The organism is Streptomyces himalayensis subsp. himalayensis (assembly GCF_013778455.1).
GTDB lineage: Bacteria > Actinomycetota > Actinomycetes > Streptomycetales > Streptomycetaceae > Streptomyces > Streptomyces himalayensis.
In genome coordinates, this window is record NZ_JACEHE010000011.1 from 1 (window position 1) to 111521 (window position 111521).

General features: G+C 70.5%; 111 protein-coding genes and 1 pseudogene (1 of these 112 running past the window's edge). 54 read left to right on the forward strand and 58 right to left on the reverse strand.

Annotated elements, in window-relative coordinates; genetic code table 11:
- The 4 genes from H1D24_RS18710 to H1D24_RS18725 all read right to left on the reverse strand — a co-directional run.
- Positions 1 to 361, reverse strand: a 361-nt coding sequence (locus H1D24_RS18710) for a protein kinase family protein (protein WP_508477989.1), incomplete at its 3' end; no start/stop codon positions are given.
- A 573-nt stretch (positions 362 to 934) separates the two neighbouring features.
- Complete coding sequence (locus H1D24_RS18715) at positions 935 to 1510, reverse strand: cytochrome b (protein WP_181658764.1); 576 nt, start codon at positions 1508 to 1510, stop codon at positions 935 to 937.
- Positions 1511 to 1598: 88 nt separating this feature from the next.
- Complete coding sequence (locus H1D24_RS18720; RefSeq protein ID WP_181658765.1) at positions 1599 to 2279, reverse strand: site-specific integrase; 681 nt, start codon at positions 2277 to 2279, stop codon at positions 1599 to 1601.
- A 236-nt stretch (positions 2280 to 2515) separates the two neighbouring features.
- Positions 2516 to 3016 carry a MarR family winged helix-turn-helix transcriptional regulator gene (locus tag H1D24_RS18725; RefSeq protein ID WP_181658766.1) on the reverse strand — a complete coding sequence of 167 codons (501 nt, stop codon included), beginning with the start codon at positions 3014 to 3016 and terminating at the stop codon, positions 2516 to 2518.
- A gap of 132 nt (positions 3017 to 3148) precedes the next feature.
- Here H1D24_RS18725 and H1D24_RS18730 point away from each other — a divergent pair, with 132 nt between their 5' ends.
- The 5 genes from H1D24_RS18730 (at position 3149) to H1D24_RS18750 (ending at position 6574) form a co-directional block, all read left to right on the forward strand.
- Positions 3149 to 3664 (forward strand): YceI family protein, encoded by a 516-nt coding sequence (locus H1D24_RS18730; RefSeq protein ID WP_181658767.1) that lies wholly within the window; start codon positions 3149 to 3151, stop codon positions 3662 to 3664.
- 282 nt (positions 3665 to 3946) lie between these two features.
- Entirely contained in the window at positions 3947 to 4243 is a 297-nt protein-coding gene (locus H1D24_RS44080) for a hypothetical protein (RefSeq protein ID WP_374064259.1), read from the forward strand.
- A gap of 16 nt (positions 4244 to 4259) precedes the next feature.
- Complete coding sequence (locus tag H1D24_RS18740; RefSeq protein WP_181658768.1) at positions 4260 to 5000, forward strand: class I SAM-dependent methyltransferase; 741 nt, start codon at positions 4260 to 4262, stop codon at positions 4998 to 5000.
- Positions 5001 to 5055: 55 nt separating this feature from the next.
- On the forward strand, positions 5056 to 5958 hold the full coding sequence (locus H1D24_RS18745; RefSeq protein WP_181658769.1) for an aminoglycoside phosphotransferase family protein: 903 nt from the start codon (positions 5056 to 5058) through the stop codon (positions 5956 to 5958).
- A gap of 391 nt (positions 5959 to 6349) precedes the next feature.
- Positions 6350 to 6574, forward strand: a complete 225-nt coding sequence (locus H1D24_RS18750) for a hypothetical protein (protein WP_181658770.1) — start codon at positions 6350 to 6352, stop codon at positions 6572 to 6574.
- 72 nt (positions 6575 to 6646) lie between these two features.
- Here the strand turns inward: H1D24_RS18750 and H1D24_RS18755 are convergent, their stop codons facing one another.
- Entirely contained in the window at positions 6647 to 8002 is a 1356-nt protein-coding gene (locus tag H1D24_RS18755) for an acyltransferase family protein (protein WP_181658771.1), read from the reverse strand.
- A gap of 443 nt (positions 8003 to 8445) precedes the next feature.
- Between H1D24_RS18755 and H1D24_RS18760 the strand changes: the two genes are divergently transcribed.
- On the forward strand, positions 8446 to 8796 hold the full coding sequence (locus H1D24_RS18760; protein ID WP_374064260.1) for a hypothetical protein: 351 nt from the start codon (positions 8446 to 8448) through the stop codon (positions 8794 to 8796).
- Between the two features lie 717 nt (positions 8797 to 9513).
- Here H1D24_RS18760 and H1D24_RS18765 read toward each other — a convergent pair.
- Positions 9514 to 10050 carry an NUDIX hydrolase family protein gene (locus tag H1D24_RS18765; RefSeq protein ID WP_181658772.1) on the reverse strand — a complete coding sequence of 179 codons (537 nt, stop codon included), beginning with the start codon at positions 10048 to 10050 and terminating at the stop codon, positions 9514 to 9516.
- 531 nt (positions 10051 to 10581) lie between these two features.
- Between H1D24_RS18765 and H1D24_RS18770 the strand changes: the two genes are divergently transcribed.
- The 3 genes from H1D24_RS18770 to H1D24_RS18780 all read left to right on the forward strand — a co-directional run bounded on the left by H1D24_RS18770 (position 10582) and on the right by H1D24_RS18780 (position 13506).
- Positions 10582 to 11961: an MGH1-like glycoside hydrolase domain-containing protein gene (locus H1D24_RS18770; RefSeq protein ID WP_181658773.1), complete on the forward strand. Its 1380-nt coding sequence runs from the start codon at positions 10582 to 10584 to the stop codon at positions 11959 to 11961.
- Entirely contained in the window at positions 11951 to 12196 is a 246-nt protein-coding gene (locus H1D24_RS18775) for a phosphotransferase (RefSeq protein ID WP_181658774.1), read from the forward strand. Before H1D24_RS18770 ends, H1D24_RS18775 begins: the two co-directional genes overlap by 11 nt.
- A 161-nt stretch (positions 12197 to 12357) precedes the next feature.
- Positions 12358 to 13506: a PP2C family protein-serine/threonine phosphatase gene (locus tag H1D24_RS18780; RefSeq protein WP_309484376.1), complete on the forward strand. Its 1149-nt coding sequence runs from the start codon at positions 12358 to 12360 to the stop codon at positions 13504 to 13506.
- 25 nt (positions 13507 to 13531) lie between these two features.
- Here the strand turns inward: H1D24_RS18780 and H1D24_RS18785 are convergent, their stop codons facing one another.
- Genes H1D24_RS18785 through H1D24_RS18795 form a run of 3 tightly spaced genes read right to left on the reverse strand, consistent with a single transcriptional unit; the run spans position 13532 to position 17233 of the window.
- The gene (locus tag H1D24_RS18785; protein ID WP_181658775.1) at positions 13532 to 14494 is read right to left on the reverse strand and encodes an aldo/keto reductase; all 963 of its coding nucleotides are present in this window, start codon (positions 14492 to 14494) and stop codon (positions 13532 to 13534) included.
- Positions 14495 to 14513: 19 nt separating this feature from the next.
- Entirely contained in the window at positions 14514 to 15926 is a 1413-nt protein-coding gene (locus H1D24_RS18790) for an acyl-CoA reductase (RefSeq protein ID WP_181658776.1), read from the reverse strand.
- 11 nt (positions 15927 to 15937) lie between these two features.
- Entirely contained in the window at positions 15938 to 17233 is a 1296-nt protein-coding gene (locus H1D24_RS18795; protein WP_181658777.1) for a hypothetical protein, read from the reverse strand.
- An 87-nt stretch (positions 17234 to 17320) separates the two neighbouring features.
- Between H1D24_RS18795 and H1D24_RS18800 the strand changes: the two genes are divergently transcribed.
- On the forward strand, positions 17321 to 17989 hold the full coding sequence (locus tag H1D24_RS18800) for a TetR/AcrR family transcriptional regulator (RefSeq protein ID WP_181658778.1): 669 nt from the start codon (positions 17321 to 17323) through the stop codon (positions 17987 to 17989).
- A 24-nt stretch (positions 17990 to 18013) separates the two neighbouring features.
- Here the strand turns inward: H1D24_RS18800 and H1D24_RS18805 are convergent, their stop codons facing one another.
- From H1D24_RS18805 to H1D24_RS18825, 5 genes are all read right to left on the reverse strand, one after another.
- Entirely contained in the window at positions 18014 to 18217 is a 204-nt protein-coding gene (locus H1D24_RS18805) for an AMP-binding enzyme (RefSeq protein ID WP_181658966.1), read from the reverse strand.
- A gap of 104 nt (positions 18218 to 18321) precedes the next feature.
- A complete protein-coding gene (locus tag H1D24_RS18810; protein WP_181658779.1) occupies positions 18322 to 19158 on the reverse strand; it encodes an SDR family oxidoreductase in 837 nt (278 codons plus the stop codon).
- Between the two features lie 40 nt (positions 19159 to 19198).
- A complete protein-coding gene (locus tag H1D24_RS18815; RefSeq protein WP_181658780.1) occupies positions 19199 to 19687 on the reverse strand; it encodes a VOC family protein in 489 nt (162 codons plus the stop codon).
- Between the two features lie 100 nt (positions 19688 to 19787).
- Positions 19788 to 20846: an NAD(P)H-dependent amine dehydrogenase family protein gene (locus H1D24_RS18820; protein WP_181658781.1), complete on the reverse strand. Its 1059-nt coding sequence runs from the start codon at positions 20844 to 20846 to the stop codon at positions 19788 to 19790.
- 62 nt (positions 20847 to 20908) lie between these two features.
- Positions 20909 to 21673 carry an SDR family NAD(P)-dependent oxidoreductase gene (locus H1D24_RS18825; RefSeq protein ID WP_181658782.1) on the reverse strand — a complete coding sequence of 255 codons (765 nt, stop codon included), beginning with the start codon at positions 21671 to 21673 and terminating at the stop codon, positions 20909 to 20911.
- 54 nt (positions 21674 to 21727) lie between these two features.
- Between H1D24_RS18825 and H1D24_RS18830 the strand changes: the two genes are divergently transcribed.
- Positions 21728 to 23185 carry a class I adenylate-forming enzyme family protein gene (locus H1D24_RS18830; protein ID WP_181658783.1) on the forward strand — a complete coding sequence of 486 codons (1458 nt, stop codon included), beginning with the start codon at positions 21728 to 21730 and terminating at the stop codon, positions 23183 to 23185.
- The gene (locus H1D24_RS18835; RefSeq protein WP_181658784.1) at positions 23178 to 24344 is read left to right on the forward strand and encodes a thiolase family protein; all 1167 of its coding nucleotides are present in this window, start codon (positions 23178 to 23180) and stop codon (positions 24342 to 24344) included. Before H1D24_RS18830 ends, H1D24_RS18835 begins: the two co-directional genes overlap by 8 nt.
- A 77-nt stretch (positions 24345 to 24421) precedes the next feature.
- Here H1D24_RS18835 and H1D24_RS18840 read toward each other — a convergent pair whose 3' ends face one another.
- Positions 24422 to 25312 (reverse strand): acyl-CoA thioesterase, encoded by an 891-nt coding sequence (locus H1D24_RS18840; protein ID WP_181658785.1) that lies wholly within the window; start codon positions 25310 to 25312, stop codon positions 24422 to 24424.
- A 106-nt stretch (positions 25313 to 25418) separates the two neighbouring features.
- Positions 25419 to 27049 (reverse strand): annotated as a pseudogene (locus H1D24_RS18845) (IS200/IS605 family accessory protein TnpB-related protein).
- A gap of 653 nt (positions 27050 to 27702) precedes the next feature.
- Here H1D24_RS18845 and H1D24_RS18850 point away from each other — a divergent pair.
- The gene (locus H1D24_RS18850) at positions 27703 to 28485 is read left to right on the forward strand and encodes an enoyl-CoA hydratase (RefSeq protein WP_181658786.1); all 783 of its coding nucleotides are present in this window, start codon (positions 27703 to 27705) and stop codon (positions 28483 to 28485) included.
- Between the two features lie 96 nt (positions 28486 to 28581).
- Here the strand turns inward: H1D24_RS18850 and H1D24_RS18855 are convergent, their stop codons facing one another.
- Genes H1D24_RS18855 through H1D24_RS18865 form a run of 3 tightly spaced genes read right to left on the reverse strand, consistent with a single transcriptional unit; the run spans position 28582 to position 30891 of the window.
- Positions 28582 to 29385, reverse strand: coding sequence for an acyl-CoA dehydrogenase family protein (locus H1D24_RS18855; RefSeq protein ID WP_309484377.1), 804 nt, complete (start codon positions 29383 to 29385; stop codon positions 28582 to 28584).
- Between the two features lie 7 nt (positions 29386 to 29392).
- Entirely contained in the window at positions 29393 to 30481 is a 1089-nt protein-coding gene (locus H1D24_RS18860; RefSeq protein ID WP_181658787.1) for an acyl-CoA dehydrogenase family protein, read from the reverse strand.
- Positions 30478 to 30891, reverse strand: coding sequence for a nuclear transport factor 2 family protein (locus H1D24_RS18865; RefSeq protein ID WP_309484378.1), 414 nt, complete (start codon positions 30889 to 30891; stop codon positions 30478 to 30480). The genes H1D24_RS18860 and H1D24_RS18865 overlap by 4 nt, the downstream gene beginning before the upstream one ends.
- 287 nt (positions 30892 to 31178) lie before the next feature.
- Between H1D24_RS18865 and H1D24_RS18870 the strand changes: the two genes are divergently transcribed.
- The 3 genes from H1D24_RS18870 to H1D24_RS18880 all read left to right on the forward strand — a co-directional run bounded on the left by H1D24_RS18870 (position 31179) and on the right by H1D24_RS18880 (position 33721).
- The gene (locus H1D24_RS18870) at positions 31179 to 31499 is read left to right on the forward strand and encodes a hypothetical protein (protein WP_181658788.1); all 321 of its coding nucleotides are present in this window, start codon (positions 31179 to 31181) and stop codon (positions 31497 to 31499) included.
- Between the two features lie 11 nt (positions 31500 to 31510).
- Positions 31511 to 32809 carry an amidohydrolase family protein gene (locus tag H1D24_RS18875; RefSeq protein WP_181658789.1) on the forward strand — a complete coding sequence of 433 codons (1299 nt, stop codon included), beginning with the start codon at positions 31511 to 31513 and terminating at the stop codon, positions 32807 to 32809.
- 144 nt (positions 32810 to 32953) lie between these two features.
- Positions 32954 to 33721, forward strand: a complete 768-nt coding sequence (locus H1D24_RS18880) for an SDR family NAD(P)-dependent oxidoreductase (RefSeq protein ID WP_181658790.1) — start codon at positions 32954 to 32956, stop codon at positions 33719 to 33721.
- A 72-nt stretch (positions 33722 to 33793) separates the two neighbouring features.
- Here the strand turns inward: H1D24_RS18880 and H1D24_RS18885 are convergent, their stop codons facing one another.
- The 9 genes from H1D24_RS18885 to H1D24_RS18925 form a co-directional block, all read right to left on the reverse strand.
- Positions 33794 to 35239: an aldehyde dehydrogenase family protein gene (locus H1D24_RS18885; protein WP_181658791.1), complete on the reverse strand. Its 1446-nt coding sequence runs from the start codon at positions 35237 to 35239 to the stop codon at positions 33794 to 33796.
- 95 nt (positions 35240 to 35334) lie between these two features.
- Entirely contained in the window at positions 35335 to 36156 is an 822-nt protein-coding gene (locus H1D24_RS18890; protein WP_309484379.1) for an NAD(P)-dependent oxidoreductase, read from the reverse strand.
- Between the two features lie 56 nt (positions 36157 to 36212).
- Complete coding sequence (locus H1D24_RS18895) at positions 36213 to 36731, reverse strand: DoxX family protein (RefSeq protein ID WP_181658793.1); 519 nt, start codon at positions 36729 to 36731, stop codon at positions 36213 to 36215.
- Complete coding sequence (locus H1D24_RS18900; RefSeq protein WP_309484380.1) at positions 36728 to 37672, reverse strand: alpha/beta hydrolase; 945 nt, start codon at positions 37670 to 37672, stop codon at positions 36728 to 36730. The genes H1D24_RS18895 and H1D24_RS18900 overlap by 4 nt, the downstream gene beginning before the upstream one ends.
- On the reverse strand, positions 37669 to 39339 hold the full coding sequence (locus tag H1D24_RS18905; protein ID WP_181658794.1) for a thiolase C-terminal domain-containing protein: 1671 nt from the start codon (positions 39337 to 39339) through the stop codon (positions 37669 to 37671). The genes H1D24_RS18900 and H1D24_RS18905 overlap by 4 nt, the downstream gene beginning before the upstream one ends.
- 123 nt (positions 39340 to 39462) lie before the next feature.
- The gene (locus H1D24_RS43610) at positions 39463 to 40833 is read right to left on the reverse strand and encodes a cytochrome P450 (protein ID WP_309484381.1); all 1371 of its coding nucleotides are present in this window, start codon (positions 40831 to 40833) and stop codon (positions 39463 to 39465) included.
- A gap of 93 nt (positions 40834 to 40926) precedes the next feature.
- Positions 40927 to 41127: a ferredoxin gene (locus tag H1D24_RS18915; protein ID WP_181658795.1), complete on the reverse strand. Its 201-nt coding sequence runs from the start codon at positions 41125 to 41127 to the stop codon at positions 40927 to 40929.
- Positions 41128 to 41183: 56 nt separating this feature from the next.
- Positions 41184 to 42044 (reverse strand): mycofactocin-coupled SDR family oxidoreductase, encoded by an 861-nt coding sequence (locus tag H1D24_RS18920; RefSeq protein WP_181658796.1) that lies wholly within the window; start codon positions 42042 to 42044, stop codon positions 41184 to 41186.
- Positions 42045 to 42168: 124 nt separating this feature from the next.
- Positions 42169 to 42993 (reverse strand): NAD(P)-dependent oxidoreductase, encoded by an 825-nt coding sequence (locus tag H1D24_RS18925; RefSeq protein WP_181658797.1) that lies wholly within the window; start codon positions 42991 to 42993, stop codon positions 42169 to 42171.
- 370 nt (positions 42994 to 43363) lie between these two features.
- Here H1D24_RS18925 and H1D24_RS18930 point away from each other — a divergent pair, with 370 nt between their 5' ends.
- From H1D24_RS18930 to H1D24_RS18955, 6 genes are all read left to right on the forward strand, one after another.
- Complete coding sequence (locus tag H1D24_RS18930) at positions 43364 to 44788, forward strand: aldehyde dehydrogenase family protein (RefSeq protein ID WP_181658798.1); 1425 nt, start codon at positions 43364 to 43366, stop codon at positions 44786 to 44788.
- A 37-nt stretch (positions 44789 to 44825) separates the two neighbouring features.
- Entirely contained in the window at positions 44826 to 45224 is a 399-nt protein-coding gene (locus H1D24_RS18935; RefSeq protein ID WP_181658799.1) for a carboxymuconolactone decarboxylase family protein, read from the forward strand.
- Entirely contained in the window at positions 45221 to 46081 is an 861-nt protein-coding gene (locus H1D24_RS18940; protein ID WP_181658800.1) for an NAD(P)-dependent oxidoreductase, read from the forward strand. Before H1D24_RS18935 ends, H1D24_RS18940 begins: the two co-directional genes overlap by 4 nt.
- A 20-nt stretch (positions 46082 to 46101) precedes the next feature.
- The gene (locus H1D24_RS18945) at positions 46102 to 46725 is read left to right on the forward strand and encodes a carboxymuconolactone decarboxylase family protein (RefSeq protein WP_181658801.1); all 624 of its coding nucleotides are present in this window, start codon (positions 46102 to 46104) and stop codon (positions 46723 to 46725) included.
- Between the two features lie 93 nt (positions 46726 to 46818).
- On the forward strand, positions 46819 to 47550 hold the full coding sequence (locus H1D24_RS18950) for a TetR/AcrR family transcriptional regulator (RefSeq protein WP_181658802.1): 732 nt from the start codon (positions 46819 to 46821) through the stop codon (positions 47548 to 47550).
- Positions 47551 to 47631: 81 nt separating this feature from the next.
- Complete coding sequence (locus tag H1D24_RS18955; RefSeq protein ID WP_181658803.1) at positions 47632 to 47937, forward strand: DUF1330 domain-containing protein; 306 nt, start codon at positions 47632 to 47634, stop codon at positions 47935 to 47937.
- Positions 47938 to 47996: 59 nt separating this feature from the next.
- Here the strand turns inward: H1D24_RS18955 and H1D24_RS18960 are convergent, their stop codons facing one another.
- The 6 genes from H1D24_RS18960 to H1D24_RS18985 all read right to left on the reverse strand — a co-directional run bounded on the left by H1D24_RS18960 (position 47997) and on the right by H1D24_RS18985 (position 54438).
- Positions 47997 to 48353: a hypothetical protein gene (locus H1D24_RS18960; RefSeq protein ID WP_181658804.1), complete on the reverse strand. Its 357-nt coding sequence runs from the start codon at positions 48351 to 48353 to the stop codon at positions 47997 to 47999.
- Positions 48350 to 49057, reverse strand: coding sequence for an ABC transporter ATP-binding protein (locus H1D24_RS18965; protein ID WP_181658805.1), 708 nt, complete (start codon positions 49055 to 49057; stop codon positions 48350 to 48352). Before H1D24_RS18965 ends, H1D24_RS18960 begins: the two co-directional genes overlap by 4 nt.
- Positions 49058 to 49106: 49 nt before the next feature.
- Positions 49107 to 49817 (reverse strand): ABC transporter ATP-binding protein, encoded by a 711-nt coding sequence (locus H1D24_RS18970; RefSeq protein ID WP_181658806.1) that lies wholly within the window; start codon positions 49815 to 49817, stop codon positions 49107 to 49109.
- Entirely contained in the window at positions 49798 to 51912 is a 2115-nt protein-coding gene (locus H1D24_RS18975) for a branched-chain amino acid ABC transporter permease (RefSeq protein ID WP_181658971.1), read from the reverse strand. Before H1D24_RS18975 ends, H1D24_RS18970 begins: the two co-directional genes overlap by 20 nt.
- The gene (locus H1D24_RS18980; RefSeq protein ID WP_181658972.1) at positions 51912 to 53294 is read right to left on the reverse strand and encodes an ABC transporter substrate-binding protein; all 1383 of its coding nucleotides are present in this window, start codon (positions 53292 to 53294) and stop codon (positions 51912 to 51914) included. The genes H1D24_RS18975 and H1D24_RS18980 overlap by 1 nt, the downstream gene beginning before the upstream one ends.
- 424 nt (positions 53295 to 53718) lie before the next feature.
- Complete coding sequence (locus tag H1D24_RS18985) at positions 53719 to 54438, reverse strand: enoyl-CoA hydratase/isomerase family protein (protein ID WP_181658807.1); 720 nt, start codon at positions 54436 to 54438, stop codon at positions 53719 to 53721.
- A 178-nt stretch (positions 54439 to 54616) separates the two neighbouring features.
- On the opposite strand from H1D24_RS18985, the gene H1D24_RS18990 reads away from it, so the two are divergent.
- Positions 54617 to 54877: a hypothetical protein gene (locus tag H1D24_RS18990; RefSeq protein ID WP_181658808.1), complete on the forward strand. Its 261-nt coding sequence runs from the start codon at positions 54617 to 54619 to the stop codon at positions 54875 to 54877.
- Positions 54878 to 55001: 124 nt separating this feature from the next.
- On the opposite strand, the gene H1D24_RS18995 is transcribed toward H1D24_RS18990, so the two are convergent.
- Positions 55002 to 56054: a ferredoxin--NADP reductase gene (locus H1D24_RS18995; RefSeq protein ID WP_181658809.1), complete on the reverse strand. Its 1053-nt coding sequence runs from the start codon at positions 56052 to 56054 to the stop codon at positions 55002 to 55004.
- 109 nt (positions 56055 to 56163) lie between these two features.
- Here H1D24_RS18995 and H1D24_RS19000 point away from each other — a divergent pair, with 109 nt between their 5' ends.
- Positions 56164 to 57096, forward strand: a complete 933-nt coding sequence (locus H1D24_RS19000; RefSeq protein ID WP_309484382.1) for an alpha/beta fold hydrolase — start codon at positions 56164 to 56166, stop codon at positions 57094 to 57096.
- A gap of 51 nt (positions 57097 to 57147) precedes the next feature.
- Here H1D24_RS19000 and H1D24_RS19005 read toward each other — a convergent pair whose 3' ends face one another.
- Positions 57148 to 57909 (reverse strand): SDR family NAD(P)-dependent oxidoreductase, encoded by a 762-nt coding sequence (locus H1D24_RS19005; protein ID WP_181658811.1) that lies wholly within the window; start codon positions 57907 to 57909, stop codon positions 57148 to 57150.
- A gap of 123 nt (positions 57910 to 58032) precedes the next feature.
- Between H1D24_RS19005 and H1D24_RS19010 the strand changes: the two genes are divergently transcribed.
- The 8 genes from H1D24_RS19010 to H1D24_RS19045 all read left to right on the forward strand — a co-directional run bounded on the left by H1D24_RS19010 (position 58033) and on the right by H1D24_RS19045 (position 66413).
- Complete coding sequence (locus tag H1D24_RS19010; RefSeq protein WP_181658812.1) at positions 58033 to 58356, forward strand: DUF4286 family protein; 324 nt, start codon at positions 58033 to 58035, stop codon at positions 58354 to 58356.
- 294 nt (positions 58357 to 58650) lie between these two features.
- On the forward strand, positions 58651 to 59952 hold the full coding sequence (locus H1D24_RS19015; protein WP_181658813.1) for an acyl-CoA dehydrogenase family protein: 1302 nt from the start codon (positions 58651 to 58653) through the stop codon (positions 59950 to 59952).
- Entirely contained in the window at positions 59949 to 60974 is a 1026-nt protein-coding gene (locus tag H1D24_RS19020; RefSeq protein WP_181658814.1) for a phosphotransferase family protein, read from the forward strand. Before H1D24_RS19015 ends, H1D24_RS19020 begins: the two co-directional genes overlap by 4 nt.
- Positions 60975 to 60994: 20 nt before the next feature.
- Entirely contained in the window at positions 60995 to 61798 is an 804-nt protein-coding gene (locus H1D24_RS19025; protein WP_220136916.1) for an enoyl-CoA hydratase-related protein, read from the forward strand.
- Positions 61799 to 61802: 4 nt separating this feature from the next.
- Positions 61803 to 62786, forward strand: coding sequence for an NADPH:quinone oxidoreductase family protein (locus tag H1D24_RS19030; RefSeq protein WP_181658815.1), 984 nt, complete (start codon positions 61803 to 61805; stop codon positions 62784 to 62786).
- Between the two features lie 112 nt (positions 62787 to 62898).
- Positions 62899 to 63666, forward strand: coding sequence for an SDR family NAD(P)-dependent oxidoreductase (locus tag H1D24_RS19035; RefSeq protein WP_181658816.1), 768 nt, complete (start codon positions 62899 to 62901; stop codon positions 63664 to 63666).
- Between the two features lie 78 nt (positions 63667 to 63744).
- Positions 63745 to 65208 (forward strand): aldehyde dehydrogenase family protein, encoded by a 1464-nt coding sequence (locus H1D24_RS19040; RefSeq protein WP_309484383.1) that lies wholly within the window; start codon positions 63745 to 63747, stop codon positions 65206 to 65208.
- Complete coding sequence (locus H1D24_RS19045) at positions 65205 to 66413, forward strand: CaiB/BaiF CoA transferase family protein (RefSeq protein ID WP_181658817.1); 1209 nt, start codon at positions 65205 to 65207, stop codon at positions 66411 to 66413. The genes H1D24_RS19040 and H1D24_RS19045 overlap by 4 nt, the downstream gene beginning before the upstream one ends.
- A gap of 39 nt (positions 66414 to 66452) precedes the next feature.
- On the opposite strand, the gene H1D24_RS43615 is transcribed toward H1D24_RS19045, so the two are convergent.
- On the reverse strand, positions 66453 to 66785 hold the full coding sequence (locus tag H1D24_RS43615; RefSeq protein WP_181658818.1) for an FAD-dependent monooxygenase: 333 nt from the start codon (positions 66783 to 66785) through the stop codon (positions 66453 to 66455).
- Positions 66769 to 67647, reverse strand: a complete 879-nt coding sequence (locus H1D24_RS19055; protein ID WP_181658819.1) for an FAD-dependent oxidoreductase — start codon at positions 67645 to 67647, stop codon at positions 66769 to 66771. The genes H1D24_RS43615 and H1D24_RS19055 overlap by 17 nt, the downstream gene beginning before the upstream one ends.
- Before the next feature lie 381 nt (positions 67648 to 68028).
- Here H1D24_RS19055 and H1D24_RS19060 point away from each other — a divergent pair, with 381 nt between their 5' ends.
- From H1D24_RS19060 to H1D24_RS19085, 6 genes are read left to right on the forward strand one after another with little or no spacing between them, the layout of a single operon-like run.
- A complete protein-coding gene (locus tag H1D24_RS19060) occupies positions 68029 to 69594 on the forward strand; it encodes an AMP-binding protein (protein WP_181658820.1) in 1566 nt (521 codons plus the stop codon).
- A gap of 35 nt (positions 69595 to 69629) precedes the next feature.
- Positions 69630 to 71063 (forward strand): FadD3 family acyl-CoA ligase, encoded by a 1434-nt coding sequence (locus tag H1D24_RS19065; protein WP_181658821.1) that lies wholly within the window; start codon positions 69630 to 69632, stop codon positions 71061 to 71063.
- Positions 71064 to 71096: 33 nt separating this feature from the next.
- Positions 71097 to 72698, forward strand: coding sequence for a methylmalonyl-CoA mutase family protein (locus H1D24_RS19070; RefSeq protein ID WP_181658822.1), 1602 nt, complete (start codon positions 71097 to 71099; stop codon positions 72696 to 72698).
- On the forward strand, positions 72698 to 73138 hold the full coding sequence (locus H1D24_RS19075; RefSeq protein WP_181658823.1) for a cobalamin B12-binding domain-containing protein: 441 nt from the start codon (positions 72698 to 72700) through the stop codon (positions 73136 to 73138). The genes H1D24_RS19070 and H1D24_RS19075 overlap by 1 nt, the downstream gene beginning before the upstream one ends.
- An 8-nt stretch (positions 73139 to 73146) precedes the next feature.
- The gene (locus tag H1D24_RS19080) at positions 73147 to 74106 is read left to right on the forward strand and encodes a TIGR03564 family F420-dependent LLM class oxidoreductase (protein WP_181658824.1); all 960 of its coding nucleotides are present in this window, start codon (positions 73147 to 73149) and stop codon (positions 74104 to 74106) included.
- Positions 74103 to 75311 (forward strand): CaiB/BaiF CoA transferase family protein, encoded by a 1209-nt coding sequence (locus H1D24_RS19085; RefSeq protein WP_309484384.1) that lies wholly within the window; start codon positions 74103 to 74105, stop codon positions 75309 to 75311. The genes H1D24_RS19080 and H1D24_RS19085 overlap by 4 nt, the downstream gene beginning before the upstream one ends.
- 105 nt (positions 75312 to 75416) lie before the next feature.
- Here the strand turns inward: H1D24_RS19085 and H1D24_RS19090 are convergent, their stop codons facing one another.
- The 11 genes from H1D24_RS19090 to H1D24_RS19140 all read right to left on the reverse strand — a co-directional run bounded on the left by H1D24_RS19090 (position 75417) and on the right by H1D24_RS19140 (position 87627).
- A complete protein-coding gene (locus H1D24_RS19090) occupies positions 75417 to 76202 on the reverse strand; it encodes an SDR family NAD(P)-dependent oxidoreductase (RefSeq protein ID WP_181658825.1) in 786 nt (261 codons plus the stop codon).
- An 11-nt stretch (positions 76203 to 76213) separates the two neighbouring features.
- Positions 76214 to 77362: an acyl-CoA dehydrogenase family protein gene (locus tag H1D24_RS19095; RefSeq protein WP_181658826.1), complete on the reverse strand. Its 1149-nt coding sequence runs from the start codon at positions 77360 to 77362 to the stop codon at positions 76214 to 76216.
- 27 nt (positions 77363 to 77389) lie between these two features.
- Positions 77390 to 78535 carry a thiolase family protein gene (locus tag H1D24_RS19100; protein WP_181658827.1) on the reverse strand — a complete coding sequence of 382 codons (1146 nt, stop codon included), beginning with the start codon at positions 78533 to 78535 and terminating at the stop codon, positions 77390 to 77392.
- Positions 78528 to 79358, reverse strand: coding sequence for an enoyl-CoA hydratase/isomerase family protein (locus H1D24_RS19105; protein ID WP_181658828.1), 831 nt, complete (start codon positions 79356 to 79358; stop codon positions 78528 to 78530). The genes H1D24_RS19100 and H1D24_RS19105 overlap by 8 nt, the downstream gene beginning before the upstream one ends.
- Positions 79355 to 80581 (reverse strand): CaiB/BaiF CoA transferase family protein, encoded by a 1227-nt coding sequence (locus H1D24_RS19110; protein WP_220136945.1) that lies wholly within the window; start codon positions 80579 to 80581, stop codon positions 79355 to 79357. Before H1D24_RS19110 ends, H1D24_RS19105 begins: the two co-directional genes overlap by 4 nt.
- Positions 80582 to 80701: 120 nt before the next feature.
- On the reverse strand, positions 80702 to 82282 hold the full coding sequence (locus H1D24_RS19115; protein ID WP_181658829.1) for a FadD3 family acyl-CoA ligase: 1581 nt from the start codon (positions 82280 to 82282) through the stop codon (positions 80702 to 80704).
- A gap of 58 nt (positions 82283 to 82340) precedes the next feature.
- Entirely contained in the window at positions 82341 to 83480 is a 1140-nt protein-coding gene (locus tag H1D24_RS19120) for an acyl-CoA dehydrogenase family protein (protein ID WP_181658830.1), read from the reverse strand.
- A gap of 76 nt (positions 83481 to 83556) precedes the next feature.
- Positions 83557 to 84543: an acyl-CoA dehydrogenase family protein gene (locus tag H1D24_RS19125; RefSeq protein ID WP_181658831.1), complete on the reverse strand. Its 987-nt coding sequence runs from the start codon at positions 84541 to 84543 to the stop codon at positions 83557 to 83559.
- 3 nt (positions 84544 to 84546) lie between these two features.
- Positions 84547 to 85347 carry an enoyl-CoA hydratase/isomerase family protein gene (locus H1D24_RS19130; protein WP_181658832.1) on the reverse strand — a complete coding sequence of 267 codons (801 nt, stop codon included), beginning with the start codon at positions 85345 to 85347 and terminating at the stop codon, positions 84547 to 84549.
- Between the two features lie 160 nt (positions 85348 to 85507).
- Positions 85508 to 86248: a FadR/GntR family transcriptional regulator gene (locus H1D24_RS19135; RefSeq protein WP_309484385.1), complete on the reverse strand. Its 741-nt coding sequence runs from the start codon at positions 86246 to 86248 to the stop codon at positions 85508 to 85510.
- Between the two features lie 203 nt (positions 86249 to 86451).
- Positions 86452 to 87627: an acyl-CoA dehydrogenase family protein gene (locus H1D24_RS19140; RefSeq protein ID WP_220136919.1), complete on the reverse strand. Its 1176-nt coding sequence runs from the start codon at positions 87625 to 87627 to the stop codon at positions 86452 to 86454.
- 219 nt (positions 87628 to 87846) lie between these two features.
- Between H1D24_RS19140 and mftR the strand changes: the two genes are divergently transcribed.
- Positions 87847 to 88464 (forward strand): mycofactocin system transcriptional regulator MftR, encoded by a 618-nt coding sequence (gene mftR, locus H1D24_RS19145; RefSeq protein ID WP_181658833.1) that lies wholly within the window; start codon positions 87847 to 87849, stop codon positions 88462 to 88464.
- Here the strand turns inward: mftR and mftF are convergent.
- The 6 genes from mftF to mftA form a co-directional block, all read right to left on the reverse strand.
- The gene (gene mftF / locus H1D24_RS19150) at positions 88439 to 89998 is read right to left on the reverse strand and encodes a mycofactocin biosynthesis glycosyltransferase MftF (protein WP_181658834.1); all 1560 of its coding nucleotides are present in this window, start codon (positions 89996 to 89998) and stop codon (positions 88439 to 88441) included. The two genes, mftR and mftF, sit on opposite strands and share 26 nt — an antisense overlap.
- Entirely contained in the window at positions 89995 to 90771 is a 777-nt protein-coding gene (gene mftE, locus H1D24_RS19155) for a mycofactocin biosynthesis peptidyl-dipeptidase MftE (RefSeq protein ID WP_309484386.1), read from the reverse strand. The genes mftF and mftE overlap by 4 nt, the downstream gene beginning before the upstream one ends.
- Positions 90772 to 90818: 47 nt before the next feature.
- The gene (gene mftD / locus H1D24_RS19160; protein WP_181658835.1) at positions 90819 to 92030 is read right to left on the reverse strand and encodes a pre-mycofactocin synthase MftD; all 1212 of its coding nucleotides are present in this window, start codon (positions 92028 to 92030) and stop codon (positions 90819 to 90821) included.
- A gap of 76 nt (positions 92031 to 92106) precedes the next feature.
- Positions 92107 to 93357 carry a mycofactocin radical SAM maturase gene (gene mftC / locus H1D24_RS19165; protein ID WP_181658836.1) on the reverse strand — a complete coding sequence of 417 codons (1251 nt, stop codon included), beginning with the start codon at positions 93355 to 93357 and terminating at the stop codon, positions 92107 to 92109.
- On the reverse strand, positions 93354 to 93635 hold the full coding sequence (gene mftB, locus H1D24_RS19170) for a mycofactocin biosynthesis chaperone MftB (protein WP_181658837.1): 282 nt from the start codon (positions 93633 to 93635) through the stop codon (positions 93354 to 93356). The genes mftC and mftB overlap by 4 nt, the downstream gene beginning before the upstream one ends.
- A gap of 9 nt (positions 93636 to 93644) precedes the next feature.
- Positions 93645 to 93773 carry a mycofactocin precursor MftA gene (gene mftA, locus H1D24_RS19175; protein ID WP_181658838.1) on the reverse strand — a complete coding sequence of 43 codons (129 nt, stop codon included), beginning with the start codon at positions 93771 to 93773 and terminating at the stop codon, positions 93645 to 93647.
- A gap of 484 nt (positions 93774 to 94257) precedes the next feature.
- On the opposite strand from mftA, the gene mftG reads away from it, so the two are divergent.
- Positions 94258 to 95817 (forward strand): mycofactocin dehydrogenase MftG, encoded by a 1560-nt coding sequence (gene mftG / locus H1D24_RS19180; RefSeq protein WP_309484387.1) that lies wholly within the window; start codon positions 94258 to 94260, stop codon positions 95815 to 95817.
- Positions 95818 to 95864: 47 nt separating this feature from the next.
- Here mftG and H1D24_RS19185 read toward each other — a convergent pair whose 3' ends face one another.
- On the reverse strand, positions 95865 to 96929 hold the full coding sequence (locus tag H1D24_RS19185) for an enoyl-CoA hydratase/isomerase family protein (RefSeq protein WP_181658839.1): 1065 nt from the start codon (positions 96927 to 96929) through the stop codon (positions 95865 to 95867).
- A 115-nt stretch (positions 96930 to 97044) separates the two neighbouring features.
- On the opposite strand from H1D24_RS19185, the gene H1D24_RS19190 reads away from it, so the two are divergent.
- The gene (locus tag H1D24_RS19190) at positions 97045 to 98292 is read left to right on the forward strand and encodes a CoA transferase (RefSeq protein WP_220136920.1); all 1248 of its coding nucleotides are present in this window, start codon (positions 97045 to 97047) and stop codon (positions 98290 to 98292) included.
- Entirely contained in the window at positions 98289 to 99740 is a 1452-nt protein-coding gene (locus H1D24_RS19195) for an amidohydrolase family protein (RefSeq protein ID WP_181658840.1), read from the forward strand. Before H1D24_RS19190 ends, H1D24_RS19195 begins: the two co-directional genes overlap by 4 nt.
- Positions 99741 to 99790: 50 nt before the next feature.
- Here H1D24_RS19195 and H1D24_RS19200 read toward each other — a convergent pair whose 3' ends face one another.
- Complete coding sequence (locus tag H1D24_RS19200) at positions 99791 to 100546, reverse strand: dienelactone hydrolase family protein (RefSeq protein WP_181658841.1); 756 nt, start codon at positions 100544 to 100546, stop codon at positions 99791 to 99793.
- 246 nt (positions 100547 to 100792) lie between these two features.
- On the opposite strand from H1D24_RS19200, the gene H1D24_RS19205 reads away from it, so the two are divergent.
- The 4 genes from H1D24_RS19205 to H1D24_RS19215 are packed head-to-tail and all read left to right on the forward strand — an operon-like array spanning position 100793 to position 103642.
- Positions 100793 to 101971, forward strand: a complete 1179-nt coding sequence (locus H1D24_RS19205; protein WP_181658842.1) for an amidohydrolase family protein — start codon at positions 100793 to 100795, stop codon at positions 101969 to 101971.
- Positions 101972 to 102001: 30 nt separating this feature from the next.
- Complete coding sequence (locus tag H1D24_RS42480) at positions 102002 to 102124, forward strand: hypothetical protein (RefSeq protein WP_258564172.1); 123 nt, start codon at positions 102002 to 102004, stop codon at positions 102122 to 102124.
- Between the two features lie 25 nt (positions 102125 to 102149).
- Complete coding sequence (locus H1D24_RS43620; protein WP_181658843.1) at positions 102150 to 103457, forward strand: cytochrome P450; 1308 nt, start codon at positions 102150 to 102152, stop codon at positions 103455 to 103457.
- Complete coding sequence (locus H1D24_RS19215) at positions 103454 to 103642, forward strand: ferredoxin (RefSeq protein ID WP_181658844.1); 189 nt, start codon at positions 103454 to 103456, stop codon at positions 103640 to 103642. Before H1D24_RS43620 ends, H1D24_RS19215 begins: the two co-directional genes overlap by 4 nt.
- Before the next feature lie 18 nt (positions 103643 to 103660).
- Here H1D24_RS19215 and H1D24_RS19220 read toward each other — a convergent pair whose 3' ends face one another.
- On the reverse strand, positions 103661 to 104341 hold the full coding sequence (locus H1D24_RS19220; RefSeq protein ID WP_220136921.1) for a TetR/AcrR family transcriptional regulator: 681 nt from the start codon (positions 104339 to 104341) through the stop codon (positions 103661 to 103663).
- A gap of 224 nt (positions 104342 to 104565) precedes the next feature.
- Between H1D24_RS19220 and H1D24_RS19225 the strand changes: the two genes are divergently transcribed.
- From H1D24_RS19225 to H1D24_RS19260, 8 genes are all read left to right on the forward strand, one after another.
- Entirely contained in the window at positions 104566 to 105564 is a 999-nt protein-coding gene (locus H1D24_RS19225; RefSeq protein WP_181658845.1) for an acyl-CoA dehydrogenase family protein, read from the forward strand.
- Complete coding sequence (locus H1D24_RS19230; protein ID WP_181658846.1) at positions 105548 to 106723, forward strand: acyl-CoA dehydrogenase family protein; 1176 nt, start codon at positions 105548 to 105550, stop codon at positions 106721 to 106723. Before H1D24_RS19225 ends, H1D24_RS19230 begins: the two co-directional genes overlap by 17 nt.
- A 9-nt stretch (positions 106724 to 106732) precedes the next feature.
- Positions 106733 to 107515, forward strand: coding sequence for an enoyl-CoA hydratase (locus H1D24_RS19235; protein ID WP_181658847.1), 783 nt, complete (start codon positions 106733 to 106735; stop codon positions 107513 to 107515).
- A 117-nt stretch (positions 107516 to 107632) separates the two neighbouring features.
- The gene (locus tag H1D24_RS19240; protein ID WP_181658848.1) at positions 107633 to 108241 is read left to right on the forward strand and encodes a TetR/AcrR family transcriptional regulator; all 609 of its coding nucleotides are present in this window, start codon (positions 107633 to 107635) and stop codon (positions 108239 to 108241) included.
- A gap of 11 nt (positions 108242 to 108252) precedes the next feature.
- Positions 108253 to 108747 (forward strand): hypothetical protein, encoded by a 495-nt coding sequence (locus H1D24_RS19245; RefSeq protein ID WP_220136922.1) that lies wholly within the window; start codon positions 108253 to 108255, stop codon positions 108745 to 108747.
- Positions 108748 to 109161: 414 nt separating this feature from the next.
- Positions 109162 to 110448 carry an aromatic ring-hydroxylating oxygenase subunit alpha gene (locus H1D24_RS19250; RefSeq protein WP_181658849.1) on the forward strand — a complete coding sequence of 429 codons (1287 nt, stop codon included), beginning with the start codon at positions 109162 to 109164 and terminating at the stop codon, positions 110446 to 110448.
- 18 nt (positions 110449 to 110466) lie between these two features.
- Positions 110467 to 110796, forward strand: a complete 330-nt coding sequence (locus H1D24_RS19255; protein ID WP_181658850.1) for a hypothetical protein — start codon at positions 110467 to 110469, stop codon at positions 110794 to 110796.
- Positions 110797 to 110847: 51 nt separating this feature from the next.
- Positions 110848 to 111521, forward strand: the 5' portion of a protein-coding gene (locus H1D24_RS19260; RefSeq protein ID WP_181658851.1) for a metal-dependent hydrolase family protein. 586 nt of this gene lie beyond the right edge of the window; only the first 674 of its 1260 coding nucleotides appear in the window; it begins with the start codon at positions 110848 to 110850; the stop codon falls past the right edge of the window.

Here is a 111521-nt window from a genome sequence, read left to right on the forward strand (position 1 = left end):
AGAAGACGGTGTTGTTTGGCCCAGGGTCGTGATGGCAGACCACGGGATGCCGACCGGCGAGGCGGCTGCCGCGGGTGGCGTCATGCAAGGCACGGAGCAAGGCCCCGGCGGCGACGACCTGGGGGTCGGTCCAGCGCTGGAAGCGTGCGGGTACCCAGCCAGGCAGATAGCTCAGGACATCACGGCCAGCCGCGTCGGAACCGAGGTGACGCGGGGCGCCCGTGAAGCCCTGCTGCTGAAGGTGACCGAGCAGCTCCGCGACGAACGGGGACGACGCGGTGACCGGCCGTCGGACGGTGTTACCGAGCCTGACCACGCCGGGTGTAATGCGTCCGCCGGCCAACGGCACTTCGTTCTCCATGACTTCATGCTGCACGGTCCTGCTCCCCGTCACGATGCACCCCGTCGCACGCCCACGCCGCCTCCGGACGGAGAACGGGCCATCGATCAACCAGTGGCACGCGGACTTCAGGCCCGACCCCGGCACCAAGCCCCGAAGCCGACTACGAGCGCAGCAAGTCGCAAGGGTCATGCGCTGGAGAGCATTTCCCGCCCGGCCGCTGACCCGGCGGCCCGTCCGGCTGGGGCCCCGACGGTCCGTCGGCTGACCTTCCTGGGGCCCCCTGGGGCCGGAAGGAGAGGGAAGCCAGATGAACGATCACGGAGCCCCGGAGGGGTGCACCCATGCTGACCTGCTAGAACGAGGAAAGTGGGGACGGTCAGGGAAGGCCAGGGGAACGCTCTGACGAGCTCGTAATGCGTAGGTCTCGGATTCGAATCCCGAAGGCGGCTCAGTGAAAGGGCCGGGGCCAATATGGGGCCCGCGTGCGGGAGAGGTGGGCCCGAATGCGCGAAGCCCTGCTCCCCAGCCGTTCGGTTACCGGGCGCAACGGCGATGTGATCCGCCGTCCAGTGCGGGTTGGCGGCTTGTCTCCTATGGTGTGGTGCGGCCCCAGAGCATGCGCAGCAGGAGGTGGTCGCGGTCCAGGAGCTGATGCTTGAGGACCAGCCCCACGTGGAGCGTCAGGGCGGCGAAGAACGCCGCATGCCCGGCTATGTGCCAGGGCAGCGCGTCGTCGTCGGCGGCGATCAGCCAGAGGCCGCTGAGGGGGACGGCGAAGGTGAGGAAGTGCAGGGCCCGCTCGGTCCAGGTGGCGAGGCGCCGCTCGACGGCCGTCAGGGTTGGCGCCCACGGCGGCAGTGGGGTGGTGAGACGCCAGAGCAGCCGGACGAGCCCGAGGGTGAGGATGGTCGCGCCGAGGGCGACGTGCAGGGTGAGCAGGCTGTCGTCGCCGAACACGTCGTACCCGCCGCCCCGGCCCTGCCCCCGTCCGTGTCCGGACTCGCCGCCCCGGCCCCGTCCTCTCCCGCGACCGTGCCCGCTCTCCTCGCCGTCCAGCAGATACCCGACGGCGAACTGCGCGGTGAAGGCGGCGACGAGCAACCAGTGCAGGGTCTTGGTGACGAGCCCGTAGCCGTATGGGCCGTTGCGCAGGTGCGGTCGCGACACGAGTCCCCACTTCCGTTGACAGCGTCGGCCCATTGTCGGCGGGCCGGTCCGTCGGCGGTATGGCGCCTCCTCGGGCCGCAGCCCTGGCTCAGGCCGCCTCTTCGCCCTTCTTCTTGGCCTTCTTCTTCGAGGCCTTCTTCTGCTGCGCCCGGTACGCAGCCATCAGGTAGAGGGAGGCCGAGGCGGTCGCGGCGTGCATCTCGGGCAGCACCGTCTGGTACGTGTCGGTCGTCATCCGCATGTACGAGTGCCCGAGCATCGCCTGCACAGCCTTGGGTGCCACGCTGGCGGCCAGCACCAGACTCGCCGCCTCGTGGCGGCCGTCGTGGAGCCGGATCGGCGGCAGCCCGGACAGCTCCACGAGCCGGTCCCAGCGGCCGGAGAAGAACTGCGGGCGGTACACCGAGCCGTCCTCCTTGGTGAAGACCCGGTTGCCGGACTTCTTGCGGGCGTTCCCTGCCGCCCACTCCTCGCGCTCGGCGGCCTGCTTCTCGCGCCACGCCTTGAGGAACACCACCGAGTCGCGGTTGAGCTTGATGTCGCGGACGCTGTCGGCCTTCGGTTCGTCCTCGTGAACTTCGTAGGAGATCGCCACCAGCTGCTCGCTGATGTGGATGACCTCTTCGTCCAGGTCCACCTCGTCCCAGGTGAGCGTGGCCGGCTCGCCGCGCCGCAGACCGTGGCAGAGCACCAGGTGCCAGGCGGGGAAGTGGCGGTCGTCGACGATGAAGTCCAGGAACTGAGCGGTCTGTTGCAGGCTCCACACCATGACGGGGGACGGCTTTTCGCCGGTGCGCTGCCAGCGGGCGACGCGCGGGGCGGTCCACGCGAGGGCGCGGGGATCGGCCGCAGGGCATGTGCCGCTGCAACGCTTGTTTACGCGTGTCCTCCGACACGGAACTTGGACCGGTTGCCATCGAGTTGGACCGGCCGTGATGGGCGGGTCAGGGTCCGGAGAGTCTTGATGAAGAGGGTCGGGGTCCAGGTTTGGGCCCCGTAGGGGACCTACGTGTTGTCCTCGGCGTCCGCGGACTTCAGCAGCAGGGTGTGCATCATCGCGCAGTCGTGCTGGGCCTCGAGGCCCTTGATGGCTCGGGTGACGGCTTCGGCCAGTGTGTCGGAGGCTTCTCGGAGAAGCTGCCGTGCCTTGTCGGTGAGCGTCACCTGGATGCCGCGCCGGTCGCCGCACGCGGTGCTGCGGGTGATCAGTCCGGCGTGCTGGAGGCAGGCGACCTGATAGGTGAGCCGGGTCTTGGGGCGGCCTAGGCGCTCGGCGATCTGCGTCATGCGCAGGCCGGTGGCGGGCCCGTCGGCCAGGAGGCACAGCACCAGGAACTCGTCGTGGGAGACGCCGACTGTCTCCTTCACGCGGGCGCGCAGCTGCTGCTCGATCGCGCCGGCTGCGGCCAACAGTCCCATCCAGGCGCGCAGTTCGGGGGGCAACAGGGCGGACTCGCCTGTCGCGTCACGTCCGGGCAGGTCGGCGGGGGCGGAGGAGTCGGCCATGGTGTCCCAGTCTACCTGTTGTCCAAATTTGGAGTATCAGCTAGCCTGCAGTCCTCCAAATTTGGACTACTAGAGTGCGGCGCACTCCCGCCTCCACACCACTCTCCCCACGCATCCCCTCAGGAGGGCTTCATGTCTGTGGCAGTCGAAACCGGCATCTGGCAACTCGACCCCGCCCGTTCCACCGTCGGCATCCGGCACAAGACGATGTGGGGCATGGTCACCGTGAAGGGCACCTTCACCGGTCTCACGGGCGGGGGTGAGGTCGGCCCCGACGGGTCCGCCAGCGGTTCGATCACCCTGAACGCCGCCTCCCTGGACACCAAGAACGCCAAGCGCGACACGCACCTGCGGTCCGCCGACTTCTTCGACGCCGACCGGCACCCCGAGATCACCTTCGCCGTACGCAGCGCGACCCCCGGGGACGACAAGACGGTCCAGGTCGCCGGCCAGCTGACCGTGCGGGGCATCAGCCGTCCGCAGTCCTTCACCGCGCACCTGAGCGAGGCGAGCGTCGGCGCGGTCACGCTTACGGTGGAGTCCGCCGTGGATCGGGAGCAGTTCGGCATGGGCTGGAACCAGATGGGCATGATGCGCGGCCACACCACCGTCACCGCATCCCTCCGCTTCGTCCGCGCGACGTCCTGACAGGGGGCCCGCCGGGCCGGGGCGCTGCTGTCGGCGTATCAAGTCGGCTGCCGGGTCGGCGTGCTACGTCGGCGTGCCGAGGATGCGTAAGGACGCGCCCGCCCGTCGGCCAGAGGTGCGATTCGCCCCGGTGACGGTGGCGCTCTCCGGCCTCGGGGGCCAATAGAACAGCCAGTAACGCTAAGCACTTGATCTTGCTGCGTTCGCCTACAGCTCGAAGGTCAGCTGCCCGCTGGTTTCGAGCGCGGTACGAGGGGCCTGGGCCTGGGCCCGGGTGCGGGCGTGGTGGTCACGGTCGTAGCGGAGATCTCTGGCCAGTCGGCGGGGTGCCGGTGGCGGTTCTCGGGTCGGATAGGCACGTGGTCACCGCTCCGTGACTTTGAGCTGATGAGGGACCGTGCCGGCGCGCAGTTCGCGGAGGTCGGGGATGTGGTTGTAGAGGGTGCCCGGGGAGACGCCGAGGAGCTTGGCGATTTCTTGAAGACCGCGTTACTCCGTGACGAGGATGACGGGGTGATCTCGCGCAGCGAAGGTTCAGTGGCTGTTGGGATGTGGGGGCCTGTCCGGCGGATCATGTGACTACTAGGCTGCGACGATGCAGTCTGCAGATCGGGACCAGGCGAACGACTACGACAGCTTCGCCGCAACGTACTCAGCGGAGAACGAGAACAGCCTCGTAAACGCGTACTACGAGCGGCCCGCAATGTTGGCCCTGGCCGGAGACATGACTGGCCGTCGGATCCTGGACGCCGGCTGCGGCTCAGGCCCCTTGTCCTCTGCACTACGCGACCGCGGTGCCGTCGTCACCGGCATCGATGCCAGCGCCGGGATGCTGGCGCTGGCGAGGCGGCGGCTCGGCGACGATGTAACCCTCCACGTGGTCGACCTACGCGACCCTCTGCCATTCGACGACGGGACGTTCGATGACGTGGCCGCGTCGCTGGTGCTGCACTACCTGGAAGACTGGGGGCCGACGCTGGCCGAGTTTCGGCGGGTGCTCCGGCCCGGCGGCCGACTGATCGCGTCGGTGAGCCACCCTTTCACGGCCTACGCGCACCGGGATCCCCGACCCGACTACCACGCCACCACCAGCTATACCTTCGACTGGACTCTCAACGGGCATTCCGTCCCGATGGAGTTGTGGCGCAGGCCGTTGCACGCGATGACCGATGCCTTCGCCGGCGCCGGCTTCCGTCTTTGCGTCATCAGCGAGCCGCAGCCCGAACCGGCCGCCCGCGAACTGTTCCCGGACGGCTTCCAGGACCTGTCGACCAACCCCAACTTCCTGTTCTTCGTAGTCGAGGTACCGCCGTCGGCCGCCGGCTCAGGCAGCTAGCCAATCTCGGATCACGAGCGAAGCCAGAATCCTGCCCCCAGTAGTGTGGCTTCGCATGACCGACACCGAGATCGAGATCACCGCAGACCTGGTCCGCGACCTGCTGCAGGAGCAACATCCAGACCTTGCAGGGCTGGCCATCCGCGAGGTGCCGGGCGGCTGGGGCAACCAAATGTGGCGCCTCGGGGACGAGTTGGCCGTGCGCATGCAGCGCATGGACCCCACCCCGGAGCTCCAGCTCAAGGAGCGGCGGTGGCTACCCGTGCTGGCCCCGCGCCTGCCGCTCCCGGTGCCGACCCCGGTGCGGTTCGGCGAACCGTCCGAGCGCTTCCCCAAGCACTGGACCGTGATGACGTGGGTTCCCGGCGAGCCGCTGGACCACGGCTCGATCAGCCGCGGCGAGCACGCGGCCGACACACTGGCGGGCTTCCTCAGGGAGCTCCACGTGGAGGCGCCCGCCGAGGCGCCGATCAGCTCGGACTTCGGCGCTCACCCCAAGAAGTGCACGGACGGCTTCGACCACTTCTTCCACGCCGTCGTCCCCGACGACCTCGCCGACGATGTCCGGGCCGTCTGGGACGACGCCGTCGCGGCGCCCGAGTGGGAGGGCCCGCCACTCTGGGTGCACGGCGACCTTCATCCCGCGAACGTCGTCGTCTCGGACGGAACGCTCTCGGGCATCGTCGACTTCGGTGCCATGTTCGCCGGCGATCCGGCGTGGGACCTCGCGGCCGCATGGGTGCTCCTTCCCGCGGGCTGCGCCTCGCGGTTCTTCAACGTGTACGCGCAGGCAGACGAGGGGACGATCCGGCGCGCCCGCGGGCTGGCCGCTATGAAGAGCCTGTTCCTCATGCTCATGGGCCAGAACGGCGACCGGGGCCTTCCTGGCGGCAAGCCGACATGGGGACCCGCAGGCCGGGCAGCGCTCGATCGTGTTCTGAGAGGCGGTTTGATGTAGGCACGGAGAGACCGAGCCTCATCCGATACCCGCCGCCGGAGCTGCCGCAACCTCTGTGTCCCGTCCCCGCCGGTCGGCGGCGGGCTTCCCGGAGTACAACGACCCGCCCCGGACGGCGGATGCGGCGCTCACTCCTCCTGGCCGTCGTCGTCATCGTCGAGGTCGTTACCAAAGGAAACACATGAGCCTGATCCCGTTGACGTGAGTCCGCGAGCCGTTCGCCCTGGCCGTCGGTGAGCATGGTCGCGAAGGACCGGACGTGCCGGGTGAGCGCGTCGAGTTCGGGGCAGTGGGTCTGGACCTCTTGGCAATTACTCATCTCGTGGCAACTCCCGGTCTCGTGTGAAAAGCCACCCGGGCTCTTGACACGACAGCCGTCTAGACTCCCCCGATGGACACCATGAAATGCGCACAGTGCGCCACACTGGGCCTCGAGCCGGGCTTCATCGAGGATGCCGGCGAACACTCCCGTGGGTACGCGCGCTGGATCGCCGGTCCGCTGGAGCGCGGCATATTCGGTGGCGCCAAGCGCATGGGCCGCCCGCGCTGGCAGATCGAGGCCTACCGCTGCCCGTCCTGTGGGCACTTGGAACTTTTCGCACGCCAGCCTGCTTGATCTCCACCGCGGCGAGACCCGGTGAGCGATCCGGAGCGCCGCACCACACTCACCACCTCCGCACCGGCCGCTTCAGCCGGCCCGGTGGCCGCTTGCCATGCGGGCCGCACGGAGTAGCGCCGCGCCGGCAAGGAAGATGGCCAGGGCTGCGGTCGGCAGCCCCAGTGGGCCGTGGTCGGCCGGACCGGCGACGGCCACGCCGAGTAGACCGAGCACGGAGGCGGCGTAGCCGACGGTGGTCGCGGTGGCGCGCAGCCTGGGTCGGCCGAGGGCCCTGGGGGTCCACCAATGGCGCGAGGTCACGGCGCCGCGCCGCATGCCGCGCTTCTCGAACCGACCGAAGACCGCCACCAACGCACCGAGCACGGTGAAGAGCACGACCAGCCACGGCAGCTTCCACAGCAGCCACGCTGCCGTGTCCCCGGGGGGTTGGGGCAGCGGGAACAGGCCGGAGGCGTACACGACCGCGGCGACGAGCACGAACGCGCTCATGTGCCACAGCAGCACGGTCAGGATCACCGAGTTCATGGCGATCACCGCCATCCACGGCCCGAGCCGTTGCAGCCGCCGCTCCGCTGTGTCGCGCAGCAGCAGCACCAGCCCGAGCTGAGCCGTAGCCAACGCGAGCAGCGCGAGCGTCGGCGGCGAGAGGTTGCGGAACGACGTGCCGGGAACGTCAACCATGCTGATCGGGTACGGGCCGGCCACCGTGAGCAGCACCGCCACCGCGGCACCGCCCACCAGCAGCGGCACGGCCACCCTGGGCCGGGCCGGTAGCGTCCCGTCCTGCCAGGCGAAGCCGATCTGGTGCACCGCCAACCAGGCGAACAGGTAGTTGCCCAGCTGCAGCGTCGGCGCGTCGAACGCCAGCCGCGCGACATCCCCCGCGGCGAGTAGCCCCACCAGTACGAGTGGCACGACCAGCCCCGCTCGCCGGTGCAGGCGGTGCATCAGCGGCGTCAGGAAGACCACCATGAGGTAGACGAGCAGGAACCACAGCGGGATCGAGGCCAGCCACACCGCCCGGCCCACTTGAGCGGGATCGACGCCCGCCAGCCGGGCGATCAGTGCGGCGGCGGCAAGCGTCACCAGCAGCACGGTCGTCGGCCGTACGAGCCGCGCGCTGCGGTCGAGCAGCCAGTCCCCGACGTCGCCGCCTCCACGGGTGTGCGAGATCAGCGAGGCGGCGTTGGCGAACCCGCCCACCATGAAGAACACCGGCATCACCTGGCCAAGCCAGGTGATCGGGCGGCCCCACGGCAGCACTTCCAGGGCGCTGAAGCCGTCCAGGCCGCGTGCCCCGCCGGTGACCACGATGACCATCCAGTGGCCCAGTACCACGATGAGGATGGCGAGGGCCCGCAGCAGGTCGATATAGCGTTCCCGCCGTGGCGGTGTGCGCTCCGCGAGCCCGCGCAGGCCGTGCATGTGTCCATCATACGAACGGCGGCCGGCGAAGATCGGCAACCACGCACCGGGCGGCGCGCGCGTGCGCGACGCTGGAGGATGGACGCGCCGGCCAGGCGCTGCGGCCCCGGCCCCAGGGGGCATCTTCGCGTCGCCGGAGGGCAGACATGCGGCCTCTACGCCCGGCCGAGCCTCTCCGGCCATTGGCATGGCATAAACCCTCGTCAACCTGAGGTGATGGCCATACGGGACAGCTTCTTCCAAGCCATCCGCACATGTACCTTCGCGCGTGAATATTTGGGTATGTGCCCGAATAGGCGCCATATTTGGGCTGTTACGGGTGGCGGTGTAACGCGGTCGCGTTTGCATGACGCAGAAGTAGGCGGAAGAGGGTCACCACCCAAGGCTGTCTCCGGCTCCATGGGCGACCCTGTCGACAGAACAACGCATCAGATCGGATTCTTGTGAGCACCGACCCGGTTTCCGGATACCAGACGTACGAGCAGCCCCCGGGGCCCGACCGCTCCGTGCGTAACCAGGCCGCTGTACGGAGGGCAGCCCTGGCGGTTTGCACGATCGCCGACATCGCGGCCGGTTGGCTGGGCTTGTGGATCCTGCTCTTCCTGCTCGACGCGAACCAAGGGAATGCATTCGTCGATTTCGTGCACGGAACGGCGGACTGGCTGGCCGGGTGGGCACAGGACATTTTCACTATGGACACAGAGAATCTACGTGTTGTCCTTAATTACGGTCTCCCCGCTGTCATGTATTTGCTGATCGGGCATGGGATCGCAGCCCGTCTCAACCGGGCCTGACGGCATTACGGGCACTCACCCACGCCTGGCATGAACAGGTGGCCAGCACCTTCGTACTGCTGCCCGGTACGAGCAACGGCTGACGCCCGCCGAGCACCTAGCCCAAGCCACGGCGAGGGCAAGAAACATGACAGCGGAAGGACCGGAACTGTGACACGCACCCCCACCGGAAACGAACACCTGCCGATCTATGAGGACTTGGTACGCGAACGCGGAGACGTTGTAGCGGAAGCCCAGAGGGCAGCCGCACACACACAGCACCAGGCAGCGGAACTGCTGAGCAGGCAGGATGCGGAACGGTCGGACCTGCCAACGGGACAGCAGCGTCAGACCCGCTTCGGGTAGTTGGTCAGGAGTGCGGCGGAGCTCGCTCCGCCGCGGTTGACGCGGAGGCGGCGACGGCCTGGAGCCGGCGGGCCGTCTCGGCGGCGTCGCGCGGCCGGTCGGCGGGGTTTTTCGCCAGCAGCGGGTGGACGCGAGCGGCGCGAACTCCACCCGACGGACACCGACTCGGCCGCGGCTTCCGCCACGACCGGGGCGCCGCTCGTGGCGGTGTCGGGTGCCCGCAGGCCGGTCAACCGCGCCACCGGACAGCCCAAGCCGGTCACGCTCCGAGCCGACTCCGTCGTCCAGCTTTCCAACGGCGGCTCCACCGCCCATACCCGAACCGCGACCGCGCCCTACGGCAGCTGGTCTGCCGCGGTGCCGCCGACACCTTCAGGACAGGCAGCCGACGTGTGCGAGGGCCTGCTTGAGGAGGACTCCGTGCCCGCCGGGCATCTCATTCTGGACCAGCGGCGACGAGGCTTCCTGCGGGCTGAACCAGACCAGGTCGAGAGCGTCCTGCCGGGGGCGGCAGTCGCCGGCCACCGGGACGATGTAGGCGAGCGACACCGCATGCTGGCGGGGGTCGTGGAAAGGCGTGATCCCTTGCATCGGGAAGTACTCGGCAACGGTGAAGGGCTGCAAGGAGGGCGGGACTTGAGGGAGCGCCACCGGGCCGAGGTCCTTCTCCAGATGGCGCAGCAGGGCGTCCCGGACCCGCTCATGGTGCAGCACACGCCCGGAGACCAGGGTGCGGCTGACCGTCCCGTCGGGCCCGATACGGAGCAGCAGTCCGATGCTGGTGACTTCGCCGCTGCCGTCGACTCGCACCGGCACGGCTTCGACGTAAAGGATCGGCATGCTTGCGCGCGCCTGTTCGAGTTCGTCGGGAGAAAGCCAGCCGGGCATGGTTTCGGTCGTGTCAGACATTGGTTGATCGTACTTTCAGCGTCTGCTGTTTCGCGTCAGCGGCTCCCGTTTCGCGCGCGCCGCTCCAGGTCGGTGATGATGAGCCCCTTCCGTGTCAGGAGGGTTCAACCCGCCAGCGGTTGAGGGCGGCGAGGCGGGTGGTCGGCGCGGTCGGGGGAGCAGAGGAAGTCGACGACCATCGCCGCGTCGCCGACGAGTCGCGCGCGTGTCCCCATCTGCGACTTTCGTCCACTGAAACCGCACCACACCGCATCACAACATCACTTTTGTTTGTTGACAAGACAAAAGTTGTGGATACTCTCGTCATAACCGGTGGTTCCCCAACTCTTCGGAGCGCTTCGTGGAACGCGTCGTGCAGTTCAGCGGTCCCCGCCGGGCGGAGGCGGCCGAGCAGGCAGATGCCGAACTGCCCGCCGACGACCTGCCGTTACGTATCCACTCCTCAATTCGGGGTCGTAGTCTCCGGCATCCCGAGCGGCAGAAGCCCGGGTCCTTCCACGCCACCGCTGCCTCCTCGCGGAGGTCTGGCGCGTGAGGGCAGTCGCGGGTCCACCCACGCCCACCCGGTCCGCCCACCTGGCACTGTGGCGCGGTGCGGCGCGGGTCCTGCTCGACAACTGGACGGGTACCTCCACTGTCCCGTCGCGCAGCCTCTACCCGCACCAGTGGAGCTGGGACTCCGCCTTCATCGCGATCGGGCTGCGGCACCTGTCCGCGCGCCGGGCCCAGTGCGAACTGGAGACGCTGCTCGCCGCCCAGTGGGGCGACGGCCGGATCCCGCACATCGTCTTCAACCCCGCCCTCCCTTTGAGCGCGTACTTTCCGAGCCCGGACTTCTGGCAGTCGTCGCGCGCCGGAAGGGCAGCCGGTGCCCCGGCCGTCGCCGAGACATCGGGCATCGTGCAGCCGCCCGTCCACGCCCTGGCCGCCTGGCTCGTGCACCGGGCGGACCCGATGGAGTCCGAACGCCGCGGTTTCCTCGCGCGCGTGTACCCCCGGCTCACCGCCTGGCACCGCTATCTGCTCCGCTGTCGCGACCTGGCGGGCGCCGGCCTCACGGCAATGGTGCATCCCTGGGAAGCGGGCATGGACAACAGCCCCTGCTGGGACAGCCCGCTCGCACGCGTCGAACCGGCTGCCCCGGGCACCTTCCGGCGCGCGGACCTCGACCACGGCTCGGCCGCCGACCGGCCCACAGACCTCGACTACGGCCGCTACGTGCGGCTTGCCCTCGACTACCGCGACCACGGTTACGACGACCACGCCGCCGTGCACCACTTCGCCGTCGAGGACCCCGCCGTCAACTCCCTCCTCATCGTCAGTGAACTGGCCCTCGCCCGCATCGCCGCCGCTGTGGGTGCCGACCCCGCCGTCCACGCGGCCCACGCCGAGCGGCTCACCGAGACACTCGTGGCACGCCTGTGGGACGCGGAGACCGGCATGTTCCTCGTGCGGGACCTGGCCGCCGGCGAACTGATCCCCGAGCGCAGCGTGGCCGGGCTGATCCCGCTCATCGTCCCCGGCCTGCCGGCCGACATCGTCGAGCAGCTTCTGCAGAGCCTGTCCGGACCCCACTTCCACGCCCGGGCCACCGACCTGGTGCCCAGCTACGACCTGGCCGGTCACGCCTTCGACCGTACGCGGTACTGGCGCGGGCCCGCCTGGTTCAACACCGCCTGGCTCATCGAGCGCGCACTGCGGGTGCACAAGCGTGCGGGACCGGCGGACTCACTGCGGTCGTCCTTCCTGAACGCCGCAGAGTCCTCCCGGTTCTCCGAGTACATCGACCCTTATAGCGGCGAGGGCCGCGGCACCCTCCACTTCTCCTGGACCGCCGCGCTCACCCTCGACCTGCTCAGCGCCGACGGGGAGGCGGAGCAGACAACGAAGCGCGGGCCGGTTGCATGGTGAACGCAGGCGCGGTGTTCCGCCGAGGCGCCCTGGTGGAGCGGCCGGTGCCGCCGAACGCGCGTGCCATCCACGCCCACCTCACCGCGCTGAAGGACCACGGCTTCGTGCCTCCGCCGACTGGCCGCGGGACCTGGCCGATCCGGAGGGAGGGACGTTGCTGTGCCACAACGACGTGTGCCCGGAGAACGTCGTCTTCCGCGACGGCCGTGCCACCGCCTTCATCGACGCCAACTGACCTCGCGACGTGCATCAGCACTAGGCCTCCTCTGCCCGAGCACTACACCTCCCGAGTGCGGCTTCGGCGTGATCAGTTCACCCACGGGGTGCGCACCGCTGGCCGGAGTGCGAGGTCCCGGCAAGTCTGAGGCGACAGCCCCAGACGACGGGAGCACGGAAGTGGGGAGTGCCGGTGAGCCCCGTATCGACATGGAACGCGGCATGGTGCGCCGCCTCCGGCTGCTCCCCTTCATCCTGCTGATCGGCGGCGGCGTGCTGGACGTAGTGACCCCGCCCAAGTTCAGCGCGACCGCCTTCTACGCAGCCGCGCCCATCATCGCGGCCCCGCTGATGTCGCTGTGGGGAACCGTGCTGACCGGCCTCGCCGCATGTGCGGTCGACGCGGCCGTGCTGGCCCATTTCGGCTTTCTGGACCATCAGGACGGGCTGACGGAACTGGCGTCGATCGTGGCCGTCGCGGTCATGGCCGTGGTGATCAATCGCCTGCTGTACCACCGTGATGTACGGCTGCGCTCGGCGCGCGGGATCGCCACGGTCGTGCAGAACGCGGTACTGCCGCGCCCCCGGAACCGTATCGGCCCGTTCAGGATCGCCGTACGCTACGAGGCCGCGCTGAAGGAGGCGCAGATCGGCGGCGATCTGTACGCCGTCCAGAAGACAGCACAGGGGCTGCGCTGCATCATCGGCGACGTACGGGGGAAGGGCCTGGGCGCGGTCGAGGCCGTCTCTCTCGTCCTCGGGGCGTTCCGTGAGGCCGCTCACGACGAGCCCACGCTGGACGGAGTCTGGCGGAGACTGGAGCGCACTCTGATGCGCGAGGTCGAGTCGCGGCCTAGTCTGGACCGGCAGGAAGGCTTCATCACCGCTCTCCTGGCCGAGATCGCGCCCTCCGGCGACATGGTCAGACTGGTCAATCGCGGCCACCCAGGGCCACTTCTGCTCCTGCCGGACGGCACGGTTCGGGCCGCCGAGCCGTCCAGGACGGCGCTTCCACTCGGCCTGGCGGTGCTGGACGCCGAGCCGGACCGGGCCGCGGTGGACGCCGTCCCCTTCCCCGAAGGCGCCACACTGCTGCTGTACACGGACGGCGTCACCGAGGCACGCGACCGTGCCGGAGTCTTCTACGACCCGGTCACCAGCCTCGCAGGCCGCCGCTTCGCCGGCCCTGACGCCGTGTTGAACGCCGTGGTCGACGACGTACACCAGCACACCGGGAGCGGGGGCGCGGACGACGACATGGCCCTGCTCGCCGTCACCGTCACGCGGGGCGAGGACGGCAACGACGGCAAGCCGAAGACCGCTTCCTGACGGGGCCAGGGAGCGAGGGAACAGGTCACGCAGGTGGCGCGAGGGCGGCGCTGTGCCTCTGCAGGAAGTCGTGCGGGTAGCCGTCACGGACGCGTGTGGCGGCATCGAGGCGTTCGAGCTGCGATGCGTCCAGCCGGAGGGTCACCGCGGTCAGGTTGTCGCGGATCTGCGTCACGGTGCGTGCGCCGATCACCGGCATGAGGCCATGCTGCAGGACCCATGCGAGGGCGACCTGCGCGGGCGTCGTACCGAGTTCCGCGGCGATCTCCTTGGCGATGTTCAACGCCCGAGCCAGGGATGGGGACAGCCGCTCGGCATCGCCCGCAGCGGGCTCCCGGGCCAGGAGACCGCGCGCGAGCGGGCTCCACGCGGAGATCGCGAGGCCGAGCGTGCGCGCCATGGGAAGGAGCTCACGATCGGGGGTGCGCGCGGCGAGCGAGTACTCGAGCTGCAGGGCGCAGAAGGAGTTCCAGCCGCGCAGCTCGGCGATGGCGTCGGAGCGGGCGATCACCCATGCGGGTGTGTTGCTCACGCCGACGGCCAGCACCTTGCCTGCGCGTACGAGATCGTCGAGTGCTCGGAGCGTCTCATCGACCGGCGTGCACTGGTCCCACGCGTGCACCCACAGCAGGTCCACGTAGTCGGTTCCCAGGCGGCGCAGGCTGGTCTCGACGCTGCGGCGCAGACTCTTGCGGTGGCTTCCGCCCGAGTTCGGGTCGTTCTTGTCGGTCGGCAGCGTGTACTTCGTGCCGAGCACGATGGCGTCGCGTTCCGCTGCGATCAGGCGGCCGGTGATCGTCTCGCTCGCGCCCTCGGTGTAGACGTCGGCGGTGTCGACGAAGTTGCCGCCCGCCTCGCGGAACGCGTCGTAGATCTCCCGGCACGTCTCCTCTTCCGCGCCGAACCCCCATTCGGTGCCGAACGTCATCGTGCCGAGGCACAGTTCGCTGACGCGCAGACCGGACCTGCCGAGCACACGCAGCCGCATACCGCCTCCCTGCGTCGCTTCACGCATCGTCGTCGACCACCCAGTTGACGAACCGGTGCAGCGGATACATGCCGTCGTGCGGCGAGCCCATGCTGCCGGTGAGGGCACTGCCGAGCTTCACCACGCGCTGCACGCCGGCGGTGGCGAGGCGGTCGCGGAGCTCAGCTTTACGGTGCGACGGATAGACCCCGACCGTCTGCGTCGCCACCGTGGCGAAGGCGGCGGCGTCGAGCATGGTGGCGACCGGCACGACATTGACCGTCTTGTTCGTGGGATGGAAGTCGACCGGCTCCGGCGAGCGCACCACCAGGCCCCGGCCGTCGTAGTCGCCCCAGATCCGGTACTCGGGGTCCAGGAAGCGCAGGCCGTCCACCGCCTCGCGGATGTCGCTCGAGGGCTTCGGCCCTACCGCCGACGCGAACTGCCGGTCGACCCCGAGCCGCTCGCAGAGCAGCGCGCAGAAGCGGTCGGCCTGCTCGATGTCGCCTTCGACGCAGATGTGGCGGGCGGCGACGCACGCGTCCTGGTTGAAGACGGTGGCATCCGCGGCCGCCAGCTCGGCCGCTTCCCGCAGGGTCTGCTCGGACGCGAAGGCCTCCCGGCCGATGACCGACATCGACACCTTCGGATCGAAGGAGATCAACTGGAAGCCCGGCCCGACGTACTTCGCGGCGTTCGCGATGGCGTCGCCCCCACCCCAGGCGACCAGCTTGTCGAAGTACTGGGAGCGGTACAGCACGCCCTCGACCTTCGCGTCGCCGCCGCGCCAGTAGACGGCGGACATCGACCGGAGCACGGGGTGGTCGGGCTCGATGTCGGCCATGGTGCGGAGCACCGCGACGGTGGTGAACGGGTCGGCCGACGGCATCTTGAACACGTTGACCGCCTTGACCAGTGCGGCGTCCGCGATCGACGTCATGGCCGCGCTCGGCGAGTTTCCGGCGAGCATGTGGACCAGCCGCGGCGGGAAGGCGCGGACCCGGCTGACGCGGCCGTTGGGGTCGGTGCGCTCCACCCAGCCGTCGAGGACATCGGTGCCGCCGAAGGTGCGCTCGAGGCGGTACTCCAGTGCCTCCCGCGTCAGGAACTGCCCCGGCCGGTGGAAGGTGTTCTCGATGATGCGCCGCGGCAGGGCACTCACCTGCAGGGTCATCTCGAGCGACTCCTGCAGGTACGCGTTCTTCTCGAGCGTGAGGTGCTTCGCGGTCTCGACCAGGAAGTCGATGATCTCCGCCACCGGCACGTCGAACGCCGGCCCCAACCGGGTGCGCGGCTCGAACAGTTCGGTGAGCTGGAGCCGTGGCGTGACGAATGGAACGCCGAAGTCGCGCGAGAGGTACTCGGTGTCCTCGCCCCAGACGAGGCGGCCCCGCACGAAGTGCGGCACCCGGATCTTCGTGCCGGCGGGCGCGTGCGTGGTTGCCGTGCTCATGAACCCTCCGCTCATTCCGCGACGAAGCCGCGGACGTAGGCGTCGATCGTGCCGGCGCAGGTGATCTTGTCGTCATCGCGCAGGTCGGCGTACCGGGTGATCTCGGGGAAGATGGTCTGCCCCGGCCGGCCGCAGGGGCAGGCGCGGAGATCGACGAGGATCTTGTCTCCGCTGATCGTCCCGCCCCACCGCCCGTCGATGGTGAGGTCGAAGAACGCGGCGCGGCCCTCGACCTGGCCGTCGGACTCCGGCGCCGGCGCCTCCCCGTCCTTGTCGAGCACGAACAGGACGAGCCCCTCGGGTACGTGGTAACGCCCCTCGAGGCACTTGGGGTTGCGCAGGTTCAGTTCCTGCATCGAGTAGTACTGCAGGTGCCGGGCAGGCGTGATGTTCAGCATGCGGTAGATCTGCGTCTGGTAGTCCGGCGGCAGCGCGTTGCCCTTCAGGCCGCCGGCGGTCATCAGCGCGTTCTCGCCGGTGATGTCGCCTTCCGACGCACCCGACTCCTTCAGGATCTCGCACAGCCGGAACAGCGGCGCGACCATGGAGTTGAAGAAGATCTGCTCGCCGCGTCGCTTGAGGATGTGCTCCGCGAAGTGGTGCAGGCGTTCCTCGGTCTCCCTCTGCCGTTGGGCGCCTGCCGCCTCGACCTCCGCGATCTCGTCCGGTTCGGCCGTCCCGTCCGCCATGGCCTTGCGGATGGCGGCAAGGCGCGTCGTGTAGCGGTAGTGGTCCTTGCGGCCCTGCGTGCGGGGTACAGGGATCGCGTCGGGGCGCGCGTAGGCGGCGATGAGCATCTCGCGCGATGCGTTGTGCGCGCTGAGGCCGGTCTCCGGCCCCACGGGGATGACGTGCCACGAGCGCTCGGCCGGGATGCCGGCCTCGGCCAGGCAGGCCATCTGGTTCTGCTGCGAGGCCTCGCGGTCGCGCCGGGTCTTGTTCAGGAACGAGCTCTTGCCGCTCGTGCCGCTGGAGCTCGACACCAGGTGCCCGGCCGACTCGAGCCGCTCGATCCAGCCGTCGATGTCCTCGACACCGGACACGTCGACGTCGGTGACCCGGTAGGTCGACAGGGAGTCGAGCCAGCGGTTCAGCTGCGCCCAGCGGCCCTTCGCGATGAGCGACTCGGGATAGCTCTTGTACGTCGTGTGCGGGAAGAGCAGCGGGATGATGTCCTCGCGTGCCCGGATCGTCTTGATGCCCTCTGCCTCGGCCCGCCGGTCCAACACGGGCACCTGCTTTCGCCGTTGCTGGAAGCGGGCGTCCAACGCCTCGATGGAATCCCGCTGGTTCGTCGTCTTTGACATTGCGCCTCCAGCTCTCCTGGGGATCCCAAAAACTATACTGATAGGTCTAGTTACGGTCCAGAGACCGGTTCTGGCAGACTTCGGAAAATGACGACGCCGCCCCGATCCCGCCCACACCCGGGCGGCACCCGGCCTCGCCGCGGCGGCCGGCCCACCCGCGAGCAGGCCAGGCAGCTGGACGAGAACGTCCGCGAGTGCGCCCTCCAGCTCTTCCTGGAGCATGGCTACGACGGCACCACCATGGACGCCATCGCCGCGGCCGCCGGCACCACCAAGGCCTCCCTCTACGCCCGTTTCCCCGGCAAGGAGGCCGTCTTCAGCTCCGTGCTCGCATGGGCGATCCAGCGCACCGACTGGCCCGTGCAGGAACCGCCCCCACCGGAGCCCGACGACCTCGAAGGGGCGTTGACCGCCATCGCGCACGCCGCCGTGCGCCGGACGCTCGACCCGTCGATGATCAAGCTCGGTCAGCTCGCCGTCGCCCATGCGGCGCGCTTTCCCGAGATCGCCCGCCGGGTGTACGGCGCCGGGGTGTGGCCACGCCGGCAGCTCGTGGTCGACCTGCTGAACCGGCATGCGGCCGCGGGCACGATCGTCGCCGACGACCCCGAGACGCTCGCCGAGCACTTCCTCGGGATGGTCTCGGTCGTACCCGCACGCCACGCCTCCTTCGGCGTCGTGCGCGATCCCGCCGAGCAGGAACGCCACACTCGGAGCGCGGTGCAGCTGTTTCTCCGGAGCCTGCGTCCCGATTAGCGCGCATGGTGTGTTCGGCGGCGGTCACTCCGTCGTCCGGATGCCGTCTGCTCCGTAGTGCTCGCGCAGGAGGCGTTTGTAGAGCTTGCCGTTGGGGTCGCGGGGCAGTTCGTCGACGAAGTCGACGGTCCGCGGGCACTTGTACGTCGCCAGCGCCGCGCGGCAGTGGGCAAGCAGCTCCGCCTCAAGGTCCGCACCGGCGGCGGCACGGTCGACGGGTTGTACGATCGCCTTGACCGTCGGCGGTACGTCCGGTCACCCTTCGTCGCACAGCCATGTGTCCCCTCTCGCCGAGCCTCGTTGCTCTCCTGCGGATGGATCCCGCCGCGTGGTTACTGCCGACCGGCCGGCCCGTGCAGTGCCGCGCACACGCCGCCGTCGACGAGCAGGTCGACGCCGTTGAGGAAACCGGCTTCGTCCGACAGCGCGAAGGCGACCACGGCCGCGACCTCCTCCGGGCGCCCTTGGCGCCCGAGCGGCGTCCGCTGCACGAGCACGTCCATGAACGGGTGGCTCTCTGCCTCCTGCCGCCCCTGAGGTGTGTCGATGACACCGGGGGAGACCGAGCAGACGCGCGCGCCCAACGGCCCGAGCCGTACCGCCTCGTGCTGCACGAAGCGGTGGACGCCGCGTTTGGCCCACGCGTACGCCACTCCGGTGTCCTCGACGGCCGGACCGAGAGCATCGTGGATGCGGTCCAGGAACTGCTCGTCGAGAGGGTCGTCCAGGGCTGCGAGGGCAGCGGGATCCGGGTCGGTGGGGTCGAGCAGCGGCGCCATCGAGGCGAAGCACACCATCGCCGTCCCGGCGGTGGCGAGCGGGCGGAGCGCCTCGGCCAGCATCGCGGTCCCGACGAGGTCGACGGTGAAGATCCGGCGCCAGTCGGCCATGGTGGGTGAGATGCCTGCGGCGTGGGCTACGGCCCGGAGTGTGCCCAACTCGCGGACGTGGGCGGCAAGCCGGTCGAGGCCGTCGCCATCGGTGATGTCGAGGACGAAGGACTCGACGGCGGCTCCGCGGCCTGCGGCCGACAGGTCTTTGGCGGCGGCGGCCACGGTCGCCTCGTCCCGGTCGACGAGCAGGACCGTGTCCACCATGCCGGTGAGGCGTTGCGCGCACGCGAGTCCCATCCCGCGGCCGCCGCCGGTCGCGATGCCCACAGTCGTCATCGATTCCTCCTGTCAGATCGCAGCCCGCACGGAATGGACATCACGCCGCGCGTTTCGGGACAGCGCCTTTCGGGACGGCGCTTTTCGGGACGGCCCAGCACCGCTGCAGCCCCGGCTGCGCAGCCCGGCTCACCAGCTCGACCCGAAACCCGTTCGCGCTGCGGTGGAAGGTGAAGAACGGGGTGCCGTCGGGCCCCGTCCGCGTCGCCTCGGTCACGTAACCGTGGCGTACGAGCTCGGCGGAGTCCGCGGCCACGTCGTCGGACCAGTAGCCGATGTGATGGATACCTGTGCCGGTCGCGGGTTCCCAGAGGGTCCCCGGGATGCTCCGGATGATCTCCAGCCGGGGTGTTGTCACCGAGTAGGCGCACCTGAGCTCCAGGACGGCTTCACCGGTGGGCAACGCGACCGGGATCGGTCCGCCGACCTCCTCGCCCCACTCGTAACGGAACAGGGACGAGAGAACGGCCATGGTCGCCTCGAAGTCCTCGGCGACGATGCCGAGATGGAACTGGTCTTCGGCCTTCATCGCCGGGTCACCACCGCGACGGCCCTCGTCGCGGCCACCATGTCCTTCGCGTGTTCGATATCCATGCTCACTCTCTGAAGGCGAGTTCACGGCGGGGCTTTCAGCCGAATGCGGCCACGATCTGTGGGAGGTCCGCCGTGGTCCTGATGCCCGGGGGTGCCTGGCAGACGTAGGGAACGGCGTTGACGGCGCGGTTGGCGGTGTACGACGGGGACACGGCCGCCAGCCTGTCCAGCGGGACGGGGAAGCGGATGTCGATGTCGAGGGGTGCGTCGCCCTCCCACGTGACGTGCCAGCCGGTGCTGCGGAGTTCCCAGTCGCGGTCGAGGTCGGTGCCGCAGTACCAGTTGGCCCGGAAGCGCAGCACCGGGCGGCCGTCGCGCACGCCCGCCACGGTGATCCGTTGTGCGGCGACCGTCCCGGGCTCGATGGTGCCGGCCGCGATGTGGATGCGGCTGCGTGCGCGGGCGACTTCTCCGGTTGCCTCGATCCCGTCGAGCCGGATGCCGAGGGTGTCGGCGACCAGTCGCAGCGACGGGCCGAAACTGGCTCCCAGGTTCTCCACCCGCCCGGCGTCGAACGCCGCCGGAGGCTTGCCGAACGCCATCACCTCGAAAAGGAGCGCCGGAGAGTCGCGCCGGGACAGATCGGCGTACTCCTCTATCAGCAGGCTGTCCAGCCGTCGTTGGATCGAGCTGAGCACCAGCGGTACGGCTTCCGTGATGAAGCCGGGGCTGCTGCCTGTGCTGTGCAGGGAGGACGCGCCCTTGCGGCACGCGGCTTCGACCGGTTCGCGCAGCGCCGGGTCGAGGCGGTCACGGTGGTGGAAGTCGGTCCGTGTCGTCACCACGTCGATGCCCGACGCGAGCAGCCGGCACAGCACGTCGACGTCCAGTTCGCGTGGTGCGTAGAGCACGCAGTCGGCGCCGAGCGCAAGGATCTCCTCGATGTCGTCGGTGGCCGCGACGCCGACGGGAGGCAGACCGCACAGGTCTCCGGCGTCGCGGCCCGCTTTGGCCGGGGTGTGGACGTACACCCCGGCCAGCTCCAGCTGCGGATGCTGGATCGTGGCCCGCAGCGCCCGGCTGCCGATGTTTCCGGTGGCCCACTGGACGACGCGGTACGGCCGCCCGGCCGCCGAAGCGCCCTGTGATCGCATCCCTGACCCTGCCTCTGTCTCGGCTGTCTCGGCTGTGCGACCCAACGGCCCTCTGCCAGTGGTTACTTGGGCGGGAAGCGGAGGGCTCCGTCCAGGCGGATGACCTCTCCGTTGAGGTAGTCGTTCTCGCAGAGGTGGTGGACGAGTTCGGCGTACTCGGACGGGCGGCCCATGCGCCGAGGATGCGGCACCTGCGGCCCCCAGTACGCCTCCAGCTTGTCGCCCGCCTGCCCGTAGGCCGGGGTGAGGAACGTGCCCGGTGCGACGGCGACGACCCGGATGCCGAGCGGCGACAGGTCTCGCGCGGCGACCAGCGTCATGCTCGCCACACCGCCCTTGGCGGCGGCGTAGGGGATCTGGCCGATCTGGCCCTCGAAAGCGGCGATGGACGCGGTGTTGACGATGACGCCGCGGGAGCCGCTGTCCAGGGGCTCCTGCCGGGCGATCGCGGCGGCGGCCAGGCGCATCACGTTGAAGACGCCCGTGAGATAGACCTCGATGGTCGTGCGGAAGCCGTCGAGGTCGAGCGGGCTGCCGTCCTTGCCGACCAGACGTCCGCCGCCGGCGGGACCGCCGTGCACGTCCACCACGATCCGCAGCGGCCCCGCGGACTCGGCCTCCGCGATCGCCGCCTGCACACTCTCCTCGCTGGTGGCGTCCGTCCGTACGTAACGGATGCCCAGCTCCTGCTCGAGCGCCTTGCCCTTGTCGTCGGCGAGGTCGGCGGCCACGACCTTCGCCCCTGCCGCGTGCAGCCGGCGCACGGTCGCCTCGCCGAGGCCGCCTGCACCGCCCACCACGATCGCGGAGCTCCCGGTGATCTGCATCTATGCTCCCCACTCTTGAAAGTCCCGCTCTTCGAGCATGAGAATAGCACTCTCATGAATATCACGATGATTCTCGAGATGGCTGCTTCGGGCGGTGAGCGGGCGGCCGTGACGGCTGGCGGTCGTTCGCTGACGGCCGCCGAACTCCAGGGACTTGCGCGCCGCGCCGCCGGGCGCTTCCGTGAGGCGCCCGCCGTCCTCTACCGGGGGGTCAACCACCTCGCCTATCCCGTGGCGCTGTTCGGAGCGGCCCTGGCCGGCGTCCCGTTCGTGCCGCTCAACTACCGCCTGGGAAGCGACCAGTTGAAGGAGATCGAGGAGCGGCATCCCGGGGCTCTGGTCCTGGGGCCCGACGACCTCGATGACTTGGTCGACGCCTCGACGGAGTCGGACCCCGGCCCGGAGCATGAAGCGCCATGGGACCAGGACGCCGTCGCCGTCATCCTCTACACCAGCGGTACGACCGCCGCGCCGAAAGCGGCCCTCCTGCGCCACAAGCACCTGCTCGCCTATGTGCTGAACACCTTGGAGTTCGCCTCGGCGGCGGACGGCGACGCGGCGCTGGTGGCGGTTCCGCCCTACCACGTCGCCGGGCTGACCAACCTGCTGTCCAACCTCTACACGGGCCGACGCGTCGTCTACATGCCCGCGTTCGACGCGGGAGAGTGGCTCGGCACCGTGCGCGCGGAGCGCGTCACCCACGCGATGCTGGTGCCGACCATGCTGGCCCGCATCGTCGACCGCGTGCCCGACGGCGGCGACGCCGGCACGCCCACCCTGCGCAGCCTCGCCTATGGCGGCGCCCGCACCCCGAGGACCGTCGTCGAGAAGGCGCTGCGCGCCTTCCCGGCCACCGACTTCGTCAACGCCTACGGGCTCACCGAGACCGCCTCCTCGATCGCCGTCCTCGGACCCGAGGACCACCGCGCCGCCGTCGCCTCCGACGACCCGGCGGTACGTGACCGGCTCACCTCCGTGGGGCGCGCCCTGCCCGGCGTCGAGATCGCCGTGCGCACGGAGGAAAGCAAGCCCTGCGAAGCAGGCGAGACCGGCCTGGTGTTCGTGCGCGGGGAACAGATCTCCGGCGAGTACCGGGGGCGCAGCGCCCTGGACGCCGACGGCTGGTTCCCCACCCGGGACCGGGGCCGCCTGGACGCGGAGGGCTATCTCTTCATCGAGGGGCGCGCCGACGACACCATCATCCGCGGCGGCGAGAACATCGCTCCCGCCGAGATCGAGGACGTCCTCCTTGCCCACCCCGGCGTCATGGAGGCGGCCGTGGTCGGCGTACCGGACGAGGAGTGGGGGCAGCGGATCGTCGCGGTCCTCGTCGGCGACGGGGACCCGGACGAGATCCGGCAGTGGGCCAAGGCCCGGCTGCGCACCTCCAAGACCCCCGACGCCATCGTCTTCCGCCCCGAACTCCCGCGTACCGACACCGGAAAGCTGCTGCGCCGAGCCCTCCTCGCCGAGCTGGACACCCTGGATTCCCTGGAGACCACCCATGCCTGAAGCGCCCGAAGCCGTCATCGTGTCCGCCCTGCGCACCCCCGTCGGCACCGCCTTCAAGGGAACGCTGCGCGACACCACCGCCTACGACCTGGCAGACCTCGTCGTCCGGTCCGCAGCCGAGCGCCTCGCCGGACTGGGCATCGAGCCGGATCGCATCGACGACGTCGTCCTCGGCGAGGGCCTGTACGGTGGCGGCGTCATCGCCCGCCACGCCGCGATCACCGCGGGCCTGACCTCCGTACCGGGGCTGGCCCACAACCGGCACTGCGCCGCCGGGCTCGCCGCCGTCCAGTCCGCCGCCGCCTCCGTGCGTGCCGGGATGGACGAGGTCGTCCTCGCCGGCGGCGTCAACTCCGCCTCCACCGCGCCCAGGTCGCGCTTCCGGGTGGCCGGTGAGTGGACGGACCCATGGATGCCGCCCACCCACCCGGAGCGGCCGGACGCCCCCAACCTCGACATGTCGATCACGGTCGGCTGGAACGCGGCCGTCAAGGCCGGCGTCAGCCGGGAGGAGATGGACGCCTGGGCGCTGCGCTCGCACCGCAATGCCGTACGCGCCATCGACGAGGGCCGCTTCGACGCGGAGACCGTACCCGTCGACACGCCGCACGGCCCCTTCCGGGTCGACGAACACCCACGCCGCGACACGTCGTTGGAGAAGCTGGCCGCGCTCAAACCGCTGCACCCGGAGATCGAGGGGTTCAGCATCACGGCGGGCAACGCGGCGGGCGGCAACGACGGCGCCGCCGTCCTGGCGGTCGCCAGCGACCGGCTGGGCCTGCCCGCCCTGGCCACCGTGCGCTCCTGGGCATCCGTCGGCGTCGACCCCGCCGACACCGGGCTCGCCCCCGTCCAGGCGATCCCCAAGGCCCTCGCCCGCGCGGGCCTCTCGACCGGAGACGTCGACCTCTACGAGATCAACGAAGCCTTCGCCTCCATGTGCGTCGCGACCGTGCGCCTCCTCGACCTCGACCCGGACAGGGTCAATGTCAACGGCAGCGGCTGCTCCCTCGGCCACCCGGTGGCCGCCACCGGCGGCCGCATGCTCGTCACGCTCGTGCACGAACTGCGGCGCCGGGGCGGCGGGATCGGCGTCGCGTCGATGTGCGCGGGGGGTGGGATGGGGTCGGCCTTGGTGATCGAGGTGGCTGCGCCGTGAGGCTGACCAAGCGCTTCTGACGACCTGCTCGGACTGCGGGGGCACCCACGGGGGGTGCCCCCGCCCCGTCGGCCAGGCTACGACGAGGGCTGGTCTGCCGGGCGGTCTGCCGGACGAAAACGCAGCAGGGCCTCTTGTGCGTACGACGCGACGAGGGAGCCGTCGGTGGTGAGCACGTCACCGCGTCCATGGCAGCGGCCGTGCGCCACGAGCGGAGAGTGCTGGCGGAGCAGCAGCCACTCGTCGGTACGGAAGGGCCGGTGGAACCACACGGTGTGCGAGGTGACCGCTGAGGTGAAAGCCTTTCCGGCGTCCTGCTGACTGACTCCCTCGAGCGGGCGGAGAGCCGTGCCGATGAGGGTCAGGTCCGTGGCGTACGCGAGCAGGGCGGGGGCGAGGTGGGGGTCGGCTTCCGGCGTGCGCATCCACAGGTCGAGTTCCGGCGGCTGCGCCGCAGGGGAGTCGAGATCGGCGGATGCCCGCGTTTCCCAGGGGAGCAGATCGAGCTCCACCCGGTGCTCCGGGGACAGGGGAGCGGCCACGGGCGCCACGGTCTGGTGGTCGGGTCCGCCCTCGTCGGCATGCATCGACACCGACGCCGTGGCCACCACGCCCGACCGCTGCCGGGCGACGACCGTCCAGGTGGCGAACGTGCCGCCCTCGTGCAGGCACTCTGCCTCGTAGCGGACGGTCTCATCCGTACGACCGGCGCGCGGGAACAGCACATGGAGGGACTTGACGGCCTTGCCGGGGCAGGCAAGTGACGCGGCGCGGACGAACTGGGCCAGAAGCTGTCCGCCGAACAGTCGGTGGTAACTCAGTTGCTGGTTGGGGCCTTCGAAGACCAGGCGGGCGGACTGAGGGCTCGGGAGCTGTACGCCCGCGCCACCCGTGCCCGGTTGTGGGGGCGGTGACGGAAGCGCACGCAGGCCGAGGCAGTCGAGAAGATCGCTCCAGAGGTCTGACATGCACCGAGTGTAAGAGAGTTCTTTGGATGCGAGAACAGAATTCTCGCTTCGCCCTCGAAGGCGGTCTACGAACGTATGCGCCTCAGTCGCGGGTGAACCGTTCCAATTAAGTGAGCAGGAGTGAGTCTTGGACCCATACCTGGTCACTGCGGGCATCCCGAACGGTGTTGGATGCCCGGCTGGTTCCCCGCTTTCGCGTCCTGCTTGGCGGCGGCACTCCAGGCGCGCGGTCCGTGGCAGGCGGGCGGGGTCCCTCACGTCCTGGGGTGCCCTGTGCGGCCTGGTCGGTCCGATGCCCGTATCCATCGCTCTGGTGGATACGGGGCGGTGCCGTCCGTCGCCGGATCGGATACCCGAGGGCGCGTCGCCCGATCGCGATGCTCGCGGCATCGTGCCGGGTCGTCTGTCGTCGGCCGGTGGCCAGCGGTTTCTGCCAGTGCTGGGCACCCCACCGGCTGGTGTAGGCGGGGTCGACCGCGACGATCGCCACGTCCTGCTCGGCGGCCATCGACACCAACCGTGCAGTGAGTTTCGCGGTCGGGAAGCGGGAGATCAACCGGCGGAACCGCTTGTTCCGTCCGTGCTTCTCCCGGGTTTTGTCCGCCGCGAAGTCGAGATCCTCGACGGCGATCGCGGCCACGCCACAGCGGCGCGTGTAGTGCAGCAGGCGGGTCAGCGCATGCCGGATCTGTGCGTCCCGGTGCGCGGCGCTGCCCGACAGGTCGTAGAAGAAGCGCTGCGGTTCGCCGACGGGGTTGCCATGCTGATCGAGGCGCCAGGCCGCCAGGTGGTCGTCGTTCATGTCGACCCCGACCGTGCCCCGGGCGAGGGCGGCCGGGAGAGGCAGGACGGGTACGGCGGCACGCTGCCAGGACGCCGTCACATACCAGCGGCCGCGCAGCACGTCGTGGTGGATGCGGTAGGCCACCGCACGGTCGGCCGAGATCCGGTCGTGCCACTCCTCGCCCCGATGCCTGAACGGACCACAGCGTCCAGTACGTACCGGCCGTGCGGCGCGTTTGCCAGGTGCGCGACGTGTGCGGGGAGTTTGATGGAGATCTGGCCGGTGTCGGTGATGCGGATGGTCTCGTTACCGAAGCGTTTGCCGGACTCCCCGTCCGCGGCCAGGAACATCCGGGCGGCCTCCCACCGCGCCCGCCACGCCTTCTCCTCAAGCCCGGCCTGCGCCAGGTGGTGGCGGACGTTGGCGAGGCGGCGGCCGCCGCGCACCACGCGCACCCGGCCCGCAGCCTGGTCCGCCTCCATCTTGGCCAGCCGGTCTTGGAGGGTGTGCAGGCGGCGGGACTTGGCGTGCCACTCGCGCCGCGAGGCATAGCCTTTCGACAGCCCTTCGCGCTTGTCGGCCTTGGCACCCAGCGGCCGGGCCAGCCGGGCCTGGATCTGCGTGATCTGCCCGCGCAGCCAGGCGATATGCGCGGCCTGTGCGCGTCGGGCCAGCGCCCACTGGTCGTGGGTGGCCTTGGTGATGCTGCCCGCCCAGCGCGATGACGACCGGCCGGTCAGCTTCTGCTTGCGCACCGCCCAGGCGGCGGCATCGTGCTCCGGGCCCATGCGGCAGCGGTCGGCGAGATCACCGGCGGCCAGCGAGCCGAGGAAGGCGCCGACCTCACGCAGCACGCCCACGTCCCGGTCCGTCACGCGCAGTCGGTCCCGGACGGCCACCCCCGCAGGCCCCGGCACCACGAAGGGCGCCGCCAGCTCCCGCACTCCGTCCACCCCCCTGTCCCCCGGCCCGACGATCCCGTCACGGCACTCAACGACCACCACCGGCAAAGGTCACCCATTCGACCAAAGAAACTCTGTTCGCCTCCAGAACGCCCCAGGACACACACCACGCAAGCGAGCCGCCAACACATGCACGACCAGACCCAGCCCGCCCGGCCCGCCCAGCACTCACTCTCACTCACCAAGACTCACTACTGCTCAGCACACCGGCAGACGTGCCAAACCCTCCGGAGCAGAACTCCCAGACTTCGTCGGAGGTCAGCGGGTGGGCGGTCGGGCTTTCCGTGGGTCCGCTGGACTGCGCCAGGAACATCGCTGTCTGCATCACCATCGCGGCCGCCCGGCGGGGCTTCAGGCCAGGGCGCAGCCCGCCGTCCGCCTCCACCTCCGTGCGGGCGAAGGTCAGCCGATATGGAGACTATCATTTCTATCATCGAGAACGATATTATCGGCGTTGTCGCCAAGCAGGAGGAGAGTCATGCGGCTGACCTTCGATGACGACGTCGAGGCCTTCCGGGCCGCGTTCGCGGCGTTCCTGAATCCTGCAGCAGTACGTGCGGACCATCGCCGGCGGCACGTCCGAGATCCAGCGCACCATCATCGCCGAGCGCGTGCTCGGCCTGCCCCGACGCTGAGGAGCCGCCGTGACCATCCTGTACGAGGCGAAGGACCGCATCGCGACGATCACCCTGAACCGGCCCGAGGTCGCCAACGCCCAGAACGCCGAGCTCCTCGATGAGCTCGACGCGGCCTGGACGCGGGCCGCAGAGGACGATGACGTGAAGGTCATCGTGCTGCGCGCAGAGGGAAGGCACTTCTCCGCAGGGCACGACCTCAACGACCGCTGGCCGGGCCCCGACGAGATCACCCTGGAGTGGATCTACTCGACGGAGAGCCGTCGCTATCTGGACTACACCCTGCACTGGCGGAACGTGCCGAAGCCGTCGATCGCCGCTGTCCAGGGCCGGTGTATCTCGGGTGGGCTGATGCTGTGCTGGCCCTGCGATCTGATCGTCGCCGCCGAGGACGCGCTGTTCTCCGACCCGGTGGCCATCATGGGGATCGGTGGCGTCGAATACCACGGCCACACCTGGGAGTTGGGCGCCCGGAAGGCCAAGGAGATCCTGTTCACAGGCCGCCCGCTCACCGCGGATGAGGCCGAACGCGTCGGCATGGTCAACAAGGTCGTGCCCCGCGACCGACTCGACGAAGAGGTACGGGCGCTGGCGGAGCGGATCGCGACCATGCCGTCCTTCGGGCTCCGCCAGGCCAAACGGGCCGTCAACCAGACGCTGGACGTGCAGGGTTTCCACGCCGCGATCCAGTCCGTCTTCGACATCCACCAGACCGGGCACGGCAACGCCCTGAGCGTCACCGGCTACCCGATCCTCGCGAAGCTGGACGAGATGAAGCAGAAGCTGCGGTAGGGCGCGGAAGAGAGCGGGTGGGTCCGGACGGTGAGGGGGCGTCCGGGCCCACCACCCGTTGCATCCAGGCGCCGTGCCCTGCGATGCGCTGGTCCGTCAGAGCTGGGTCAGGCGCGGTGCCGAACCCTGCCGCAGCAGCAGCGCCCCCGCCTCGCGGGTCAGCTCGCTGGCGCTGCCGAGCAGGCCGTCCAGGACGTAGGCACGCCGCACATGGCGGTGCAGGTCGTGCTCGGCCGTGAAGCCGATGCCGCCGAGCACCTGCTGGCAGTGGCGGGCGGCCGTCAGCGCAGCCTGGCCGGCCGCCGCCTTCGCCAGCAGACAGCCAAGGTCGTCCTCGGCCGCTCGAAGGGTCGCCTCGGCGCCCTCGATGGCGACGAGGGTTTCGGCGAGCCGGTGCCGTACCGCCTGGAAGGAGGCCAGAGGGCGCCCGAACTGGACGCGGTCCACGGCGTGCGACCGAGCCAGGGACAGCATGGCCCGGCCGGTGCCGGCCAGCCACCAGCCCAGCGCCCGGCGGCCTTCGGCGAGCGGCACGGGGTTCCCGTCGGCCACCCGCTGCAGCGGCAGTTCGCCGTCCAGGGCCTCGCTGCCCGCGGACGTCTTCGCGCCGTCCGCTCGATCCCAAAGGACCCAGGTTCCGCCCGCGTACGGCAGGGGGACGGTGGTGCCTGTGGGGAGCCCGGACGCGTGCAGGACCACGTCATTGACCAACGGGGCATGGGCCCCCGTCTCGCCGAGCAGCCGGAACACCACGGGGACCGTCTCGTCGGTCATCTCGGTGAGCATCTCGGCCCAGCCCAGTTCCCTCAGTGCGGTGTCCAGGGCACTGCCCGTGTGCGTCGCCATGGTTTTGCGGAGGGTCTCGGCGAGCAGGTCGAGTTCGGCGGCGTCCACGGTCACGTGGCCGTCACTCCTTTCCCAGGTCGAGCAGGCGGCGGGCGATGATGTTCCGCTGGATCTCCGCGGTGCCGCCGTAGATGGTCGCCGCGCGCGAGTACAGGAACTCGGTGCGCCAGGGAGTGTCGTCCAGTTCGACGACCCCCGGCAGCAGGTCCCGTGCGGTGTCGAAGAGCCGCTGCTCCGCCGTGGCCAGGAGCACCTTGTCGACGGACGTCTCCGGGCCGAGCCTGGCGCCCTCGGCAAGGCGCCGCTGGGTCGCGTGGGAGCGGCAGCGGACGGTGTGCAGCGCCAGGTAGGCGGCACCGACGGCATCCTCGTCCCGTGCGCTCGTCTCCTCGAGCAGCCGGTCGAGTCGCGTGTACAGGTGGGCGACACGGTGCCAGAAGCAGGCGGAGCGCTCGTGCGGCAGCAGGTCCATCGCCAGCTGCCAGCCGTCGCCGGGGCGGCCCAGCATCCGTTCGCCGGGCACGACCACCTCGTCGAAGAACACCTCGGCGAACTCGTCGACGCCGTGCATGGTGCGCAGCGGGCGGACGGTGATGCCGGGGGAGTCCATGTCGACGAAGAACGCGGTGATCCCGGCATGGCCGGGTGCGGTGCGGGTGAGCAGGACGCAGCGCGAGGCGTACTGGGCAAGGCTCGTCCATACCTTCTGGCCCGTCACCACCCACTCGTCGCCGCGCTGTTCGGCGCGTGTGGACAGCGAGGCGAGGTCGCTGCCGGAGCCGGGCTCGGAGAAGCCCTGGCACCACTGCTCGCGCCCGCCAAGCAGCAGCGGCACCATCTCGGCCGCCAGCTCCGGACGGGCGTACGAGATCATCGTCGGGGTCAGGACCTCGATCATCGAGTAGATGCCGGGCTCGGCCAGGCCACGCGTTGCGACCTCCTCGCCGAGTACGGCACGCAGGACGGCGGGGCCGCCGAGGCCGCCGACCGAGGCCGGCCAGCCGTACCGCATCCACCCTGCCTCGTACAGCGCGCGGCGTACCCGCGAGAGCTGCTCGACGTGTGCGTCGAGGGAGTGCTCGGGTCCGGGCCGTAGGTCGTTCTCGTCGAGCCAGGCTGTCAGGCCCGCCCGGAACTCGGCGACGTTCATGCGCTGTTGCGCTCGAAGGCGTGCGGACGGCCGGAGTCGTGGGCTCCGCTGCGGCGGATGAACGTCATCGCGCGGGTGCGCAGCCGCCAGCCGTCCGGTGTGCGGACGTAGGTGTCGTTGTAGTAGCCGATGCGCATGTCGTGCGTGGCGTGGTCGACGAAGCACAGCGGCTGGGTGCCCGTCGCCGTGTCGCCGTCCAGTTCGATCACCGCCGTACCGGTGAGGAACAGGCCCTTGGGAGCGGCCGCGACCAACGCCGGGAATTCGTCGAGGGGATACGTGTCGCCGAACGCGCTGTACGTCCCGTCGGAGGTGAAGACCTTGAGCAGGCCGTCGATGTCGCCCTTGGTGATGGTCACCGCGTAGCGGGCGAGCAGCTGGTGGATCTCCATCAGGTCGTCAGTGGACACGGTTGATTCCGTCCTTCCCTACGACGCACGGGACGCCCCGCCGACAAGGCGGGCAGCTCGTTGATTCTCTATATCGAGAACGATGTTTCCAGATGTGCGTTTCAGGGTTTCATGGAGGCGAGGCTGCGTCAACCGCCGTCGCGGCGGCTTGTGCAAGGTCCGCCGATTGTTCGGCACGAGTGGTTGATTGCCGTGTAGCGAGAAGCTAGTTTCCCTTTACTGAGAGGGTGACTTGGTGTCCATGGACCGTGCCCGGCCCGTGGGCGCCCGTCCGAAAGGAAAACGCCATGACGTCACCGGCCCAGGAACTGCGCCCCGGTCTCCAGCTGGCCAGCACCGTGTGCAGTACCCGGGTGATCGTCGTCCGTGCCCCGGCCGACCGCCGGCCGGCCATCACCTGCGGGGGCGGGCCGATGGTTCCGGCGCCTTCCGCCAGGCCCGCACCGCCATCCGGGGGCCCCGAGGCGGCCACGCTCATCGGAAAGCGCTACGTGGACGCCGGCGAGACGCTCGAGCTGCTCTGCACCTCCTCCGGTTCGGGATCGCTCAGCTGCGACGGCGTCCCGATGACCCTCAAGGCGGCCAAGGCGCTGCCCGCGTCCGACTGAAAGGGACCGACATGCAACGGGACGATCTGATCCTCATCAGCGTCGACGACCACATCATCGAGCCGCCCGACATGTTCGTGAACCATCTGCCGAAGAAGTACCGGGACGACGCGCCGCAGCTCGTCCACCGGGACGACGGCACGGACGTGTGGCGGTTCCGGGACACGGTGATCCCGAACGCGGCGCTCAACGCGGTCGCCGGGCGGCCCAAGGAGGAGTACGGACTCGAGCCGCAGGGTCTGGACGAGATCCGGCCCGGCTGTTACGACGTGCACGAGCGTGTCAAGGACATGAACGCGGGCGGCATCCTCGCCTCGATGAACTTCCCGTCCTTCCCCGGCTTCGCTGCCCGCCTGTTCGCCACCGAGGACCCCGACTTCTCGCTCGCGCTGGTGCGGGCGTACAACGACTGGCACATCGACGAGTGGTGCGCGGCCTACCCCGGCCGGTTCATCCCGATGGCGCTGCCCGCCATCTGGGACGCCGAGCTGTGCGCTCAGGAGGTGCGCCGGGTCGCCGCCAAGGGCTGCCACTCGCTGACCTTCACCGAGAACCCGGCCGTGATGGGCTACCCGAGCTTCCACGACCCGTACTGGAACCCGCTGTGGCGGGCGCTGTGCGACACGAACACCGTGCTGTCGGTGCACATCGGATCCTCGGGGCGGATCGCGGTCCCGGCTGTCGACTCGCCGCCCGACGTGATGATCACCCTCCAGCCGATGAACATCGTCTCGGCGGCGGCCGATCTGCTGTGGTCGCGTCCCGTGAAGGACTACCCCGACCTCAAGATCGCGCTGTCGGAGGGCGGCACCGGCTGGATCCCGTACTTCCTGGAGCGCGTCGACCGCACCTTCGAGATGCACGCGACGTGGACCCTGCAGGACTTCGGCGGGAAGCTGCCCAGCGAGGTGTTCCGCGACCACTTCCTGACCTGCTTCATCAGCGACCCGCTGGGGGTGAAGCTCCGTCACGAGATCGGCATCGACAACATCTGCTGGGAGGCGGACTACCCGCACAGCGACTCGATGTGGCCTGGCGCGCCCGAGGAACTCGGCGAGGTCCTGGAGCGGTTCGAGGTGCCGGACGAGGACACCAACAAGATGACCCACGAGAACGCCATGCGCTGGTACTCCTTCGACCCGTTCGCCCACGTGCCGCGCGAGCAGGCCACCGTGGGGGCGCTGCGGCGCGCCGTGGCCGGGCACGACGTCAGCATCCAGTCCCGTAGCAAGCGCGTGATCGAGCCGTCCGAGAAGCTGGAGGCGTTCCGGTCGCGTGCGCGTGCGGCCGTGGCGGCTGCCAAGAAGTAGGTCCTCTCCCCAAGGCCTTGGGGCCTGGGAGGCTCCTCGGCGCCGGGAGACGACACAGCAAGGCGCAGTCAGTGCCGCCGCCGTCCGGGCGGCGGCACTTCACGGTCGGGCCCGCCCTTCATGAGTTCAAGCAGGAGGTATGTCATGGCGAATCACGCCGCCCCGTTCGATCTCACGGGGCGCTCGGCGCTGGTCACGGGAGCGGCCGGCGGGATCGGCGCCGCCGTGGCGAAGGCACTCGCCCGCGCGGGCGCCGCAGTACTGGTCACCGACATCGACGCCGGGGCCGCAGCGTCAACGGCCCAGCAGGTGCGCGCCGACGGCGGCAAGGCGGACAGTGCCGGGCTCGACGTGCGCGACCGGGCGGCGGCCGACGACGCGGCGGCCCAGGCGGCCGCGCTGGGCGGCGGGACACTGCACATTCTCGTCAACAACGCGGGCGTGACGGCGCCGGCCATGTTCCCCGACCTCAAGGAGGACGACGTCCGGCGCGTCATCGACATCCACGTCATGGGCGCGTTCCACTGCGCGCAGGCCGCCCTGCCCCACCTGCCGGCCGACGGCACGGGACGCATCATCAACGTCACCTCGTCCGCCGGCATCACGGGCACGCTCGGCCAGGTCAACTACTCCGCGGCCAAGGCCGCCATCGTCGGTCTGACGAAGTCCCTCGCCCGCGAACTGGCGCGGAAGCAGATCCTCGTGAACGCGCTCGCGCCGCTGGCCGCCACCCCTATGACGGAGAACATCCGCACCAACGAGAAGTTCGCCGCGCCGATGCTCGCGCGCATCCCGCTGGGACGCTGGGCGGAGCCCGAGGAGGTGGCCGGAGCGTTCGTGTTCCTCGCGTCGGACGCAGCGTCGTTCATCACCGGACAGGTACTGCCGGTGGACGGCGGCCTGGTGATGTGACGGCATCGCGGCGCCCAATGAAGGGGCGGCCTGCCGAGACCTCGTCTCAGCAGGCCGCCCCTTCATACGGGCCTACGCCACCACCGTCGCGAACGTCTTCGACTCCAGGAACTCCTCCAGGCCCGCGACGCCGCTCTCCCGGCCGATGCCGGACTGCCGGTAGCCGCCGAACGGCGCGTCCGGCGCGAAGTAGTTGCCGCCGTTGATGCTGACCGTCCCGCTGCGGATGCGGCGCGCCACCGCGAGGGCCCGCTCCTGGTCCCGGCTCTGTACGCCGCCCGACAGCCCGTAGACGGAGTTGTTCGCGATGAGCACCGCGTCGTCGTCGTCCTCGAACGGGATGACCGCGAGGACCGGGCCGAACACCTCCTCCTGGGCGATCTCGCTGTCCGGGTCCACCCCTGCCAGGAGCGTCGGCGTGTAGAAGAAGCCGGGGTTCACGCGCTCGCCGCCGGTCACCAGCTTCGCGCCCGCCGCGACGGCGCGCTGCACCATGCCGTCCACCTTGTCGCGCTGCCGTTCGCTGATCAGGGGGCCCATGTACGTCTTGGGATCTGACGGGTCGCCGTGGCGGACGCGGCCGAAGTGCTGCGCGACCTGCTCCACGACGGCGTCGTGGTGCTCGCGCGGCACGAGGAGCCGGGAGGTGAGCGCGCACCCCTGTCCCGCGTGTGTGCAGATCATGTACGCGGCGAGCATGGAGGCGGCGGCGAAGTCGGCGTCGTCCAGGAGGATCATGGCGGACTTGCCGCCCAGTTCCAGGAAGACCTTCTTCACCGTCTCGCTCGCGGCGGCCATGATGCGGCGGCCGGTGGCGGTCGAGCCGGTGAAGCTGACCATGTCGACGTCGCGGTGCGTCGTCAGCACCTCGCCGACCGCCGCCTCCGACGAGGACAGTACGTTGACCACGCCGGGCGGAATGTCGGTGTGCTCGGCGATGAGCCGGCCGAGTGCGAGGGTGATCAGCGGTGTGTCGGGGGCGGCCTTGAGGACGACCGTGCAGCCGGCGGCGAGCGCGGGGGCGAGCTTCGCCAGCGCCAGCTGGTTGGGGTAGTTGTACGGCAGGATCGCCGCGACGACGCCGACGGGCTCCTTCTCCACCCAGCGGTGGTGGCGCTGCCCGCGCGAGTCGATCTCGCCGAGGTCCCCCGTGAAGGGATGCGTGCGCAGCAGATCGGCGTTGTAGCGGACGATGTTGATCGGGTCGTCGAGCTGCGCGCTGTGGGTGAGGGCGCGGGTCGCGCCGACCTCGGCGATCGTCAGCTCGCGCAGCTCTTCCTTGTGGTCGTTCAGCGCCTGATAGAGCTGGTCGAGGCACCGGATGCGGAAGTCCTTGTCCGTCGCCCATGTGGTGGTGTCGAAGGCGCGACGGGCGGCCGCGATGGCGGCCTCCGCGTCGGCGGGTGTCGCGTCGGGCGCTTGGCCGAGGACTTCTCCCGTGGCCGGGTTGAGGCTCTCGTACCTCCGTGGCGCGTCGAGGAGCTGACCGTCGATCAGCAGTTTCCCGTTGACAGGCATCCCGCCTCCTGCATCGCTGAAGTCATATTCTCTGAAGTGGAAATCTGCTTAGGCCTCGCGCGTGCGGCGTCGTGGATGTGTCCGCCGCAGGCGCGTCACCGGGGGTGGTCCATCTCCTCCAGCGCGGCGTCGGCGGCCGCGAGCACGGTGCCCCCGCCCTCACCGGCGGCGCCGGTGAGCTGCGCCAGGAGGCGTACGTCCTTGCGCAGCAGCCGACCGGCGTACGGGGCCATCGCCTCCAGCGAGCCGCCGTGCCCGGCGATCCGGCCCAGCGCGTAGCTGGCGCCGCTGCCGTGCCCGACGGCCTCGGCGAGAGCCCGCGGATCGACGCCCAGCTCCCGCCCGAGGGCGAGCGTGTCGGCGGCGGTCGCCAGATTGGCGGTCATCAGCACGTTGTTGAGGAGCTTGGCGACCTGTCCCGACCCCAGCGGCCCGAGGTGCACCACGGGGTCGCCGAAGCTCTCGAAGACCGGGCGGCAGTACCGCACGGTGCCGGACTCGCCCCCCACCATCACCAGCAGCCGCCCCTCCGCCGCGGCCGGCGCGCCTCCGCTCACCGGCGCGTCCACCACCTGGACGTCCTGCGCCGCGGCGCGCGCCTCGAGCCCCCGGCAGGTGTCGGGATGGATCGTGCTGTGCACGGCGATGACGCCGCCGCGGCGCAGCCCGGCGAGGACACCCCGCTCGCCCAGGACGACCTCCTCCACATCCGCGTCGTCGACGACGCACACGCACACGATGTCGCTGGCCGCGGCGAGTTCGGCCGGTGAGGCGGCCACCTTGGCCGGGGTGCCCTCGAACGGTACGAGGGTGGCGGGGCGGCGGGCCCACAGCGTCACCGGATGGCCTGCCTCGATGATCCGGCGGGCCATGGGGGCGCCCTGGCTGCCCAGGCCGATGAATCCGACGTGCGTCACGGGGGCCTCCTGGTCCGAGGGTGCGTGTCGTGGTGCTTGCGTGCGGGCCACGGCCGTCATGCGGCTTCGTCCGCGGAGGTGGGGCGCTCGGGGCGCCAGAACAGGGCGAGGAGTCCTGCCGTCGCGGCCACGGCGACCCCGAGCGCGATGCCGCCGCCGGCCCACCCGTTCACCTCGATGTCGCCCGCGGCGTCGATCGACAGGCTGCCGGGGCCGAGCATGGCCAGCGCAAGGGACGTCACTGCGAGCACGAGGACGTACTCGTAGCCGTCCTTGAAGACGAAGAAGCCGTTGCGCCGGTGCGCGAGGAGCCCCGCGACGAGCATCACCGAGATCACGGCGGCGCAGGCCAGCGGTGTGGCCAGGCCGAGCAGGAGCAGCACACCGGCGCCTACTTCAGTGAAGACGCTCATCCATGCCTGCAGCCGCCCGTACTTGAGGCCCAGTCCGGAGAACCAACGGGCGGTGCCCTCGATGTGGCCGCCGCCCCGCCAGTGGTTCACACCGTGCACGATCATGGTGATGCCGAGGACGGCCCGCACCAGCAGCACGGCGACCGCGTCGACGCCCGTCATCGCGTCCTCCCTTGCTCGCGCCGCACCACGCACTCCTCGACGAACGACAGCACCTTCAGGTGGTAGGCCAGGGCCGCGAGGCCGAGGCTCAGGTTGTGGCCGCTCTCCGCCTGCTCGTTGACGCTCACGCGCGGCGACGCGGTGAACAGCGAGGCGATCTCGGGCAGCGCCGCGGGCCCGGACCGCCACACCGTCTCGTGATCACCGAGGCTGATGTGCACCGGGATCCGCAACCGTGCCGCCAGCTCGGGGTACTCGGTCTTACAGGGCCGGTCCTCCGTCTCGTACGGGGGAGAGGGCGAGGAGATCGCGGCGCCCCGGTACACGTCGGGTGCGTACAGCCGGCTCGGTCCCCACAGCACGGCGCGCCGGCCGCGGGCGGGCCTGGCATCCCCGCCCGCCTCCTCATCGGTCCTGTCCAGCACCTGCTTCGCGTGCGCGTCGAGCGCCCGTCCGAACCCGCCGATCGCCAGGCCGAGATAGTCCTGCCCCCGCTCGTCGGCGGCCATCCTCACCGCCAGCTCACACCCTGCCGAGTGCGCCATCAGGAACACCCCGGTGCCTCGCGACCGGCCTGCCAGCAGCCCCTCGACCGCCGCATGGCCGAGGTCCACGCGGCGTGCGGTGTCGGTGACCTTCGCGGCGTAGTCGGCCGAGGCGCCGTACCCCGGGCGGTCGAGTGCGACGACGGTGATTCCGAGCGCGGCTCCGGTCCGCAGCAGCGACAGCCGCGGATGGCCGGGGCAGTCGAAGTACGTCGACGTGGTGCCGCCCCCGTGGAGGGCCACGATCACGGCGCGGGGCCGGGGCGCTTCGCACACCAGCGCCGACAGGGGAATGCCGTCGACGTCGACGACGCGCGGCACGACGGGACTGCCGTGCGCGTACGGCGGATCGTCCGCCCCGGCCTCCGCCGCGTGTTCGGTGTCGCTGTAGGTCACGTGTCCGTCCTGAGGAGAAGTACGCCGCTTGGGGTGAGGCCGCCCGAACTGACCACGGCGACCCGGGCGTCGGCCACTTGGCGTTCCCCGCCCTCGCCGCGCAGCTGGACGACGGCCTCGTGCATCAGGCCCATGCCGTGGGTGCGCCCGTGGGACAGCTGGCCGCCGTGGGTGTTGAGCGGCAGAACGCCGTCGCGGGCGATGTTCTTGCCCCCGTCGAGGAAGTCCCCGGCCTCGCCGATGCCGCAGAAGCCGAGCGCCTCGATCCACGACAGGCAGTTGAAGGTGAAGCCGTCGTACAGCAGGGCCACATCGACGTCGCAGGGCCGCAGCGACGTCCGCGTCCACAGATGGGCTGCCTGCCCGAGCACCTGCGGCTCGTGCGTCGACGTGCTCTGGTCCCACTCCAGACGCTCGATGATCTGCGTGCCGACGGCCTCCACGAGCACCGGAGGCCTGGCCAGGTCCCGTGCGGCGTCGACGGCCGACACGATGACGGCGACGGCACCGTCGCACGGCACATCGCAGTCGTACAGCCCGAACGGTGTCGTGATCGTCCGCGCCGACAGGTAGTCGTCCATGGTCATCGGATCGCGGTAGATCGCCGTCGGGTTCAGGGCCGCGTTGGCCCGCTGGTTGAGGGCGATCCAGCCGAGGGTCTCGCGGGTGGTGCCGTACCGGTGGAAGTGGCGCTGTGCGCCCTGCGCGAGCAGGTGCGCGGCGGACGTGGCGCCGAACGGCATCCGCCAGGCGTGGGTCCCGTCCACCCGGCCGGGCGCGGCCTGGGGCAGCTTGCCGTGGCGGGCCAGATCCGCGTGCGTGGCCTCCCACAATGTGCGGAAGCACAGCACATGCCGGGCCAGACCGCCCGCCACCGCCAGCATCGCCGCGATCACCGAACCGCCAGGACCGAAGGTCTCACCGCCGCCGTTGTACCAGGTCGGCCGGATGCCCAGGGCCGACTCGAGCGCGGTGACGCCGCCCTCGGCGAAGCCGCCGAACGCACCGGCCCCCGGATAGGTCGAAAGGCCGTCGATGTCGTCGAGCGTCAGACCGGCGTCCGCGACGGCCCGTTCGCACGCTTCGATCGTCAGCGACAGCGGCGAGCGCATGAGCCGGCGCCCGAGCTCGGAGGCTCCGATGCCGGTGAGCGCGGCCTTCTCCTCGAACTTCTCGGTACGCACCGGCGGCCGCACCAGACGCGGATACTCGTCCGGTTCCACCTCGTCCGGTGGGAGTTCGGCGGCCTCCGGCTGGTCGGCCGCGGGGCGGAACAGGGGCAGCCACACGTCCTCGACCTGCTCGAAGACGACCTCCATCCGCATGCCGAGGCTCAGTTGCCCGGGCTCGCACTCGACGATGTTGGTCGTGAGCCGGACCCGCGGGTCCTCGTCGATCGCCACCTGCGCCACGACGTACGGGGCGGGAAGTCCGGGCAGGCTGAACCGCTCGTTGACGGTGAAGCCGACGAGCGTCCCGTACCCGGAGACCTCCCGCACACGGAAGTCGTGCCCCCGGCAGTGGCGGCACACCGGCTGCGGCGGGTGGACCAGGGACGTGCAGGACTCGCACTCCTGGAAACGCAGACGGCCGTCCGACCCGGACGTCCAGAAGAACTCGCTCTCCTCGGTCAGCAGAGGCAGGGGACGCCCCGAAGGCTGGGCCACAGGATCTCCTCACAGACGGTTCTCGCGGATCAACGGGTGGTGGATGCCGCGCACGTGGCCGTCCGCGCCCGGCACGGCCACGAGCGATGCGTGAACGACGGCGCGCTCAGCGGAGGATCGCCGTCAACGCGGGATATCGGCCCGCGTCGTGCGCACCGTGACGGGCTCGGCGAGCCGCTGCTCGTCACAGACCTTCTGGAGGATCTCCAGCGTCTCGTCGAGGCCGGGGCCGAGCCGCTTGCCGGGCGTGAACGTCGCCGGCAGCTGACGCATGCCCTGGATGACGCCGATCGTCTCGTAGTGGACGGTGCCTTCCGGGTCGCACCGGTAGTCCGGCATACGGTCGAGGACCTGGAGCAGCATCCGCTTGAACGCAGTACGGGCCACGTTCGAGCCGATGCAGCGGTGGATGCCGAGGCCGAAGCTGTTGTGCCGGTTGCCCTTGCGGTCCAGATCGACCGTGTGCGGTTCGGGGAACACCGACGGGTCCCGGTTGGCCATCGCCCACGACAGCCACACCCGGTCGCCCTCCTTGAACTCCGTGCCCGCGAGCTCGCAGTCGGCGGAGATGGTGCGGCCGTCCCCCGGTGCCGGGGTGTAGAAGCGCAGGAACTCCTCCGTCGCCGAGTCGAGCAGCGTGTCCCGCTCGCGGCTGAGGCGGTCCCGCTCGCCGGGGTTCTCCGACAGCCACTCCAGCGCGTGCGCGGTGAGCGCCGTCGTGGTGTCGAATCCGCCGCCGATGAGCAGGGCCAGGACGCCGAGGAGTTCGTCGTCCGGGGGTGTCTGGCCGTTGATCTCGGCGTGCACCAGGGCGTCCACCAGGCCGGGCCGGGGGTTCTTGCGGACGTCCGCCAACTGGCCGGCCAGGTCGCGCATCATCGCGATGTGCATCTCGATGACCCGGGGCATCTCCGGTGAGTCGGGCCGGGTGTAGACGCCCGCGTGCGCGGGCTCGTTGTAGATCGTCCAGTTCCTGAGCGGGATGCCCATCATGGCCAGGGTGAAGACGGCAGGCACGACGTTCGCGAGGTCGTCGATGAAGTCGATGCTGCCCTGCTCGATCTTCTCGTCGATACACGCCCGTGCCACCTCGTCGAGGAACGGGATCCAGCGCTGGATGGCGGCGGGGGAGAGGTAGGGGTTGAGGGCCTGCCGGTAGTGCCGCTGCTCGGGCGGGTCCATCTCGAGGAACCCGCCCCGCATGCCCTTCCCCCGTTTCGCATAGGGGATGTTGATGCCCTGGTAGCCGCGGCGTTCGCCCTTCACGTCGTGGTCGTTGGAGAGGTACTCCGCGGACCGTGCGATCTCGAACAGCTCGCGGTTGCCGCTGACCACCCAGTGGCCGCCGTGCGTCTCCGACCACGCCACCGGACAGCGGCTCTGCATCTCCTCGGTGATCTCCACGAACCGCTCCCGGTAACCGGGAGCGTGGCGATCGAAGTCGTACCGGTTCCTCTTGCGCTCCTCGCCTTGCGGGGCGCCCTGTGCGCTCACGGTCTGGTCCTCCCTGTGTCGGGGTGGCGGAGAGCGGGCTGACGCCCCGCCGGTCAGTGCTCGCTGATCAGTGCTCGCCTGAGTGCTCGCCGATCAGTGCTCGTCGATGAGGGAGATGGCCCGCTCGGGACAGGAGCGGACCGCTTCGGCGACCAGTTCCTCCTGGTCGGCGGGGACGTCCTCGCTGATGGGGCTCGAGTGCCCGTCGACGTCGTCGAGCTGGAAGACCTTCGGGGCGATCATGGCGCAGAGGGTGTGCCCCTGACACCGCTCCGGGTCGACGTAGACCTTCATCTGTACTGCCTCCCTGCCGGGCTCGGATATCCGTCGGGTGCGCGTCGGTGTCCGGATCAGCGGCGCCAGTCGTACCACTTGAGATAGCCGCCGGCATCCACGCGCAGCTGCACGCCGGTGATGTAGCGGGCCTCGTCCGACGCGAGGAACAGGATGGCGTTGCTGATGTCGATCGGCTCGACGTAAGGGATGGGCATCGCCTGCTGCACCCCGAACGCGGGCTCGGCGTCCTCCCGCGTCGGGTTCTCGAGGTCAGGGCGGAACGACTGGTACATCGGCGGGCTCTGCAGCATCGGCGTGTTGCAGTTCGTCGGGTGCACGACGTTGGCGCGCTGCTTCAACGGGGCGAGGTTGCGGGCGAGTTCGTGGACGTACTCCGACAGGGCGCGCTTGGCGAAGGCGTATGAGGCCCCACCCGGGTTCGTGCCCGGCGTCTCGACGATCCCGTGGTCCATCAGCGCCGCCGTGGAGCCGGTCGCGATGACGGAGGCGCCCTCGCGCAGGTGCGGCAGGGAGGCCTGGATCGCGTTGATCGTGCCGATCAGGTCGACGTCGATCCCGTCACACCACGCCTGCAGCGGCGGCGCTCCGTGGGTGGGGGCGATACCGGCCTGCGCCACCACGACGTCCAGACCGCCAAGCTCGGCGACGCCGCGCTCCACCGCGCCGCGCATCTCGTCGATACGGCGGACATCGGCCTGCAGTGCGACGATGCGCCGGCCCTGCTCCTCGACCAGGCGGACCGTCTCCTTCAGATCGTCCGGCCCCGCCATCGGGTAGTTCACCGTCTCGTAGTCGCGGCACAGGTCGACCGCGATGATGTCGGCGCCCTCCTCGGCAAGCCGTACGGCGTGGCTGCGGCCCTGACCGCGCGCCGCGCCCGTGACGAACGCGATCTTGCCCTCAACACGTCCCATCGCTGGCGTCCCCTTGTCCTCGAAGTCTTCGTCGTCTTCGGCTGCTCGGTGCTGTCTTGCTTGTCGTTCCTGTCCTGCTGGGTCATGGGGTGCCATCCGCTCACCGAGTGGATACGGACGGCGATCAGCCGGCGCCCGAGGGACCGCTGCCGCCCCCGCTGTGGGGTCCGATCACCGGGGCCAAGGCGCCCAGATCGGTGCCGAGTTCGGCAGCGACCTGCCGGACGACTTCGACGTCCTTGTCGACGAACTCACGTACCGCCTCGGCGAACCGTGCCACCGAGCCCCTTGCCGCCACACCCGTGAGGGCGCGGCTGGTGGCGCTCCCGTGGGGCAGCGCGTGCAGCAGGACCGCTTCGTCGACGCCCAGCCGCCGCCCGAGCCGGATCGCGTCGGAAAGCAGGACGATGTGGGCCGCGAACAGTGCGTTGTTCACGAGCTTCACGCGCTGGCCGGCGCCCAGCGGGCCGACGTGCAGCACCGGGTCGGCGTACCGGCCGAGGACGGGCCGCAGGCGTGCCACGGCGTCCTCGTCACCGCCCGCGAAAACGGTGACCCGTCCGGCCGCGATGTCGTGAGGGCCGCCGCTGACCGGCGCGTCGACCACCTGGATGCGGCGTGCCGCGGCGCGGGCGGCGACCGCCTCGACGGTCCGCGGGCTGCCGGTGGTGTGCACGACGATGGCGGCGCCCTCCGGCAGTACGTCGAGCAGGGCACTGCCGAGGCATACCTCGCGCACCTGCTCGTCGGTGTACACGCAGACCAGCACCGCATCGGCCCCGTCGGCGACGTCCTCGACACAGCCGCCCACCAGGGCACCCTCGGCCGCGAGTGCCCGCCGCCGCTCGGGCGACCGGCCCAGTACGCGGACCTCGTGCCCACCCGCGACGAGCCGGCGCACCATGGGCAGGCCCATGCGTCCGGCCCCGACGAACCCCAGCCGTTTCATGTGAGCAGGCGATCCGCGATGGCCGGGCCGATCCCGGCGCCGCCCATGGTGACCTCGACGCCCAGGTGCGGGCTCAGCGCTTTCGTCCGGATCACAAGAATCTCCCTCCCGGCAACGAGAATCGTAATCTCGCATTTTGCGAGCACGGAAGCCCCGTGCGGGCACTTTCTCGAGGGCGTGGCCGGGGGCTGCGTCGACTGTGCTTGCCGCCTCGCACCTTGCCGGGCGGCTCATTGCCCACGATGTTGGAGAACCGTATTCTCGTTAGGCGGTATCGCCCATGTCGACTGATCGTGTCGCGGCACAGGCCGCCAGCGTCATCTGAACGACGGACAGTCATCGGCGTCAACGGAGAAGTGGACCATCTGACATGACGACCCGCCACGACCACTGGATCGGCGGCAAGGCGGTGGAGCCCGCCAACGGCGTCTACCTGCCCACCCTCGACCCCACGACCAGGCAGCCGGGCGACGAGGCTGCCGCAGGCTCCGCCCCCGACGTGGACCGCGCCGTCGCCGCCGCCGCGGCCGCGCAGCCCGACTGGGCGCGGCGCCCCGCCGCCGAGCGGTCGGAACTGCTCCACCACGTCGCCGACGCCATCGAGACGCACGCCGAAGAGCTGATGGACCTGGAGCGCGCCTGCACCGGAAAGGTCCCCGCGCAACTCCGCCTGGAGACCGACATGTCGGCCTCCTACTTCCGCTACTACGCCGGAGTGCTCCGCGCCCATCACGGCCGCACCATCGACCAGGGCGCCGGAACGCTCACGTACACGCGGCTCGAGCCCTACGGTGTCGTCGCCGCCATCACGCCCTGGAACCTGCCGTTGAACCAGGCGTGCCGGGCGCTCGCCCCCGCCCTCGCCGTCGGCAACACGGTCGTCGCGAAGCCCTCGGAACTGACACCGGCCTCCACGCTGCGCCTCGCCCGCCTCGCCACCGAGGCCGGCCTGCCCGACGGTGTGCTCAACGCCGTCTCCGGCACGGGCCGCGACGCCGGCACGCCCCTGGCGATCCATCCGGCCGTGCGGCGCGTCGTGTTCACCGGGTCTGTGCCCGTGGGGCGCCACCTGGCGACCGTCGCCGCCGACCGGCTCATCCCCATGACCCTGGAACTCGGCGGCAAGTCACCGCTCGTGGTGTTCGCCGACGCCGACCTCGACCGGGCCGTCGCCGCGGCCGTCTCCACACTCGCGGCCAACACCGGGCAGGTGTGCTCGGCCACCACCCGCCTGCTCGTCGAGGCGTCCGTCCACGACGAGGTGGTCTCCCGCGTGGCCGAGGCCGCCGAACGCCTCAGGCCCGGCGTCGACTTCGGGCCGATCATCACCGAGGCGCAGTTCCAGAAGGTCCTCGACCATTTCGCCCAGGCGCATGCCGCGGGCGCCGTACCCGTATGCGGAGGTGCCCCGTACGACAGCGGACCCGCCGCACGCGGCCTCTACGTCCGCCCGACCGTCTACGCCGGAGTCAGCCCCGACCTGCGGATCGCCCGCGAGGAGATCTTCGGGCCGGTGCTGGTCACGATGCCGTTCGCCGACGAGGCCGAGGCGCTCGCGCTCGCCAACGACACCGAGTACGGCCTCGTGGCCGCTGTCTGGAGCGGCGACGCCGCCCGCGGTCTGCGCCTCGCCGAGCGCATCGACGCAGGGCAGGTGGCCGTGAACGGCGGCCCGCTCACCATCGAGACGCCGTTCGGCGGGTTCAAGCAGAGCGGCTACGGCAGGGAGAAGGGCCTCGAGGCACTCCACGAGTACGCCCAGACCAAAACCGTCAGCCTCTCGCTGCGCTCCTGAACCGCGTACCGATACCGACCCGACTCAAGGAGAGTCCGTGGCAGACATCGAACAGCTGGACGCGGCCCGCGCCATGCGCCGGGCCATGCTCGGCGACGCCTACGTCGACAGCGTCACCTCCGACCCCGAACCCGCCGCCGCGGAATTCCAGGACTACGTCACCTCGATGGCCTGGGGAGTGTGGGCCCGGGGCGGTGCGCTCAGCCCCCGCGACCGCAGCCTGCTGGTGCTTGCGATGACGGCCGCCCTGGGGCGGATGGACGAGTTCCGCCTCCACGCCGGCGCCACACCGCAGACCGGCGTCACCGACGAGGAACTCGACGAACTGCTCTTCCAGGTCGCCGCCTACTGCGGAGCACCGGCGGGCGTGTCAGCCCGGCGGGCCCTGAAGGACGTACGGGCGGCGGCACGGCAGGACGCGAAGGAAGGGGCGTGACCGTGGGCACGATCGGCTTCGTCGGGCTCGGCAACATGGGCAGCGCCCTCGCTACGAACCTTGTCCAGCGCGGATTCGGACTCGCCGCCTACGACGCCGCGGGCGCGGCCGTCATTCCCGGAGGAGCGGCACCGGCCCGCGACGTGGCCGAGGTGGCGCGCAGGGCGGACACAGTAGTACTCAGCCTTCCGGACGGAGCGGCCTCCGAGCAGGTCGCGTACGCGATCGCCACCGCTGCCGGGCGTCGTGCCGCACACGTCGTCGACACCTCGACGATCGGCGTCGCCGCCGCGCAGAGGGTGGCCGAGCTCCTCGCCAAGGTGGGGATCGGTTACGTGGACGCGCCGGTGTCCGGCGGCGTCGCGGGCGCTCGCGCGCGCACCCTCACCGTCATGTACGCGGGCTCCGACGAGGCCTGCGCCCGCATGGAGCCGGTCCTCGCGGGGCTGAGCGACCGGCGCCGCAGGGTCGGTGACCGGCCCGGGCTCGCCCAGGCGCTGAAGCTCGCCAACAACTTCCTGTCCGCGACCGCGCTCGCCGCGACCAGCGAGGCGATCGCCTTCGGCTGTTCGGTGGGCCTCGACATGGGCACGATGCTGGAGGTGCTGAACGCGTCGAGCGGCCGCAGCGCCGCCACCGAGGACAAGTTCCCCCACCACGTCCTGACCGGCCGCTACGCCTCGGGCTTCGCCAATTCGCTGATGTCGAAGGACGTGGGCCTATATCTGCAGGCGGTGGGGGAGGAGGGTGGACCGGCGGAGATCGGGGCGCTGGTCGCCGCGCTGTGGGAGCGGTTCGCGGAGGCGGAGCCCGGCGCGGACTTCACCCGCATCCACCCCTTCGTGCAAGGCACATGATCGCAAAGAGAGGCCTTCGCATGGCGACACCCACCACAGGCACAGACACCTCCGGAGCTCCCGGAACATCCGACGGGCCACGTATCCGGCCGCTCGCCCCCAAGCAGTGGCCCGCCGAGATGCGCCAGGCCCTTGCCGCGCTGCGGCCGCCGAACCCCCGCCACCCGATACTCGGGCGCCGTCCCGACCGCCCGAAGGGCCTCAACATCCTCGGTACCCTCGCCCACCATCCCGCGCTCACGCAGGCGTTCCACACCTTCAACGGACACGTGCTGTTCGCGTCCACCCTCACCGTCCGCCAGCGTGAGCTGCTGGTCCTCCGCGTCGCGGCGGTGCGTGAGGCCACGTACGAGTGGGCGCAGCACGTCGTGCTCGCTCGGGACGCGGGCATCGCCGACGAGGAGATCGAGCGGGTCGCGAAGGGACCGGACGCGTCCGGTTGGACGCCACTGGAACGGGCCATGGTCCGCGCCGTCGACGAACTGCTCGCCGACGCGAAGCTAGGGGACGCCACCTGGCAGGAACTGGCCGGCGCGCTCGACGAACAGCAGCTGATGGACCTGATCTTCACGGTGGGCGCGTACGACGTGCTGGCGATGGTCTTCCGGTCCTTCGAGATCGAGCTGGACGACGACCTCGTGTGACCACGCCTGGAGAATCTTATTTTCGCAGAAGTGGCCGCATGTGATGGTCTACTAGAGATCGCCGCTCTCGGCTTTGTGCGGTAGGCTTGCCAGGTGGCAGCGGAACATTCATCAGTCGAGTCCGAAGCGACTCACGCCCCCACCACCAGCTGGCGCGAACTGGCTGTGGCCCGGTCGGTCGATCCCGCCCGGGTGCGGGCCGAGAAGCGAGTGCAGCGATTCCTCGATGCCGCGCTCGAGTTGATGAGCGGCGATTCCGGCAAGGACTTCACCGTCCAGGAGGTCGTCAAGAAGTCCGGCCAGTCGCTGCGCAGCTTCTACCAGTACTTCACCGGAAAGCACGAGCTGCTGCTCGCGCTCTTCGAGGAGTCGGTGCACAGCACGGCACGGCGTCTCCAGGAGGCGATCGCCGACGAGGACGACGCGCTTGAGCGCCTGCGGCACTTCACGGTCGAGTACTACCTGCTGTGCCGGCCCCTGCCCGACGACAGCTCCGAGCGCAAGACGGCCATCCTCGGCATGGCCGAGTTCGCCCAGCAGCTCCTCACCGAGCACCCGAAGGAGGCGGCGCGGGCCTTCGCCCCCATGTTCACCCTCCTGCACCGCCTCCTCGACGAGGCGGCTGCCCAGGGCGCCATCCGTAGCGGCCTCGACCACCGGGCGATCGCGGGCACCATGCTCCAGGCCATCAGTTTCAACTCGTTCGCCGTGACCATCAGCGGTTCACCTGTGCGCTCGGACGGCAGCGACGCCGAGGCGCTGTGGGATCTGGTCCTGCACGGCCTGGCGGCCGGCACGCCGAAGCGGAAGCGTTCCGCGCGCTGACACGCCCGCAGGGCGACACGGTTCGATGCGGTCAACGGCAGTCCACGGCACCATCACGGCAGCTGACGAAGGAGAGCACCGATGCCCAAGGGCTACGTCGTCTTCACCGAGGCCATCAAGGACCCGGCCGGTATGGCCGCCTACGGCCGGGTCGCCGCGGAGTCGCTGGCCGAGAGCGGCGGCCGCGTGATCGCCGTCGACTTGCAGCCGGAAGTCCTGGAAGGCGAATGGCACGGCCACCAGACCGTCGTCCTCGAATTCGAGTCGGTGGAGGCGGCCCGCGCCTGGTACGAGTCCGCCGCGTACGAGAAGGCGAAGCCGCTGCGGCACGCCGCGGCCGACACCAACGCCGTCATCGTGTCCGGCTTCGCACCGCGCCAGGCCTGACAGCAAGCCGGCCGTGACCGTGGTGTGTGCCCCATGCACCCACCACGGTCACGCCATGCTCAGCCGCGTCCCTTCTGCGCGTCGATCAGTCGCTCCGCGAGCGCATCGAGGTCGTACGACTGGCGGGCCAGCCAGAAGCGCAGGAAGCCCGTCAGCGAATAGCGCAGGAACAGCGCGCCGCCGACGACTCCGGCGCCGACCCCGCACAGTCCCAGCGTGATCGCGTCGCGCTGCTCGAGCGGATCGGTGGTGCTGTGGGCGAGCAGGTACGCCGACACGCACAGGACGAGGGCGAGCACCATCAGCGTGCCGCCCAGGCGCAGCCACAGGGCCGCCCGTCCGGCGGCCGGGTCGGGGATCTTCAGCTCCGCCAGTTCACGGACGAAGCGGTCCGCGCGGGGCTCGGTCGTGGTCATGTGGGGCTCCCCAGGTAGAGGGCGGACAAGTCGGTGCGGAATCCGCTGTCGGGCCGGCCCTGCCGCTCGATGCGGCCGCGCACCAGGACGGCCGCATGGTCGGCGATGCCGAGGACGGCCGCCGCGAACTGCTCGACGACCAGAACCGCCACACCCTGCCGGGCGATCTCGGCGACCTGCTCGTAGAGGTTGGCGACGACCAACGGGGCCAGCCCCATGGACAGTTCGTCCAGCAGGAGCACGGCAGGGTCGGTGGCCAGGCCGCGGGCGAGGGCGAGCATCTGCTGCTCGCCGCCGGACAGGGTGCCCGCGGCCTGCGAGGCGCGCTGGGCGAGGATCGGGAACCGGGCGAACGCGACATCCTCGATCTCCTCGCGGCTGCGGCCCGTGAAGGTCATCATCAGGAGGTTGTCGCGGACCGACAGGTTCGGGAAGATCCCGCGCCCCTCGGGGATCAGGCACACCCCCGCCCGGGCGAGGTCCTGAGGGCCGACGCCGGTCACATCCCGGCCGCCCATCAGGAGCCGGCCGGACGCGGCCGGGTGGACGCCCGCCGCTACGCGCAGGGTGGTCGTCTTGCCGGCGCCGTTCGGGCCGAGCAGCGCCACCACCTGCCCGGCGGCGACGCTCAGGTCCACCCCGTGCAGGACGGTGATTCCTTCGTGGGCGGCGCGGATGCCGCTCAGTTGGAGAAGCGCACTCACGTATCCCCCAGACAGGTCAGGTGCCCCTCAGGGCCGCACGCCAGGCTGTTCACGCGTCCCCCAGGTAGGCGGCGAGGACCGTCTCGTCGTTCCGGATCACCTCGGGCGGGCCGACGGCGATGACCTTCCCGAGGTCGAGTACATGCACCTCGTCGCACACGCTCATGACGAGGCCCATGTCGTGTTCGACGAGGACGACCGCCATGCCGTCGTCGGCGAGTGAGCGCAGCAGGGTGGCGAACCGCTCCGTCTCCTCGCCGTCCTGGCCCGCGGCCGGCTCGTCCAGGAGCAGCAGCGTGGGGCGGACGGCGAGCGCCCGGCCCACCTCGACGAGGCGGCCGACGCCGGTGGGGAGGGTGTCGGCGGGGCTGTCGGCGACCTCCGCGAGGCCGAGCTGGTCGATGATGCGGGCGACGCAGTGTTCCGCCTGCCGCCGCTCCGGCCCGAGTTCCGCGGCAACGAGCAGGTTGTCGCGCACGCTGAGGCGGCCGAACAGTTCCAGGCGCTGGAACGTCCGGGCCAGTCCGTGGCGGGAGCGGCGCGCAGGACCGAGCCGGGTGACCTCGCGCCCGCCGAGCCGTACGCGTCCCGACGACGGCCTGCGCAGCCCGGACACGACGTCGAACAGGGTGCTCTTTCCTGCCCCGTTGGGCCCGATAAGGCCGGTGATCCGGCCCTGCTCGGCGCTCATGCCGACGTCGTCCAGCGCCCGGTTGCCGCCGAACGCGACGGTGACGCCGCTAACCTCCAGCAATGCCACGGGCCAGCACCTCCCTGTCGTCCGCCCGCCAGGGGCGCCTGAGGCCCCACCACTCAACGGGGATCTCCGGTTCGGCCGGGTCGGCGGTCTGCCGCGCCGCCGCGTACCGGCGCAGGCCCTCGCCCAGGACGTAAGCCCAGACGAGGAACGTCCAGCCGTTGATGACGTCACCCAGCCGCAGCCCCCACCCGAGGGCGAGCCCCACCAGCAGTGCGGGCAGGGCGATGCGGTCCCGGCCGAGTGGCTCCCACTCGCGCCGGAACCGGGACACGATGCCCTCGGGGCTGTGCGCCAGCCCCATTCCGGCCAGCGCGGGCATCACCGAGACGAGGTTGTGCCCCCAGGACACCAGGCCCGTCAGGACGTGCGGCCCCACGAAGGCCGTACCGGCGAACAGCCCGTTGCCCACCGCACCGAGACCGCCGATCACCGCGACCAGGAAGATCGGCAGCCCCGCCACCAGGTTGAACTGCTCGGCCGTGACCGTCCGGTGCTGCATCCCGTACAGCGCCCCGCCGAGCCCCGCGATCCCCGCGGACAGCGCGAACACCGCGACCTTGGCCACCAGCAGGTTGCCGCCGAGCGTCGCGTAGGCGGCCTCGCTGTCGCGCAGCGCGATCAGCCGCCGCCCGAACCGGCCGCGGCGCAGCACCGCCACGCCGAGCGACGCGAGGGCCAGCCACACCGAGGCGAACACCAGCAGTTCCGCCGTGCCGTCGAGACGCAGACCGAACAGGTTCGGCCCGCTCACCTCCACCGACCCTTGGTCGAACAGCGCGATGCGCACCCCGAACACCTCGAACGACGGCAGCGTGAAGATCCACCGGTCGAGTACGACCGCGAACGCCGCCGTCCCGAGCGCCAGATACACCCCGGAGAACCGCAGCGCGGGCACCGCGATCAGCGCCCCGACCGCCGCCGAGACCAGGACCGCCGCGCCGAGCGCCCACAGCTGCCCTTGCGCGCCCAGATGCCCCCACACGACCGCGCCGATCCCCGCGATACTCAGCTGGCACAGCGAGATCTGGCCCGCGTACCCGGCCAGCGGCACGTACGACAGCGCGATGATGCCGAGCGAGAACAGCGGCCCGTAGGTGACCAGGTCGGCGTCGCTGAGGACCGTGGCCAGCACCAGCCCGAACGCGACGGTCGACGCGGCGAACACGGCCGTGCCGCGCAGGGACGGCACCGGCACCCGGACCAGGCGCCGGTCCCTGCCGCGCAACCGCCGGTGCCGAAACACCAGCAACGCGATGAACAGCAGCAGCGCGGGCGCGGCGAGCCGCAGCCCCGGCAGGTACTCGTTCTGCGGCAGATATCCCGTCAGATAGCTCTCCAGACAGCCGACGACGACGGCGCCGATGAACGTCAGCGGCAGGCTGCGCAGCCAGCCGAAGACGGCCGCCGTGTAGGCGCTGACGATCAGGAGCGACAGCTGGGAGGCGTCCAGGGCGACGGTCGGTGCGATGAGGATGCCGCCGAGCGCCGCCAGCTGGGTACTGAGCATCCAGGCGACGCGGCCCGCGCGCAGCGGGTCGGCACCGGTGAGCTGCACCAGGCCCCGGTCGTCGACCGTCGCCCGCATCTCCGCGCCGGTGCGCGTGCGGTTCAGCAGGAACCACAGGCCCGCCGCGACCGCCACCGCGACGGCCATGGTCAGCGCCTGGTGCCAGGTGACGGTGACCGGTCCGATGTGGAAGGGCTCCCGGTCGGCGAAGAACACCGTCAGGGGACGGGCGACGTTGGGGTCCCAGATCCAGCGGGCGACGGCGATGGCCCCGCTGAGCAGGGCCACCGTCATCACCAGCCGTTCCGCCTCGCCGAGGTGCTGCACCGGGCGCATCAGCACCCGCTCGACCGCCAGGCCGAACCCCGGCGCGAGCACGAGCAGCACCACGGCGAGACCCACCGGCACCGGCCAGCCCCACCCCACGGTGAGCTGCCAGTAGCAGAACGCCGCCAGCATGCCCGCCGCCCCGTGCGCGAAGTTGAACACGCCGGTGGTGACATAGGTGAGCACCAGGCCGCTGCCGATGACCGCGTAGATCGCCGCCGTGCTCAGGCCGACGATCCCGAAGGTGAGGAGCTGCTCCATCACTTCACGTCGTCCATGGACTTGCCGACATCGGCGAGCGTGAGCGGCTTGCCGTAGTCGCCGGTGTACTTGTACTGCTCGACGTCGCAGCGGTATGCGCCCTTGTCCGGCTTGAAGTCGGCCGGCTCCCAGCCCTTCGATGTGGCCTTCTCGACGTTGAAGCAGTCCACCGGGATGCCGGCGTCGGTCAGGTCGACCGGCGCGAGCAGGCCGCCCGCCGTCCAGGCGCTCTCCTTGCGGGCCGCCTCGTACACGCACGCGCGGGTGAGGTCGTCACCGCAGCTCTTGGCCGCCTTGGCGAACAGCAGCCAGGCCCCGAAGCCCCGCACGCCGGGCAGCGTGACCTCAGCGTCTGGCGCGTACTTCTCGAACAGGTCCACGAGTTGCTGCGTCGCCGGGTTCCCGGACGCGCTCTCCAGGGGATAGACCCCGTTCAGGTCGGCAAGGTTGTTCTGGTAATCGAGGGACGTGCCGCCGAGCTTGAGGAAGGCGGGCCCGTAGGCGTTGCTGTTCGCGTCGATCCAGTCGAGCTTGTACTTCATACCGGTGAGGATCTGCTCCAGCTTGGCGAGGCTGGTGAAGTCCCCGTAGAAGATCAGTCCCCTGACCTTCTTGCTTTTGATGGCCTGCGCGTACGGCGTCCAGTCCGAGACGCCGGAGGCCGGGTACAGGTCGCTGTAGGCGATGGTCCCGCCGGCGGCCTTCAGACCTTCCTCGGCCTGTGCGCCGAGGACCTTGGTGACCGGGGAATCGCCCGAGATGATGCCGATGGCGTCCGCTGACTTCGGGTACGCCTCCTTCAGCAGCCAGTTGTAATAGCCGGCGTAGCGGTTGTACTCGCTGCCGCCGGTCTGGCTGACCTGCAGGTCCGAGCCGTTGTTCTGCACCATGCTGGTCTGGGCGGGGAATTCGGGCAGCAGGCAGGACAGGCGTTCTTTGGTGCCGAGGCCGTCCATGGCCGCGCTGCCGCCGGCGATCGCGAAGTCCTCCTTGCAGGAGTCGAGCATCCGCTGGCGGACCTCCAGCAGCTTCGTGTCCCGCACGGTGGCGACGAGCTTGCGTCCGTTGATGCCGCCCGCGGCATTGCACCAGGACGTGAACACCTTCGCGGTGTCTCCGTATTCGGATTTCTTGGTGAAGCCGACGTCGGAGAAGACGCCGACCTTGATGGCGTCGGCTGTGACGCCTTGGGCGGACGCGGTCTTGGCGTCCCCAGGGCCGCAGACACCCTTCAGATCACCGAAGTCGCCGCCCGGCGCGGCCTCGGCGGCTTTCGTGGGATTGCCGTCACCGCGCGACTCCTCGGTCTCTCCCGACCCGCTGCGGCCGCATCCCGCGGCGAGCAGGGCGGCCACGACCAAGGTGGCCGCGAGGGAATTCATCGCTTTCACGGGGTGTCCTCCTCATGTTTCCCGACGTGCTGATGGCTCGATGGGCGCGATCAGGGCTCGCTCCGGCCGCGCGGCGACGCGGACCGGGGCGCACGCGGGAAACGCAGGTGACAGCGCACTCCGTGCGCACAGACGTGCCGTTGGTACGGCAGCCCGGCGTCGGGTGGGCGGCCCACCGCTCCCGCCTCATGGCGTGCCACGTCGCAGCCGCCGACGGCGAGCCTGATGGGGGCAGGGAGCCTGGGCGGCGCGGTGCGGGCGCCGACGGTGTGTGCTGCAGCTGGTCGAACCGTTGTCCCAACTGCCGAATTGGTCCGAATAGCTTGCTCTCGGAATCTGGAAGGTAGCTTCTCCTCAGAGGAGAGGCAATGGGTTCGACGCGCCCTGAAGTTCTTCTGCCGCGGCGCGCAGTGCCTCAGCGGCCCCGGCTCATCGCCCGGTCCACCGCCGCCCAGTGCGCGTCCCCGACCCAGAGGGCGGCGAAGGCGTCCACCGCCTCGTGGGCGGAGGCGCCCTCCCGTGTGATCCGCTTGATCTCCTGAGCCGGGCGGTTCGCCAGCGAACGGGCCAGGGTCTGCCAGCCCTCCTCGAAAGAGGCGCGCGGCAGCACCTCGTCCACCAGGCCGATCCGCTCGGCTCCGGCCGCGTCCAGAACCCGGCCGGACCCCGCGAGCAGCAGCGCCCGCCCCCTGCCGATCAGGGCCGCGAGCCGCTCGGCGCCGCCCCATGCCGGCATGATCTCCAGGTTGACCTGGGTGAAGCCGATCCGGATGTCGTCGGCGGCCACCCTGATGTCGGCGGCTACCGCCACCTCGGCCCCGCCGCCCAGGGCATGGCCGTTGAGTGCGGCGATCACCGGTGCGGGGAACACCGCGATGCGGTCGCAGATCCGCCGCATCCGCCAGGCCATGGCCGCCGCCTCCTCGGTGGTACGCAGGGCGGCAAGCTCCTTGAGGTCGCCGCCGGAGACGAAGGCGCGATCGCCGGCCCCCGTGACGACCAGTGCCCTCGCACCCGCTGCCGCGTCCAGGGCCTGTTCCAACTCGCCCATGGTGTCCAGTGCGATGGCGTTGCGCGCGTGCGGGCGGTTGATGGTGATGACCGCCAGTCCCGAGTCCATCTCCAGATCGACCATGGGGGAACCCTCCAGATCTCGGCATTCGCGAAGCTACGGATCCATCCGGCGGTGCGGTCGCAGAGCTCCTTGTGCGCAAGGACATTGCGGCCCGAGCCAAGCGAGAATAGCATTCTCTTATGGAGTGAAGGTGGATCTCGCATCCTCGCGCGAGCAGAAACGGAGATGCACGGTGTCAATGGACGCGCTTACCGAACAGGCGACGCACAGGTCGCTGTCGCGCATCGAGCAGCTGGACCACGAGATCATCGAACTTCTGCTGAGGCGCCGGGAGATGGCGCGGGAACTGCCCGCCCCGTCCGCACCCCGCGCCACCGACCCCGGTTTCGCGGAGGCCGTGCGGGCCATCACCGGCCGGTACCGCGAGCACCTCGGCGGCGGCGGTGAACTCGTCGCCCGCGCCGTCCTGGTGCTGTGCCATCCGGGTCAGCGGCCATGAGCGTGCACGCCGAGTGACGCCGGGCGCCCGTAGAGGGCGGACTCACTCACCGACGGGCCGCCGCCTCGTTCCGTGCGAGGCGGCGGCCCATCGGGTTTCGTAGGGTGCTCGTCTCCAGGCGCGGTTACTCGTACTCGACCGTCACGGACGGCGTGTCCGGTAGCCCCTGGCAGGTGAGGACGTACCCCTCGGCCACCTCTTCCTCGGTCAGGGCGTCGTTGACGCGCATGGTCGCACTGCCCTCCCTCAACTTCGCCATGCAGGTCGCGCAGTTGCCCGCCTCGCAGGAGAAGGGCGGCGCGAGGCCGGCGCGACGGGCGCTCTGCAGCAGCGTCTCGTTCGGGCGGCGCGGGACCGACACCCGCTTGTTGCCGAGGAGGATCGTGATCGTCCCCTCTGCGGCGGCCGGAGTCGGAGTCTGGGCCGGAGGCGGTGCCGGAGTCCGGGCCGGGGACGGACGCGGCGGAGACGGCGGCGGGACCTGCGCGCCGCCGAATCGCTCGCTGAAGACCCTTCCCGACCCTTGCAGCGCCGACTCCACGAGCTCCATGAAGGGCTCGGGCCCGCACACGTACGAGTCCGCGTCCATGTCGGCGCCGACGAACTCCTTGATGTCCGCCGCGTCGAGGAGCCCGCGCTCGTCGTCGAGATGACGTACGACCGTCAGACGGCCCGGATAGCGCTTCGCCAGTCCGGCCAGGCCCTCGTAGAAGATCGCCGAGGGCCTGTCGCGGTCGGCGCACAGCAGCCGGACCCGGCGGTCGGTGCCCGCGAGTGCGCTCTTGGCGAGGGAGAGGACTGGGGTGATGCCGCTGCCGCCGCAGAAGCCCAGGAGTGGTGCGGCGGTGGAGGCCGGGCGCAGGCAGAACTTGCCCCGGGGTTCGGTCAGTTCGAGTTCGTCACCCTCGGACACGTGGTCGTGCAGCCAGTTCGAGACCTTGCCGCCCGGGACCCGCTTGACGGTCGTCATCAGCTCGTCGTCGGCCTCCGGGGCGCTCGACATGGAGTAGGACCGCAGCAGGTCCCGTCCGTCCACGCGGACCCGGAAGATGCAGAACTGCCCGGCGCGATACGAGAGCGGCCCTCCGTGCGGGGCGAGCACGAACGTACGGGCGTCGGCGGTCTCCTGGATGATCCGCGTGACGGTCGCGCGCCGGAACAGCGGGGGGCTCGGCATGGCGGCCTCCTTCTGGTATGAAAGTTCTAGCGATACGAGAATATCGTTCTCCGAGGCGAGATGGGACCCTCTCGGTAGAGCGACGGAGCTACCCCTCCCGAGGAGGCTCGTGACCACGACCGGACCCTCACCCGCCGCCGCACCACCTCTCGGTGACGTGGTCCCGTGCGTCGTGCAGGCCGCGGGCGTCCCGGTGTCCGCGCTGGCCGCCGCCGTCCCCCGGCCGCGCGTCGTCGTCGTCGCCCTGCACGGCGGGGCCGCCACCTCGGCGTACTACGACCACCCCGGGCACCCGCGCCTCTCCCTGCTGCGCACAGGCACCGCCCTCGGCTTCACCGTGCTCGCCCTCGACCGCCCCGGATACGGCAGTTCGGCCGGCCACACACGGGGGATGGAGCGGCCGGAGCGCCGGGTGGAGGTCGCCTACGCGGCGGTGGAGGCACTTCTCGCCGGGCGGTCGCGCGGAGCCGGAGTGTTCCTCGTCGCCCATTCGATCGGCTGTGAACTGGCCGTGCGCATGGCCGCCGACGAGCGCGGCGCGGACCTGCTGGGCGTGGAACTGGCGGGCACCGGCACGCAGCACAATCCGCCAGCGCTCCGACTCATGGAGGAGTGGCGGCGCAACGCCGCCCGCCGCCCGACTGGTCGCCGCATGCGCGACCTCATCTGGTACCCGGCGGACGCCTACCCCCCGGATGTCTACGGGGGCGCCCGCATCGGCTCACCGGCGCCCGCCTACGAAGGTGATGTGGTGCGCACCTGGACGGAGGACTTCCCTCGGCTCGCCGCCCGCGTCCGCGTCCCCCTGCGGTTCACCCTCGGCGCGCACGAACAGGTGTGGCGCAGCGGCCCCACCGCGCTGGCCGACATCGGATCGCTGTTCACCGCCTCGCCGCGCGTCGTGGTGGACGAGCAGGCCGGGGCCGGGCACAACACGAGCATCGGCCGGACCGCCACGGCGTACCACCTGAAGGTCCTCTCCTTCGTCGAGGAGTGCGCCCTGGCCGCCAGGCCGCAGCGCACGGAGGGCGGGACGCGATAGTGGGCAACCGGCCTGACGGTGAGTCAGGACAGGCGGTGTGCGGCTTTCACGTCAGGTGTTCCGCCCTCCGTTGACGCCGAAGACCTGGCCCGTGATGTAGCCGGCCTCCTCGCTCACCAGGAAGGCGCACGCCGCGGCGATGTCCTCCGGGAGTCCCGGCCGCCGTACCGGGGTGCGCGCGGCGTGGTGGTCGACGCCGGGGCCGAGCAGGCCCTTCGCCTCGTTCCGCCGGGTCATCGGCGTGTCGATGAAGCCGGGCGGGATGGTGTTGACGGTGATGCCCTGCGGGCCGAACTCCAGGGCGAGCGCCTTGGTGAAGCCGATGACGCCGGCCTTGGAGGCGACGTAGTGGGTCATGAGTGGCTGCCCGCTGTGTGCGCTCGATGAGGAGATGTTGACGATGCGCCCCCACCTGGCCTGCACCATGTCGGGCAGGACGGCCTGGCAGCAGCGGAAGGTGCCGGTGAGGTTGACCGAGAGGATGCCCTCCCAGGACTCCTCGCTGATCGACAGGAACGGCTCGAAACCTTCCCGCCCCGCGTTGTTGACGAGGATCCCGACCGGGCCGAACCGTGCCCGGACCTCCTCGACCCCGCGGTCCACCTGCGCGCGGTCGCCGACGTCGACGGCTAGGCCGATCGCGGTGCCGCCGTCGGCGCGGATCTTCGCGGCGGCCGCCTCGGCGCCGTCCGCGTTCAGATCGAAGACGGCGACCTTGGCGCCGTCGCGGGCCAGCCGCTGGGCGATGGCGAGCCCGATGCCGGAAGCGGCCCCCGTGACGATGGCCGTCTTCGCGGTGGCTGTGTGCGCCATTCCTCTCCTCCTTCGCTGAGAGCAAAGTATGCGCCGGTGCTGAGAATATCGTTCTCCTCGATCGAAAACATAGCTATCTTCCTGGTGGTGAGCCAACCGTCTCATCGAGCGACGGAGGAGCGCATGGCGAAGCACATCCTGCACGTCGAGTCCTGGCCGGCGAGTCCGGAGGCCATGGAGGAGTTCAATCGCTGGTACGACGAGGTCCACCTGCCCGAGGTCGTGGCGCTGGACGGTTTCGTCGCGGCCCGCCGGTACGCCCCGAAGGAGGGCTACGGCCCGTATGTGACGCAGTACGAGATCGAGGGCGACCCGGAGGAGGCCGTCAAGAGCGTCAGCGCCGCAGCGGCCGCCGGCAAGCTCAATATGTCCGACACCATGCGGATGGACCCGGTTCCGAAGATGCGGATCATGGAAGTCGTCACGGAGTACCGCCCGGAGTCCTGAGACCCGGGCCGGGGCGCTGTCCGCCATCGAAGGCGGGCGGCGCCTCATGTCGTTTCCGATTCCTGACGCAGCGGCAGACGTATTGCCTCTCTGAGTTGGAGAAGCTACTTTCCAAATTTGGAGAGCATGGTATTCGTGCGGCGGCCCACACAGGGGTGCGTGTCTTCCGCGAGTGCCGTCCGTCCGTCGCGGACGCCCGCGCGTCCCTGCCTCTGTGCGCCGCGCCCGGAGCGCCGCCCGGACCGCGCCGGACCCGGGCGCCCCGCGGGGACCCGAGAAGGAGGAGTGACGCACATGGCATGGGACTTCGAGACGGAGCCAGAGTTCCAGGCGAAGCTGGACTGGGCCGACACATTCGTGCGGGAGGAGGTGGAACCGCTCGACCTGCTCTGGCACGGGCTGCAGTTCACACCGCCCGACGCCGAGAAGCGCAAGATCATCGACCCGCTCAAGGACGAGGTCCGCCGGCGGCGCCTGTGGGCCGCACACCTCGGCCCGGAGCTCGGCGGCGAGGGCTACGGGCAGCTCAAGCTCGCCCTGCTCAACGAGATCCTGGGCCGCTCCGAATGGGCGCCGATCATCTTCGGCTGCCAGGCCCCCGACACCGGCAACGCCGAGATCATCGCGCACTACGGCACCGACGAGCAGAAGGAGCGCTATCTGCGGCCCCTGCTCGACGGGGAGATCTTCTCGTGCTACTCGATGACGGAGCCTCAGGCGGGTGCTGACCCGGCGCTGTTCGAGACCCGGGCGGAACGCGACGGGGACGGCTGGGTCATCAACGGCTGGAAGTTCTTCTCCTCCAACGCCCGCACCGCCTCCTTCTTCATCGTGATGGCGGTGACCGACCCGGACGCCGGGCCGTACGAGGGCATGTCGATGTTCCTCGTCCCGGCCGACACACCCGGCATCAACATCGAGCGGAACGTAGGCCTCGGAGACGAGCCGGTCGGGGACGGGGCGCACGCCCTGATCCACTACGACAACGTCCAGGTCGGCCCGGAGGCCCTTTTGGGCGGACCGGGGCAGGCGTTCGCTATCGCCCAGACCCGGCTCGGCGGCGGCCGCGTCCACCACGCCATGCGCACCATCGGCCTGGCCCGCAAGGCGCTGGACATGATGTGCGAGCGGGCCCTGAGCCGTCGCACCCGCGACGGGGTGCTGGCCGACAAGCAGTTCGTACAGGGCTACATCGCCGACTCCTACGCCCAGCTCACCCAGTTCCGGCTGTTCGTGCTGTACGTGGCGTGGTCCATCGACAAGCACAACGACTACCGGAAGGTCCGCAAGGACATCGCCGCCGTCAAGATCGTGATGCCGCAGGTGCTGCACGACATCGCACAGCGCGCGGCGCAGGTCCACGGCGCCCTCGGCATGAGCAACGAAATGCCCTTCCAGCGGATGCTCCTCGGCGCCGGCGTGATGGGCATGGCGGACGGACCCACCGAGGTCCACAAGGTCACGGTCGCCCGCCAGGTCCTGCGCGGCCATCAGCCCACCGAGGGCCTGTGGCCCACCGGCCATCTGCCGTCCCGCACGGAGGCCGCCCGCGCCAAGTACGCCGCACACCTCTACCGGGAAGTGGGAAACCTGTGATCGACATCGAACGGCTCGCGTCGTGGCTCGACGGGCAGAACCTGCCCGGCAAGGGCGAGCCCGTGGAGTACCGCTACCTCTCCGGCGGCACCCAGAACGAGATCTACGAGATCCGCCGCGGCGACATGCACTGCGCCCTGCGCATCCCGCCGCCCACTGCGCCCGCCGACCGCGACAAGGGCATCCACCGCGAGTGGCGGATCATCGAGGCGCTGGACGGCACGGACGTACCGCACACGCCGGCCGTCGCGGTGTGCACCGACCCGTCGGTCCTCGGCCGCACCTTCTACCTGATGGGCTTCGTCGACGGCTGGTCGCCGATGAACCTGAAGGACAAGAAGTGGCCCGAGCCCTTCGCCTCCGACCCGGGCGCCCGCGCGGGGCTCGCCCGGCAGCTGACGGAGGGCATCGCACTGCTGTCGAAGGTGGACTGGCGGGCCCGCGGCCTCACCGACCTCGGCCGCCCCGACGGCTTCCACGAGCGGCAGGTGGACCGCTGGACCGCCTTCCTCGACCGCATCAAGGGCCGCGAGATACCGGGCCTGGACGAAGCCTCGGCCTGGCTGCGCGCCCACAGGCCCCTCGACTACGTGCCCGGCCTCATGCACGGCGACTACCAGTTCGCCAACGTCATGTTCCGTCACGGCGCCCCCGCCCGGCTCGCCGCGATCGTCGACTGGGAGATGGGCACCGTCGGCGACCCGAAGCTGGACCTCGGATGGATGCTGCACAGCTGGCCCGAGGACACCTCCACGCCCGAGGCCGCGACCGCCGGCTACGTCGACCTCACCGGCATGCCGTCCCGCCACGATCTGCTCGCGCTGTACGCGCAGACGTCGGGCCGTCAGGTCGACGACGCCGACTACTACTTCGTCCTGGCCAAGTGGAAGCTGGCGATCGTCCTGGAACAGGGCTTCCAGCGCGCCGGCGACGACCCGAAGCTCCAGGCGTACGGGCCCCTCATCCTGCGGCTGATGCGCGACGCCGCCGAACTCGCCGAGACGACGGAGTACCGAGGATGACCGACGACGGAGCACCGGGCATGACCGATGACGGAGCACCGGGCATGACCGAGGAAGAGATTCTCGTACGCGAGCGTGCCGGGAACGTCCTGGTGGCCCGCCTGAACCGGCCCGCGGCGCGCAACGCGCTCACCGCGGAGCTGATGACCGCGATCGGCGCGGCGCTGCTGGACGCCGAGGCGGACCCGGAGATCCGGGTACTGATCCTCACCGCCAGCGGCGGCCGGGTCTTCTGCCCGGGCATGGACTTGCGGGCCTTCGCCGAAGGCGCCGAGATGAACGCGGGAGCCGACGAGCCGCGCCAGGCCTACCAGCGGCTGCTGGAGGGCGGCGCCAAGGTGCCCGTGGTCGGCGCGGCGAACGGCACCGCGCTCGGCGGCGGCATGGAACTGCTGCTGGCCTGCGACGTCGTCGTCGCGTCTGCGGCGGCGAAGTTCGGGTTCCCCGAGGTGAAGCGGGGCCTGTTCCCGGCCGGCGGAGGTCTGGCGATCGGGACGCGGATCCCCTTCGCGGCGGCGATGGAGCTGGTGCTGACCGGCGATCCGGTGGACGCGGCCCGGGCCCGGGAGATCGGTCTCGTCAACTCCGTTGTCCCATCCGACCAGGTGCTTCCGGCAGCTCTGGAACTTGCCGGACGGATCGCCGCCAATGCGCCGCTCGGGCTGCTCGCCGCCAAGGAGCTGTTGCGGCTGACGGTGACCGACCCGGAGGAGGCCGCGGTCCGCGGCAAGGAATGGCAGCAGCGCGTCTTCACCAGCGAGGACGCGAAGGAGGGCGCTGTCGCGTTCGTGGAGAAGCGTGCGCCCGTGTGGCAGGGGAGGTGAGCCGGTGAGGGCCGCGCTGTGCCCAGAGTTCGGGCCGCCGGAGGTGGTGCGCCTCGCCGACGTGCCCGCGCCCGTGCCCACCGCCGGGCAGGTACGGGTACGGGTGCACGCGGCGGCGGCCAACTTCTCGGACGTACTGCTGGTGGCCGGTGAGTACCAGGTGCGGGCGGAGCCGCCGTTCGTGCCGGGCAGCGAGTTCGCCGGCGTCGTGGAAGAGATCGTCGGGGACGTGCCCGGAATCCGCGTCGGCGACCGGGTCGCCGGGACCGGTCTCGTCGGCGCGTTCGCCGAGCAAGCGGTGGTCGGCGCGCACGCGGTGACGCCGGTGCCGGACACCGTGGAGTTCACGTCGGCCGCCGCGTTCGGCGTGGCACACCGGACGGCGTACCACGCCCTGCACACTGTGGCGGAGCTCCGCGGGGGGCAGGAACTGGTGGTCCTGGGCGCGGGCGGCGGCGTGGGCCTGGCGGCGGTGCAGCTGGGCGCACTGGCCGGGGCGCGGGTGACGGCGGTGGCGTCGTCGGCGGCGAAGCTGGAGGCGGCCAAGGCGAACGGCGCGAGCGTGCTGATCGACCACCGGTCGTGCGGCGATCTGCGGACGGCGCTGAAGCAGGCGGTGCCTTCGGGAGCCGACGTGGTGCTGGATCCCGTCGGCGGCGGCCTCGCCGAACCGGCGCTGCGGTCGGTCCGCTGGGGCGGACAGTTCGTCACCATCGGGTTCACGGCCGGGATTCCGCGGCTGCCGCTCAACCTCGTCCTGCTGAAGGGCGCCCAGGTGACGGGCTTCCAGCTGCGCGACGTGGCGGCCCACCTGCCGGAGCGGTTTCAGGCCAGTGAGGCACGGCTCAAGGAGTCGTTCGCCGAGGGCACCGTCCGCCCGCACATCGGCGCGGTGTACCCGCTCGCCGAGGCGGCGGCCGCGCTGCGCGCCGTGGCCGACGGCCGGGCCGTCGGAAAGATCGTCGTGGACGTGGCCGGTTCCAACTGAGACGGGGGCGCCGCACGGAATGCGGAGCCCCTGACGAAGCGTCACTAACACGTGAAGAAAATCCAGTTCTCCATTCTTGTGAATGTGACTTTTCCAGTGGGAGCATCAGGCCGTGGACACCTTCGCCGCACTGCATGACCTGTCCGGGCGGACCGCCGTCGTGACCGGTGGCTCCCGGGGAATCGGGCGGGCCATCGCACGGGCCCTCGCCGAGGCCGGTGCCGACGTCGTGATCGCCTCGCGCAAACAGGAGGCGTGCGAGTCCGCGGCCGCCGAGATCCACCAGGCCACAGGCCGGCGCGCAGTCGCCGTCCCCTGCCACGTGGGCCGCTGGGACGACTGCGACCGGCTGATCGCGGAGACCCTCGACACGTTCGGGCGGCTCGACGTGTTCGTCAACAACGCCGGCATGTCACCGCCGTACAAGAGCCTCGACACGATCACCGAGGAGCTCTACGACAAGACCCTCGCCGTGAACCTCAAGGGGCCCTTCCGGCTCGCCGTGCTGGCCGCGACCCACATGGCGGAGCATGGCGGCGGATCGGTCATCAACGTCGGCACCGCGGGCTCCCTCGTGGCGAGCGTCCACGAGCTGCCCTACGCGTGCGCCAAAGCGGGGCTCAACGCGCTCACCGTGGGACTCGCGGAGGCGTACGCGCCGAAGGTCCGCGTCAACGCGATCCTGCCGGGCCCGTTCCTCACCGACATCTCCCGCGGCTGGGCGCCCGAGGACCCGGACGACGCGCCGTTCGTGCCGCTGGGCCGTATGGGCCGCCCCGAGGAGGTCGCTCCGCTGGCGGTGCATCTCGCCTCCGACGCCTCCAGCTTCACCACCGGCGCGATCATCCGCGTGGACGGCGGCGTCACGCGCAAGGTCTGACCCCGCACGATCCCGAGACGGCAGTCCCAGTACCGAAGAGAATCCGATTTCCGGCAACGACGCAGGAGCGGAGTGCCCGTGACCGATACGAACGAGACCACGCCGGACAGGCGGCTGTTGATAGACGGCCGACTGGTGGGGGCGCCGACGACGTTCGCCTCCGTCAACCCAGCCACCGGCGACATCGTCGGGCACGCCCCGGACGCGGGCCCTGCCGAGGCGGAGGCGGCCGTCGCCGCCGCCCGCCGAGCCTTCGACACCACGGCTTGGGCCACCGACCGGGGCCTGAGGGTCCGATGTCTCGACCAGCTCCACCAGACCCTCGTCGACCACAAGGAGGAGCTGCGGGCGCTCACCATCGCCGAGGTCGGCGCGCCCCACAAGCTCACCTTGGGCGCGCAGTTGGAGGAGCCCATCGCCACGGTCCGCTGGTACGCGGACCTGCTGCCGGACTTCCCGCTCGCCCACGACCTGGGCACCGTCGAATCCCGGGGCGCGCGGCACCACCGCTGGACCGAGAAGGAGCCCGCCGGTGTCGTCTCCGCGATCATCCCGTACAACTACCCGAACCAGATCGCCCTGGCGAAGCTCGCCCCCGCCCTCGCCGCCGGCTGCACCGTCGTCCTCAAAGGCGCCCCGGACACACCGCTGATCACCCTCGCCCTCGGCGAACTCATCGCGGAACACACCGACATCCCACCCGGCGTCGTCAACATCCTGTCGTCCTCCGGCGCGGCGGCCGGCGAGGTGATGACCACCCACCCGGACGTCGACATGGTCACCTTCACCGGCTCCACCGCAACTGGCCGCCGCGTCATGGCCGCCGCCGCGGAAACCGTGAAGAAGGTGTTCCTGGAACTCGGCGGCAAGTCCGCCATGGTGCTCCTCGACGACGCCGACTTCGCGGCCGCGTCCATGGCCGCCGGGTTCATGACGTGCAGCCACGCCGGGCAGGGCTGCGCCATCGCCACCCGCCTCCTCGTCCCCCGCGAACGGCACGACGAGACCGCCGAGCGGGTCGCCGGCGTCCTCGCCCACATCCCGTACGGCGACCCGACCGACCCGGACACGTACATGGGGCCGCTCATCAGCGAACGGCAGCGCGACAAGGTGGACGCCATGGTGCACCGCGCCGTCGCCGACGGCGCCAAGCTGGTGTGCGGCGGCGAGCGCGTCGGCCCGGGCTTCTTCTACAAGCCGACGCTGCTGGCAGGGGTCGACCCGGACAGCGAGATCGCGCAGGAGGAGGTCTTCGGAGCGGTCCTCAGCCTCATCCCGTACGAGGACGAGGACGACGCGGTGCGGATCGCCAACAACTCGGCGTACGGCCTCTCGGGAGCCGTGTTCAGCGCCTCGCAGGAGCGTGCGGTCGCCGTGGCGCGGCGGATCCGCAGCGGCACGTTCAGCATCAACGGCGGCAGCTACTTCGCGCCGGACAGCCCGTTCGGCGGCTACAAGCAGTCCGGCATCGGCCGGGAGTACGGAACGGCCGGCCTTGAGGAGTTCCTGGAGACCAAGACGTTCGGGGTGGTGGCGGAATGAAGCCTCTGGAGGGGATCCGCGTCGTCGAGGCGGCCATGTACGGTTTCGTGCCCTCGGCGGGCGCCGTGCTGGCCGAGTGGGGCGCCGACGTCGTCAAGATCGAACATGCCGTCACCGGGGACCCACAGCGCGGACTCCGCCGCACCGGCACCTTCGTCATCGAGGACGGCGAACCCAACCCGAACATCGAGCACGCCAACCGCGGCAAACGCAGCATCGGCCTCGACATGTCCAACCCGGAGGGCCTGGAGGTGCTGCACGAACTGGTCAGGGACGCCGACGTGTTCCTCACCAGCTTCCTGCCGTCCGCCCGGCGCCGGTTCCGGATCGACGTCGAGGACATCCGGGCGGTGAACCCGAAAATCGTGTACGCACGCGGCAGCGCCCTCGGGCCGCGCGGTCCTGAGGCCGAGAAGGGCGGATACGACATGACCGCCTTCTGGGCCCGCGCCTCCACCGCGGCCTCCATCACCCCGGAGGGCACCGACGGGGTCCTCTCCGCCCCGGTGCCCGCCTACGGCGACACGATCTCCGGCACCAACCTGGCCGGCGGTGTCGCGGCCGCGCTGCTGAAGCGGGAGCGTACGGGCGAGCCGTCCGTCGTGGACGTCTCCCTGCTCGGCAGCGGCGTGTGGGCGATGGGCCACGGCATCGCCCTGGCCCGGCTGAAGAAGCAGCCGTGGGTGATGGCCCCGCCCGGCGCGCAGCGGGCCTACGCCAACCCGCTCACCATGCTGTACCGCACGGCCGACGGGCGGCACATCTCGCTCGTGATGCTGCAGCCCACCCGTTACTGGGCGGACGTATGCCGGCACGTCGGTCTCGATCACCTCGTCGACGACCGCCGGTTCGCCACCGCCGACTCCATCGCCGAGCACAGCCAGGAGGCCGTGGCCGCGTTGCAGGAGGCCTTCGGTAGCCGCCCGCTCGCCGAGTGGACGAGGATCCTCGCCACCCTGTCCGGTCCATGGGCCCCCGTCCAGGACTCCGTCCAGGTCGGCGACGACCCGCAGGTGGTGGCCAACGGCTACCTCCGGCGCGTCGGAGATCTCGAACTCGCCACCGGGCCCGTGCAGTTCGAGACCGAGACACCTGACCCGACACCGGCCCCCGAGTTCGCAGCCCAGACCGAAGAGGTCCTGCTGGAGCTGGGGTTCGACTGGGACCGCATCCTCGCCCTCAAGGCGGCCGGCGCGGTCACCTGACGTTCGAGTCGGGGGCGGCGGCGCGACACCCTTGCAGGATCACGGCGTCCCGGCATCCCAGTCCAGGTGGTGGCCGTATATCTCCTCGGTGTACTTGCTGTTGGCCGCGGCTTTGAGAATGAGCGGCATGACATTGTCGAGAAAGAGACGGCCCAGCGGGCCTGCCGCCTTGCTGTTGTTGATGCGGGCGGCCTGCTTGACGATCTTCTCGACCCGCGGCCGGCGCAGGCCGACGAACGCGGTGAAGGCCTCCGCGTGGGAGGACGTGTCGCGCAGGCAGCGGGCCAGGACGACGGCGTCCTCGATGGCCAGTGAGGCGCCCTGGCCGGAGCTCGGCGACGGTGCGTGCGCGGCGTCACCGAGGACGATCATCCGGCCGCGATGCCAGGTGGGGAGGCGCCTGAGCAGGTGGACCGGGCTGGCCTTCATGACGTTGTCGCTGCCGGTGGCTTCGATGATGCGCACGGCCGGGCCCCGCGTCGTCCTTGAAGGCCTCGACGAGTGTGCGCCGCCACTCGTCGCCACCGACCCGCTCCACCTCGCCACGGGCAGGCTCGTTCGCGCGCGGCAAGTTCGCGAACCACCACACCTCGCCGTCCAGGGCGACGGCGTAGCCGAAGAACGCACGCCGACCGAAGATCATCGTGTACGAGCCCGGCTCGGCGTCGACCGCGACGTCACGCGTGTAGCCGCCGAGGCTGATCAGGCCTGCGTAAGAGGGCGCGGGCGCCTTGGGGTCGACCGCCATGCGGACGGCCGAGTGCACGCCGTCACAGCCGATCAGCAGGTCCGCGGCGGCGGTGGTGCCGTCGGCGAAGGTCGCGCGGACGGCCCCACCGGTGTCCTCGGCGGCGACCAGGCGTTTGCCGTGGTACACGGTGATGCCCCTGCGTACCGCTTCCTGGTACAGAGCGCGGTAGAGGTCGGCCCGCCTGATGGTCCTGGACGGTGTTCCGGCCGCGGAGCTGATCTTCGAGACGCCTAACCGCTTGCCCTTGCTGCTGCACAGGGTGACCTGGGGCGTGGCGATGCCGGTGTCGTCGATCGCCTGGTCGGCGCCGATCGCCTTGAGCGCGTCGATGCCGTTGGAACCCAGCGTGAGGAACACGCCGGCGCCGTCGGCTGCCTCGGTGTGCGCCTCGTAGACGGTGGCGTCGATGCCGGCCATCTGCAGTGCCATGGCGGTCGCCGGTCCGGCGATCCCGCCACCGATGACCAGGGCTGTTCGGCTCATGGTTGTCCTGCCTCTCCTTGCCGGTGGAAGGCGGCCCACATCGGGCCCCAGTCGTTCTCGATCCGGTCGATGAACCAGGTGACGAAGGCCTGGTCGGCGGTCGAGGAGCGCCAGGCGGTACTCCTCCTCGACCAGGAACAGCGGGTGCGTGCCCGCCGCCACGGTGCCGTCGATCAGCCGGCGGATCTCAACCCGCTCCGTCCCATGAGTGGCGGGTTGGGTGGGGAAGGCAGCGCGCCGGTTCCCGACTTGCTCCCACTCGCCGCCTTCTCAACGGCCCGCGGAACCCTTCAACGAGTCGAAGACGTGGTCGCGTTCGACGTATGGAACTTCCCCTCTCTGTATGGGAGAGTGCAATTCTCAGGGAGTGGAGGGGTACGCATGCGAACGATCCCGTCCGAGCTGGTCAAGCGCTACGAGGCGGAAGGCTGGTGGACCCGGGAGACGATCGGCGATCTGCTGGCGCGGGGTCTGCAAGCTGCCCCCGGCACGGAGTTCCGGGTGCACTCGGAGGTGCGGCCCTGGTCGGGGACCTTCGCCGATGTGGAGGTGATGGGGCGCAGGCTGGCCGCGGGCCTGCGCGAGCGCGGCGTCGGTCCCGGAGACGCCGTGGTGCTGCAGCTGCCCAACTGGGTCGAGGCGGCTGCGGTGTTCTGGGCCTCGGCGTTCCTCGGTGCGGTCGTCGTCCCCGTCGTCCACTTCTACGGGCCCAAGGAAGTCCGCTACATCGTGCAGGCCACCCGGCCCCGCGTCTTCGTCGGCGCCGAGCGCTTCGGGCGCCTGGAGTTCCAGGCCGAGCTGTGCGAGGACGTACCCGTGGTGGGCGTCGTGGGCCGCGCCACGCGGCGCCAGCCGCATATCGAACGCTTCGAGGACCTGCTGGCCGACGAGCCGCTGACCGGTCTTCTCCCCGTCGACCCCGCCTCGCCCGCACTGATCGCCTTCACCTCGGGCACCACCCGCGACCCGAAGGGGGTCGTGCACACTCACCAGACCCTCGGCTTCGAGACCCGCCAGCTGGCCGCCAGCTACCCCCCGGACCGCGGGCGTCAGTTCACCGTCGCACCGGTCGGCCACTTTATCGGCATGGTCAACGCTTTCCTCATCCCGGTGCTCGACGGTACGCCCGTGAACCTCGGCGACACCTGGAACCCGGGCCAGGCGCTCGCGCTGCTGGAGAGCGAGGGACTCGTCGTCGGCGGCGGCGCCCCGTACTACATGACGAGCCTGCTGGATCACCCGGACTGCACGCCGAGGCATTTGGCGCACATGAAGTACGCGGGTATGGGTGGGGCGGCGGTCCCGTCCGCCGTGACGACCCGGCTGGAGAGCCTGGGGATCGCGCCGTTCCGCGCGTACGGCAGCACCGAGCACCCCTCGGTGACCTCCACGCCGTACGACGATCCCGCGGCGAAGAGGCTGTACACGGACGGAAACCTGCTGCCGGGCGCGGAGATCCGGCTCGAGGCGGACGGTGAGATCCTCACCCGCGGCCCGGACCTGTGCCTCGGCTACACCGATCCCGCGCTGACCGCGGCGGCCTTCGACGACGAAGGCTGGTACCACACCGGGGACATCGGCGTGCTCGACGAGGACGGCTACCTCACCATCACCGACCGCAAGGCGGACGTCATCATCCGCGGCGGCGAGAACATCAGCGCCGTGGAGGTCGAGGACGTGCTGCTCGCCATGGAGGCGGTCGCGGAGGCCGCGGTGGTGGCCGCACCGGACCCGCGTCTGGGTGAACACGCCGCCGCCCTCGTAAGGCTGAGGCCCGGGCACGCGCTTCCGTCGATGGAGGAGATGTGCGCCCACTTCCAGCGTGCCGGCCTCGCCCGGCAGAAGTGGCCGGAAGAGCTGCACGCCGTCGACGACTTCCCGCGGACGCCCAGTGGCAAGGTCAAAAAGTTCCTTCTCCGCAAGCACGTTGCGGCACCTCAGCGATGAGAATAGGATTCTCTCATTGGGCTAAGGAGGGTCTCATGGCATCGCGCTGGCGGAGCATCCCCGAACTGGTGCTGAGCGCGGCCGACCGCTTCGGCGATGCAGAAGCCGTGGTGGACGGCCAGCTCCGCCTCACCTTCACCGAACTGGCCGACCGGGTCCGCCGCGCCGCGGGGGCCTTCGCTTCGGCCGGTGTGAGCAAGGGCGACCGGGTCGCCGTGTGGGCCCCCAACTCGGCCGAGTGGATCATTGCCGCGTTCGGACTGCTCACCGCGGGCGGCGTGCTCGTCCCGGTCAACACCAGGTTCCAGGACGAGGAGGCGCACGACATCGTGCGGCGCAGCGGCGCCAAGGCCCTGCTCGTCCAGAACGGTTTCCTGGACCGCGAGTTCACCGGCCCGCCCGGCGTCCCCGTGATCGACGTCAAGTCGGACTTCCTCGCCTCGGGCACGCCCCTGGAGCGCGGGGTCGACGGTGACGATCTGTCCGACATCGTCTTCACCTCGGGGACCACCGGCCGCCCCAAGGGCGTCATGATGACGCACGACCAGACCCTCCGCGCGTACGCCGAGTGGTGCGACCTGGCCGGGCTGCGCCAGGGCGACCGCTATCTGATCGTCAACCCGTTCTTCCATATCTTCGGCTACAAGGCCGGCTGCGTCGCATCCCTGATCCGCGGCGCGACCATCCTGCCCGTCGCCGTCTTCGACGTGGACCGGGTCCTCGACCTGGTGGAGAAGGAGCGCGTGACGGTGCTGCCAGGACCGCCCACCCTCTACCACTCCCTGCTCGAAGCCGGCGGCGGACGGGATCTGTCCTCGTTGCGCGTCGCCGTCACCGGCTCCGCCGACATCCCGGTGGAGCTGGTCCGCAGGGTCGTCACCGAGCTGCCCTTCAAGACCCTGATGACCGGGTACGGGCTGACCGAGGCGGGCACCGTCACCGCGTCCCGGCCGGGGGATCCGTTCGAGGTGATCGCGACGACGGTGGGCACACCGTGTGAGGGCTTCGAAGTCTGCGTCGCCGACGACGGCGAGGTGCTGGTGCGCGGCTACGGCGTGATGCGCGGCTACTTCGACGACCCCGAAGCCACCGCCGACGCCATCGACGCGGACGGCTGGCTGCACACCGGCGACCTCGGGGAACTGGACGACGAGGGCAGGCTGCGGATCGTCGGCCGTAAGAAGGACATGTTCATCGTCGGCGGCTTCAACGCCTACCCGGCCGAGATCGAGGGCTTCCTGCTCGAGCACCCCGCCGTCGCGCAGGTCGCCGTCGTCGGCGTACCCGACGAGCGGATGGGCCAGGTCGGCAAGGCGTTCGTGGTCCCGCGCGGCGAGGTCACCGCCGAGGAACTGACCGCCTGGAGCCGGAAGCGGATGGCAGGGTTCAAGGTCCCCCGGTACGTGGAGTTCCGCACGGAACTGCCGCTCACCGCCACCGGAAAGGTGCTGAAGGACCAGCTGCGCTGACAGCCCTCTACCAGAGCAAGGACCGCAACTGAGATGAGCGACGCCTCCGACGCCTCCGACGACTTCGAGGTCGGCACCTCCTCCGGCATCCCCCTGAAACCCGTGTACACCGCGGCCGACCGGCCCGCCGAGCCGCCCGACCCCGGCAGCTTCCCCTTCACCCGCGGCAACTACCCCTCCGGCTACCGCGGCCGCCTGTGGACCCTGCGCCAGTACTCCGGCTTCGGTACCGCCGAGGAGTCCAACCGCCGCTACCGCTACCTGCTCGACCAGGGCGGCACCGGCCTGTCCGTGGCGCTCGACCTGCCCACCCAGTGCGGTTACGACTCCGACGACCCCGAGGTGGGTGAGGAGGTCGGCCGGGTCGGCGTCGCCGTCGACACCCTCGCCGACGCCGAGATCCTCTTCGACTCCATCCCGCTCGACAGGATCAGCACCAGCTTCACGATCAACGGCACGGCGGCCATCCTGCTCGCGCTCTACGTGGCCGCCGCGGAGCGCCGCGGCATCCCGCGGGCCAAGCTCACTGGCACCATCCAGAACGACATCCTCAAGGAGTACGCCTCGCGCGGCACCTGGATCTGGCCGCCCGAGCCGTCGCTGCGGCTGATCGCCGACACCATCGAGTTCTGCGCGGACCAGGTGCCCCGCTTCAACGCGATCTCCGTGGCCGGCGCCCACTTCCGCGACGCCGGCGCCAACGCCGTCCAGGAGATGGCCTTCACCCTGGCCGACGGCGTCACGTACTGCGAGACCGTGCTCGAACGCGGGCGGATGACCATCGACCAGTTCGCCCCGCAGATCTCCTTCTTCTTCTACACGCACGGGGATTTCTTCGAGGAGGTCGCCAAGTACCGGGCCGGGCGGCGACGTTGGGCGACGCTGGTGAAGGAGCGGTTCGGCGCGAAGACCGACAAGGCGTGCATGTTCCGCTTCGGCTGCGTGGCCGGCGGGGCGTCCCTGTACGCGCCGCAGGCCCGCAACAACACCGTGCGCGTCGCCTACGAGGCGCTGGCATCCGTGCTCGGCGGCGTGCAGTCGATGTTCACCGCCGCCTGGGACGAGCCGTTCGCGCTGCCCAGCGAGGAGTCGGCCACGCTGGCGCTGCGCACCCAGCAGATCCTCGCGTACGAGACCGGTGTCCCCCGCGTCGCCGACCCGCTCGGCGGCTCCTACTTCGTGGAGGCGCTCACCGACGCCACCGAGGAGCGCATCGTGCAGATCATGGACGACCTGGAGCGGCACGGCGGCATGGTGCGCGCCATCGAGGACGGATACCTGCAGGGGCTCATCGCCGACGAGGCGTACCGCGTCCACCGGGACACCGAGTCCGGCGAGCGTCCGGTGGTGGGGGTCAACCGCTTTACTTCCGACGGCCCGCCACCGGACCTCGCGACGTATGAGCTGGACCCCGAGGGCAGGGAGCGGCAGCTCAAGCGTCTGGCCCGGGTCAAGGCGGAACGCAGCGCGGCCGACGTACGCGCCCGCCTAGCGGACCTGAAGCGCGCCGCGGAAGGCTCCGCGAACCTGATGGAGCCGCTGATCGACTGCGCCCTGGCCTACTGCACGGTCGGGGAGATGTCCGACGCGCTGCGCGCGGTGTGGGGCGAGTTCCAGCAGCCGGTGGTGTTCTGATGCCGGCCCGTGTGCGCGTACTCGTCGCCAAGCCGGGCCTGGACGGCCATGACCGGGGCGCCAAGATCGTCGCGCGGGCGTTGCGGGACGCCGGGTTCGAGGTCGTCTTCACCGGCATCCGCCGCCGCGTCGACGACATCGTCACCACCGCGGTCCAGGAGGACGTCGCCCTGGTCGGCCTCAGCATCCTGTCGGGCGCGCACGTCGCGCTCACCCGCCGCATCGTCGAGGGGCTCCGCGCGGCCGGTGCGGACGACATCGGCGTCGTCGTGGGCGGCACCATTCCGGCGGCCGATGTGCCGCGGCTGCGGGCGGCCGGGGCGGCTGCCGTGTATCCGACCGGAACACCGCTGGACGAGATCGTCGCCGACATCCGCAAGCTCACCGCCTCTGCCTCTGCCTCTGCTTCTGCCTCTTCCTCTTCCTCTGCTTCTGACTAGGGACTCTTATGCGTATCGGAGTGATGAGCGGCCCCGAGCGGGGCGACAGCGCGCGCAAGGCCGCCCGCATGGTCGATGACGCGACGTGGGCGGAGGAGGCCGGGTTCGACACCGTGTGGGTGCCGCAGGTCCCCACGGACTTCGACGCCCTCACCGCCATCGCCCTCATGGGTACGGCGACGTCGCGGATCGAGATCGGCACGGCGGTCGTCCCCGTCCACGCCCAGCACCCCGTCGCCCTGGCCCGGCAGGCGCTCTCCGTGCACGCGGCCATCGGCGGGCGTCTCGCTCTCGGTGTCGGGGCCTCGCACCACTGGATCGTCCGCGACATGCTGGGCCTGCCGTACGAGAAGCCCGCCGCGTACACCCGCGACTACCTGGAGGTGCTCGACTCCGCGCTGACCACCGGCACGGGTTCGGTGGACGTGGAGAACGAGACCTTCACCGTGCACAACCCGCTGGGCCTCGCCCCCGTGGCGCCGCTGCCCGTCCTCGTCGCCGCGCTCGGCCCGGTGATGCTGCGCCTCGCGGGCGAGCGGTCGGACGGCACCGTCCTGTGGATGGCCGACGAGCGGGCGGTGGCCGACCACGTGGTCCCGCGCATCACCAAGGCCGCCGAGAGCGCCGGCCGCCCGGCCCCCCGCGTCGTCGCGGGCATCCCGGTCTGCCTGTGCGCCCCCTCCCAGGTCGACGAGGCACGCGAACGCGCCAACCGCATCCTCGGCGAAGCCGAGATCTCGCCCAACTACCAGCGGCTGCTGGAGTACGGCGACGTCCGCGACGTGGGCGACCTGTGCGCGGCCGGAGACGAGGCGGCGATCGCGGCCCGCTTCAAGCGGTTCGCGGACGCGGGCGTGACGGACTTGTCGGTGCGGCTGCTGCCTATCGGCGAGGGGCGGGACGCGTTGGTCGCCTCGAAGCTGCGTACCCGCGAGGTGGTCGCGGGGATCGCGGCGGAGTTCCGGTGAACGGGGTGGGGGCGGCGGGACACGACGCACAGCAGGCGGCGGACGAGGACGCGGGGTCGACCGCCGGCCAGGAGATACGGTCCGCTGCGGGCCAGGACGCACGGCCGGCAGCGGGCCAGGACGCAGGGCCGGCGGCGGGACACGACGCACAACCGGCGGCAGGCGCGGGCCCGCTGGCCGGCCTCCGCGTCCTGGAGGTCGGGCACATCCTCGCCGGGCCGTACGCCACCATGCTCCTCGCCGACCTCGGCGCCGAGGTCACCAAGGTGGAGCCGCCGGGCGGAGACCTGTCCCGCCAGGTCTCCGACTCCTACTTCGCCAGCCTCAACCGCGGCAAACGCTCGGTCCGCCTCGACCTGACGACCCAGGAGGGCCAGGACCGCCTGCACGAACTCGTCCGAGAGGCCCGCGCGCTGCTGGTGAACCTCAAGCCGTCCGCCATCCGCCGCTTCGGCCTCACCTACGAGGCACTGCGGCCGTACAACGAGCGCCTGGTGTGCGTGGCGCTCACCGGCTGGGGCATGGACGCGGGCGACGAACCCGCCTTCGACTACGTCGTCCAGGCCGCCACCGGCATCGCCGCCCTGACCGGCGAACCCGGCGGCCCACCGCTCCTCCCCGGCTACTCCTCCGCCGACAACTCCGCGGGTCTCACCGCCGCCCTCGGCCTGCTGGCACAGGTCGTCTCGGGGCGCGGCGGACAAGTAGAGGTCTCCCTCCGCGACGTGATGCTGTCCCAGCTCAACTACCGCGCCGCCGCCTGGCTAAACGAAGGGACCGAGCCGCGCAGACTCCCGCACGGCGCCCACTCGTACTACGTCCCGGCGCAGCTGTTCCCCACTGCCGAAGGCCACTTGGCGCTGTTCATCACCCATGACGGCTTCTGGAAGACGTTCGCCGCCGAAGCGAAGGTCGAGGGCGAAGGGTTCGCGACCATGGCGGAACGTGCGGCCCGGCGTGAAGAGGTGGTGACCGCCGTGACGAGGGCGCTGGCGGCCGACACCGCGGCCGCCTGGGAGGCCCGCCTGCGCTCGCTGCGGGTCCCGGCCGCGGCCGTCCGCACGCTGCCCGAGGCGCTCACCGCCGCCCCCGAAGCGGTCGTGGACGCGGGGGGCTTCCGCCTGGTCGGCAGCCCGATCCGGGTGACGGGCTACGACCCGTCGTACGGGCCGCCTCCCCGGCTCGGCGAGCACGGCACGGCATAGGGATCGCTACCGTCTCAGTCCTGATCGGCTGACACGTTGTCAGAATACAGAGATACGGTGGCGGCCAACCGTCGGGAAACAGTCCTGGTCCTGTCCCGGCTGACCTCAGACGCTGTAGCCGCCATCGACACCGAGGGCCTGTCCGGTGATGAAACCGGCGCGGTCCGAGGCGAGGAAAGCGACCGCCTCCGCGATGTCCACGGCGTCGCCGAAGCGGCGCAGCGGGATGTTGCGGCGGGTGACCGCCAGCGCCGACTCGTCGAGTTCGCGGGAATCGATCAGGCGCCCCGCGATGCCGTCGGTCAGCATGCCTGGTGCGACGCAGTTCACGCGGACGCCGAACCGCCCCTCCTCGGCGGCCAGCCCCCGGGCGACCGCCTCGACCGCACCCTTCGCGCCCGACGAGAGCCCGTCGCGGACCGGGAAGCGGCGGGTGGCCACGGTGGTAACGGCGACGATGTTGCCCCGGCTCTCCCGCAGCAACGGCAGCGCGGGGTGGACCAGGTTGAAGAACGCCATTGCGTCGGCCTCGAGCTGGGCGCGGTACTGGGCCGGCGTCACCTTGCTCAGATGCACCATCGGCACGTGCGGGCCCGCCGCGTAGACCAGTGTGTGCAGGCCGCCCCGGGCACCGGCCTCGCGGATCGCCGCCGCAGCGTCCTCCTCATCGGTCAAGTCAGCTTGCACACAGCCGACTTGACGACCTTCCCGTGTCGTCTCGGCAACCAGGGCGCGCGCGGCCGCCTCATTGGCGCGGTAGGTGAACACCACCTGGCAGCCGCGCCGCGCCAGGGTGCGTACGATCGCCGCGCCGATGCCGCCGGTGCCGCCCGCCACCAGTGCCACGCCCTTGCGGTCGGCGAAGTCCCCCGCCACACATTCCTGCTCCATCGGCAAACTCCCTACAGACCAAGTGACTTGGCGATGATGACCTTCATGACCTCACTCGTCCCCGCGTAGATGCGGGTGATGCGCGCATCCGCGTACAGGCGGGCGATCGGGTACTCCCGTATGTAGCCGTAGCCGCCGAAGAGCTGCAGGCAGCGATCCACCGCCCGGGCCTGCATCTCCGTGCAGAACAGCTTCACCTTCGCGGCGTCGGCACCCGAGAGCCTGCCCTCCACCAGTTCGCGGACAGCCCGGTCGAGCATCGCCTGCGCCGCCTCCACCTCGGCGGCGACCGCCGCCAGCTCGAACTTCGTGTTCTGGAACGAGGACAGCTCCTTGCCGAACACCGTGCGGTCCTTGACGTACGCCACAGTCGTGTCCAACGCCGCCTGCGCCTGCGCCACCGACCCCACCGCGACCGTCATCCGCTCCTGCGGCAGGTTGTGGCCGAGGTAGGAGAAGGCCTCGCCCTCCTCGCCGAGCCGGTTCGCCACCGGCACACGCACGTCGTCGAAGGCGAGCTCGACGGTGTCCTGTACCTTGATGCCGATCTTGTCGAGAACGCGGCCCCGGCTGAAGCCGGGCATCCCGTCCTCGACGACCAGCAGGGTCAGTCCGGCGCGCCGGTCGCCAGGGTCGGACGACGTCCGCGCCACCACGATCACCAGGTCCGCGAGGAGCCCGCCCGTGATGAACGTCTTGGCCCCGTTCACGACGTAGTGGTCGCCCTCGCGTACTGCCGTGGTGCGGATGCCCGCGAGGTCCGATCCGGTGCCGGGCTCGGTCATGGCGATGGCGGTCAGCAGCGTGCCGGCGGCCAGGCGGGGAAACCAGCGTTCGCGCTGCTCCTTGTTCGCGTACGCGAGGAAGTACGGCAGGATCACGTCCAGTTGGGTGCGGACGGTGCCGAGGGTGACCAGATGGCGCGCCGTCTCCTCCTGCAGGACGACGTTGTAGCGGTAGTCGTCGAGCCCCGACCCGCCGTACTCCTCGGGGATGGCGAGGCCCATCACACCCAGGGAGCCGAGCTGTTCGAAGATCTTGCGGGGCAGCCTCCCGGCCTTCTCCCAGTCCTCGTAGTGAGGGACCACCTCGCGGGCGATGAAGTCCCGTACGAGTCCCCGGAACGCCTCGTGGTCGGCGGTGAAGATGTGCTGCTGCACCCGTGCCCCTCTCTACCTGTGGCTTCGTCAGGACGCCAGCTCGACGAGCGTGGCGTTGGCCGTGCCGCCGCCCTCGCACATGGTCTGCAGGCCGTAGCGGATACCGTGTGCGCGCATGTGGTGGATCATCCGGGTCATGAGGACCGCGCCCGACGCGCCGAGCGGGTGCCCGAGCGCGATCGCGCCGCCCAGGGGGTTGACCAGCGCCGGGTCAGCGCCGGTCTCGGCGAGCCAGGCCAGCGGGATCGGCGCGAACGCCTCGTTCACCTCGAACACCCCGACCTCGTCCAGACCGACGCCCGCCTTGCGCAACACCTTCTCTGTCGCGGGGATCGGTCCCGTGAGCATCAGTACGGGGTCGGCGCCGGCGACCGCGCCCGCCCGATAGCGCACCAGCGGGGTGAGGCCCAGCTCGTGCGCCTTCTCCGGGGTGGTGACCAGGAGTGCCGCGGCGCCGTCGGAGATCTGCGAGGCGTTGCCCGCGTGGATCACCCCGTCCTCCTGGAAGGACGGCTTCAGCTTGGCGAGGGTCGCCGTGCTGGTGCCGCGCCGGACCCCTTCGTCGGCCGTCACCTTCGCCCCGTGGACCGGGACCGGGACGATCTCGGCGTCGAACGCCCCTGCGTCCTGGGCGGCGGCGGCACGTTCGTGGGAGAGGGCCGCGAACTCGTCGAGGCGGGTGCGGTCGAAGCCCCACTTGCGGGCGATCTTCTCGGCGGAGATGCCCTGGTTGAAGGAGAAGCCGTCATAGCGGGCCAGTACGCGCGGTCCGTACGGCATCCCGCCCTCCCTTGCTGCGCCGAGCGGCACCCTGCTCATCGCCTCGACGCCGCCCGCAACCACCACCTCGTACTGCCCGGACAGCACAGCTTGGGCGGCGAAGTCCAGCGCCTGCTGGCTCGATCCGCACGCCCGGTTGACGGTCGTGCCCGGCACGCTGTCGGGCCAGCCGGCGGCGAGCACCGCGTACCGCCCGATGTTGCTCGACTGGTCCCCGACCTGCGAGACGCAGCCCCAGACCACGTCGTCGACGACGGCCGGGTCGATGCCGGTCCGCGCCACCAGCGCGTTCAGCACCAGGGCCGACAGGTCCGCGGGGTGCACCCCGGCCAGGCCGCCGTTCCGCTTCCCCACCGGGGTGCGGAGCGCCTCCACCACAACCGCCTCACGCATCGCTGCCTCCTCGTCGGGCACGGTCGCCGACGGGCACCGCCCAGGCTCCCGTGAATTTCGGATCGCGCCGGTCGGCGTAGGCGGCGTACGCCTCCGCCACGTCACACGTCGCGAAGTTGACGGCCTGGGCCCGCGCCTCGGCGGCGAGGGCGTCCCGTAGCGTCCGGTCGGCGCCTTCGTTGAGCAGGGCCTTGTTCTGCGCCAGCGCCACCGGCGCCCCGCTCGCGAGGCGGGCGCACACGCCGTCCGTGAAGGCTTCCACCTCGTCGTCCGGTACCACCCAGGTCACCAGGTTGAGGGCGCGGGCCTGTTCGGCGTCGATTGTCTCGGCGAGCAGCGCGAGCCGCTTGGCCTGCTGCAACCCCACCAGCTTGGGCAGCAGCCAGGAGCCGCCCAGGTCCAGGGAGAGCCCGCGCCGCGCGAAGATCTGCGAGAAGCGGGCGCTGGGCGTGGCCACCACCAGGTCGCAGCCGAGCGCCAGATTCCACCCCGCGCCGACCGCGACGCCGGTCACCTTCGCCACGGTCGGCATGGGCAGTTCGTGCAGCAGCAGGGCGACCTCGCTCAGCACGCGCATCCGGTACGTGGGGTGCTCGGTGCGCAGCCCGCCCGAGATGTCGGCGCCCGAGCAGAACGCTCCACCCGCCCCCGTGACCACGAGGACCCGTACGTCGCGGTCGTTCCCCGCCGCGGTCAGGGCGTCGCGCAGCGACCGCCACAGCTCGTCGTCGATCGCGTTCCGGCGGTGCGGCCGGTTCAGGGTCAGGGTGCGTACACCGTCGCTGTCGTGGGTCAGCAGCACCTGCTCCCCACTCCCACTCACCGCGGCTGCCCTCCGAGCACTCCGGAGGCGCGCAGCTCGGCGATCTCGGCTTCTCGCAGGCCGAGTTCGGCAAGCACGGCCTCCGTATGGCTGCCGAGTTCCGGGACCGCGCCCATCGGTGGCTCGTAACCGGGCAGTACCGGCGGCGGCAGCAGCGCGGGCGTCGGTCCGCCCGGTGTGGCGATCTCGCGCCAGCGGTCGCGGGCGGCCAGCTGCGGGTGGTCGAGCACCTCGCTCGGCGTGTTGAGCTTGGCGTTGCCGATCCCGGCGGTGTCGGCCGCGGCCTGGATGTCCTTCAGCGTCCGGCCCGCGCACCAGCCACCGATCTCCCGGTCCAGCTGCTCCCGCTGGGCGACCCGGTCTGCGGTCGTACGGAACCGCTCGTCGTCCGCCAGATCCGGGCGCTCCAGCAACTCGCGGGCGAAGCGCTGCCACTCGCGGTCGTTGGTGGTGCCCAGCACCACGGTGTGCCCGTCTGCGGTCCGGTAGGCCCCGTACGGCGCGACGGCCGGGGAGCCCATGCCGACCGGCTGCTGGTCGACGCCGGTGTGCCGGGTGTACGTCAGGGGGTATCCCATAAGCTCGGCCATGGTGTCGAACATGCTTACCGATGCCGTGGCGGGGGAGCGGCGGCGCCCCTGCGCTCGCTCGTGCAGCAGCGCGACGACCGACAGCGCCGCGTACAGACCGGTGCAGACGTCGGCCGCGGGCGGGCCGGGCTTGGCCGGTGCGCCGGGCAGCCCGGTGATCGCGCAGGCGCCGGACTCGGCCTGTACCAGCAGGTCGTAGGCCCGCTTGTGGGAGAGCGGGCCGCCGGGCCCGTAGCCGTCGATGTCCACGCTGATCAGGTCGGGGTGACGTACGGCCAGGTCGGCGGGTGAGAGGCCGAGTTTCGCCGTCGCGCCGGGCGCGAGGTTCGAGACGAACACGTGGGCGCGGTCCAGCAGCCGGTGGAGCACCTCCGAGCCGGCGGCCGATTTCAGATCCAGGGTCACCGACTCCTTGCCCCGGTTCACCCACACGAAGTGCGCGGCCAGGCCGTGCACCGCGTCGTCGTAGAAACGGGTGAAGTCGCCCCCGTGCGGGCTCTCGATCTTGATGACCCGCGCACCGAGATCGCCCAGCGTCCGGGTGCACATCGGGGCCGAGACCGCCTGCTCCAGTGAGACCACGGTGATGCCCGACAGCGGCCCGGCCGCGGATTCGTCAGTACCGGCCGACAGCGGCCCGCCTGCGGATTCGTCAGTACCGGCCGACAGCGGCCCGGCCGAGGAGCCCTCCGTACCGCCGTCCTGCGTGCTCGTCACGCTCGTTCTCCCTCCCAGGTGCGCGAACCCGTGCGCTCAGTCGTTCGCGAACCGTGCCCTGAGCTGGCCCTTGAGCACCTTCTGGCTTGCGTTGCGCGGCAGTTCACCGACGAAGAGGACGTGCCGCGGCACCTTGAAGTTGGCCATGTGGGCGCGCGCCCACGCGATGACGTCCGCCTCGGTCGTCTGGTGGCCGGGCTTGAGGACCACGAAGGCGCAGCCGACCTCGCCGAGTCGCTCGTCCGGTACGCCGATCACGGCGGCCTGCTGGACCGGCTCACAGCCGAGCAGCAGCTTCTCGATCTCGGCGGGGTAGGCGTTGAAGCCGCCGACGATGTACATGTCCTTCTTGCGGTCGACGATCGACAGGTTGCCGTCCGCGTCGAGCACGCCGATGTCCCCGGTGCGCAACCAGCCGTCCGGGCCGATCGCCGCCGCCGTGGCCTCGGGTTCCTCCCAGTAGCCGCGGGTCACGTTGTAGCCGCGTACCTGGACCTCGCCCGCTTCCCCGGCGGGCAGGGCCTGCCCCTGGTCGTCCGCGATCCGCACCTCCACGTCGGGGATCGGGCGCCCGGTGGTGCGGGCCACCGTCGGCGCTTCGTCCCCGATCCGGGTGGTTGTCACCAGGGCAGACGACTCGGTGAGGCCGTAGGCGCTCATCACGATGTCGAAGGACAGGTCGTCCTTTATGGCGTGGATGAGCGGTTCAGGGATGGTGGTGCCGCCCGTCATGGAGACCCGCAGCGAGGACACGTCGTGGTCGGGCCTGCTCGGATGGTTGATCAGATCCTGGAAGATCGTCGGCGGCCCGAGCAGGATGCTGACCTTCTCCCTGCTGATCAGCTCCAGCGCCTGGCCCGCGTCGAACAGCCGCATGGGGATCACGGTGACGCCGTGGATGAGCGACGCGAGCCAGCCCGCCTTGTAGCCGAAGCAGTGGAAGAACGGCGGGATCACCAGGAACGTGTCGGAGTCGGTGAAGGTGTACTCCTCGGACATCCAGCCGTAGGCGCGCAGCGACTGGCCGTGGGTGAGGATCACGCCCTTGGGGTGGCCGGTGGTCCCCGATGTGAACATCACGTCGGAGATGTCGTCGGGGGTCAGGCGGTCGATGGCGGCGTTCGCGTCGGCGTGGGGTGTGCGCTCGCCTCCGTCGAGAAAGCCAGCCCAGTCCAGGTCCGCCGGTCCCTGCGGGCCGAGGATCGACACGGTGGTGCGCAGTGCGGGCAGGTCCGGGTCCTCCTTGAGCAGGTCGTCGATGTAGTCGGTGCCGAGGAACGACGACGCGAAGAGCGCCTTCGCCTCGGACTTGCGCAGGATGTACGAGAGTTCGGCCGCCTTGAAGCGGGTGTTGAGAGGGACGACGATGCCCCCGGCGCCGTGGATGCCGAGCGCGGCGACGATCCACTCCGCGGAGTTGGGCGCGCACAGGCCCACACGGTCGCCCGGCCCGATGCCGAGCGCGAGCGCCGCTCGCACGGAGCGCACCATCTGCCGCTCCAGCTCTCGGAAGCTCCAGCGGAGGTCACCGTCGACGAGGGCCGGCGCGTCGCCGAAGCGCTGGGCGGCGCGCCGTATGACGTGCGGGATGCTGCGGTACTCCTGGTCGTATCGCATGGTCGGCTCCGATCGGCTGAACGCTGGGGTGCTGTGGAAACCCGCGAGGAAATGCGGCCTATCCCGCCGACGGCAGGCGCAGCAGGCGCTTGGCGATGATGTTCCGCTGGATCTGCGAGGTGCCGCCGTACACGGAGGCGGCCCTGGAGTAGAGGTACTCGCCGAACACCTCGCCGCCCTCACGGAACAGCTCCTCGGGAAGCACCTTGAGTGCCGTCTCGTACAGCCGCTGCTCGGTGCGGGTCATCAGCAGCTTGTCGACGGACGACTCGGGGCCCGCGCCCTGCCCGGCCAGGCGTTCGGCGGTGCGGCGGCGGGCGTGGGCGACCAGCACCTGGTAGTCGGCGACGCACCGGCCGACCGCCGAGGCCAGCCCGTCCGGCAGGTCGTCCCGGCGGTCCTGGAGCACCTGCCGCAGGCGCTCCAGGAGCAGCCCGTACTTGGAGAGGTGGCCGGTGTCGAGGGCGTTGCGCTCGTAGTTGACGGTGGTCATGGCGAGCGGCCAGCCGTCGCCCTCGGCGCCGATGCGCTCGTCCTCCTCGATCCGCACGTCGTCGAGGAACAGTTCGCAGAACTCGTCGTCACCGTTCGCGGCGCGCAGCGGCCGTACGGTCACGCCTTCGCGGTCCAGCGGGAGGACGAAGGCCGAGAGGGAGGAGTGCGCGGGCGCGGACCGGTCGGTGCGGGCGAGCAGCAGGCAGTAGTCCGAGTACTGGGCGTAGCTGGTCCACAGTTTCTGGCCGCGGACGGTGTAGTGGCCGTCGTGCCGTTCGGCGTACGTGCTCATCCCGGCCAGGTCCGAGCCCGCGCCGGGTTCGCTGAAGCCCTGGCACCACACGTCGTCGCCGGACAGCATCCGCGGCAGCAGCCGCAGCCGCTGCTCCTCGGAGCCGAACTCCAGCAGCGCGTGGGCGAGATAGCCGATGCGCGGCACGCCGGGGGCGCGGCAGGCGCCCAGCTCGTCGCTGACCGCCACCTGGTGCAGCGCGGTCAGGCCGCGGCCGCCGTACCGCACCGGTACGTCCAGGCCGACCCAGCCGCCCGCGTGGAGCTGCCGGTGCCAGCGGTGCAGGAACACCGCCGCCGGCTCGTCCGGCAGCCGTTCGGGCAGCGGGTTCGCGGCCAGCCAGGCGCGGAACTCGCGGCGCAGCTGCTCGAGGTCGGCCGGATCGCCGAAGTCCAGCGTGTCGTCGGTCACGGTGCCTCCTCGGGAGGTCGTGTCTGCTCGGGAGTTCATGTCTGGTGTCGTCCCGTGTCACTGCTGCCCGGGCGAGTCATGCCTGCGCCGGCGCGGCGAGTACGGGCAGCAGATCCGCGGAACGGGCCAGCACGGTGGCGCCGAGCAGGACCCGGCGCAGATACAGGTGGGCGGTGTGCTCCCAGGTCTGCGCGATGCCGCCGAACACCTGCATCCCGGTGTAGACCGCCTCGACGGCAGACTCGTTCGCCTCGGCCTTCGCCACGCGGGCGGCGGCGAGGGCGGCTTCGGGCGGCGCGTGGTCGAGGCACCAGGCCGCGTACCGGACGGCGCTCGTGCAGGCTTCCACGGCGACGGTGGCGTCGGCGAGCAGGTGCTGCACGGCCTGGAAAGAGCCGATAGGACGCCCGTACTGGGTGCGTTCGCGGGCGTAGTCAGTGCTCTGCGCGAGGAATGAGCGGGCGCCGCCTACCAGTTCACTGGTGACCATCACGAGCGCCCACGCCTGCCAGTACTGCCGACGTTCGGCGTCGAGTCGCCCGAGGACGGCGGGAGGGGCGTCGGAGCGCAGGGCGCGGACGGTGCGCAGCGGGTCGGTGGTCGGGGTGGGGGTGCCAAGGCCGGACCAGCGCACTGTGCCGTCGTCCGCGACCCACAGCGCCCCGTCGGCGCCCTGGCAGTCCCAGCCCACCAGGTCCGCACCGTCCGTGGTGCCACGGCCCGGAAGCCGCAGGTCGCGTGCGAGCGCCACGGTCGGTACACCGTCGCACGTCACTGGGCCGTCTTCGGCTTCCAACAGCCGCAGCAGCTCCGGGGCCAGCAGCCCGGTGCCGAGGAAGGACGTGGCCAGCGGATACCGGCCGTGTTCCTCGGCGAGCAGCGCGCACTCCTGCGCGGTGGCCGATGGCGGTGTGGACGCGCGCAGTTCGGCCAGGCCGAGCGCGTCGAGCGCCTGCTGCGCGGCCGCCCGGTCGGCGGGCTTCACCTCCGCCGAAGCACATCGGTACCGCTCGGCGAAGGCCCGCAGCGCCTCGCGTACCAGCCGGAACTCCTCCGTCTCCACGCTCTACGCCTCCTGGGTCTCGGACGCGCGGCTCTTGTCGCCGGACGCCAGCTTGCTGACGATCTGCAGGTATTCGGGGCTCGCCATGGTGGACTGCTCGGCCATCAGCGCCGCCTCCATGCCGCCGCGGGACACCTGCTCCACCACCACGGCGAGCGCCGCTTTGGTGGCGCGCAGCGCCTGGGCGGGCTGGGCGGCCAACCGGTGCGCCAGCGCCAGCGCCTCGCGTTCCAGCTCGGCGGCGGGGACCACACGGTTGGCCAGACCCAGCTCGACGGCCTTCGCGGCCGGTATGCGGTCGCCGGTGAACAAGTACTCCTTTGCCCGCAGAAGGCTGGTGAGCAGCGGCCACAGGGTGACGCCGCCGTCGCCCGCCACCAGGCCGACCGATACATGCGGATCGGCGAGGTAGGCGTCGTCCGCGATCAGGACGAGATCGCAGCCGAGTGCGAGGCTGCAACCAAGGCCGACCGCCGGCCCGTTCACGGCCGCGACAACCGGCAGTGGGAAGCGGATCATCTCCGTCTGGATCGCCCGGTCAAGGCGGATGGAGCGGTCCCGCAGCGCGGGGTCGCTGTGGTGGCGCAGCAGGTGGCCGAAGTCGCCACCGGCGCTGAAGGCGCGGCCGGCGCCGGTCAGCACCACGGCGCGGGCCGCGTCGTCGGCCGCGAGCTCGCGCCACACCTCCGCAAGGCGGCGGTGCAGCTCTTCGGACACGCCGTTCAGCTGGTCTGGTCGATTGAGCGTGACGATGCGGACGTCGCCGTCCGCGGTCACGGTCAGGACGGAGCTTTCGTCGCCCATGGGACCCCATCTCCGAAAAGCCGTCCGGCGGCCGTGCAGCCACCGCAACCTCAGCTCACGCTAAAGGTCAGACCGAATAGGTGTCAATGCTCTTACCGCTTAGTGTAAACGGGGTTCTCGCTCATGTGCCTGCCTCGTCGCGTGAACGGTCGGCGCAAGGTCAGTCGGCCTCTGGCGGGGCCAACTCGCCCTCCACACCTGCCAGGTCGAGGCTCTCCCGGGAGTCGACCCGCGCGGCGGCCCGCGCGAAGCCGCAGACGTGGCGCTCCATGCGCCGTCTGGCCGCGGCCGGGTCGCCATCCCGGATCGCCTTCGCGATGCTCGCGTGGGCCCGCGCGGTGACGGCGCGGATCTCCGCGTCCATGAACTGCTGGATGTCGGTCGCGGCGTAGATCGACTGCGACAGGGCGCTCATGAACCCGATGAGCAGCTCGTTCCCCGAGGCCCGTGCGACCGCCGTGTGCCAGCGCACGTTGGCGCGCAGGAACTGGGGGATGTCCTCGCCCGCCTCGACCAGTTCCGTGTGCGCCGCGTCCATTTCCACGAGGTCGTGGTCCGTGCGCCTGCCGGCCGCCAGCGCGGCGCACGCGGGTTCCATGGCCTCGCGGGTCTCGTGCAGGGCGTCCAGCCGGATCTGCTGGCCCCGGATCACCAACTGCACCGTACTCGCCAGCGATTGGTGGTCGGGGCGGTGTACGAAGGCCCCGCCGCCGCGTCCCGGTCTGATGCGCAGCAGCCGCTCCACTTCCAGGATGCGCAGGGCCTCCCGGACGGTGGCGCGGCTGAGTCCGGTCTGCTCCACGAGCTGTCGCTCCGGCGGCAGTGGCATCCCCTCGGGGAACTCGCCGGACAGGATCCGCTCGCGTACCTCGGCGGCCAGCACGTCGGACGCCTTCGGCACGCTCAGGGCATCGAAGCGGGCTCTCGAGCGGTCGGGCGTGCCACGTCCTGCGGGTGCCGGGGAGGGGGGCTCGGCGCTGTGCACGGGTTCAAGCCTTTCGCGTTCGTCGCGGCCGCGGTCCCACGGGCCACGGTCCGGCCCGGGGTGCGGGCTCCGGCTGAACCATTCAACAACTGTCGGTCTAGGGCCGGGTGGTCCGCCCGTCAGTAGCTCCTTGGCATGCCCAGCACGTGCGACCCCAGATAGTTGAGGACCATCTCCTGGCTGATCGGTGCGATCTTGAGGAGGCGGGCCTCCCGGAAGTACCGCGCGACGGCGTACTCCTCGGCGTATCCCATGCCGCCATGGGTCTGCAGCGCTCGGTCGGCGGCGGCGAAACCGGCGTCCGCGCACAGGTACTTGGCGGTGTTCGCCTCGCGCCCGCACGGCTGACCGTTGTCGTAGAGCCAGGTGGCCTTCCGCAGCACGAGCTCGGCGGCGTCCAGTCGGGCCAGCGAGTCCGCAAGCGGAAACTGGATGCCCTGGTTCATTCCGATCGGCCGGCCGAACACCACGCGCTCCCCGCCGTACTTGACCGCCCGGTCGAGCGCGACCCGGCCGAGCCCGAGCGCCTCGGCGGCGATCAGCATCCGCTCGGGGTTGAGGCCGTCGAGGAGATAGCGGAAGCCCTCGCCCTCCTCGCCGACCCGGTCCTCGACGGGCACCCTCAGGCCGTCGATGAACACCTCGTTCGAAGTGACCGCGTTCCGGCCCATCTTGGGGATCGGGCGGATGTCGACGCGGCTGCGGTCCAGGTCGGTCAGGAACAGCGTCATGCCGTCCGTCTTCCGTGCCACCTCGTCGATCCGCGACGTGCGCGTCAGCAGCAGGATCTTCTCCGACTCCATGGCCTTCGAGATCCACACCTTGCGTCCGTCCACCACGTAGTGGTCGCCCTCGCGGCGTGCGAACGTGGTGATGCGTGACGTGTCCAGACCCGCGCCCGGTTCGGTCACACCGAAGCAGACGTGCAGGTCGCCGGTGGCTATCCGGGGCAGAGTACGCCGCTTCAGTTCCTCCGAGCCGTGCACCACCACGGGGTGCATGCCGAAGATGGACAGGTGGATGGCGCTCGCGGCGTTCATGCCGCCGCCCGAGCGCGCGACCTCTTCGAGCAGCAGGGTCGCCTCGGTGATGCCGAGGCCGTGCCCCCCGTACTCCTCGGGAATCGTCAGCCCCAGCCAGCCGCCGCCCGCGACGGCGGCGTAGAACTCGGCCGGGAACTCGTGGTCCCGGTCCTTCTGCATCCAGTAGTGGTCGTCGAATTCGCGGACGAGTCCGGCGACGGCTTTGCGGATCGTTTCCTGGTCTTCGGTGAGTTGAAAGTCCACGGTACGCATGCCTCCGCAGCCTGGGGGCACCTCCCAGGCCCTTAAGGCACTGGGGGAGTGTGTGAAACATATCAAAGGTCAGACCGAAATAGTAGAGGAGGTGTGGCAGTTGCGTTCGGCGTTCGCCAGGCCGGTGGCACCGGGCAAGCGGCGCACTCCCGCCGTCACGCTGGCGTATGTTGTTGACGCCGCCGCATCACGGGACCGTCGCCCGGGGAAGGGAGAGCTGTGGAGCCGCCTTCGAGCACCCTCATCGCCGGCACGCCGGCCAGGAGCGGGCGCCCGCGTGCCACGTCGCGGGCCGACCTGGAGCGGTTGGGCTTCGAGCTGTTCGCGCGGCAAGGGTTCGACGAGACCACCGTCGACGACATCGCCGGCGCCGCCCGCATCAGCCGACGCACCTTCTTCCGCTACTTCGCGTCGAAGAACGACCTGGTGTGGGGCGACTTCGAGCATCAGCTGGCCAGGCTGCGAGACCTGCTGGACGCGGCAGACGCGAACACTCCGGTCATGGACGCCCTGCGGGAGGCCGTCGTCGAGTTCAACCGGTACGACGCCACCGATGTGCCGTGGCACCGGCAGCGCATGCAACTCATCCTGACCGTGCCCACCCTCCAGGCCGACGCCACCCTGCGCTATGCCTCGTGGCGCGCGATCGTCACCGAGTTCGTGGCGAAGCGCATGGGCCTGCCGACCTCCGAGGTGTTGCCCCGGCTCTTCGGCTACACCTTGCTTGCTGCGGCGATCGCCGCCTACGAACACTGGCTGGCCGATGAGGAAGCCCAGTTGAGCGATCTGCTCGACCTGGCCATTCGGCAGGTCACCGACGGACTCGGCGCGGCTTAGCCCGACGCGCCGGCTGCTGCCCTGCCACGGACGTCGAGGGCTGCTGCCCTGTCAGGCTTGTGTCTCCCATGGAGGGGAGTGCTGTCGTGGTGGGCTGCCGTTGTGCGCCCTTGCGGGTCATGACGATGCGGGGGCGCAGGGCAGCCGTGGAGCGGCCTCTGAGGGCGGAGATCCAGACGCCCGCACCATAGGCGAGGTCGTCGAGACGGCGGGCGATGCCGTACCGGATGGGGTCCAGGCGGTTGGTGCCGCCGCGGTATTCGAGAGCGATGTCGGTGATGGCTGCCAGGGCCGTGGCGCGGCGGACGCGGCGTGAGGCCAGGCACCCGATGGCGGTGAGCGGCCACCAGTGGCGGGTCAGCAGCGCCGACCCCTGGGCGAGGGCGGACACGGCGCCATCGGCAGAGAGCCGCGCCGCATGACGGACCGGGTGCTCCGTGTTCTTCAGCTTCCCGGCGATACGGGCGGTGGCGACGGCCCAGACGGATCCGGCCACGGGGAGGGACCAGCGGCGCTGGGCGAGCAGGGTGAGGACCAGCGCGGTGCTCCACGGGGCGAACACGGCCGGGGCGATGCTCTCGGGATGGCGCTCGGCGAGGGGGTGCGCTCCCGTGCCGTAGACGGCCTTGCGCTGGAACCAGTCGCCGAGGCCGACCCGGTGCTCGTGGGCGGCCTCGACGAATGGTTCGTACCGAATGCGCCAGCCTTTCCGGTCCAGGCGCCAGCACAGGTCGACGTCCTCGCCCACACGCATCCGCTCGTCGAAGCCCCCGCCATCGGTCAGTACGTCGACTCGGGCGACCGCGCATGCACTGGGCGCCCAGGACACCGGTGTGCCGGGACGGACAGCGGCCGGGTGCGCCCCCAGGTCGAGGGACGACCGGGTGCTTTCGTAGCGGCCGAGCCAACGGGAGGACTCGGAGGTGACCAGGCCGGTGATCCTGGGCACCGCCATGGCGACTCGGGGATCGGCGAAATGCCGCAGCAGAGTGGGCACCGTGTCGGGCGACAGCACGATGTCCGAGTCGACGAAAGCCACATAGGGCGTGGTGACGAGGCGCAGCCCGGCGTTGCGGGCACCCGCCGGTCCGAGGTTGACGGTCAAGGGGACGAGGCGCGCGCCGTGCTCCGCGGCGACGGCTGCGACGAGGTCGAGGCGGCGCGAGGCGTCGTCCACCACGATGACCGGACTGCCCGCGGGGATGCTGGCCAGGAGTCGGGCGAGTTCCCGGGGGCGGTCGCGCACCGGGATCACGTACGTACAGTCCGGGTCCGGGTCGCCCCCGTTGCCGGACGCGGGATGCGCTGGCAGGGCTTCGACGACCGGGTTGGCCAGGCCCGTCTCCAGCAGGCGGTCGGCGAGCACCGCGCTTGCCGCATCCCGCACGCGCACCGTGCGCCCTGACAACAGCGGTCGCGCGCGGGCGCTGAGTCGGAGCAGCCGGGTCGGGTTGCCGCCGAGGATGGCCCGGCCGTCGTCCAGGACACGGGTGTGCCGGTCGAGGGTGACCACGAAGCCGTGGGGAAGCGTCATGGGTGCGCCGCTTTCTTCCGAGGAGCGGGTGGTACGGGGATGCTCGGGGCCGATGGGCACGGCGGTGCGGAAGAATCGCCTGTGCCGACGAGGCGGCTCCGGGACCCGGTTCGACCTGCCGCGATACGGCGTACCGCGGCAGAAACCATGGCCTCCAGCGCGGCACGTCCCTCCTCGGCCGTGGCACCGGTCGGGTCGCCGAGCACGCCGGAGGGCGAAACGGCCCGTACGCCACGGGCCATCAGCTCCGGCATGACGACAGCCAGAGGCCGGGTGTCGCCGACGGCTGCTTCGGACAGACGGACATCGCCGGGTGCCAGGTACAGCATCAACGAGGTCTCCGCACGGCCGGCGTGCGCGTCGCTGCCGGGTGTCTCGCAGCCGAGCCACGACACATCGTGGCCCTCGCTGCGGAGTTGGCCGACGGCCGCGTCCAGCGTGGGCACATTGCCGCCGTGGCCGTTGACGAAGACGATACGGCCGGCCCACAGCGACAGCGACCGCACGGTCTCCACAAGGAAGACGCGCAGCGCCTCATGCCCGATGGAGACCGTCCCCGCGAAGCCCGCGTGCTCGCCGCTGGCGCCGTAGGCGATGGTCGGCGCCAGCAGCACGGGACGGTCCGGCCTTCCGGACCTCAGTCGTTCGGCTGCCAACTGTGCTACGGACTGGGCGATCACACTGTCCGTGTTCAACGGCAGGTGCGGCCCGTGTTGTTCGGTCGAGCCGACGGGGACCAGCACCAGCGCGTCGGCCGGAACGGCCGGCCACACCGAGCGACCCAGCTCCTCCGCCTGCCCTTGGGTGAGCGATGACACTGCTAGCCGACCGGGCCGGCCGTGCGCGAGGCTCCGGCGGTGCGCGTGAAGCCGTCCGGGATGACCAGGTCGTCCGGCGACAGTTCGTGGACCGATGAGTGCCCCAGGCCCAGTACGGCGGAGTCGAGTCCGCCGCGCAGGATGTCCAGGACGTTCTCCACGCCTGCCTGCCCGTTGGCGGCCAGCCCCCACAGGTACGCGCGGCCGATGAGCACCGCACGCGCGCCGAGTGCCAGGGCCTTCGCGACATCGCCTCCACGGCGGATGCCGCCGTCGAGCAGGACCTCGACCTCGTCGCCGACCGCCTCGACGATCGACGGCAGCAGCCGGATGGTGGCGGGCGTGGTGTCCAGGTTGTTGCCTCCGTGGTTGGAGACCGAGATGCCGGACACACCGGCGTCGACGGCCCGCTTGGCGTCGTCCACCCGGCCAACGCCCTTGAGCAGGAACGGACCGCCCCACTCCTCACGTATCCACTTGACGTCCTCCCAGGTGGGCGGCGTGGTCTGCATCCACTCGCCGTAGGCGCCGAAGAACGTGGGGGCCTCGCCGCCGGGCGGCCGGAGGTTGGGGGTGGTCAGGTCGGGGATGCGCCGGGACCTGGCGAACGTCCACAGCCAGCGCGGATGAGGCAGGACATCGGGCGCGAACCTGACCATCGTGCGGAAGTCGATCTTCTCCGGGATGGGCGGGCTTCCCCAGTCGCGGCCGTTGGAGAAGGACCAGTCCAGCGTGGCGATCAGCGCCTTGGCCCCCGCGGCCCGCGCACGCTCCATGCGCTGGACCATGGAGTCCCGGGTGCCCATCCAGTACATCTGGTAGAAGGTGTTCGGATTCGCCTCGGTGACCTCGTCCAGGGGCTTGCTGGCGAACGAACTCAGGCCCATGATCACGCCTCGGTTCGCCGCCGCACGGGCCACCGCGACCTCGCCGTCGGGGTGGACGGCCTGCACGCCCGTAGGCGAGATCACGACCGGCATCGCGGACGGCACGCCCAGCACGGTCGTGGAGAGGTCCCGCTCCGCGTGATGGCCCACCACGCGCGGAGCGAAGCCCAGTTCGGCGAAGGCGCCGGTGTTGTCGTCGATCGTGCGGCCCCGTTCCGAGCCCGCCACGAGGGCACCGTAGACAGTGCTCGGCAGGTACTTCTTGGCGCGGCGCTGAGCCTCCGCGACGGTCTCGAACCAGGGATTCGACCAGGGACTGCGGCCCATGTGCGGCTCTCTCTGTGAGGGTTTCCACTGCGACGTTCCTGCGAGTCGTCCGTACGCCCGTGAAGCGGGCGCCACGTCAAGTGAGGCGCATCCCGGCCAGCGGGTCCTCGGCACAGTCGCTGACCGGCGGCCTGTCCATGTCCGGGCGACGCCTGAGGACCACGTCCACGGGTCCCGATCGCCGCCCGGGAGCGGTGCGGTGGGAATGGTCGCCGGAGGGCTTCGGGATGTGGCCCCGGCCCTTCGGGCGGTCGGCCAGCAACTGCTCGCCGTATCCCTGTACGCATTCGGGGTCGGGACCGTCCAGCGGCAGCCCGGTGAAGAACTTGGCAGCCATGCAGCCGCCCTTGCAGGTGTCGTAGAACGTGCAGGACGCGCACGCGCCACCGGACTGCGGCTCGCGCAGACTCCGGAACAGCTCCGACTCCCGCCACACGTGGGCGAAGCCGCCCGGCCGGCGGACGTTCCCGGCCAGGAACTCGTCATGGATCGCGAAGGGGCACGCATACACGTCGCCGACCGGGTCGATCAGGCACACCACACGGCCGGCCCCGCACAGATTCAGGCCCGGCAGTGCCTGTCCGTACGCGGACAGATGGAAGAAGGAGTCGCCGGTGAGCACCTGCTCACCGTGGGCCACCAGCCAGTCGTACAGCTCCCGCTGCTGCTCCGGCAGCGGGTGCAGCTCGTCCCACACATCCGCGCCACGGCCGGACGGACGCAGCCGGGTCAGCCGCAACTGCGCGCCGTAGCGGTCGGCGATGGCCTTGAAGTCGTCCATCTGCGGGATGTTGTGACGGGTGCACACGACGGAGAGCTTGAAGTTCTTCATCCCCGCGTCGGCCAGGTTGCGCATCGCGCGCAGCGCCGTGTCGTACGAACCCGGGCCGCGTACCGCGTCGTTGACGTCGGCGGTCGCCCCGTCGAGCGAGATCTGTACATCGACGTAGTCGTTGCGGGCCAACCGCTGAGCGACTTCGGGGGTGATCCGCACACCGTTCGTGGAGAACTTCACGCCCACGTGGTGCGCCGTGGCGTAGTCGATCAGCTCCCAGAAGTCGGGGCGGACCGTGGGCTCGCCGCCGCCGATGTTGACGTAGAAGACCTGCATGGCCTCCAGTTCGTCGATGACCGCCTTGGCCTCCGCCGTGGTCAGCTCGCGCGGGTCGCGCCGGCCGGAGCTGGACAGGCAGTGCGTGCAGGACAGATTGCAGGCGTAGGTGAGTTCCCACGTGAGGCAGATCGGGGCGGCGAGGCCGTACTCGAAGAGGTCCACCAGGCGCGAGGCACTCGGCGTGGGCCTCGATGTTTCCGGAGTTGTGGTCATGGGCTCGGGGTCCTTTCGACGACCATCGACGACTGCGCGAGTACGGCAAGGGCCTGCTCGTACCTGGGCAGATTCCCGTCGTCGACGCCGGCGGCCGAGCAGGCCGCCCGCGCGGTGGGCGCCGTCGCGAGCGCCTGGACGACCGCGAGCAGCCCCCGGTCCTTGAGGAAGGACAGTTTGCGGGTACCGAAGTGGTACAGCAGGGCACCGAAGGGTTCCGGCCGTACCGAGACCTGCGGGTGCAGGTCCCAGGCACGGTCCAGGTTCAGCGTGGCCATGTGCGCGGCCTAGTAGACGCCGCACATGCCGTCGATCGAGACCTCCTCGATCAGATCCTCGGCCTCGATGAGTCCATCGGGTGACGTGATCTCGTCGGCGTGGTTCTGCTCGGCCTGGGTGGAGCTTGTCTCGTTCATGCGGTCTCCCTCACGAGCGCGGGCCTACACGGGTGTGTGCCGGCTGGGGTGCACGCGAACAGGAGCGCGGGTGGGCACGGTTGGTGCGCACACCCCCAGGGTGCGTGGAACGAAGTGCAGGCAGGACAGCGCTACGCACTTGGGAACGCGAGCATCGCTGACCGTGCCGTGCAGACACCGGGAGAGTATTTGGCATGGGGTGCCAAAAGGAAGGCGTCGGTCGGCGCCAATTTCACTCGAGCCGATCGGAGCCTCGTGCGCGGAAGGCTCTCAACCCGCTTTGAACTGCGCAAAATTCACTGCGTCCGCACGTTGGAAACTGCTGAAGTGATCTCGCGACGAGCATGGGGCTCGGGTCCGGCAGGAGCGTGGGATTGCGTCCGGCACGAGCACGGGGCTTGCGTTCCGCAGCCGGAGCCGACTTGGATGCATTGATCATGGGACAGATCCCACGCTCCTCCCACCGCCGTTCGGTACGAGTCCGGTGAGCCGCCGGCCGGATGTCGTCGTGGTCGGCGCCGGGGCAGCCGGTGCGGTACTCGCGGCACGGCTGACCGAGGATCCCGGCCGGAGCGTGCTGCTGCTGGAGGCCGGGCCGATGCCGTACGGCACGGCCGGATTCGGCCCCGCACTGCTGGACGCGCGACTGGTTCCGGGCGCGCAGCCCGACCATCCCGCCACGACCGCGTACCACGTGCATCTCACACCGGAGCGGCCTTGGACGGTCCCGCGCGGGCGCATCCTCGGCGGCTCGACCACCGTCAACGGCGGATACTTCGTACGTGCGCGGCGCGAGGACTTCGACCGCTGGGCCGCCGCAGGCAATCCCGCCTGGGCCCACGACCAGGTCCTGCCGTTCCTGCGCAGGCTGGAGAACGACCTCGACTTCGGCCCGAGCGAACTTCATGGCGGCCAGGGCCCGATGCGGATCCGGCGAAGCCGCCTGGAGCACCCGGCCGCTGCGGCCTTCCGCGACGCGACCCGCGCTCTCGGCTTCCCATCCGACCCCGACAAGAACGATCAGGCGGCGCCGGGCTTCGGGCCCGTACCCTCCAACTCCGTTGACGGAGTGCGCCGCAACACCGGCCTCAGCTATCTCCCACCCGAGGTGCTCGACCGGTCCAACCTCACCGTCCTCGGCGGCTGCCAGGCTCGCCGGGTCGTCATCGAGCACGGCCGCGCCACCGGCGTCGTCGTCCAAAGGGACGGCGAACTCGCCACCGTTCACGCCGGCGCAGTCGTGCTCAGCGGCGGGGCCTTCAGTACCCCCCACCTGCTCCAACTCTCCGGAATCGGACCGCGCGGCGACCTCGAACGGCTCGGCATTCCCGTCGTCCGGGACGTCCCGGCCGTCGGCACCCGCTTCAGCGACCACCCACAGGTCGTCCTGGACTGGGCCCCACGAGGGGACCTGGGCGAGCCGGCCGACTCCTGGCTCGGCGGCTGTCTGCACCTTCCCTCCCCGGGCAGCACGCCCCAGAGCCCCGGCGATCTGGAAATACTCCAGTCCCTGGTCCCCATGGCCGGGCTCGTGGGCGGCGTCGTGCGTGTCCTGGGCGCCCCTCTGTCGTTCCTCGTATCCGCCCAGGCACCCAGGCCCACCGGCCGACTGCGCGTCGAATCCGCGGATCCCACCACACCACTGACCATCGACTTCGGCTACCTGAGCACGCCCGACGACTACCGCGTCCTACGCGAAGCCGTGCGCGTCACCGCAGCCCTCCTCGACACCCCGCCCTTCGCCGACATCGCCGACGGGCTGCTCGATCCGGCCCCCGACGTCCTCGACGACGACCGCTCCCTCGACCGCTGGATCGGCGACCACCTCGGCACCGCCCAGCACACCTGCGGCACCGTCCCGATGGGACCCGCCGATGATCCGGAGCACGCTGCCGTCGACCAGTTCGGGCGCGTCCACGGCGTACGTGGGCTGCGCGTCGCGGACACGTCGATCCTCCCGGACACGCCTCACCGCGGACCTGCGGCGACCGCTGTCCTCATCGGCGAGATCATCGCCAATGCGATCAGGCTAGACCTGACCTGACCTGACCTGACCTGACCTGACCTGACCTGACCTGACCTGACTGGTCGTCATGCGCGGACTTCGTCGACAAGTCCCCAGGAGAGAGCGGTCGTAGCGTCCAGACAGGTGCCGCTGATCGCGAGGTAGAGGGTGCGCCAGCGACCGATGCGGCGCGGAATGCTGACGGTACCGCCGGCGCCGGGGATCAGGCCCATGCCGACTTCGGGCAGCCTGAAGGTGGTGCCCGGGGCGGCCAGGACAGTCCCGGCGAACGCGGGCAGTTCGATGCCGGAGCCCACGCATGTGCCGTGGACCCGCACCTGCGTCCGATCGCGCAGTTGGTGGATGAGCCGGCCGGCACCGGCGCGGGTCCGCACGAGATGGGCGGTGGCCGCGTCGGGGGTGGTGCCGAACTCGTCGAGATCTCCGCCCGAGCAGAACGCCGGTCCGGCGCCGGTGAGCACCACGCGCGTGACGGTGTCGTCGAGGGCGGCGAGGTGCAGGGCCTCGACCAGCGCGTCCCTCATCTGCCGGTCGTACGCGTTGCGCCGCGCCGGGCGGTTGAGGGTCACCTCCAGAACGTCCCCGTGCCGGGCGACCAGTACAGGGTCCGGCACAGGCGGGGGTAGCAGGCCCGGGCCGCGTGCGGTGAGCCAACGCTGGAACTCCGCTCCGCCGAGCAGTGTGGAGTACGCCAGCGACTCCGCATCCAGGGCATCGCGTACCAGGAGCGTCTCGGCCATGCGCAGAAGCCCGGCCAGTACGAGTGCGGCCTGGGGGTTAGCCGCCACCGCGGCTGCGAGCCCGGCCAGTGCGGCGGCCGGATCGGGCACCGGGACGAACGGGCGGCCGCTGGACTCCATCCTCCGATCGACCAGGGTCATGTCGAGTGCCGCCGCCAGCGTTTCCGCCTCGGTTGGCGCTGTCGCCGCCCTGCCGCCCGCGATGCCGACGAGCAGCCGATCACATGCCCTGGCGCGGCGGATCGCAGTACCAAGTACGGCGGGCGAAGCGGGCTCGTCCAGGTCGACGGCCAGGACGGGATCGATGGGCCGCGCTGCCGTATCGAGCAGTGGGGTGTGCGCCGCGCCGTCTGCCAGTTGCGTCGGGCTGATCACGGGCACGGACGACATGGAAGGCCACGCTCCTTGGTGAAAGGCCACGCTCCTCGAAGGTCCCGGCGGGCGATCGTGAGTGTATCGTCGGCCTCGTGCTCACTGTCATGTCGGGTTCAGGCTGGTCAGCGGCATGACCGTCGCCACGGATCCGATGACTGACTGGGCGTCCAGTGGGGTCGTCGCGCTCACCGGACGCCCCGACGGCACCCCGCTCGTACCGCCCGGGCGCGCGGCGTCCCAGGCCCGCGAGCTCTCCGCCCGGATCGCCGCGCTGACAGTCGGCACCGCCGCGCCGGTCCGGCTGGACGGCGCCGAACTGCTCGCAGAACGAGCCGCGTTCACGGGCCACTCCCGGCGGGGCCGGACCTCTGCAGGCGGCGCCTGCCGACTGCTGCAGACCGCTGACGGCTGGGCTGCGGTGTCGTGTGCCCGCCCCGATGACCCCGCGCTGCTCGGCGCCCTTATCGGCACCGAGCTCACCGGTGACCCCTGGCCCGCTGTCGCAGCTTGGCTGGGGGCGCACAGTGGCGCCGAACTGGCGGAGCGGGCCGCGCTCCTCGGCCTTGCCGCCGGTCCGGTCAGCGCAGGTGTTCCCACTCGCCTCCGGCCGTCACAGATGCCGCTGGAGCCCCGGCCCGTAGACGGCCTGCTCGTCGTCGATTTCAGCGCGCTGTGGGCCGGTCCGCTCTGCGCCCACCTGCTCGGTCTCGCCGGAGCCCGCGTGGTCAAGGTCGAAACACCGACCCGCCCGGACGGCGCCCGCCGTGGCCACACCGGCTTCTACCGCTTGCTGCACGCCGGGCACGAGTCCGTCGTCCTCGACCCCGGCACCGCGTCCGGCCGTCGTGCGCTGGCCGCGCTCGTGGCCGCCGCCGACATCGTGATCGAGGCCTCCCGCTCGCGCGCACTGGCCCGCTTCGGCCTCGACGCCCACGCCGCGGTGGCCGCCGGTACCACCTGGATCTCCATCACCGCCGCCGGGCGCGGCAGCGACCGGGTCGGTTTCGGGGACGACGTGGCAGCCGCTGCCGGCCTGGTCGCCCGCGAACCCGACGGCACCCCTCTGTTCTGCGGCGACGCGATAGCCGACCCACTGACCGGCCTGACCGCCGCCGCCCTGGCGTTGACCGCCCCTGCCGACGGCTCCGGTGTCCTGCACGATGTCGCGATGACCGACGTCGTCGCCGCCACACTGGACGACGAACCACCCGGGCCCGCCACCGCAGCCCGCCCCACCGGCACGGGGTGGACGGTCGAGACCGCCGACGGATGCGTCGCCGTCGCGGAACCCCGTCGGCGCGAACCCGCCGGGGACGCACCCCGCATGGGTGAGCACACCACCGAGGTGCTGCGCGGTCTCGGGATCCCGGCACCATGACCCGCGTACTCAGGACGGACAGCCTGGTGAGCATCGGCAGCCTGCTGCTGCGCGACGCCGAGCTCGACGACGGCCGTCGCGCCGACGTCCGTATCACCGCCGGACGCATCGCGGAGATCGCCCCGGCCCTGCCCCGCCGCCCAGGGGAGGAGAGGCTCGACTGTCGTGGTGGCGCGCTGCTGCCGGGCCTTGTCGACCACCATCTGCACCTGCACGCCCTCGCCGCCCACCAGCGCTCAACACCCTGCGGACCACCAGCCGTTCGCGACACGGCCGCACTCGGCGAGGCGCTCGCCAAGGCGGCGCCCGACGAGCACGGCTGGATCCGCGGCACCGGCTACCACGAGGCCGTCGCCGGCGACCTTGACGCGGCCGCCCTGGACCGGCTCCACCCTCACCGCCCCGTGCGTATCCAGCACCGCAGCGGCGCTCTCTGGATCCTCAACACCGCAGCCGCGACCGCCCTCTCCCTCGCCCACGGCGACCACCCCGGCATCGAACGGCACGCGGACGGCACGCCGACCGGCCGGTTGTGGCGTGCCGACGACTGGCTGCGCACCCGCCTACCACGCACCCGCCCGCCCGGTCTCGCGGACATCGGCCACCAGCTCGCCCGGTTCGGCATCACCGCCGTCACCGACGCCACACCCGACGTGGCTCCGGGCGCCCTTGCTGCCATCACCGCCGACATGGAGAGCGGGGCGCTTCCCCAGCGGGTTCACCTTCTCGGCGCCCCGCTCGGAGCCTCCTCTGACGGCACCCCACCCGGCCCCCGCCGCCCCACGATCGGCCCCTACAAGATCGTCCTGGCCGACTCGGGCCTGCCCGCGCTCGACGACCTCATCGAACTCATCCGCGCGGCGCACACCGACGGCCGAGCCGTGGCCGTGCACGCCGTGACCCGCGAGGCGCTCGTGCTTCTGCTGGTGGCCTTGCGGGAGGCAGGTCCCCGGCCCGGTGACCGCATCGAACACGCAGCCGTCGTCCCCCGCGAGTTGATCGGCGACATCGCCGCGCTCGGGCTGTGCGTCGTGACCCAGCCCGGTTTCCCCGCCGACCGCGGCGACGACTACGCACGCGACGTCCCCGCCGACGATCACGCGGACCTCTACCGCTGCCGCTCCCTCACCGACGCCGGCATTCCGCTGGCCCTGTCCTCCGACGCTCCGTACGGGCCGCTGGACCCCTGGGCCGTCATCGCAGCCGCAGTGCAGCGCAAGACCCCGCTCGGCGACATGCTCGCCCCCGAGGAGACACTCACCCCGGCCGCCGCCCTCCATGCCTACCTAGGCCCGCCCGAGGACCCCGGCGGGCCACCCCGGCGCGTCCGGCGCGGCGAGCCCGCCGACCTGGTCCTGCTGCACACCGGGCGCGCCACGGCACTGGCCGATCCCACGTCCGACCTGGTCCGGATGACCCTCATGGGAACCGCGGAACCTCCCGATTGAAATGGGAACCCGCCTGGGGCCCAAGTCCCTTGCCGGCGCAGGCGGGCAGATCAGAGGGCACGGCCCAGGAGGTCCAGAAGGGCTGTCCAGTGGCGTTCCGCCGCTTCGGGGTTGTAGGCGGCGGTGTCGGACTGCGTATAGCCGTGGTGCGCGCCGGAGTAGACCTCGGTGCGGTGGCGGACGCCGGCCGCGGTGAGGGCTTTGTCGAGGCGGTCGATCTGCTCGGCGGGCAGGGAGCGGTCCTGGTCGGCGTGGCCGAAGTACAGCTCGGCGGTGATGCGGTCGGCGACCAGGTGCGGGCTGTCGGGGGCCTCGGTGGCCAGGTTCCCGCCGTGAAAGCCGGCCGCGGCGGCCACGCGCTCGGGGTAGGTGCCGGCGGTACGCAGCGCCAGGCCGGCGCCCATGCAGTAGCCGGTGATGCCGACGGGCCCGTCGGTCGCCTGGGGGCAGGCGGCCAGCCAGTTCAGATAGGCCTCCGCGTCGCGCATGGCCAGGTCCGGGGTGAGCGACCGCATGATCGGACGGAGCTGTTCGAAGATGCCAGGCGACTGGGAGGGGCCGATGAAGTCGGGCAGCTCCACCACCGGGGCGCGCCCGTGGCGGTAGAAGACGTTGGGAACCATCACGGTGTAGCCGGCCTCGGCGAGGCGGTCGGCCATCTTCCTCAGGTGAGGGCGCGGCCCGAAGGCGTCCATGTAGAACAGCACCGCGGGGTGAGGTCGGCCGTCGTCGGGATAGGTCACGTAGGCGTCGGCGGTGCCGTCCGGGGTGGGGACGTCCACGGATGTTCCACGCACGGCAGTCATGGTGCTCCTCTTCCCTCTGCTCTCGCTTGGTCCCTCTGCTCTCACGTGCTGCACAAGCACTCGAGCCTATCGGGGGCCTGCGCTCGACCTTCAGCAGGACCGGTTGAGGGACTCGGACGGCAGTGATCGGCTCGCGGACCTCGCGCGCACGGCGAGCGTCGAGATCCAGAAGTACCCCTGCGCCGAGACGTTGCGGTAGAGCACATATGGAGAATACGCTTCTCGTATCGAGCAAAGGAGGATCTCATGCCCTCGCGCGTGCTGCCGTATCCGCTGTTCGACGCGGACAACCACCTGTACGAGACCGAGGAGTCGCTGACCAAGTACCTGCCCAAGCAGTACCGAGACGCGATCCAGTACGTGCAGGTGAACGGCCGTACCAAGATCGCCGTCCGCGGTCAGATCAGCGATTACATCCCCAACCCCACCTTCGAGGTGGTCGCCCGCCCCGGCGCGATGGAGGAGTACTTCCGGAACGGCAACCCCGAGGGCAAGAGCCGCAGGGAGATCTTCGGCGAGCCGATGCGGTCCATTCCCGCCTTCCGTGAACCGGCCCCGCGGCTGGAGCTGATGGACGAACTGGGCATCAACCGGACCCTGATGTTCCCCACGCTGGCCAGCCTCGTCGAAGAGCGCATGCGCGACGATCCGGAGCTGATCCACGTGGTCGTCCACGCCCTCAACCAGTGGCTGCACGAGACCTGGTCGTTCAACTACAAGGAGCGCATCTTCACCGTCCCGGTGATCAGCCTCCCCATCGTCGAGAAGGCGATCGAGGAACTCGACTGGTGCGTCGAGCGCGGTGCCCGGGCGATCCTGGTCCGGCCGGCTCCCGTTCCCGGGTTCCGGGGCCCGCGGTCCTTCGCGTTGCCCGAGTTCGATCCGTTCTGGAAGCGTGTCGTCGAGCACGGCGTCCTGGTCACCATGCACTCGTCGGACAGCGGCTATTCCCGGTACACCAGCGAGTGGGAAGGCGCCGACCAGGAGATGCTGCCGTTCAAGACCAACACCTTCCGGATGGTCGGTGAGTGGCGGCCGGTCCAGGACGCGGTGGCGTCGTGGGTGTGCCACGGTGCGCTGTTCCGCTTCCCCGAGCTGAAGATCGCGGTCATCGAGAACGGCTCCAGCTGGGTGGCGCCGTTGCTGGAGACCCTGGCGGACGTCTACAAGAAGGCTCCGGAGGGCTTCGGCGGTGACCCGGTGGCGGCCGTCAAGCGCAACATCCACGTCAGCCCGTTCTGGGAGGAGGACCTGGGTGAGCTGGCCGACCTCATCGGCGTCGACAAGGTGCTGTTCGGTTCGGACTACCCGCACCCCGAGGGCCTGGCGGAGCCGACGAGTTACCTCGAAGCGATCAAGCACATGAGCGAGGAGCACCAGGCCAAGATCATGGGCGGCAACCTGGCCAGGCTGCTGTCCGTATGACGGGGGAGACCATCCCCGGGACGGTCTTGAGTGCGCGCGACCGCTCAGGCGGCGCCGAAGCGGTCGTCGATGCGCCTCTGCCGCTCGTTGCCCCTGCCGCTCGTCGACGGCGGCGAGGCCGAACCGCACCGTGTCACCGAGCCGCAGCCGTGACCACGCCGAAGGGAACGTACGAACAGTGAAGGACTACGAGTCGGCCGACTTCTTCCGGGACGAGGGGCTCATCGAGGACCCCTACCCGTACTTCGACGCGCTGCGTGCGCAGTGCCCCGTACGCCGGGAGAACCACCACGACGTGGTGATGGTGACGGGATACGAGGAGGCCGTGCAGATCTACAACGACACCGACACCTTCTCCGCGTGCAACTCGGTGACCGGCCCGTTCCCCGGCTTCCCCGTCCCGCTCGAGGGCGACGACGTCAGCGAGCTGATCGAGCAGCACCGCGACGAACTCCCGATGAGCGACCAGCTGCCCACGCTCGACCCGCCGGTCCACACGGACCACCGTGCGCTGCTGATGCGCCTGATCACTCCGAAGCGGCTCAAGGAGAACGAGGCGGCGATGTGGCACCTCGCCGACGGCCTCCTCGACGACTTCCTCGCCGGCGGCGAAGCCGAGTTCATCAACGGGTTCGCGGGCCCCTTCACCATGCTCGTCATCGCCGACCTCCTCGGCGTACCGGAAGAGGACCGGGCAGAGGTCGCCGAGGAGCTGCGACACGGGCCGCCCGCCGGCGCGGCCATGGGCAGCACCAGCGAGGGCACCATGGCGCACTCGCCCCTTGAGCACCTGTACGACCGGGTGGCGCGCTACATCGAGGACCGCCGCCGGGCGCCGCGCGAGGACGTCCTCTCGGGCCTCGCCGCCGCGACGTTCCCCGATGGCCGGCTGCCCGACGTCGCCGATGTCGTACGCGTCGCCGCCAACCTCTTCGCTGCAGGCCAGGAGACGACCGTCCGCCTCCTCGGTACGGCACTCAAGCTGATCGCAGAACGTCCCGAGCTTCAGCGGCAGTTGCGTGCCGAGCGTGACCGCATCCCCGCCTTCGTAGAGGAGGTGCTGCGCATCGAGAGCCCGGTCAAGGGGGACTTCCGGTTGTCCAAGGTCCCGACGACGGTGGGCGGGGTCGACATCCCGGCCGGTAGGACGGTGATGGTGCTCAACGGGGCCGCCAACCGGGACCCCCGCCAGTTCGCATGCCCCGCGGACTTCGACATCGGGCGTTCGAACGTCCGCCGCCACCTCGCCTTCGGTCGCGGCGTGCACACCTGCCCGGGAGCGCCGCTGGCCCGTGCGGAGGCCCGGGTGGCCATCGAGCGGCTCCTCGACCGCACCACCGACATCCGCCTCGCGGAGGAGAAGCACGGCCCCGAGGGCGCCCGCCGCTACCGCTACGTCCCGACGTTCATGCTGCGCGGACTGACGCGTCTCTTCCTGGAGTTCACGCTCGCCGACGCCCCTGCTGCCGAGGAAGTCGCCCGATGAAGGTCACCGTCGACGACGAACGCTGCCGCGGTCACGGGGTGTGCTGCGTGGCCTGTCCCGAGGTGTTCGTCCTGACCGACGACGGCTACACCGTGGTGGAGACACCCGAGGTGCCCGTCGAGTTCGAGCAGGCGGTGCGCAGCGCCGCCGCGTCCTGTCCCGAACGCGCCATCACCACGAGCTGAGGGCCGGAACAAGGTCTCCTACCGGGTGTGGGTGAATCCCCTGGAGCAGAAGTCCCAGATCTCGTCGGCCGTGATGGGGTGAGCGCTCTCGTCGTCGGGAGCGCCGCTGGACTGGGCGTTGAACATGACGGTCTGCATGGTCATGGCGGCCAGGCGGCGGGGCTTGGGGCCGGGGCGCAGCCGGCCGGCGGTCTCGGCCTCTGTCATCAGCTCGGTGAACAGGGTGAGCAGCGGCGCGTGGGCGAACTTCACCTCGGCGGGGTGGGAGACCAGCAACCTCGGGGCGAAATCGGTGAACAGAGGGCGCTGCGCGGTCGGGTCGGGGCGTGAAAGCTCGAACAGCAGTTGGACGGCGACCTTGAGGCGGTCCAGCGGATCGGAATGGCCGGACGCGGCGGCGCGGATCTGGTCGGCCGTCCGGTTCATGGCGTCTTCGAACAGGGCGAGCAGCAGTTCGTGCTTGCCGTCGAAGTGCTGGTAGAAGCTGCGCAGCGACTGGCGGGACCGCTCGATGACCTCCTGCACGGTGAAGTCGGTGGTGCCCTTCTCCGCCATGATCGCCTGCGCGGCGCCGAGGAACCGCTCCACCCTCTGCTCGGCTCGGCGTTTCGCAGCCTGGGTGGAACGCTCGATCGCACGCTGCTTCCAGGCCGGCTCTTCGCTCGGTGTGCTCACGGGCTGACTCGTCTTCTGCGCCATGAGGAGAACATTACTGCAGTGTTGGGGGAGGGATTTTTCTCTTCGATCGGACGTCTGCAGGGCGAGTGGAGACTATTACTTTCGCTTCATGAGAATGTTATTCTCCCACGTTGTATGCACCGGAACTCTGGCAAGGAGGCCGTTCGTGGCTCGGGACTTCCAGAACTACCGCGAGTTCGGGCAGTTGACGCCATCGGCCGGCGGCTTCGTCACCGGAGGCCGGGATGCTCTTTGAATTCGACCCCGACCAGCGGCTGTGGCAGGACACCGTCCGGGACGCGGTAGCCAAGGAGTGCCCGCCTGCCCTGGTCCGGTCCGTGGTGGACGGCGGGGCGGACCCTGCACCCCTCTGGCGCACCTACAACGGCCTCGGCTGGACAGAGCTCACGGATCCGACCGAGGCGGTCGAACTCGGGATCGTCCTGGAGGAGTTGGGGAGGGCCGTCGATCCGACGCCCTATCTGGCGACGATGACGCAGTTCGCACCCCTCGCTCGGGCGGGCACGTGGGCCGGGCAGTCCGGGGCCGCCGCATTCGGAGGGGTGAACGCCCGCCGGGACCAGGAGGGCTGGGTGCTCGAAGGCACCGCCCGGCATGTGCTGGACGGCGACCGGGCCGACTCGCTGGCCGTCGTCACCCGGGAAGGCGTCTTCGTGGTGCCCGCCGAGGAGGCGACGGCCGTGCGCACCTCCGTCTTCGACCCGCTCCTGCACGTCGCCGATGTCACCTTCGCCGGGGTACGGGTCACCGACGACGCACGCGGCACGGCCGACCCGGAGCGCGCCCGCCACCTCGCCCTCGCCGGCCTGGCCCTGACGATGGTCGGCGCCTGCCGCCGGATTCTCGACCTGACCCTCGAGCACGTACGCACCCGCCGCCAGTTCGACGCCCTCATCGGCTCCTTCCAGGCCGTCCAGCACAAGGCGGTCGACATGCACGTGGCGATCGAGCGGGCCCGTGCCCTCGCCTACTTTGCGATGATGACGATCGCCGCCGACGACCCGCGCCGCCGGATGGCCGCATCCATGGCGAAGGCCGCGGCGGGGGAGTGTCAGGCCCTTGTGTTCCGCCACGGCGTGCAGCTGTTCGGAGCGATGGGGACCACCTGGGAAAACGACCTGCAGTTCGCGCTCAAGCGGGCCAAGGCGGGCGAGCTGCTGCTCGGCGGTGCGGCCGAGCACCGGGCGCTGATCGCCGAGGAGTGCCATGCGACTGACCTTTGACGACGACGTCGAGGCCTTCCGCGCCGAGTTCGCGGCGTTCTTGGAGGCCAACCTCCCCACGGAGGCCGAGGCCGCAGAGCGGTCCCGCTCCACAGGGCACCTCCCCGAGTGGGCGAGGCGCTGGCAGCGGCTCCAGTTCGACACGGGCTGGCTGCTCCCTGGCAATCCCCCGGAGTTCGGCGGGCGCAACGCCACCGTCGTCCAGCAGTTCGTGCATCTGCAGGAGCTGTCCCGGCGCCGTATCTTCCACAGCTTCAACCCCCAGGGCGTCGGGATCATCGCCGCCTCGCTGCTCTCCTTCGGCACCGAGGAGCAGAAGCACCGCTGGGCCGTGCCCATCCTGCGCGCGGAGATCACCGCAGCCCTCGGTATGAGCGAGCCCGGTGCCGGGTCGGACTTGGCGTCCCTGCGTACGCGTGCCGTGCTGGACGGCGACCACTTCATCGTCAACGGGCAGAAGGTGTGGACCTCCGGCGCGCATGACGCCGACGTCCTGCTGACCTTCGTGCGCACGGACCCGGACGCCCCCAAGCACAAGGGCATCAGCGTGCTGCTGATCCCCACATCCACGCCCGGGGTGACCCGCCGCCCGTTCGCCGCGTTCACCGGTCCCGAGGACAAGGACTTCAACGAGGTCTTCTTCGAGGACGTCCGCGTCCCTGCCGAGAACCTTGTCGGTCCGCTCAACCAGGGCTGGCGGGTGGCCAACGGCTCACTCGGTCACGAACGCACCCTGATGTGGCTGGGCGACGCCGAGCGCATGGGAGACCTCCTACGGGACTTCCACCCCTCCACGCCCCTCGACAAGGACTGGTACGCCACCCTCGTCATGGACCGGCAGGCGCTGAACCTGCTCGGCTCGGCCGCCCTGGCCCGCGCCGCCCGCGGCGACACGGACGTCCCCGCCTTGTCCGTGCTGAAAGTGCTCGGCTCGGAGGCCTCGCAGAAGGCCCTGGAGCGGGCGCTGGAGGCGGCCGGGCCCGACGGGCTCACCCACCCGACGACCACCGCGCCGTACTACCACATGAGCTACGACGACGCCTTCGCCAGCTGGTTCCACCGCTATGCGCGGAGCTTCGGCGGCACGATCGCCGGCGGCACGTCCGAGATCCAGCGCACCATCATCGCCGAGCGCCTGCTCGGCCTGCCCCGACGCTGAGGAGCCGCGGTGAACATCCTGTACGAGGCGAAGGACCGCATCGCGACGATCACCCTGAACCGGCCCGGGGTCGCCAACGCCCAGAACGCCGAGCTCCTCGATGAGCTCGACGCGGCCTGGACGCGGGCCGCAGAGGACGATGACGTGAAGGTCATCGTGCTGCGCGCAGAGGGAAAGCACTTCTCCGCGGGGCACGACCTCAAGGGCGGCTCGCCGTCCCCTGAGAAGATCACCTTGGAGTGGATCTACTCGGCGGAGAGCCGTCGGTATCTGGAGTACAGCCTGCACTGGCGGAACGTGCCGAAGCCGTCGATCGCCGCTGTTCAGGGGCGCTGCATCTCGGGCGGGTTGATGTTGTGCTGGCCGTGCGATCTGATCGTCGCCGCCGAGGACGCGCTGTTCTCCGACCCGGTGGTCATCATGGGGATCGGCGGTGTCGAATACCACGGCCACACCTGGGAGTTGGGCGCCCGGAAGGCCAAGGAGATCCTGTTCACCGGCCGCCCGCTCACCGCGGACGAGGCCGAGCGTATCGGCATGGTCAACAAGGTGGTGCCGCGTGAGGAGTTGGACGACGAGGCGCGGGCGCTGGCGGAGCGGATCGCGACGATGCCGTCCTTCGGGCTCCGCCAGGCCAAACGGGCCGTCAACCAGACGCTGGACGTGCAGGGTTTCCATGCCGCGATCCAGTCCGTCTTCGACATCCACCAGACCGGCCACGGCAACGCCCTGAGTGTCACCGGCTACCCGGTCCTCGCCAGGCTGGACGAGATGAAGCAGAAGCTGCAGTAGGTCACAGGCGCATGAGCCACGGGCTTTCAGGACGTCAGGTTTCGTTCGGATGAGACCCTTGTCACGGCCGGGTAACCAACCTACTTTCGATTCAGTAGGTTGGTCGAAGGGGGTCCCGTGTCTGGTCGACGGCCGTACGCCACGCTCCTCGCCAAGGGGGAGGAGCGCAGGCAGCGGATCCTGACCGTCGCCCAGCGGTTGCTGACGCGGAACGGATGGCGCAGCATCACCCTCGGGCAGATCGCCCGGGAGGCAGGCGTCAGCCCGGCGGGCCTGCTGCACCACTTCGAGTCCAAGGAGCAGTTGCTCCACGCGGTGCTCGACGCCCGCGACGCCTACGACGAGGCCACCAGGGATCCGTCGGGCGACTTGATCGAGCGGATCGAAGGGCGTGCCGAGCGCTTCCGGCGGGCCCCCGATCTGGTCGGCATGTTCGCCGTGCTCCTGATCGAGAACCTCAACCCCGACGCCCCGCTGCACGAACGCTTCCTCGACAGGTACCGGGCGGCGGTCGACACCATCGCCGAGGAGATCCGGCGGGGCCAACGCGCAGGCGAGTACCGCACCGACCTGGATCCGGCCGTCAAGGCCGTGGAGATCGCCGCCTTTCTCAACGGGATGGAGACATCGTGGCTGCTCGACCCTTCGATACCGCTGACCGAAGTGTTCCGGGAGTACTCCAGGTCGCTCGCCCGGCAGCTCGCCCCGCCCTCGGACGATTCCTGAGGCACCGGCTCGTGGTGGTCGCGCCGAGCACGGTCGAGGTGGTGCGGTCCGCCGGAGGCTGGCTGTTCGACCAGGTGATGGCCGGGTGGGACGCCACGGTCCTCACCGCGGACCACGCCGATCCCCGGCCGCTGCGGATCCTCGGGGCCCGAGCCGTCGACCTGGAGTGCGCGATGGCGGCACCGGTTCGTGGTCCGGGGCCACAGGCCATAGCCGTCGATGCGGATCTTTACGGGCTCGACGCACGAGTCCGGCGCATGGTGCGGGAGGCCCTCGAGGGAGGCGTGGCCGACGTCAGGCTCTGGGGTGACCGATGTCCTGCGGACCTCAACAGCGGAGTCGGTTCAGTGCAGCACCGGTTGAGCGTCGCCGCGCGGGCGTTCAAGGCTCAGGCCCTGGCCGCGGCCGCCGCTCCGACCGGTTCGATCGACGTCACCGAGGTGTTCCGCAGCGGCGAGCTGCCCCATGTGCCCGGAACATCTGACCCCGAACCTGCGGCGTTGTAAACCGCCTTGAACCTGTGAGTCGTCCAGCCGGGGCGGACATCACGGCGGCACCCCGGTTTCAGCCCGCCCGTCCTGCGGTGGGTGTGGGAACGATGCCGTAGCGGCCGGTGTCCGGTGTGCTCGTGCTGCTCATCGGGAAGGCGCTCCCCGGTCGGTGGAATTCCGACAGCCAACTGGTCGGCCGATTCGAGTAGTTCCCCCGGCGTTCGTTTCCTGCGCCGTTGTGCGGCGCCGGTTCACCATGCCACCGCTGTGGCCGGCCCTGCTGCGCAGGGCCCGTGCCCTCTCGCCCACCGTGACCCCGTAACGCACAGGGTTGACGATCGCTCTCCAGCGAGAATAACATTCTCTCAATGGGATATCGGTGTTACCGTATGCCTGTACGCCCTGTGCAACCGACTGGAGGGCAGATCCATGGCGCACTTCCCCAAGCCTGATGCGGGCAGTTGGACCGAGCACCTCAAGATCGGCACGGAGCCGCTCTCGTTCGAGGACTCGATTTCGCCGGAGTTCTACGAGCTGGAGCGTGACGCGATCTTCCGTCGGACATGGCTGAACGTCGGCCGCGTCGAGCAGCTGCCGAAGAAGGGCAGCTTCTTCACCAAGGAGCTGGACGCGGCGGGCGCATCGCTGATCGTCGTGCGTGGCTCGGATGGCGAAGTGCGCGCGTTCCACAACGTGTGCCGGCACCGCGGCAACAAGCTGGTGTGGAACGACTTCCCACGCGAGGAGACCAGCGGGGTCTGCCGGCAGTTCACCTGCAAGTACCACGCCTGGCGCTACGACCTCGAGGGCAAGCTGACCTTCGTCCAGCAGGAGGGCGAGTTCTTCGATCTCGACAAGTCCGACTACGGGCTGATCGGGATCCAGACGGAGGTGTGGGAGGGGTTCATTTTCGTCAACCTCGATCCGGAGAACAAGACGCCGCTGCGCGAGTACCTCGGCAAGTTCGCGGCCGGTATCGAGGGCTACCCCTTCGACAAGCTGACGCAGGTGCACAAGTACCGCGCCGAGATCGGCAGCAACTGGAAGCTGTTCATCGACGCGTTCGCCGAGTTCTACCACGCGCCGATCCTGCACGGCGGACAGTACATGGCCGAGGAGCGCCGCAAGATCCAGAAGTACGGCTACGAGGCACTCGCCTACGACGTGGACGGACCCCACGGGATGGTGTCGTCCTGGGGCGGCATCGCACCGCCGCACGACCGGAAGATGGTCAAGCCGATCGAACAGGCGCTGCGCAGCGGGCTGTTCGGGCCGTGGGACGCGCCGGACATCGGCATGGCCATGGAGGACCTGCCCTCGGCCGTCAACCCGACCCGGGACCCGCGCTGGGGCATGGACTCCTTCGTCTTCTTCCCGAACTTCATGCTGCTGATCTGGCGGCCGAACTGGGTGCTCACGTACCACTACTGGCCGACCTCGTACAACACCCACATCTTCGAGGGGACGTGCTACTTCGTCCCGCCGAAGAACGCCTTCCAGCGTCTGCAGCAGGAGCTCGCCGCCGTCTCGTTCAAGGAGTACGGACTCCAGGACGGCAACACCCTGGAAGCGACGCAGACCATGCTGGAGTCGCGGGCGGTGACGGACTTCCCGCTCAACGACCAGGAGGTCCTGCTGCGTCACCTGCACCACACCACGTATCAGTACGTGCGCGACCACCAGCGGCGGCAGACCCAGACGCAGCCCGCTTCCTGATCCGAGGAGACGCGAACCATGGCCAACATCTTCCCGCCCGAATTCGCCGATCTCGAGCCGTTCGCGGACTGGGCGATCCCGACCGAACGCGCCCGCTACGCCAAGCGCATCGCCAGCACCATGGAGGAGCTCGACGCCTTCTACAACGCCGCGTTCCCGCTCCTGGAGTCCGGCACGTCCTACCTGGAGAAGGTCGAGATGGACACCATCTCCGAGGAGGACAAGCGCCTGCTGTGGCTGTTCTGTGCGCTGGTGACCGTCGCCTTCCCGGTGGAGGCGTGGCGCCAGCCCAGGGTCCCCGACGCCGGCGCATCGAGCATCGACGCGATCCTCGAACCCGCCGTCTGACGCCTTCGGATCCTCGAACCCCCCGTCTGACGCCTTCGAAGGAGCCGCTCGATGGCCCGTCCCCGCACACCGCAACCGCCCGTCCTCCTGCGCGCCGCCCGCCTGCTCGACGTCGACAAGGGCGAGTACGTCCAACCGGGGGAGCTCCTGATCGACGGTGAGCGCATCGTCGAGGTCGCACCGGCCTCGGTGCCGAAGGACGCCGTGGTGCTCGATCTCGGCGACCTCACCCTGCTGCCGGGGCTGATGGACATGGAGGTCAACCTGCTGCTCGGCGGCCCCGACCACCGGGGCCCCCTCAACCCGGTGCAGGACGACCCCGCCGTACGCACCCTGCGCGCCGTGGCCAACGCGCGCAGGACACTCCGGTCCGGATTCACGACGGTGCGGAACCTCGGCCTGTTCGTGCAGACCGGCGGGCTCCTCCTGGACGTGGCCCTGAAGAAGGCGATCGACCTGGGCTGGATCGACGGCCCGCGGGTGGTGCCTGCGGGCCACGCCATCACGCCCACCGGCGGGCATCTCGACCCGACCATGTTCCAGGCGTTCGCGCCGCACATCATGGAGCTGAGTGTCGAGGAGGGCATCGCCAACGGGGTCAGCGAGGTGCGCAAGGCGGTGCGCTACCAGATCAAGCACGGCGCGGAGGTCATCAAGGTCTGCGCCTCCAACGGCGTCATGTCGCACACCGGTCCCGCCGGCGCCCAGCAGTACTCCGACGAGGA

What these genes read in the sequence shown, in the direction of transcription:
- H1D24_RS18860 (WP_181658787.1), bottom strand. Translation starts at nt 30,481, where the DNA reads ATGAACGTCGCCGAGTTCCGGGCGGGCCTGACAGCCTGGCTCGACGAG.
- H1D24_RS19140 (WP_220136919.1), bottom strand. Translation starts at nt 87,627, where the DNA reads ATGCGTACCGTGGACTTTCAACTCACCGAAGACCAGGAAACGATCCGC.
- mftD (WP_181658835.1), bottom strand. Translation starts at nt 92,030, where the DNA reads ATGGGCCGCAGTCCCTGGTCGAATCCCTGGTTCGAGACCGTCGCGGAG.
- H1D24_RS18955 (WP_181658803.1), top strand. Translation starts at nt 47,632, where the DNA reads ATGCCCAAGGGCTACGTCGTCTTCACCGAGGCCATCAAGGACCCGGCC.
- H1D24_RS19055 (WP_181658819.1), bottom strand. Translation starts at nt 67,647, where the DNA reads ATGAGCCGAACAGCCCTGGTCATCGGTGGCGGGATCGCCGGACCGGCG.
- H1D24_RS19015 (WP_181658813.1), top strand. Translation starts at nt 58,651, where the DNA reads ATGGCATGGGACTTCGAGACGGAGCCAGAGTTCCAGGCGAAGCTGGAC.
- H1D24_RS18815 (WP_181658780.1), bottom strand. Translation starts at nt 19,687, where the DNA reads ATGAAGGCCGAAGACCAGTTCCATCTCGGCATCGTCGCCGAGGACTTC.
- H1D24_RS18790 (WP_181658776.1), bottom strand. Translation starts at nt 15,926, where the DNA reads ATGAGCACGGCAACCACGCACGCGCCCGCCGGCACGAAGATCCGGGTG.
- H1D24_RS18945 (WP_181658801.1), top strand. Translation starts at nt 46,102, where the DNA reads ATGGCGACACCCACCACAGGCACAGACACCTCCGGAGCTCCCGGAACA.
- H1D24_RS19200 (WP_181658841.1), bottom strand. Translation starts at nt 100,546, where the DNA reads ATGACTGCCGTGCGTGGAACATCCGTGGACGTCCCCACCCCGGACGGC.
- H1D24_RS19255 (WP_181658850.1), top strand. Translation starts at nt 110,467, where the DNA reads ATGGCCAACATCTTCCCGCCCGAATTCGCCGATCTCGAGCCGTTCGCG.
- H1D24_RS19225 (WP_181658845.1), top strand. Translation starts at nt 104,566, where the DNA reads ATGCTCTTTGAATTCGACCCCGACCAGCGGCTGTGGCAGGACACCGTC.
- H1D24_RS18835 (WP_181658784.1), top strand. Translation starts at nt 23,178, where the DNA reads ATGCCTGAAGCGCCCGAAGCCGTCATCGTGTCCGCCCTGCGCACCCCC.
- H1D24_RS18755 (WP_181658771.1), bottom strand. Translation starts at nt 8,002, where the DNA reads ATGCACGGCCTGCGCGGGCTCGCGGAGCGCACACCGCCACGGCGGGAA.
- H1D24_RS18990 (WP_181658808.1), top strand. Translation starts at nt 54,617, where the DNA reads ATGGACGCGCTTACCGAACAGGCGACGCACAGGTCGCTGTCGCGCATC.
- H1D24_RS19080 (WP_181658824.1), top strand. Translation starts at nt 73,147, where the DNA reads ATGCGTATCGGAGTGATGAGCGGCCCCGAGCGGGGCGACAGCGCGCGC.
- H1D24_RS18765 (WP_181658772.1), bottom strand. Translation starts at nt 10,050, where the DNA reads ATGTCTGACACGACCGAAACCATGCCCGGCTGGCTTTCTCCCGACGAA.
- H1D24_RS19075 (WP_181658823.1), top strand. Translation starts at nt 72,698, where the DNA reads ATGCCGGCCCGTGTGCGCGTACTCGTCGCCAAGCCGGGCCTGGACGGC.
- H1D24_RS19130 (WP_181658832.1), bottom strand. Translation starts at nt 85,347, where the DNA reads ATGGGCGACGAAAGCTCCGTCCTGACCGTGACCGCGGACGGCGACGTC.
- H1D24_RS18785 (WP_181658775.1), bottom strand. Translation starts at nt 14,494, where the DNA reads ATGCGGCTGCGTGTGCTCGGCAGGTCCGGTCTGCGCGTCAGCGAACTG.
- H1D24_RS19045 (WP_181658817.1), top strand. Translation starts at nt 65,205, where the DNA reads ATGAAGCCTCTGGAGGGGATCCGCGTCGTCGAGGCGGCCATGTACGGT.
- H1D24_RS18995 (WP_181658809.1), bottom strand. Translation starts at nt 56,054, where the DNA reads ATGCCGAGCCCCCCGCTGTTCCGGCGCGCGACCGTCACGCGGATCATC.
- H1D24_RS18810 (WP_181658779.1), bottom strand. Translation starts at nt 19,158, where the DNA reads ATGACGACTGTGGGCATCGCGACCGGCGGCGGCCGCGGGATGGGACTC.
- H1D24_RS18880 (WP_181658790.1), top strand. Translation starts at nt 32,954, where the DNA reads ATGGCGAATCACGCCGCCCCGTTCGATCTCACGGGGCGCTCGGCGCTG.
- mftF (WP_181658834.1), bottom strand. Translation starts at nt 89,998, where the DNA reads ATGACGCTTCCCCACGGCTTCGTGGTCACCCTCGACCGGCACACCCGT.
- H1D24_RS19185 (WP_181658839.1), bottom strand. Translation starts at nt 96,929, where the DNA reads ATGTCGTCCGTGCCCGTGATCAGCCCGACGCAACTGGCAGACGGCGCG.
- mftB (WP_181658837.1), bottom strand. Translation starts at nt 93,635, where the DNA reads ATGGCCACGCTGAACCTGGACCGTGCCTGGGACCTGCACCCGCAGGTC.
- H1D24_RS19100 (WP_181658827.1), bottom strand. Translation starts at nt 78,535, where the DNA reads ATGCGTGAGGCGGTTGTGGTGGAGGCGCTCCGCACCCCGGTGGGGAAG.
- H1D24_RS19205 (WP_181658842.1), top strand. Translation starts at nt 100,793, where the DNA reads ATGCCCTCGCGCGTGCTGCCGTATCCGCTGTTCGACGCGGACAACCAC.
- H1D24_RS19010 (WP_181658812.1), top strand. Translation starts at nt 58,033, where the DNA reads ATGGCGAAGCACATCCTGCACGTCGAGTCCTGGCCGGCGAGTCCGGAG.
- H1D24_RS18870 (WP_181658788.1), top strand. Translation starts at nt 31,179, where the DNA reads ATGACGTCACCGGCCCAGGAACTGCGCCCCGGTCTCCAGCTGGCCAGC.
- H1D24_RS43615 (WP_181658818.1), bottom strand. Translation starts at nt 66,785, where the DNA reads ATGATCGTCCTCGGTGACGCCGCGCACGCACCGTCGCCGAGCTCCGGC.
- H1D24_RS18895 (WP_181658793.1), bottom strand. Translation starts at nt 36,731, where the DNA reads ATGACGGGCGTCGACGCGGTCGCCGTGCTGCTGGTGCGGGCCGTCCTC.
- H1D24_RS19070 (WP_181658822.1), top strand. Translation starts at nt 71,097, where the DNA reads ATGAGCGACGCCTCCGACGCCTCCGACGACTTCGAGGTCGGCACCTCC.
- H1D24_RS18985 (WP_181658807.1), bottom strand. Translation starts at nt 54,438, where the DNA reads ATGGTCGATCTGGAGATGGACTCGGGACTGGCGGTCATCACCATCAAC.
- H1D24_RS19090 (WP_181658825.1), bottom strand. Translation starts at nt 76,202, where the DNA reads ATGGAGCAGGAATGTGTGGCGGGGGACTTCGCCGACCGCAAGGGCGTG.
- H1D24_RS19065 (WP_181658821.1), top strand. Translation starts at nt 69,630, where the DNA reads ATGGCATCGCGCTGGCGGAGCATCCCCGAACTGGTGCTGAGCGCGGCC.
- H1D24_RS18725 (WP_181658766.1), bottom strand. Translation starts at nt 3,016, where the DNA reads ATGGCCGACTCCTCCGCCCCCGCCGACCTGCCCGGACGTGACGCGACA.
- mftC (WP_181658836.1), bottom strand. Translation starts at nt 93,357, where the DNA reads ATGACCACAACTCCGGAAACATCGAGGCCCACGCCGAGTGCCTCGCGC.
- H1D24_RS19230 (WP_181658846.1), top strand. Translation starts at nt 105,548, where the DNA reads ATGCGACTGACCTTTGACGACGACGTCGAGGCCTTCCGCGCCGAGTTC.
- H1D24_RS18820 (WP_181658781.1), bottom strand. Translation starts at nt 20,846, where the DNA reads ATGCGATCACAGGGCGCTTCGGCGGCCGGGCGGCCGTACCGCGTCGTC.
- H1D24_RS18885 (WP_181658791.1), bottom strand. Translation starts at nt 35,239, where the DNA reads ATGCCTGTCAACGGGAAACTGCTGATCGACGGTCAGCTCCTCGACGCG.
- H1D24_RS19115 (WP_181658829.1), bottom strand. Translation starts at nt 82,282, where the DNA reads ATGCGATACGACCAGGAGTACCGCAGCATCCCGCACGTCATACGGCGC.
- H1D24_RS19195 (WP_181658840.1), top strand. Translation starts at nt 98,289, where the DNA reads ATGACCCGCGTACTCAGGACGGACAGCCTGGTGAGCATCGGCAGCCTG.
- H1D24_RS18825 (WP_181658782.1), bottom strand. Translation starts at nt 21,673, where the DNA reads ATGCAGATCACCGGGAGCTCCGCGATCGTGGTGGGCGGTGCAGGCGGC.
- H1D24_RS19250 (WP_181658849.1), top strand. Translation starts at nt 109,162, where the DNA reads ATGGCGCACTTCCCCAAGCCTGATGCGGGCAGTTGGACCGAGCACCTC.
- H1D24_RS18720 (WP_181658765.1), bottom strand. Translation starts at nt 2,279, where the DNA reads ATGGTGTGGAGCCTGCAACAGACCGCTCAGTTCCTGGACTTCATCGTC.
- H1D24_RS18980 (WP_181658972.1), bottom strand. Translation starts at nt 53,294, where the DNA reads ATGAATTCCCTCGCGGCCACCTTGGTCGTGGCCGCCCTGCTCGCCGCG.
- H1D24_RS19215 (WP_181658844.1), top strand. Translation starts at nt 103,454, where the DNA reads ATGAAGGTCACCGTCGACGACGAACGCTGCCGCGGTCACGGGGTGTGC.
- H1D24_RS19220 (WP_220136921.1), bottom strand. Translation starts at nt 104,341, where the DNA reads ATGGCGCAGAAGACGAGTCAGCCCGTGAGCACACCGAGCGAAGAGCCG.
- H1D24_RS18875 (WP_181658789.1), top strand. Translation starts at nt 31,511, where the DNA reads ATGCAACGGGACGATCTGATCCTCATCAGCGTCGACGACCACATCATC.
- H1D24_RS18975 (WP_181658971.1), bottom strand. Translation starts at nt 51,912, where the DNA reads ATGGAGCAGCTCCTCACCTTCGGGATCGTCGGCCTGAGCACGGCGGCG.
- H1D24_RS19025 (WP_220136916.1), top strand. Translation starts at nt 60,995, where the DNA reads ATGACCGATGACGGAGCACCGGGCATGACCGAGGAAGAGATTCTCGTA.
- H1D24_RS19060 (WP_181658820.1), top strand. Translation starts at nt 68,029, where the DNA reads ATGCGAACGATCCCGTCCGAGCTGGTCAAGCGCTACGAGGCGGAAGGC.
- H1D24_RS18795 (WP_181658777.1), bottom strand. Translation starts at nt 17,233, where the DNA reads ATGTCAAAGACGACGAACCAGCGGGATTCCATCGAGGCGTTGGACGCC.
- H1D24_RS18925 (WP_181658797.1), bottom strand. Translation starts at nt 42,993, where the DNA reads ATGAAACGGCTGGGGTTCGTCGGGGCCGGACGCATGGGCCTGCCCATG.
- H1D24_RS19005 (WP_181658811.1), bottom strand. Translation starts at nt 57,909, where the DNA reads ATGGCGCACACAGCCACCGCGAAGACGGCCATCGTCACGGGGGCCGCT.
- H1D24_RS18730 (WP_181658767.1), top strand. Translation starts at nt 3,149, where the DNA reads ATGTCTGTGGCAGTCGAAACCGGCATCTGGCAACTCGACCCCGCCCGT.
- mftA (WP_181658838.1), bottom strand. Translation starts at nt 93,773, where the DNA reads ATGAACGAGACAAGCTCCACCCAGGCCGAGCAGAACCACGCCGACGAG.
- H1D24_RS18915 (WP_181658795.1), bottom strand. Translation starts at nt 41,127, where the DNA reads ATGAAGGTCTACGTCGACCCGGAGCGGTGTCAGGGGCACACCCTCTGC.
- H1D24_RS19190 (WP_220136920.1), top strand. Translation starts at nt 97,045, where the DNA reads ATGACCGTCGCCACGGATCCGATGACTGACTGGGCGTCCAGTGGGGTC.
- H1D24_RS18745 (WP_181658769.1), top strand. Translation starts at nt 5,056, where the DNA reads ATGACCGACACCGAGATCGAGATCACCGCAGACCTGGTCCGCGACCTG.
- H1D24_RS18840 (WP_181658785.1), bottom strand. Translation starts at nt 25,312, where the DNA reads ATGTCAGACCTCTGGAGCGATCTTCTCGACTGCCTCGGCCTGCGTGCG.
- H1D24_RS18750 (WP_181658770.1), top strand. Translation starts at nt 6,350, where the DNA reads ATGGACACCATGAAATGCGCACAGTGCGCCACACTGGGCCTCGAGCCG.
- H1D24_RS18960 (WP_181658804.1), bottom strand. Translation starts at nt 48,353, where the DNA reads ATGACCACGACCGAGCCCCGCGCGGACCGCTTCGTCCGTGAACTGGCG.
- H1D24_RS18830 (WP_181658783.1), top strand. Translation starts at nt 21,728, where the DNA reads ATGAATATCACGATGATTCTCGAGATGGCTGCTTCGGGCGGTGAGCGG.
- H1D24_RS18740 (WP_181658768.1), top strand. Translation starts at nt 4,260, where the DNA reads ATGCAGTCTGCAGATCGGGACCAGGCGAACGACTACGACAGCTTCGCC.
- H1D24_RS18920 (WP_181658796.1), bottom strand. Translation starts at nt 42,044, where the DNA reads ATGGGACGTGTTGAGGGCAAGATCGCGTTCGTCACGGGCGCGGCGCGC.
- H1D24_RS18800 (WP_181658778.1), top strand. Translation starts at nt 17,321, where the DNA reads ATGACGACGCCGCCCCGATCCCGCCCACACCCGGGCGGCACCCGGCCT.
- H1D24_RS18930 (WP_181658798.1), top strand. Translation starts at nt 43,364, where the DNA reads ATGACGACCCGCCACGACCACTGGATCGGCGGCAAGGCGGTGGAGCCC.